This is a genomic window from Paenibacillus campi, assembly GCF_034659835.1.
GTDB classification, from domain to species: domain Bacteria; phylum Bacillota; class Bacilli; order Paenibacillales; family Paenibacillaceae; genus Saccharibacillus; species Saccharibacillus campi.
This window is the reverse complement of the sequence record NZ_JAXSQZ010000002.1, coordinates 1-115,343: the sequence shown is the minus strand read 5'-3', so window position 1 is coordinate 115,343 and position 115,343 is coordinate 1. Positions and strand designations below refer to the sequence as shown.

The 115,343-nt window shown below is 47.2% G+C and carries 85 protein-coding genes, 9 tRNA genes, 1 CRISPR repeat array and 2 riboswitches; of the genes, 16 read left to right on the top strand and 78 right to left on the bottom strand.

Annotation, left to right across the window (positions count from 1 at the left end; all coding sequences use genetic code 11):
- Positions 1-108: 108 nt before the first annotated feature.
- The 5 genes from gntK to map form a co-directional block, all read right to left on the bottom strand.
- On the bottom strand, positions 109-1,689 hold the full coding sequence (gene gntK / locus U1I11_RS05860) for a gluconokinase (protein WP_322904659.1): 1,581 nt from the start codon (positions 1,687-1,689) through the stop codon (positions 109-111).
- Between the two features lie 42 nt (positions 1,690-1,731).
- Entirely contained in the window at positions 1,732-3,105 is a 1,374-nt protein-coding gene (locus U1I11_RS05855) for a GntT/GntP/DsdX family permease (RefSeq protein WP_322904658.1), read from the bottom strand.
- A gap of 573 nt (positions 3,106-3,678) precedes the next feature.
- A complete protein-coding gene (locus U1I11_RS05850; protein WP_322904657.1) occupies positions 3,679-4,647 on the bottom strand; it encodes a Ppx/GppA phosphatase family protein in 969 nt (322 codons plus the stop codon).
- Between the two features lie 237 nt (positions 4,648-4,884).
- Positions 4,885-7,779: a type I pullulanase gene (gene pulA, locus U1I11_RS05845; protein ID WP_322904656.1), complete on the bottom strand. Its 2,895-nt coding sequence runs from the start codon at positions 7,777-7,779 to the stop codon at positions 4,885-4,887.
- 515 nt (positions 7,780-8,294) lie between these two features.
- Positions 8,295-9,041: a type I methionyl aminopeptidase gene (gene map, locus U1I11_RS05840; RefSeq protein ID WP_322904655.1), complete on the bottom strand. Its 747-nt coding sequence runs from the start codon at positions 9,039-9,041 to the stop codon at positions 8,295-8,297.
- A 475-nt stretch (positions 9,042-9,516) separates the two neighbouring features.
- On the opposite strand from map, the gene U1I11_RS05835 reads away from it, so the two are divergent.
- On the top strand, positions 9,517-9,687 hold the full coding sequence (locus U1I11_RS05835; protein ID WP_322904654.1) for a hypothetical protein: 171 nt from the start codon (positions 9,517-9,519) through the stop codon (positions 9,685-9,687).
- Between the two features lie 460 nt (positions 9,688-10,147).
- Here U1I11_RS05835 and U1I11_RS05830 read toward each other — a convergent pair whose 3' ends face one another.
- The 4 genes from U1I11_RS05830 to gcvH all read right to left on the bottom strand — a co-directional run bounded on the left by U1I11_RS05830 (position 10,148) and on the right by gcvH (position 13,605).
- On the bottom strand, positions 10,148-10,660 hold the full coding sequence (locus U1I11_RS05830) for a GNAT family N-acetyltransferase (protein WP_322904652.1): 513 nt from the start codon (positions 10,658-10,660) through the stop codon (positions 10,148-10,150).
- Positions 10,661-10,766: 106 nt separating this feature from the next.
- A complete protein-coding gene (locus U1I11_RS05825) occupies positions 10,767-11,306 on the bottom strand; it encodes a DUF2569 family protein (RefSeq protein WP_322904651.1) in 540 nt (179 codons plus the stop codon).
- Between the two features lie 267 nt (positions 11,307-11,573).
- Positions 11,574-12,437, bottom strand: coding sequence for an SDR family oxidoreductase (locus tag U1I11_RS05820; protein WP_322905731.1), 864 nt, complete (start codon positions 12,435-12,437; stop codon positions 11,574-11,576).
- Positions 12,438-13,212: 775 nt separating this feature from the next.
- On the bottom strand, positions 13,213-13,605 hold the full coding sequence (gcvH, locus tag U1I11_RS05815) for a glycine cleavage system protein GcvH (protein WP_322904649.1): 393 nt from the start codon (positions 13,603-13,605) through the stop codon (positions 13,213-13,215).
- A 210-nt stretch (positions 13,606-13,815) separates the two neighbouring features.
- Positions 13,816-13,912, top strand: a riboswitch (glycine riboswitch).
- Between the two features lie 407 nt (positions 13,913-14,319).
- Here gcvH and gcvT point away from each other — a divergent pair.
- The 4 genes from gcvT to U1I11_RS05795 all read left to right on the top strand — a co-directional run bounded on the left by gcvT (position 14,320) and on the right by U1I11_RS05795 (position 19,734).
- Positions 14,320-15,435 carry a glycine cleavage system aminomethyltransferase GcvT gene (gcvT, locus tag U1I11_RS05810; RefSeq protein ID WP_322904648.1) on the top strand — a complete coding sequence of 372 codons (1,116 nt, stop codon included), beginning with the start codon at positions 14,320-14,322 and terminating at the stop codon, positions 15,433-15,435.
- A gap of 138 nt (positions 15,436-15,573) precedes the next feature.
- Complete coding sequence (gene gcvPA / locus U1I11_RS05805; RefSeq protein WP_322904647.1) at positions 15,574-16,929, top strand: aminomethyl-transferring glycine dehydrogenase subunit GcvPA; 1,356 nt, start codon at positions 15,574-15,576, stop codon at positions 16,927-16,929.
- Between the two features lie 65 nt (positions 16,930-16,994).
- A complete protein-coding gene (gene gcvPB / locus U1I11_RS05800; protein ID WP_322905730.1) occupies positions 16,995-18,452 on the top strand; it encodes an aminomethyl-transferring glycine dehydrogenase subunit GcvPB in 1,458 nt (485 codons plus the stop codon).
- Between the two features lie 265 nt (positions 18,453-18,717).
- The gene (locus tag U1I11_RS05795; protein ID WP_322904645.1) at positions 18,718-19,734 is read left to right on the top strand and encodes a type II toxin-antitoxin system PemK/MazF family toxin; all 1,017 of its coding nucleotides are present in this window, start codon (positions 18,718-18,720) and stop codon (positions 19,732-19,734) included.
- 457 nt (positions 19,735-20,191) lie between these two features.
- Here U1I11_RS05795 and ptsP read toward each other — a convergent pair whose 3' ends face one another.
- The 10 genes from ptsP to U1I11_RS05745 all read right to left on the bottom strand — a co-directional run bounded on the left by ptsP (position 20,192) and on the right by U1I11_RS05745 (position 35,064).
- The gene (gene ptsP, locus U1I11_RS05790) at positions 20,192-21,904 is read right to left on the bottom strand and encodes a phosphoenolpyruvate--protein phosphotransferase (protein ID WP_322904643.1); all 1,713 of its coding nucleotides are present in this window, start codon (positions 21,902-21,904) and stop codon (positions 20,192-20,194) included.
- Positions 21,897-22,172 (bottom strand): HPr family phosphocarrier protein, encoded by a 276-nt coding sequence (locus U1I11_RS05785; protein WP_322904641.1) that lies wholly within the window; start codon positions 22,170-22,172, stop codon positions 21,897-21,899. The genes ptsP and U1I11_RS05785 overlap by 8 nt, the downstream gene beginning before the upstream one ends.
- A gap of 420 nt (positions 22,173-22,592) precedes the next feature.
- Positions 22,593-24,647, bottom strand: coding sequence for a glucose-specific PTS transporter subunit IIBC (ptsG, locus tag U1I11_RS05780; RefSeq protein ID WP_322905729.1), 2,055 nt, complete (start codon positions 24,645-24,647; stop codon positions 22,593-22,595).
- Between the two features lie 297 nt (positions 24,648-24,944).
- Positions 24,945-25,787: a glucose PTS transporter transcription antiterminator GlcT gene (gene glcT, locus U1I11_RS05775; protein ID WP_322904639.1), complete on the bottom strand. Its 843-nt coding sequence runs from the start codon at positions 25,785-25,787 to the stop codon at positions 24,945-24,947.
- A 483-nt stretch (positions 25,788-26,270) separates the two neighbouring features.
- Entirely contained in the window at positions 26,271-27,920 is a 1,650-nt protein-coding gene (locus U1I11_RS05770) for a flotillin family protein (protein WP_322904638.1), read from the bottom strand.
- A gap of 580 nt (positions 27,921-28,500) precedes the next feature.
- Positions 28,501-29,052 (bottom strand): NfeD family membrane protein, encoded by a 552-nt coding sequence (locus U1I11_RS05765; protein WP_322904637.1) that lies wholly within the window; start codon positions 29,050-29,052, stop codon positions 28,501-28,503.
- 460 nt (positions 29,053-29,512) lie between these two features.
- Positions 29,513-30,679 (bottom strand): iron-containing alcohol dehydrogenase, encoded by a 1,167-nt coding sequence (locus U1I11_RS05760; protein WP_322904635.1) that lies wholly within the window; start codon positions 30,677-30,679, stop codon positions 29,513-29,515.
- A 451-nt stretch (positions 30,680-31,130) separates the two neighbouring features.
- A complete protein-coding gene (locus U1I11_RS05755; protein ID WP_322904634.1) occupies positions 31,131-32,735 on the bottom strand; it encodes a UDP-glucose--hexose-1-phosphate uridylyltransferase in 1,605 nt (534 codons plus the stop codon).
- Complete coding sequence (galE, locus tag U1I11_RS05750) at positions 32,728-33,720, bottom strand: UDP-glucose 4-epimerase GalE (protein WP_322904633.1); 993 nt, start codon at positions 33,718-33,720, stop codon at positions 32,728-32,730. The genes U1I11_RS05755 and galE overlap by 8 nt, the downstream gene beginning before the upstream one ends.
- 153 nt (positions 33,721-33,873) lie before the next feature.
- Entirely contained in the window at positions 33,874-35,064 is a 1,191-nt protein-coding gene (locus U1I11_RS05745; protein WP_322904632.1) for a galactokinase, read from the bottom strand.
- A 252-nt stretch (positions 35,065-35,316) separates the two neighbouring features.
- Here U1I11_RS05745 and U1I11_RS05740 point away from each other — a divergent pair, with 252 nt between their 5' ends.
- Entirely contained in the window at positions 35,317-36,180 is an 864-nt protein-coding gene (locus U1I11_RS05740; protein ID WP_322904631.1) for an AraC family transcriptional regulator, read from the top strand.
- A gap of 102 nt (positions 36,181-36,282) precedes the next feature.
- On the opposite strand, the gene U1I11_RS05735 is transcribed toward U1I11_RS05740, so the two are convergent.
- The 6 genes from U1I11_RS05735 to U1I11_RS05710 all read right to left on the bottom strand — a co-directional run bounded on the left by U1I11_RS05735 (position 36,283) and on the right by U1I11_RS05710 (position 42,837).
- The gene (locus U1I11_RS05735) at positions 36,283-37,347 is read right to left on the bottom strand and encodes an ankyrin repeat domain-containing protein (RefSeq protein ID WP_322904629.1); all 1,065 of its coding nucleotides are present in this window, start codon (positions 37,345-37,347) and stop codon (positions 36,283-36,285) included.
- Positions 37,348-37,658: 311 nt separating this feature from the next.
- Positions 37,659-38,669 (bottom strand): L-glyceraldehyde 3-phosphate reductase, encoded by a 1,011-nt coding sequence (gene mgrA / locus U1I11_RS05730; RefSeq protein ID WP_322904628.1) that lies wholly within the window; start codon positions 38,667-38,669, stop codon positions 37,659-37,661.
- A 160-nt stretch (positions 38,670-38,829) separates the two neighbouring features.
- Positions 38,830-39,573, bottom strand: a complete 744-nt coding sequence (locus U1I11_RS05725) for an NAD-dependent protein deacylase (protein ID WP_322905728.1) — start codon at positions 39,571-39,573, stop codon at positions 38,830-38,832.
- Between the two features lie 302 nt (positions 39,574-39,875).
- The gene (locus U1I11_RS05720; RefSeq protein ID WP_322904627.1) at positions 39,876-40,694 is read right to left on the bottom strand and encodes an alpha/beta fold hydrolase; all 819 of its coding nucleotides are present in this window, start codon (positions 40,692-40,694) and stop codon (positions 39,876-39,878) included.
- 433 nt (positions 40,695-41,127) lie between these two features.
- A complete protein-coding gene (locus U1I11_RS05715; RefSeq protein WP_322904625.1) occupies positions 41,128-41,793 on the bottom strand; it encodes a bifunctional 2-keto-4-hydroxyglutarate aldolase/2-keto-3-deoxy-6-phosphogluconate aldolase in 666 nt (221 codons plus the stop codon).
- An 81-nt stretch (positions 41,794-41,874) separates the two neighbouring features.
- Positions 41,875-42,837, bottom strand: coding sequence for a sugar kinase (locus tag U1I11_RS05710; RefSeq protein WP_322904623.1), 963 nt, complete (start codon positions 42,835-42,837; stop codon positions 41,875-41,877).
- Between the two features lie 529 nt (positions 42,838-43,366).
- Between U1I11_RS05710 and U1I11_RS05705 the strand changes: the two genes are divergently transcribed.
- Both U1I11_RS05705 and ilvD read left to right on the top strand, forming a co-directional pair.
- Positions 43,367-43,615 carry a general stress protein gene (locus U1I11_RS05705; RefSeq protein WP_322904621.1) on the top strand — a complete coding sequence of 83 codons (249 nt, stop codon included), beginning with the start codon at positions 43,367-43,369 and terminating at the stop codon, positions 43,613-43,615.
- 378 nt (positions 43,616-43,993) lie between these two features.
- A complete protein-coding gene (ilvD, locus tag U1I11_RS05700) occupies positions 43,994-45,667 on the top strand; it encodes a dihydroxy-acid dehydratase (RefSeq protein ID WP_322905727.1) in 1,674 nt (557 codons plus the stop codon).
- 232 nt (positions 45,668-45,899) lie between these two features.
- Here the strand turns inward: ilvD and U1I11_RS05695 are convergent, their stop codons facing one another.
- On the bottom strand, positions 45,900-47,378 hold the full coding sequence (locus U1I11_RS05695) for a polysaccharide deacetylase family protein (protein ID WP_322904619.1): 1,479 nt from the start codon (positions 47,376-47,378) through the stop codon (positions 45,900-45,902).
- A gap of 250 nt (positions 47,379-47,628) precedes the next feature.
- On the opposite strand from U1I11_RS05695, the gene U1I11_RS05690 reads away from it, so the two are divergent.
- Positions 47,629-48,768 carry an AI-2E family transporter gene (locus tag U1I11_RS05690; RefSeq protein ID WP_322904618.1) on the top strand — a complete coding sequence of 380 codons (1,140 nt, stop codon included), beginning with the start codon at positions 47,629-47,631 and terminating at the stop codon, positions 48,766-48,768.
- Between the two features lie 538 nt (positions 48,769-49,306).
- Here the strand turns inward: U1I11_RS05690 and U1I11_RS05685 are convergent.
- From U1I11_RS05685 to cymR, 13 genes are all read right to left on the bottom strand, one after another.
- On the bottom strand, positions 49,307-51,832 hold the full coding sequence (locus tag U1I11_RS05685; RefSeq protein ID WP_322904617.1) for a methyl-accepting chemotaxis protein: 2,526 nt from the start codon (positions 51,830-51,832) through the stop codon (positions 49,307-49,309).
- A gap of 489 nt (positions 51,833-52,321) precedes the next feature.
- Positions 52,322-53,683: a peptidase U32 family protein gene (locus U1I11_RS05680; protein WP_322904616.1), complete on the bottom strand. Its 1,362-nt coding sequence runs from the start codon at positions 53,681-53,683 to the stop codon at positions 52,322-52,324.
- A gap of 59 nt (positions 53,684-53,742) precedes the next feature.
- Positions 53,743-54,672 (bottom strand): peptidase U32 family protein, encoded by a 930-nt coding sequence (locus tag U1I11_RS05675; RefSeq protein WP_322904614.1) that lies wholly within the window; start codon positions 54,670-54,672, stop codon positions 53,743-53,745.
- A 75-nt stretch (positions 54,673-54,747) separates the two neighbouring features.
- Complete coding sequence (gene mltG, locus U1I11_RS05670) at positions 54,748-55,914, bottom strand: endolytic transglycosylase MltG (protein WP_322904612.1); 1,167 nt, start codon at positions 55,912-55,914, stop codon at positions 54,748-54,750.
- 102 nt (positions 55,915-56,016) lie between these two features.
- Positions 56,017-56,325, bottom strand: coding sequence for a DUF1292 domain-containing protein (locus tag U1I11_RS05665; protein WP_322904610.1), 309 nt, complete (start codon positions 56,323-56,325; stop codon positions 56,017-56,019).
- Positions 56,326-56,329: 4 nt separating this feature from the next.
- On the bottom strand, positions 56,330-56,626 hold the full coding sequence (locus U1I11_RS05660) for a DUF1292 domain-containing protein (protein ID WP_322904608.1): 297 nt from the start codon (positions 56,624-56,626) through the stop codon (positions 56,330-56,332).
- Between the two features lie 11 nt (positions 56,627-56,637).
- Complete coding sequence (ruvX, locus tag U1I11_RS05655; RefSeq protein WP_322904606.1) at positions 56,638-57,051, bottom strand: Holliday junction resolvase RuvX; 414 nt, start codon at positions 57,049-57,051, stop codon at positions 56,638-56,640.
- Positions 57,052-57,069: 18 nt separating this feature from the next.
- Positions 57,070-57,330 (bottom strand): IreB family regulatory phosphoprotein, encoded by a 261-nt coding sequence (locus U1I11_RS05650; protein ID WP_322904604.1) that lies wholly within the window; start codon positions 57,328-57,330, stop codon positions 57,070-57,072.
- A 278-nt stretch (positions 57,331-57,608) separates the two neighbouring features.
- Entirely contained in the window at positions 57,609-60,236 is a 2,628-nt protein-coding gene (gene alaS, locus U1I11_RS05645; RefSeq protein ID WP_322904603.1) for an alanine--tRNA ligase, read from the bottom strand.
- An 864-nt stretch (positions 60,237-61,100) separates the two neighbouring features.
- Positions 61,101-61,304, bottom strand: a complete 204-nt coding sequence (locus tag U1I11_RS05640; RefSeq protein ID WP_188776135.1) for a hypothetical protein — start codon at positions 61,302-61,304, stop codon at positions 61,101-61,103.
- Positions 61,305-61,476: 172 nt separating this feature from the next.
- On the bottom strand, positions 61,477-61,983 hold the full coding sequence (locus U1I11_RS05635; RefSeq protein ID WP_322905726.1) for a PRC-barrel domain-containing protein: 507 nt from the start codon (positions 61,981-61,983) through the stop codon (positions 61,477-61,479).
- A 121-nt stretch (positions 61,984-62,104) separates the two neighbouring features.
- On the bottom strand, positions 62,105-63,250 hold the full coding sequence (locus U1I11_RS05630) for a cysteine desulfurase family protein (RefSeq protein ID WP_322904601.1): 1,146 nt from the start codon (positions 63,248-63,250) through the stop codon (positions 62,105-62,107).
- 350 nt (positions 63,251-63,600) lie between these two features.
- On the bottom strand, positions 63,601-64,020 hold the full coding sequence (cymR, locus tag U1I11_RS05625; protein ID WP_322904599.1) for a cysteine metabolism transcriptional regulator CymR: 420 nt from the start codon (positions 64,018-64,020) through the stop codon (positions 63,601-63,603).
- Positions 64,021-64,383: 363 nt separating this feature from the next.
- Between cymR and mnmA the strand changes: the two genes are divergently transcribed.
- Together mnmA and U1I11_RS05615 are read left to right on the top strand one after the other, a co-directional pair.
- Positions 64,384-65,508: a tRNA 2-thiouridine(34) synthase MnmA gene (gene mnmA / locus U1I11_RS05620; RefSeq protein WP_322904597.1), complete on the top strand. Its 1,125-nt coding sequence runs from the start codon at positions 64,384-64,386 to the stop codon at positions 65,506-65,508.
- Positions 65,509-65,720: 212 nt separating this feature from the next.
- Positions 65,721-66,704, top strand: coding sequence for a LacI family DNA-binding transcriptional regulator (locus U1I11_RS05615; RefSeq protein WP_322904595.1), 984 nt, complete (start codon positions 65,721-65,723; stop codon positions 66,702-66,704).
- Between the two features lie 194 nt (positions 66,705-66,898).
- Here U1I11_RS05615 and U1I11_RS05610 read toward each other — a convergent pair whose 3' ends face one another.
- Entirely contained in the window at positions 66,899-67,108 is a 210-nt protein-coding gene (locus tag U1I11_RS05610) for a hypothetical protein (protein WP_322904593.1), read from the bottom strand.
- Positions 67,109-67,213: 105 nt separating this feature from the next.
- On the opposite strand from U1I11_RS05610, the gene U1I11_RS05605 reads away from it, so the two are divergent.
- On the top strand, positions 67,214-68,458 hold the full coding sequence (locus U1I11_RS05605) for an MFS transporter (RefSeq protein WP_322904591.1): 1,245 nt from the start codon (positions 67,214-67,216) through the stop codon (positions 68,456-68,458).
- Positions 68,459-68,795: 337 nt separating this feature from the next.
- Positions 68,796-70,286 (top strand): glycoside hydrolase family 32 protein, encoded by a 1,491-nt coding sequence (locus tag U1I11_RS05600; RefSeq protein WP_416235597.1) that lies wholly within the window; start codon positions 68,796-68,798, stop codon positions 70,284-70,286.
- Between the two features lie 415 nt (positions 70,287-70,701).
- Here U1I11_RS05600 and crcB (U1I11_RS05595) read toward each other — a convergent pair whose 3' ends face one another.
- Positions 70,702-71,076: a fluoride efflux transporter CrcB gene (gene crcB / locus U1I11_RS05595; RefSeq protein ID WP_322904589.1), complete on the bottom strand. Its 375-nt coding sequence runs from the start codon at positions 71,074-71,076 to the stop codon at positions 70,702-70,704.
- The gene (gene crcB / locus U1I11_RS05590) at positions 71,066-71,461 is read right to left on the bottom strand and encodes a fluoride efflux transporter CrcB (protein ID WP_322904586.1); all 396 of its coding nucleotides are present in this window, start codon (positions 71,459-71,461) and stop codon (positions 71,066-71,068) included. The genes crcB (U1I11_RS05595) and crcB (U1I11_RS05590) overlap by 11 nt, the downstream gene beginning before the upstream one ends.
- A 215-nt stretch (positions 71,462-71,676) precedes the next feature.
- A riboswitch (Fluoride riboswitch) is annotated at positions 71,677-71,739 on the bottom strand.
- 315 nt (positions 71,740-72,054) lie between these two features.
- Here crcB (U1I11_RS05590) and U1I11_RS05585 point away from each other — a divergent pair.
- A complete protein-coding gene (locus U1I11_RS05585; protein WP_322904584.1) occupies positions 72,055-73,002 on the top strand; it encodes an ATP-binding protein in 948 nt (315 codons plus the stop codon).
- A gap of 59 nt (positions 73,003-73,061) precedes the next feature.
- Positions 73,062-73,973, top strand: a complete 912-nt coding sequence (locus tag U1I11_RS05580) for a tetratricopeptide repeat protein (protein WP_322904582.1) — start codon at positions 73,062-73,064, stop codon at positions 73,971-73,973.
- A 123-nt stretch (positions 73,974-74,096) separates the two neighbouring features.
- Here U1I11_RS05580 and U1I11_RS05575 read toward each other — a convergent pair whose 3' ends face one another.
- The 10 genes from U1I11_RS05575 to U1I11_RS05530 form a co-directional block, all read right to left on the bottom strand.
- Positions 74,097-75,422, bottom strand: coding sequence for a replication-associated recombination protein A (locus U1I11_RS05575; protein ID WP_322904580.1), 1,326 nt, complete (start codon positions 75,420-75,422; stop codon positions 74,097-74,099).
- A gap of 416 nt (positions 75,423-75,838) precedes the next feature.
- The gene (locus U1I11_RS05570) at positions 75,839-78,001 is read right to left on the bottom strand and encodes a HelD family protein (protein ID WP_322904579.1); all 2,163 of its coding nucleotides are present in this window, start codon (positions 77,999-78,001) and stop codon (positions 75,839-75,841) included.
- 402 nt (positions 78,002-78,403) lie between these two features.
- The gene (locus U1I11_RS05565) at positions 78,404-79,006 is read right to left on the bottom strand and encodes a hypothetical protein (RefSeq protein WP_322904578.1); all 603 of its coding nucleotides are present in this window, start codon (positions 79,004-79,006) and stop codon (positions 78,404-78,406) included.
- Positions 79,007-79,243: 237 nt separating this feature from the next.
- Entirely contained in the window at positions 79,244-79,999 is a 756-nt protein-coding gene (locus U1I11_RS05560) for a tRNA threonylcarbamoyladenosine dehydratase (protein WP_322904577.1), read from the bottom strand.
- A gap of 369 nt (positions 80,000-80,368) precedes the next feature.
- Entirely contained in the window at positions 80,369-82,150 is a 1,782-nt protein-coding gene (gene aspS, locus U1I11_RS05555) for an aspartate--tRNA ligase (RefSeq protein ID WP_322904575.1), read from the bottom strand.
- 91 nt (positions 82,151-82,241) lie between these two features.
- A complete protein-coding gene (hisS, locus tag U1I11_RS05550; protein WP_322904573.1) occupies positions 82,242-83,486 on the bottom strand; it encodes a histidine--tRNA ligase in 1,245 nt (414 codons plus the stop codon).
- A 1,739-nt stretch (positions 83,487-85,225) separates the two neighbouring features.
- The gene (locus tag U1I11_RS05545; protein WP_322904572.1) at positions 85,226-85,732 is read right to left on the bottom strand and encodes a hypothetical protein; all 507 of its coding nucleotides are present in this window, start codon (positions 85,730-85,732) and stop codon (positions 85,226-85,228) included.
- A 77-nt stretch (positions 85,733-85,809) separates the two neighbouring features.
- Positions 85,810-86,316, bottom strand: coding sequence for a type 1 glutamine amidotransferase domain-containing protein (locus tag U1I11_RS05540; protein ID WP_322904571.1), 507 nt, complete (start codon positions 86,314-86,316; stop codon positions 85,810-85,812).
- Between the two features lie 636 nt (positions 86,317-86,952).
- A CRISPR array of direct repeats spans positions 86,953-87,657; the repeat unit is 32 nt; unit sequence CTTTCAATCCACACTCTCGCACGGAGAGTGAC.
- Between the two features lie 1,550 nt (positions 87,658-89,207).
- Positions 89,208-89,675: a D-aminoacyl-tRNA deacylase gene (gene dtd, locus U1I11_RS05535; protein WP_322904570.1), complete on the bottom strand. Its 468-nt coding sequence runs from the start codon at positions 89,673-89,675 to the stop codon at positions 89,208-89,210.
- An 838-nt stretch (positions 89,676-90,513) separates the two neighbouring features.
- A complete protein-coding gene (locus tag U1I11_RS05530; protein ID WP_322904569.1) occupies positions 90,514-92,694 on the bottom strand; it encodes a RelA/SpoT family protein in 2,181 nt (726 codons plus the stop codon).
- 356 nt (positions 92,695-93,050) lie between these two features.
- On the opposite strand from U1I11_RS05530, the gene uraA reads away from it, so the two are divergent.
- Positions 93,051-94,367 (top strand): uracil permease, encoded by a 1,317-nt coding sequence (uraA, locus tag U1I11_RS05525; RefSeq protein WP_322904568.1) that lies wholly within the window; start codon positions 93,051-93,053, stop codon positions 94,365-94,367.
- 311 nt (positions 94,368-94,678) lie between these two features.
- Here the strand turns inward: uraA and U1I11_RS05520 are convergent, their stop codons facing one another.
- The 26 genes from U1I11_RS05520 to U1I11_RS05395 form a co-directional block, all read right to left on the bottom strand.
- Positions 94,679-95,884, bottom strand: a complete 1,206-nt coding sequence (locus tag U1I11_RS05520; RefSeq protein ID WP_322904567.1) for a cation:proton antiporter — start codon at positions 95,882-95,884, stop codon at positions 94,679-94,681.
- Positions 95,884-96,381: a cation:proton antiporter regulatory subunit gene (locus U1I11_RS05515; protein ID WP_322904565.1), complete on the bottom strand. Its 498-nt coding sequence runs from the start codon at positions 96,379-96,381 to the stop codon at positions 95,884-95,886. The genes U1I11_RS05520 and U1I11_RS05515 overlap by 1 nt, the downstream gene beginning before the upstream one ends.
- Before the next feature lie 295 nt (positions 96,382-96,676).
- The gene (locus U1I11_RS05510) at positions 96,677-97,195 is read right to left on the bottom strand and encodes an adenine phosphoribosyltransferase (RefSeq protein ID WP_322904564.1); all 519 of its coding nucleotides are present in this window, start codon (positions 97,193-97,195) and stop codon (positions 96,677-96,679) included.
- 26 nt (positions 97,196-97,221) lie between these two features.
- Positions 97,222-99,630: a single-stranded-DNA-specific exonuclease RecJ gene (recJ, locus tag U1I11_RS05505; protein ID WP_322904563.1), complete on the bottom strand. Its 2,409-nt coding sequence runs from the start codon at positions 99,628-99,630 to the stop codon at positions 97,222-97,224.
- Between the two features lie 12 nt (positions 99,631-99,642).
- Positions 99,643-100,620, bottom strand: coding sequence for a cation diffusion facilitator family transporter (locus U1I11_RS05500; RefSeq protein WP_322904562.1), 978 nt, complete (start codon positions 100,618-100,620; stop codon positions 99,643-99,645).
- 72 nt (positions 100,621-100,692) lie between these two features.
- Positions 100,693-101,604, bottom strand: a complete 912-nt coding sequence (gene secF, locus U1I11_RS05495; protein ID WP_322904560.1) for a protein translocase subunit SecF — start codon at positions 101,602-101,604, stop codon at positions 100,693-100,695.
- Complete coding sequence (gene secD / locus U1I11_RS05490; protein ID WP_322904559.1) at positions 101,594-103,084, bottom strand: protein translocase subunit SecD; 1,491 nt, start codon at positions 103,082-103,084, stop codon at positions 101,594-101,596. Before secD ends, secF begins: the two co-directional genes overlap by 11 nt.
- A 66-nt stretch (positions 103,085-103,150) precedes the next feature.
- Entirely contained in the window at positions 103,151-103,297 is a 147-nt protein-coding gene (locus tag U1I11_RS05485) for a hypothetical protein (protein ID WP_322904558.1), read from the bottom strand.
- A 23-nt stretch (positions 103,298-103,320) separates the two neighbouring features.
- A complete protein-coding gene (locus tag U1I11_RS05480; protein ID WP_322904557.1) occupies positions 103,321-103,572 on the bottom strand; it encodes a post-transcriptional regulator in 252 nt (83 codons plus the stop codon).
- Positions 103,573-103,737: 165 nt separating this feature from the next.
- The gene (locus U1I11_RS05475) at positions 103,738-105,105 is read right to left on the bottom strand and encodes an ArsB/NhaD family transporter (RefSeq protein ID WP_322904555.1); all 1,368 of its coding nucleotides are present in this window, start codon (positions 105,103-105,105) and stop codon (positions 103,738-103,740) included.
- A gap of 136 nt (positions 105,106-105,241) precedes the next feature.
- Entirely contained in the window at positions 105,242-105,565 is a 324-nt protein-coding gene (yajC, locus tag U1I11_RS05470) for a preprotein translocase subunit YajC (protein ID WP_322904553.1), read from the bottom strand.
- Between the two features lie 94 nt (positions 105,566-105,659).
- The gene (gene tgt, locus U1I11_RS05465) at positions 105,660-106,799 is read right to left on the bottom strand and encodes a tRNA guanosine(34) transglycosylase Tgt (protein WP_322904551.1); all 1,140 of its coding nucleotides are present in this window, start codon (positions 106,797-106,799) and stop codon (positions 105,660-105,662) included.
- A 180-nt stretch (positions 106,800-106,979) separates the two neighbouring features.
- The gene (gene queA / locus U1I11_RS05460; RefSeq protein ID WP_322904549.1) at positions 106,980-108,008 is read right to left on the bottom strand and encodes a tRNA preQ1(34) S-adenosylmethionine ribosyltransferase-isomerase QueA; all 1,029 of its coding nucleotides are present in this window, start codon (positions 108,006-108,008) and stop codon (positions 106,980-106,982) included.
- 6 nt (positions 108,009-108,014) lie between these two features.
- Positions 108,015-110,084, bottom strand: a complete 2,070-nt coding sequence (locus U1I11_RS05455; protein WP_322904548.1) for a SpoIID/LytB domain-containing protein — start codon at positions 110,082-110,084, stop codon at positions 108,015-108,017.
- Positions 110,085-111,442: 1,358 nt separating this feature from the next.
- Positions 111,443-112,459, bottom strand: coding sequence for a Holliday junction branch migration DNA helicase RuvB (gene ruvB, locus U1I11_RS05450; protein ID WP_322904547.1), 1,017 nt, complete (start codon positions 112,457-112,459; stop codon positions 111,443-111,445).
- A 475-nt stretch (positions 112,460-112,934) separates the two neighbouring features.
- Complete coding sequence (gene ruvA / locus U1I11_RS05445; protein WP_322904545.1) at positions 112,935-113,552, bottom strand: Holliday junction branch migration protein RuvA; 618 nt, start codon at positions 113,550-113,552, stop codon at positions 112,935-112,937.
- Entirely contained in the window at positions 113,549-114,052 is a 504-nt protein-coding gene (gene ruvC, locus U1I11_RS05440) for a crossover junction endodeoxyribonuclease RuvC (protein WP_322905724.1), read from the bottom strand. Before ruvC ends, ruvA begins: the two co-directional genes overlap by 4 nt.
- Before the next feature lie 351 nt (positions 114,053-114,403).
- Positions 114,404-114,477, bottom strand: a tRNA-Pro gene (locus U1I11_RS05435).
- Between the two features lie 7 nt (positions 114,478-114,484).
- Positions 114,485-114,564: transfer RNA gene (locus U1I11_RS05430), tRNA-Leu, on the bottom strand.
- 23 nt (positions 114,565-114,587) lie between these two features.
- Positions 114,588-114,664, bottom strand: a tRNA-Arg gene (locus tag U1I11_RS05425).
- Positions 114,665-114,667: 3 nt separating this feature from the next.
- Positions 114,668-114,742: transfer RNA gene (locus tag U1I11_RS05420), tRNA-Gly, on the bottom strand.
- Positions 114,743-114,796: 54 nt separating this feature from the next.
- Positions 114,797-114,872, bottom strand: a tRNA-Asp gene (locus U1I11_RS05415).
- Positions 114,873-114,879: 7 nt separating this feature from the next.
- Positions 114,880-114,953: transfer RNA gene (locus U1I11_RS05410), tRNA-Met, on the bottom strand.
- Positions 114,954-114,972: 19 nt separating this feature from the next.
- Positions 114,973-115,048, bottom strand: a tRNA-Val gene (locus tag U1I11_RS05405).
- Between the two features lie 5 nt (positions 115,049-115,053).
- Positions 115,054-115,125: transfer RNA gene (locus tag U1I11_RS05400), tRNA-Glu, on the bottom strand.
- 91 nt (positions 115,126-115,216) lie between these two features.
- Positions 115,217-115,308 (bottom strand) — tRNA-Ser (locus U1I11_RS05395).
- Positions 115,309-115,343: the final 35 nt, after the last annotated feature.

Sequence of the window (115,343 nt, the reverse complement as noted above, 5' to 3'; positions counted from 1 at the left end):
TCGCCTAACAGAAGTCTAATCCACTTTAAAACATTAAAATTTGGACAATATAATGATGTGCCCCTAAACAGCACAACAAGCTAAGTGGAGTAGCATGAACGAACTGATTTACAGATCGCTATGCTCCTCCTCACGCGCTGTGCGCTGCTCTAGCATCCGTTGCTGGAATTCGCTAATATCCTCATAATCTTCGGCAAATTTACGCGAAATACGAATATAGATCGGCAGCAGCTCACGGTAGATTGAAGCGTGCTCAGCATACGGACGATGTTCATAGGTCGTGCCGATCATACCGGATACCGCATCAAGCGATTGAATACGTCCGGTCGCATACAGACCGAGCACTGCGGCACCAAGACAGGAGCTTTCGATACTTTCCGGTACAATGACCGGCTGATCGAAAATATCCGCCATCATTTGCCGCCACAGCTCGGAACGAGCAAAACCGCCAGTAGCATGAATTTTGGTCGGTACACCGATCTGTTCTTCAATCGCCAGCATCACGGTATACAGATTGAACAGTACGCCTTCCAGTGCGGCGCGAATCATATGCTCTTTTTTATGATGCAAAGCTAATCCGAAAAAGGAGCCCCGTGCATCCGGATTCCAAAGCGGTGCACGCTCACCGGACAAATACGGATGGAACAGCAAACCGTCTGCGCCCGGATCAACCTTTTCGGCAATACGCGTTAACACTTCGTAGGCGCTCAAGCCCAGCCGTTTCGCCGTCTCCACTTCAGAAGCTGCAAATTCATCGCGAATCCAGCGGAAAATAATGCCACCATTGTTCACCGGCCCGCCGATTACCCAGCGATCCTCTGTCAGCGCATAACAGAAAAAGCGTCCTTTCGGATCGGTGACCGGCTTATCGGTTACGGTGCGGATTGCACCGCTCGTACCGATCGTAACTGCGACTACACCCGGATCGATCGCGCCTACGCCCAAATTGGACAGCACACCATCACTTGCGCCAAGTACAAATGGAACCGATGTCGATAACCCCATCTCTGACGCATACGTTCCGTGCAATCCATTCATCACCTGTGTCGTTGGCACAAGCTTGGACAGATGATCACGTGTAATGCCAGCCGTTTCCAATGCACCTTGATCCCAATCTAGCTCCTGCAAATTCATCAATCCGGTTGCCGATGCCATCGAATGATCAGCAACATATTCACCGAACAGCTTCAAAAATACATATTCCTTAATCGAAATGTATTTGTGCGCTGCTTTGGCGATATCTTGCTTTTCCGCCGTAATCCACATCATTTTGGTGAGCGGTGACATCGGGTGAATCGGCGTACCGGTACGCATGTACAACTCCTGACCTTTGCCGCTTTCTTTGAGTTTGCGCCAGTAAGCAGCACTGCGATTGTCCGCCCATGTAATCGCTGCGGTCAGCGGCTTGCCCTCTTTATCGACGACTAACATACTGTGCATTGCTGAGCTAAATGATACAAACAAAATATCGTCCGAATGGCATTCACTTTTGTCCATTACTTGACGTACCGAATTGATTACCGCTCGGAACAATTGCTCTGGGTCCTGCTCAGCTACAGACGGCACAGGCGTATGCAGCGGATACTCCACATTGCCCTGGGCGACAATTTTGCCGCTTTCTTCAAATAAAACCGCCTTTGTGCTCGTTGTGCCAATATCGACACCGATCATATACTTTCCGTTGCTCATCCTAAGCTCCCGCCTCTCGTCTACTGTTCATCGTACTCCTATTCATACAATACTATTTAAAAGCAAAATTAACACAAATGCCACCAGCGACAAAATCGTCTCCATCGCTGTCCATGATTTGAGCGTTTGCGGTACCGACATATTAAAAAATTCTTTGACCATCCAAAAGCCCGCATCATTCACATGGGACAAAATAAGCGAACCCGCACCGGTCGCGAGCACGACCAGCTCCACATTCGCCCCCGGCGTCAGCGCCAGCACAGGCGCCACGATGCCAGCCGCCGTCGTCATCGCGACCGTTGCCGAGCCGGTGGCAACACGAATAAGTGCAGCAACGAGAAATGCAAATACAATCACATTCACATGTGCAGATGTAGCCACATGGGCAATCGCTTCCCCGACACCGCTATCGATCAATACTTGCTTAAACGCACCGCCACCACCAATAATCAAAATAATCGATGCGGTCGGTGCCAAACATTCGCTGGCAAACTTGGAAATTTGCTCTTTGGTAAAGCCTTGCGCAAAACCGAGCGAGAAAAAGGCAAATACGGTCGCGATAAACATCGCCACCACTTCATTACCGATAAAACGGAAAAAAACCGCCATCCCGCTCGTGCTATCCGGCGCTACAATTTCGGTAATCGAGCCGGTCAGCATCAAAATAACCGGCATCAAAATCGTCAGCAATGTCAAACCAAAGCTCGGCAACGAACGGCCTAACTGATCTTGACGATTGGATGCAAACTGCTCGGACAGACCGGCTGGTGGCTGTACGACAATCCGGTTGCCAATATATGTACCAAACAGTGGCCCAGCAATGATCGCAGTCGGAATCCCAACGATTAACGCATACATAATCGTCGTCCCGATATTCGCCTGAAACGCATTAATCGCAATCATCGGTGCCGGATGCGGTGGCAACAACCCGTGTACGGTCGACAAACCTGCCAACATCGGTATGCCAACTTTAAGCAGCGAAATATTCGTTTTGCGAATGACCGTAAACAAAATCGGAATGAGCAAAATGATGCCCACCTCAAAAAAGACCGGCATACCGACGATTAAGCCAACGACAAGCATCGCCCACGGCACTCTTTTCTCGCCAAACCGATCGATCAATGTCGTCGCAATCTGCTCCGCTCCACCGGACTCCGCCATCATTTTACCGAGCATCGTACCGAGTCCGATTACGATCGCAATCGAACCGAGCGTTCCGCCCAGACCGCTTTGTACCGAATTCACCACATCCAGCGGCTTCATACCGATCACTAGCCCGAGAAACAGCGATGCCAGCAGCAGTACGACAAACGGATTCCATTTATACCGCGCAATCATTACAATTAAGATCGCAATCGCCACCAGCGCCCAGACGAGCAGTGTCCACTCATGGCTTAGTCCAAATATAGAATACATACAACAGTGTCCTCCTGTTCCGATTAGATTCATTAGACATAATAGTCTATACTACAGCGCCATATTCGGCTACTTGACGAACTACCATGTCATTAAAGGCATATCTGCCTTATTACCCGTATCCATTTACCGTTTAAACGACTTGTCAGCAGAAGATTGATGGTCACCCATAAGGTAGCGTTTGCAAATGCTGGCAGGTTGATCAGCTTAAATATGCGGTCTGATCACTCTAGCATACGAATATATCTCTGAATCACACCATGAACTGGTTCAAACTATTCAACATTAAACCCCACATTTAGCGCGGTCATCCTACTGGTAGCTTGTCTCAAATACATTTACGGTTTGTCGATCTAACTATTGCTTGATGATGAATAGGTTAAGGTACGTTCAAACACAATTTCCATTTGAGACAGTCTACTAGCGTATAATTAGAATGTTCAAACTGGATAAGCTAAGCCTATACTGTCACGTTACAGCTATCGCGCTCATTTGCGAGCAAATAAAAAAGCCCCGTAAAGTTCTAAACGAACTTTACGAAGCTTATGCCACCGTAACGTGCTGATCACTTGCTCAGCGCCCATTCACCGGGCGTTTATCCGGCTGTACATTCATGCTCATCATATGATGAGCAAGTCCATCGCTCAATCCACGCCAGCTTGCGAGCAGCAGCGAACAATCCATATGATCAAATACAGTGCGCAAAATCATCGTACCTGCCACGATAATATCCGCCCGATCGGCAGCCAGCTCAAATTGGTCGATCCGTTCTTCGACGCTCAAGCTTGCCAGTGCGTCAGCATAAAAACGAATCGTGTCCGGTTCGATCTCATACGGATCACCGGCAGGCTTAAGCTGATGACGACGCTCACGCTCCATTCGTGCCAATGCACGAATGCCACCTCCCAGACCGATTAACGGCAACCCTTTATGCTCACCGATCCATGCATATTGTTCCAACATCCCAAGCAGCTTACGTTCAAGCTGCTGACATGCCGACTCTGACCAACGTTCACGACCGCCATTTTGTATCGTCATATTGACTGCGCCGCACGGTAATGATGTGCTGTGCAGCAATTGTTCACCTTTAAAATAAGAAATTTCCGTACTGCCGCCGCCGATATCTACAATAAAACCTTCCTGCACATGCGCAGGCATCGAGCGTGTTACGCCGAGAAAGCCATAATACGCTTCTTGCTCACCGGACAAAATTTGCACGTTAATGCCGGTTTCCCTGCTCCATGTCGCGGTAATGTACTCCGTATTCGGAGACTGACGCACAGCCGCTGTCGCCACAGCGCGGATTTGCTCTGTCCGGTTAGCTGCGCAAATGCTTTTGAACTTTTGCAAAATCGGGATTACGGTCTGTATATCCTGTTCGCTCATATTGCCTTGCTCGTCTCGCGTCACACCGAGGCGCACCGTTTCTTTTGCTTTGTGCACCATACGACATGTTCGATCACTGCCTGCCTCATAAATAATAAGCCGAATCGAATTTGAGCCGATATCAATGACTCCAAGCCGGTTACGATGATCGCTCATTGTACCCTCGCCATGAACGCATCCTTTGATTCCAACATCGCCATTAACGAGTTCCTCCTTCATCAAATCATATTCCGGTGAAGCCAAACGCTAATTTGTTTATGATTTTATCAGGAACACGCCACGATTTCCACCGTGAATACATTTTTCACAATCTTTTATGGAAATAGTTGGAGAACATCGTGTAAGATAGCCACCTCTTACTCCGTTTTGATGCCAAAAACCGGCTGAGTTCCCTCAGCCGGTCGGTTCGATATCAATATCGGGATCGCCGCTTTTGATTAGTACTTTCATCGAATCTTGCTTCGTATCGACGAAAATGTAACGGTCGGTGTCGATATCTTTCGCTTGCCAATCTTTAAGCCGAATAATAAAACCGATATTCGTCTCATCCGGCGCGATATGAATACGGGCAATTGCACGCCCATTTTCGATACGATCAAAATCAACTTGGCGGTGACCGAGCACTGAACCCCATACCCATAAATTCCAGCCGCGATAGTCCTGATTCGGACGCTCGTATTCAACTTCGATGCTGCGTGGCACATAAGGCATCACTTCGATAAACCATTGTGCGGTCGCTTTGCCGCAAGTGACCGTAATTTTGCTTTTGCCTGGATGAATGCCACGCACGACACCGTCGCGATTCACACGCACCACACTTTTGTCACTTGATGACCAGATCAGCTTCGGACGTGCGATCGGACGACCATATTGATCGATCACATCCGCGTTCAGCTTGATTCGTTTGCCTGCATAAACTTGGTGCTCCCCTTGCAAATTGACCATATGCGGCACTAATGTTTCCACATGCAGCAGCAGACAGCTTTCCACATTGCCGCATGAGACGCAGATCGTACTGTTACCTTCGCCAACCGCTGTAATACGTCCATCGGCGCGAACTTGAATCGCCTGCTCATTGGACGATTGGAAACGAACACGCTCTGACGTATACACACGTCCACGTTGATCGCGTGGGATAACGCGCAAATGCAGCTTTTCACCCGGTTCCACAATGCTTGGTGTGTAATCCCATTCCAGACTTGCCGGCACCGGTTTATATTGATCTTCTTCGTCAAACAATACCATCAGCGATAGCGGCGCCACTTTTACTTTGCCGCCAAGCACAGACGCGAGCGGCTTTGTGCCCGCTGTGCGTTCATTGACGACCATTTGCCACTGGCGGCTAGATTGTGGCAATGTTACCGTTTGCTCCGTTGTTGCCGCATTGTAAATGACGATAATATGGCGCCATTTATCGCCATTCGCATATTCGCCAAGCTGGAATGCGACGACCTGATGGTCGCTGCGCAGCATTTTGAGCTGTTGCTCTACATCTTTGCGCTCACTCATACGGAACGCAGGATGCGCCAGCCGCAGATGAATTAAACCGCTATAATAGTCAAACACTTCCCGAAAACGCTGCTTGTTAATCCAGCGGATCATATTGATTTCGTCCGGGCTACGATAGCTGTTATGATCGCCCATTTTGCTGCGCAGCAGCTCATCTCCGGCATGGATAAACGGAATGCCTTGACTTGTGAGCACGATGCCATTGGACAAGATCGAGCGACGTACCCATTCATGCTCCATCAGCTTGTTCGATTGAATCGTACCGTACGGATCAGCTTTTGCTATCGCCGCTTCCAGATCACCGCCGCCAACTAGCTTGCCGTTATCCATATGCAGAAACGATAATTGCTGCTCCGCTCCGTTAATACGGACGATTTTATCCCATAAATTCAAGTTATCATGTGCGGTCACATAATTGACGCTTTCGGTCGGGCGATCGGCAAAATCGCCAATCGAGCCATAAATGCCTTTAACTAGCTCGCCTTCTTTTCCATATTCACCGGTGGCAAAACCTTTTGTATTATCGTCACTGCCGCCTTTGACCGCACTGCGGAAATTATCGTTAAATACGGCAAACCCTTTGCCGCGCTGTGAACCTTTTAATGTTTGCTGCGGCAATGGCGACCAACCGCCTGTCCACGGCTCGCCATAGATTAGAATGTACGGATCAACTTCACGGCGCAGCTCCTGTGTTAACTGCGTGATCGTTTCGGTATCAATCAGACCCATCAGGTCAAACCGGAAGCCATCCAGATGATACTCGGTTGCCCAGTAACGTAAAGAATCTTTAATGTATTTGCGTACCATCGGACGCTCGGTCGCAACTTCATTGCCTACACCGGAGCCGTTGGTCAATTGTCCACGCTCATCGGTACGGTAAAAATAACCCGGAATGAGCCGATCAAACGGCCCGTCTTCTACCGAATACGTATGATTGTATACGACGTCCATCACAACGCGCATCCCATCGCCGTGGAGCGCTTGCACAAGTTTTTTTAGCTCGCGAATACGGGAAGTTGGATCGGTCGGATCGGTCGCATAAGAACCTTCGGGCACATTATAATGCTGTGGATCGTATCCCCAGTTGTACTTGGGCTGTTGGCTATCCGGATCATCCACTTTTAATTCATTGACCGTCTGAAAGTCAGCGATCGGCAGCAAATGCACATGCGTTACGCCAAGCTCGCGCAAATGATCGATGCCGATGCTGTTGCCGTACTCATCTTTTAACCCGGTTTCGGTAAAAGCAAGAAACTTACCTTTGTGCTGAATATCCGTATTAGGATCGATCGAGAAGTCCCGTATATGCAGTTCATAAATGATCGCATCGGTCAAACTCGACATCGGCGGACGAATATCATTTTCCCAGCCTTGCGGGTCGGTTGTACGCAGATCAACGATCGCTGTGCGCTGTCCGTTCGCAGATACCGCATTCGCATACGGATCGACCGCATATTCTACACTGCCGTCTTTAAACTCGGCACGGTACATATAATATTTGCCTGCCAGATCGCCTTCTTGACGTACCTGCCATACGCCGCCTTCCTCCGCATACATTGGGATCGCTTGTCCATCCGTATGATCGAGCACACGCCCAGCTTTATTGTACGTACCAGGATGGTCATACAGCATCAGATCGACATGCACCGCATCCGGTGTCCACAGTTTGAATATACTATGCTGACGGGTATACTGTACGCCAAGATCATCTATATCGTAAAAATAATCAGTTGCCACATCGAAGTTTCGCGTCAGGGCATGATTCATTTTATCCAACATTTTTTTCACCACCATTTTAGCTTAGGCAATCGGTACGCTGCTTGTGCGCGTGCGCAACAGCGCTCTGACATCGCCTTGCGATTTAACTCATTATAGGTCGCCATGATCGTCATCGTTTTGCTATATAGTTTACCAGTACTTGTGTGTAATTTCATGTGTTATACAAAAATTATCGGATATTTTGTCGAAATTTTGTAGGTTTTGTAATATATTTTTGTGTATATTTACGTAAAATTTGGAAATGAACGCAACGAATCGCTAAGCAATCGCTTGAGACTGTGAATGATACAATATCGAATATGTTGATCATGATGTATTCACTATCACCTCAAAATGCTGTATTTAAACAGCTTTGTATGTACTTCTATTATCGGTTTAAATCGCTTTTTCATAAAACATAAATATAGCGCAACCCCCTTCAAAAACCGAAAAATATGTATGTAAAATCCGCGTTTAAATGGACAAAAACAGCCGACTAATAAACGGGTCGGCTGCTCTTGGTGTGTATGGATATATTAGTGTGCGGTTAAAATAAGCGGACCATCGGCGGTGATGGCAATCGTATGTTCATACTGTGCAGATAGCTTACCATCTCCGGTGCGTGCCGTCCAGCCATCTTCATCGATCGTCATTCGGTATGTTCCTTCGTTGATCATCGGCTCGATCGTAAACACCATACCTTCCTTCAGACGTTGCCCTTTGCCAGGCTGACCGATATGGGCAAAACTTGGTTGTTCATGCAAATCGCGTCCGATGCCATGACCGAGCAAATCGCGCACGACACTATAGCCGTGAGCTTCCGCATGTTGCTGAATGACCGAAGTCACATCGCCCAGCCGATTACCGACTACTGCTTGCTCAATGCCTTTATACAAACATTCATAGGTGATACGCATTAACTGTTCCGCCGCTGCCGACACTTGACCGACAGCATAACACCAGGCGGAATCGCCTAGCCAACCGCCGTATTCAGCTACAATATCGATCTTTAACACATCGCCTGCCTGCAGCGGCTCATAACTCGGAAAGCCGTGCGCAATCACATCATTGACCGAAGCGCAAGTTTCATATTTAAAGCCGTTGTACCCATTCGTAAATTGCTTGCCGCCTAGACGTGTAATATGCTTTTTGACAAATTCATTAATTTCCATCGTGGTGATGCCCGGAGCGATCATTGTTGCCAGATGACGATGACAATCCGCCACAATCTGGCTCGCTGTCTTCATCTGTTCAATCTCTGCGGGTGTCTTCAAAATAATCATCGCTCATAACTTCCTTTCCGTACTAGCCACTAACCGATCATAACTAACGTCTTATAGCGCTGTTGGCATTAGCGCCAAAGCGACTAACGGCTACTCTACATCGTTCTATTATACTAACGCCTGTCCTGCATTTCAGCAACCTTTTCCGTGTTTGCAGGCTCCAAACAGAGTGTGTAATGACAGATGTTTTTACGCAGCAAAAGACTACACTTTTCCGTGTTGACAAGCTCTAAACACGCGGGCAATAAAAACGGTTTTTGCACAGCAAAAGACCCTACTTCTCCGTGTTGACAAGCTCCAAACATGGAGCAATAAAAAAGGCTTTTGCACAGCAAAAGACCCTACCTTTTACACGGTTTATCCGAATTTGAAACGAATTGCTATCTGACCTCGTATATTGATAAAATGACATAACTGGCGGATGACGTATCGTCGTAAAGCGATCGATCAATCGAATGCAAGGAGACGATGAGCAATGAAAAAAACAGTACTGCACATTAGCAAATGGCTTGTATTTACCCCGTTGATTTTGCTGGCAGGCTGCTTGCAGCTTGAAGATTTGGTGCTGTTGTTTAAAGATATGCGCGCTAATCGCCAGCATGAAGGGGACGAGCTGCTGGCGCGGATTGAAAGGATTCGGAACTAATACTACACTTTATCATTTAACAAACTATACTTACACATCTAACAGATTAAATAGTATGACGCGATGATCATTGTCCGATCGTTGATCCGCCAGCCAGTCATAGCCAAAAACCTGTCCTCACCGCTCCCATTGCCCATCATACGGGCTTTAGATGCGTAAAAGAACAGGTTTTTGGCATTGTGTATAAAAAGGTTCAAACTAGCATTTAGGCACTTCAACACAGTTTGTTTTCACAAAACAGCGCTATCGATAACTATCCTAATCGTTTTAAACGCGACCCTTTTGACCGCTAACATAATAATGATGACGGTTGGAAGACATTGTGTACGACTTTGACCAGCTTGAACGTAATGTGTAGTCGATTCCGTCTTATGCAAATAGACTTATCTCACAAACTAAACTTCGCTGTATTGTATGACATGAAACTTCATTTTTAGCGCGGTCAAAATACTCGCTTGGTCTATTCACCAATCCGTTTGCCCAAAATCGCCAGATGGCGCTCGACGCCATCCAGCACGGCAACACGCGGCAAATGCCCCCATTGTTCAAAACCGAACTTACTCAGCAATGTACGGCTAGGATCATTATGTGCAAATACGAAGCCGAGCAATGTATGAATATGGAGTGCCGGTGCCTGCTCAATCGCATAACTTACCAGCTTGCTGCCGATGCCTTTGCCTTGGAAATCAGGATGTACATATACGCTTAGCTCGACTGTGCCGTTATATGCCGGACGACCGTAAAATGTTTGTAAGCTTGCCCAGCCAGCAATCCGCTCCTCTTGCCATAATACCCATAACGGGCGGCGTGCAGGATCATGCTCATCAAACCAAACCTGGCGGCTTTCGACCGTTACTGGCTCCGTATCCGCAGTCGCAAGTCTGCCTGGGATGGAGGAATTGTAAATGCTAACAATTTCGTCTAAATCTTGCTGACGAGCGATTTGAATTTCATCATTTTGCGTTTTATGCATATTGTTTGCCTCCACTACGTCGTTACATTTTCTATTTATTGTAATGGGTAAGCTGCTAACCGTCTATGCTCTTTCGGTACTTGTCCATAATAGGCAAGCCTATCGCTTAGCGAACGAATGTATTTTTGATCCGTACCGAGCGCGAAAAATATAAATTCCACAGCAGCGTCAATATTGCCGAAATGATCATGCCGGACACCATCGCAGACGTTGGCGGTACGACAAAAAAGGAGATGACCGTAAACGCCAAATTGATCAGCAAATACATTCTTGCCATACGTGGAAACGAACGCTTACGTGTGTACAGCAGTACAAGCAAGATGACCAGCAATACAATCTGTACAACTGCCACGATCATCTCATAGACGGACAGCGCGCGCAGACTGCCGTTGTATAACGCCAGCACTTTATCGATCTCCCCGCTAAGTTCCGGCGGGAAAATATTCGGATTAGCAACCAGAAACATCATAAATATGTAGGTTGGAATCGCAATCAATGCGATCAGCAAGCTCCAGTACATATACACCTGAAATACGATCAGCCAGCCTCCAAGTCCAACGAGCGGTGGACGACCTTGTGGAGGTTGTGGTGGACCAAATGGTGGCTGTCCCTGTCCATTCGGATTTGGCGGATAATTATTGTTCATTGTTGTTTCCGTTCCTTTCTGTTTCTAAATCGGTTGACGATCAATGGGCAACCGTTTAAGGAAAGCAGTCTATTTTTGCTTTCCTCGCGCTTATGAACTACAGCATAAACACGGTCTTCCCAACGATGAAAACGATCGATGCGACGCCGTATGCCTGTAGTTGCCCGCTTTCTCCAGTCTATCACAGCCATTGCCAGAATCCTATTTCAATCATGCAAAAGCTGTCGTTTACCGCCGTCATTATCGCTGCTGCTTGCTTCAACGCCTTTATACATGAAGCGATGATTCGATCCCCGTCTGCTGCTCGCTCCATTCCCACAAGCGCAGCGCTTCTTCACGATTTAGCGCACGTGACTGTACAGCATGCACTTTTTTACGATAATAATACTGCCCGGACTGCCCTTCAACCGCTGGATCGGTAGCGAGAAATACCGCCGTTTCTGCACCTTGCTCAGGCGTCTGGAAAAAAGGCGTATGCGCCAGCGCAGCCAGCAATCGTTTGCCAAAGCCGGTATCGCGATCGACACCGATGCTCGTGGCGACCGCGCCCGGATGTAAACAGTTAGCAGTCACATTGGAACCTTGCAGTTGCTCCGCCAAAATTTGATTAAAATACAAATTCGCCAGCTTGGACTGAGCATACGCCTTGATGACCGTATAACCGTGATGCAAATGCGGATCATCCCAGTGAATTTTGCCGATCTTATACGCTCCGGAGCTAACCGTCACAATCCGCCCGGACGGTGATTGCCGCACCGCATCAAGCAGCAGACGGGTCAACAAAAAGTGCCCCAAATGATTAACACCGAGCGACATCTCAAAACCGTCCTGCGTTTGTTTACGTTTTAAATTGACGACACCCGCATTATTTAGCAACACATCCAACCGATCATATTGCGCGTAAAATCGCTCTGCAAAACGACGAATATGGCTCAGTGAACCGAGATCACATTGCATTAGCGTCAGCCGATCCGACCCGCTTTGCTCACGCGCCTGTTGTAATGCCTGTTGTCCACGCTCCTCATTGCGGCATGCCATAATGACTTCATGCCCTTGCTTAGCGAGCGCAATGCTGGAAGCGAGTCCCATGCCTGAATTGGCACCTGTAATTAATATGCGTTTGTTGTTCATCATATAGCTCCTCTCGTGATGAGTAGATCAGAATGCGTCGATATAGCTAGGACAGCTAGGACGAGTAGATCGTATAAATCGCTTTATAAAATCACAGCGAACTTTCTGGTACTTGGATCATGTTAAATTTTAATTTTGGTTATGCAATCATATGGCTATATTTCGAAACTCAAAGCGGATGCTTCCCTACAACTTTATTAGAACTATAAACGCATACTACCGGATTAACGCACGAATAGCTTTATCATCGATAAGGAAACAGCAATACCGTACTAGGGCGTGTCTTCAAACTACTTTACAGATCGTTCGATACGGGTAATTTGCGTCAGACTGCGCTGTACAGGGTCTTATTTCCGACCTTTACGAACAATAAAATGATACGTAGCATCGTTTGAAGACACCGCCTAGTATGTATTTGTATCATACCTACGCGCCGAAGCCTATGTTATACTGGAACTAGAAGTTCGTATTGCAAATGGCGTTACTGCTTGCATAACATGTTACCGTTATCGGTCGTTGTTTAGTACAGTCAAATTTATAAAAGACGTATGGCAATCGTATCAAACATAACGCTCCATCGTTGTTCGTTTATCAATCGCCTATCCACATACAAATACCCGCACGCAAGCGCGTCCGGGTATCTGAAAGCAAAAGTTTCACATTACGTTTTTAAGTATTTTATGACAATTAACGAATACCCTTTTTACTGTGTTCAAATCGATGTGTCCAGTTCGGAGCGATGATTGCAGTTCGATCGATCGTTGAGGCGCACAACTTAATCCTGTGCATGCTCCGCATATGCCGCTGCATCCAGCAGTCCGGACAGCGCTGCGTCCAGATCACCATCTACTTTCAGTTCGATCATCCAGCCGCGTCCGTAAGGATCGGAGTTGACCAATTCCGGCTCGGTTTCGAGATCAGGATTCAGTTTGCTGACTGTTCCGGCTACCGGGCAAAACAGATCGGATACCGTTTTGACCGATTCAATCGTACCTACCACTTCATTCTCGCCTACTGTCCGTCCATCTTCAGGCAGCTCCACAAATACGATATCCCCCAGTTGATGCTGGGCAAAGTCAGTAATGCCGATCCGTATCGTATCGTCACCAATACGCTCCACCCACTCATGTTCTGTACTGTACAGCAATTGATCCTTAATCTCGCTCATCGTTTATGCTCCTCCGATTCTTGTCATGTTGGTGTCTTAATGCCACACCTGTCATGTTGGTGTCCTAATGCCACAAGAGTATAGTAAGCGAGTTTGCGCTGTCAAGAGGCTTGACATCGTTTACTCAATCAAGTATTAATATAATAAACATACATTTTTAAGCTTTACTAGTTTGAATGTTCGGAAATACATAACATCATATGGAAGCGGATGAACGTACAGGGAGAGACTGACCACTCGATGGCAGCGCCGAAGGAGTAAGCCGGGAACGGTGAATCTCTCAGGCAAAAGGGACCTGTACCGGACGCGGCTCTGGAGAGCATCCGGCGTATGGCAACACACGTTGCGGATCACCAAAGGGGAAACTTGCTTAGAACTGTCGAACGATTGTAGTCGACTACATCAGCCCTGTACAACAGGTAGCAAGGTAACTCTCAGGTATCAAGGACAGGGAGACAAAGAAATTGGCGGGTCATCTACCCGTTTGTTTCTCTGTCTCCCTGTTTTTTTGTGTGCTTTACTTGTGTGCTATAACGGCAACAGGGGAGCTAAACGCGCTACAACCGATACATCAAGACAGTCAATTGCATATACAACAGCCATGCAGATCAGAGATCGCTTTACCGGTTCATAGCTGTATGCTTCAACTTATAAACGAAGCATACAATGCGGTTTTAATGTTTTCTCTATACTATGACTTTGAGGTGAGCCTAAATGACAACCGAGCTGAAAAGAACACCGTTATACCCGCTCTACGCTAAGACAGGTAATCCGCGCTGTATCGATTTTGGCGGCTGGGAGCTGCCGGTACAGTTTTACGGCATCCAAAAAGAACATGAAGCTGTACGCGAACGCGCCGGCTTGTTCGATGTGTCCCATATGGGCGAAGTGATGTTTAGCGGCGCTGGCACTGAAGCCTTTCTGCAACAGATGCTGACTAACGATGTCACCCGCCTGCAAGACGGACAGGCACAGTACACATTGATGTGTTATCCGACCGGCGGTGTGGTCGATGATCTGCTTGTATACCGGATTCATGAGCATCAGTATATGCTCGTGCTAAATGCGTCCAATATCGATAAAGATATCGACTGGCTCCAACAGCATTTGCCGAGCGATGTGCAGTTGCATAATATTTCGGAACAAACCGCATTAATCGCGCTGCAAGGTCCACTCGCTGTCACGATTATGACTAAGGCAGCCGGAATTGAAACATTGTCTGCGCTGGCAAGCTTTACATTTGTGACGGATATCGAGCTGTTTGGTGCTAAAGTGATTATTTCGCGTACCGGTTATACCGGTGAAGACGGTTTTGAAATCTACTGTCCGGCAGCTCAAGCTGGTGACATTTGGAGCGGTTTATTGGCGGCAGGTGAAGCGGACGGTTTGCTCGCTTGCGGGTTAGGCGCTCGTGATACGTTGCGCTTTGAAGCGAAGTTGCCACTGTACGGTCAGGAGCTGTCGGCGGATATTACACCGTTGGAAGCGGGGCTGGGCTTTTTCGTCAAACTGGATAAAGGTGACTTTATCGGACGCGACGTGCTCGCTGAACAGAAACAAAATGGCGTACCACGCAAGCTGGTCGGAATTGAGCTGCTCGATCGCGGCATTCCGCGCTCTCACTATCCAGTTTACCGCGACGGACGGCAAATCGGTGAAGTAACAACCGGTACACAGTCACCTACGCTAAAACGCAATCTCGGATTGGCATTAATCGAAGCGAGCAGCGCTGAACTCGGCACACCATTGGAAGTGGAAATTCGCGGCAAGCAGTTAAAAGCTGAAGTGGTCAAAGCTCCATTTTACAAACGTCAACCGGTCAAATCATAAAGCTTTTCCGCTTATTTGATCGCTTATGATCTATTCGTTGATCTGTGGTGGAATGGTTCTAGTATGAGTAGACACGTATAGATGTGAACGATTCGATTCATTATATTCCGGCGTTTAATGCCGAAAGGAGCATCATGTATGAAATCCCATCGCTATATTCCGATGACCGCGCAAAATGAAGCCGATATGTTGGCTGTGATCGGCGCATCTTCTGTCGAGGAACTGTTCAAAGATATTCCCGCCTCCGTCCGTTATGAAGGTACATTGCCGATGTCCGGCATGCTGGATGAATATGCACTAACACGCCATCTGTCCACACTTGCTGGACGCAATGCCGATACCGATCGCTATACAAGTTTTCTCGGTGCAGGCATTTACGATCATCATGTGCCTTCCGTTATCAATCATGTCATCTCCCGCTCCGAATTTTATACCGCTTATACACCGTATCAACCGGAAATTAGCCAAGGTGAACTGCAAGCGATTTTTGAATTCCAATCGTACATTTGTGAGCTGACCGGTATGGCGGTTGCCAATGCAAGTATGTACGACGGTGCAACCGCACTGGCGGAAGCCGCTTCGCTCGCTGCCGCCGCTACCCGCCGCAGCAAAATCGTCGCCTTCTCCACCATTCACCCGGAATCCCGTGCGGTTGTACAAAGCTATGCGCGCGGTCTGAATTTGGAAGTCGTTGAAGTTGCCTATGGGGACGGTATAACCGATATTAGCGCCCTTGCCGACGTGCTCGATCACGATACAGCGGCAGTGCTCGTACAGTCTCCAAACTTCTTTGGCGGTATAGAAGGCATTCGCGCCGCTGCCGAGCTTGCTCACCAGCATGGCGCATTGCTCGTCGTCAGTACGAATCCGATCTCGCTCGGTCTGCTGGAAGCGCCTGGCAAGCTTGGTGCCGATATCGTTGTCGGTGATGCACAACCGCTCGGCATTTCGATGTCGCTCGGCGGGCCAACATGCGGGTTTTTCGCCGTATCACAAGCGCAAATGCGCCGGATGCCTGGTCGAATCGTCGGTCAGACAACCGATCGTAATGGCAAACGCGGCTTTGTACTCACATTGCAAACACGCGAACAACATATTCGGCGCGATAAAGCGACGTCCAACATTTGCTCTAACCAGGCGCTGCTCGCGCTATGTGCTTCTGTATATTTGTCTGTAATGGGCAAACAAGGCATGGTCGACGTTGCCGGCTTGAATGTGCAAAAAGCGCATTATGCTGCGCAAACACTTGCAGCGGTAACAGGCTGCACGCTCGCATTTGCTGCACCATTTTTCAATGAATTTGTCATTCGGTTGCCGGAAGGCACTGCTGCCGCTACGATCAACAGTAAGCTGCTAGCAAAAGGCATCATCGGCGGTTATGATCTCGGTCTGTCGTATCCGGAATTGTCCGGTCATCTGTTGTTCGCCGTCACCGAAAAACGCACCAAAACCGAAATCGATCAACTGGCAATCGAACTGGAGGCATCGCTATGACAAACGAAACATTAACCGCAAGCGAATCGCAAGCTGTCGATACAAATTTTGCCCAACAAGCCGTGATTGCAAAAGAAAAAGCATTGATCTTTGAATTAAGCCAACCTGGACGGATCGGCTATTCCTTACCGGAATGTGATGTGCCGGCGCTGGAACTGAGCAGCCTTATTCCAGAGCATATGCTGCGCAGCGAAGCCGCTGCTCTGCCGGAAGTGTATGAAGTCGATGTGATCCGCCATTATACCGAACTGTCCCGCCTGAACTTTGGCGTAGATAATGGCTTTTATCCGCTCGGCTCATGTACGATGAAATACAATCCAAAGGTCAACGAAGACGTAGCACGCTACGCCGGATTTGCCAAAATTCACCCGTATCAGCCGGAGCAAAGCATTCAAGGCGCATTGGAACTGCTGCATACGCTGCAAAACGATCTTGCTGTATTGACTGGCATGGATGCCGTCACATTACAACCAGCCGCTGGTGCACATGGCGAATGGACTGGACTGATGATGATTCGCGCCTATCATGAAAAACGCGGCGAACATCGCACCAAAGTTATCGTACCGGATTCCTCGCATGGCACGAACCCAGCGAGCGCAACCGTAGCCGGGTTCCAAACGGTTACGATTCCATCGAATGAGCGCGGTCTGGTTGATCTGGACGCATTGCGCGCTGCTGTCGGCTCCGACACCGCCGCACTGATGCTGACCAACCCGAACACACTCGGTTTGTTTGAAGAACAAATTAGCGAAATCGCTCAAGTTGTACATGAAGCAGGCGGTTTGCTGTATTATGATGGTGCGAATTCCAATGCGATCATGGGCATCGCACGCCCTGGCGATATGGGCTTTGATGTCGTGCACTTGAATTTGCATAAAACGATGAGTACCCCACACGGTGGCGGTGGCCCTGGTGCCGGCCCGGTTGGCGTCAAAAGCAAATTGCTGCCATTCCTGCCAGAGCCAATCGTAGAAAAACAACCAGACGGCACGTACACACTGCACTCCGGTTCCCCGGATTCGATCGGTCGCGTGAAAGCATACTATGGTAACTTCGGCATTCTCGTGCGTGCGTATACCTACATCCGTAGCTATGGTCCAGAAGGTCTGCGCCGCGTATCCGAATGTGCAGTACTGAACGCCAACTATATGATGCACCGGCTAAAAGATCACTATGTGATGCCATACGACAATGTATGCAAACACGAATTTGTTATGTCCGGCAAAGGCTTAAAACAATACGGCGTACGCACACTAGACGTCGCCAAACGATTGCTCGATTTCGGTTACCACCCACCAACCGTCTATTTCCCGCTGAATGTGGAAGAATGCATTATGATCGAGCCAACCGAAACCGAGAGCAAAGAAACACTCGACGGCTTTATCGATACGATGATTCAGATCGCCAATGAAGCGAAAGAAAATCCAGAGCTGGTGCTGAATGCGCCGTACACGACATATGTTAGCCGTCTGGATGAAGCGACCGCTGCGCGGAAGCCGGTGTTGAATTGCGCTTGTAGTTGAGTGATTTAGTTTTAATGCTATTAATTATGAAATAGACGATTAAGATATAATAATTTCAAAATAAAAAGAATTTACAAGCAGGATAATGCGTCTCATACCGAGATACATTATCCTATTTTTCAAACTCATTGATAAACTCTATAATCTAATACAACTAAATAGGTTTAAATTATTAACTGTATGTCTTTAATTGTATAATTTTGAAACTTCATTTCTAAAATATATGATAAAATTAGCTATCATTTTAAAGAAAGAAGGTACATAATTGACTGATCAAACGCTTGAATCGCTGAGTATATTAATAAGCAATCTAGCAATCAAAACACCTGCTGAGCAAAAACATTTGTTGGAACTTTTTAATCACTTCATACATGACAATAAAGCCAAACAAATCGCTTCACAAATTATGAATATAAAAGGAGACACATTTTTCCTTCCACACACTCGTGAAAATAAACTTTCCAGAATAGACAGATTTGTTAAATCCGCTTCTAGAAACACTCAAAAAAATAAAGACGGCTCCCTTTTTCCAACAACTCGACCATTTAGCATTATATGTGTAAATTTTGCTGGCATTGGATCTGAGCATGATGAATACCACTATGCTATTGTGTGGACAGAGCAAAGAAGCAGAGACAATATTACAGTGATTCCAACTACTAGTTTTAAAGCAGATCGAACACTTGAAACTGAAGGAAGTTTTAATATTGGCAAAGTTGCTTTTCTTCAGGATGAGACCGTCGTATTATTAGAGCAATTAACAACTATTAGTCGCAAACGGATACAAAAAATTAAACACCTAAATCCTCTTACCAATAATCTGGAAATTGTAACTCTTTCTAAAACCCAACAAGAACGTATTAAAGATGGTTTCCGAATCATAGGATTAAAAGAAAAAAGCTTATATAAAGAATTCATTGAAAAAAGCTTCCAAGATACTCTGCCCGTATTTTCAAATCACAGTCTGCAATACACTCATTTGAATCGACCTATAAAAGTAATTAAGAATACAAAAGAAACTTTAAGTTATTCTCTTTATGAAAGTGAAGAAGTTTTTACAATGAATCGAAAACCTTACATCCTATCTAAAAGTTTAACAAGAAGTATACTATTAGAAAAATGGAAAAAAGCAGTAGCCAAGAAAAACGAAAAAACAAATCATATTATTGCAACACGAAAGCAAGCCCAAGAAAATGCTTATCAAGAAATTCAAAATGCTATAAAGTTGTATACTGACCAAATTGAAAAATCGAACTCATCTAATCAAGAAAATCAACCTTGACAAAAAGCATTCATAAAGTTAAAATGGAAATGTAATAAAACTCTGCCCCATGGTGGGCCTTTTGAAACACACAGATTATGCCCCATGGTGGGCCCAAAAACCCTCTACATTTATGTAGAGGGTTTTTTATTTTAAATATATCCACATTATATGTTCATATACATGAAATTTAACACTATATTTTAATTAATAAAAAGAATAATAAACGTAAAAAAAGCTGATCTCCCGACTCATTCGGGAAATCAGCTTAATGGGATTGTTGGAAAACGGTTCAATCGAGCGAGTATACCTTGAAAATACCAACTGGCAGGCAACGCTATTGCTTAGGCTGTAATAACCGCAATTACGCGATGATTACGAATCAAGTGAGCAAACTAATAGGCTGTCTCAAGCTCTTATTGATGAAGATTTCAGTAGACAATCAAAGTTGAAATTTAACTTGGTCTGTATACCAACCTTACACCTGAATGCTATTTACCAGTTCAACGACTTCTTCCGCTGTTTGCATATCGAGTGCTTTGGCAGCAAGCTCTTGCATATCAGCTTTGGACAGCTTAGCGATCTGGCTACGTGCAGGCAAGATGGAGCTTGCGCTCATGCTAAACTCGTCAAGTCCGAGACCGAGCAGCAGTGGAATTGCAGTTGCATCCCCTGCCATTTCGCCACACATACCAGCCCATTTGCCTTCTTTGTGTGCTGCATCGATAACCATTTTAACGAGACGCAAAATGGATGGATTGTATGGTTGATACAGGTACGATACACGCTCGTTCATACGGTCAGCTGCCATTGTGTACTGAATCAGATCGTTTGTACCGATACTGAAAAAGTCCACTTCTTTGGCAAACTGGTCAGCAAGGACAGCTGTAGAAGGAATTTCAACCATAATACCGAGTTGAATGTTGTCGGATACGGCAACACCTTCGGCTACTAGCTTGTCTTTCTCCTCCAGTAGCACCGCTTTCGCTTGACGGAATTCGCCCAGTGTCGCGATCATTGGGAACATCACACGCAGTTCACCGAATACGCTTGCTCTCAGCAGCGCACGCAGTTGAGTGCGGAAAATGTCCTGACGATCCAGACAGAGACGAATCGCACGGAAACCGAGGAACGGATTCATTTCTTTTGGCAAAACGAGATAAGGCAGTTCTTTGTCGCCACCGATATCGAGTGTACGCACAACGACCGGCTTGCCTTCCATACGTTCCAGTACGGTTTTGTACGCGTTGAATTGCACATCTTCGGAAGGCAATTCGTCACGACCCATGTACAGGAACTCGGTGCGGTACAAACCTACCGCTTCGCCACCGTTGTCGATGACGCCAGCAACATCGTTTGGCGTGCCGATGTTGGCTGCCAGCTCCACGTGTACGCCATCTTTGGACACCGTTGCTTCATCGCGCAGTTTGCGCCATTCTGCCACTTGAGCCTCGTATGCTTCACGTTTTGCACGATAATCCGCCAATGTACAATCGTCCGGGTTCACGATCACATTACCTTCAAGACCGTCAACGATAACGACATCACCGTTTTGTACAACTTCCATCACGTCCTTCGTACCGACAACTGCCGGGATTTCCAGCGAGCGTGCCATAATAGCGGAGTGGGAAGTACGGCCGCCGATGTTGGTCGTGAAGCCTTTTACATAATTACGATCCAGTTGTGCCGTATCGGAAGGAGTCAAGTCTTCAGCGATGATGACTACTTCTTCACGAATTTCTGCAGGGCTTTGGAAATTTACGCCCATCAGGTGGTTGATAACGCGTTTGGTTACATCACGCATATCAGCCGCACGTTCTTGCAGATAAGCACTTTTCATATTTTCAAACATCGCCACAAATTGCGAAGCGACTTCATTGAGTGCATATTCAGCATTGACCATTTCGCTAGCGATCTTGTCTTTAACCGGATCGATCAGCTCAGGGTCGCTCAGGATCAGCAGGTGAGATTGGAAAATCTCAGCCTTCTTTTCTCCCATTTCTTGCAGCGTACGTTCTTTGATCACCTCAAGCTCGCCTTTGGACGTTTCCAAAGCGGCTTGCAGTTTAGCCAATTCTGCATCTACGTCACTGATAGAGCGTTTGCTGATTTCGTATTCAGGATGCTCCAGACGGAATGCTTTGGCAATGGCGATGCCCGAAGACGCCGCGATTCCCAAAATATTAGCCATTGATTTCGCCTAGCCCTTCTTTCACCATTACGTCTGTCAAAGCTTGCAGCGCCGCTGCTTCTTCGCCACCAGTCGTGGACAGAACGATAATGTCACCTTGCTCCAGACCGAGGGACAGAACACCCAGGATCGATTTCAGTGTTACTTTTTTGCCTTTTGCTTCAGCAAAAGATTCAGTGGAAGCAAATTTGTTAGCAGCAGTTACGAGAGCTGTTGCCGGGCGTGCGTGGATACCATCTTCATCAACGATTTTGAATGTTTTTTGCATTATAGAGTCACTCGCTTTCTTGTAATTTGGGGTTTTGTAAGATAGATGTAAATCATCAAGCCATCCACTCCATTGTACAGCATAATAACGCCAGATGCACCTGCTGTCAGAAAAAAAATCGACTTTTTTCAGCAATAGCCAACATTTTACGGTAATTTTAGGCAAATTCATGAACTAAGCAAAAAATTGCTTTTATTCACGGTAAAATGCTTTCATTCCATAATGATAGCAAACTATAGACGAACCTTTGCAGGTCGCCTATAGTTTGCGGGAATTGCCTTACACCAGCCATGCTGGTCGGCGGGCTACAACGATGTCGTTATGCATTTGTAAAATGAGATCGATCGCTTTGTTGTCCACCATCGTGAAACGGTGTCAGGCTCTATTGCCTGATTCGATGCCGATCATTACTTAAGATTGTTACTTGATGGAGATAATATCCCCTTCTCCACCTTTAATCGTGCCGGATTTTTTCAGCGTTACCGCTGCGCCTTCCGGCAAGTTGGAGAAGATCACCGGTGTGATGATCGATGGAGCATTTGCTTTTACATATTCCAGGTCTACTTCAAGGATCGGTTGCCCAGCCATAACCGCGTCGCCTTCGGCAACGAGTACGTTAAAGCCCTGTCCTTTCAGTTTAACAGTATTCACGCCAACGTGGACGAGAATTTCTTTGCCCGCTTCCGACATAATGCCGATCGCGTGCTTGCTCGGGAATACGTTGAACACTTTACCATTTACCGGAGAAGCGATCGTACCGTTCGATGGCAAGATTGCAAAGCCGTCACCTGTCATCTTTTGCGAAAATACAGGGTCTGGTACTTCCGAAATGTTCAGCAGCTCGCCATCCGCCGGCGCTACGATCGTTTCTTCGGTCATTACATTGACCTGTTCCTCGGCAGTCGCTTTCACAGGTTCATTATCTACGCTCGGAGGTGTCGGTCTTGGTGTGCGTCCAGCAATGATGTCCTGCATTTGCGATTTGATCGTATCGGAACGCGTTCCGAAGATCGCCTGGATATTATTACCCACTTCCAGCACGCCGGACGCGCCGAGTGCTTTCAATTGTGCTTTGTCTACTTCTTTTGGTTCTTTAACTTGAATGCGCAGACGTGTAATACAAGCGTCCAAGCTGGAAATGTTTTGCTGACCGCCAAATGCGTCCAAAATTTTACCAGGCAATTCATCTTGTGAAGCAGAGCCGCTACTTCCTTGCGTATCGTTAGCGGTTACGTCTTCACGACCTGGTGTTTTCAAATTGAATTTCCGAATCGCGAACCGGAAACCGAAGTAGTAAATAACAGCCAGAATCAGACCGACGATAATGACGTCCCACCACGGGGTACGGTTCGGAATGACGCCGAACAGAATAAAGTCGATCAGACCGCCGGAAAAGGTCATCCCGATTTTGACGCCCAAAATTTGCATCGTCATAAATGACAGACCTGCGAAGATCGCGTGAATTCCGAACAGCACTGGAGCTACGAACAGGAATGAGAATTCCAGCGGTTCGGTAATACCGGTCAAGAACGAAGTCAATGCCGCAGAAGCCATAATACCGGCGACATACTTTTTGTTTTCCGATCTGGATTCATGATAGATCGCCAGTGCCGCAGCAGGCAGACCGAACATCATGAACGGGAATTTACCAGTCATAAATGTACCGGCTGTAAATGGCACGCCATCACGAAGTTGCGCCATAAAGATGTTTTGGTCACCACGTACGAGTTGTCCTGCTTTGTTCACATACTCACCGAATTCAAACCAGAATGGCGAGTAGAAAATATGATGCAGACCGAACGGAATGAGCGAGCGCTCAATTACACCGAAAATAAAGGCGGACAATGTTGGGTTCGCATCCACCATATTGTGCGAAACGGTATTCAGGAAACTTTGAATTGGAGGCCATACAACGATCATGACCAGACCGAGTATGAGCGAGCCAACAGCCGTCATAATCGGTACAAAACGTTTACCGGCAAAGAAGCCGAGATATGAAGGCAGTTCGATTTTGAAAAACCGTTTGTACATCGATGCTGCCAAAATACCGACGATAATACCACCAAATACGCCGGTTTGCAGTGTCGGAATACCGAGTACGGAAGCAACGGAGAAATCTTGTTTGCCGACCATATCGGCAGTTACGCCCATTGCGGTACCCATCGTTACGTTCATAATCAAGTAACCGATAATCGCTGCCAGACCGGCAACGCCTTCCCCACCAGCAAGTCCGACGGCAACCCCGACGGCAAACAGTAAGGACAGGTTACTAAATACGATTTGTCCGGAGTTCATCATGACCTGTGCGGTAATTTGAATCCAGTGTGCGTTCAATGCAGGTATATACTGCAAAAAGTCCGGGTTAACGAGCATATTACCAATACCGAGCAGCAAACCTGCTGCAGGTAGAATCGCTACCGGCAACATCAGTGCTCTACCGACTTTTTGCAAAACGCCAAACAGACGTTTAAACAATACAGCCACTTCCCCTCTTGATGATAAAATAGTGTATGTGATGTTCAACAACATAAATAATGGAAGACACGCAAAAAAGACATGAGCAAACAATATATCCATAAAAGTCAAACTGGGTATCAAGAATCAGGATAGACCTGTCCCTGCTTATGCAGTATTGCTTTTCAGATATTTGTAAACTCATGCCTGATCGAATCAGTAACACGTTATATCCGTTATTCATTTGTTGATTACGTTCTGAATTATACCACTGACATTTTCAACCTGCAAGCCTTTTCATTCAAAAATTCAAAAAAACTATTCGTTTTTTTGCACAAACCGTTGCAGATGCATCGTCAAATAACTAACTTCTGCTGCATACACAGGACGACGTAGCCGTTGCTCCATCATTTTGGTCAATTTCCAGGCGAGCGAATACACTTCCGGATATTCAGATTTAAGCATTTCTTCCAGCCGATGCGTTGCCGCTACCTTTTCCCCACGTCGAATACGTTCGATCGCAAACCGCAGATGGGTGAGTAAACGGGAATAATCGAGACTATCGCCAGCAATTTTTAAATCAAGCGCATCTTCAACTACTTTGATCATATCGGCAATTAATTGGGAATGCGATTTGATCTCGGTAATATGCTGATCGGTCAGCGCACTATAAATATGCAGCGCGACAAATCCGATTTCATCTTCTTCCAAACTGATGCCTAGCCGTTTGTTAATGATGTCTAGCGCATGCTCTGCCAGTCTGTATTCGGCAGGATACATTTCGCGTGTCTCGTACAGAAATGGATTTTGCACGGTCATGCCCTGCTCGGCGCGTTTAATCGCAAATGCAATGTGATCGGTTAGCGCAATATGAATATGCTCGTTCAGCGGCGTTTTGCTTTCCTGATTAATATAATGAATGATCTCGTTGATCACTTCGATGATTCGTTCGTCAATCTGCATCGCAAGCTGCTTATACTGCTCTTGCTCCTGCTGATTGGTCAAAATAAACATCTTCTCGACGACATCCAGCGGAATTCGATCGCTCGTCTTGCGGTTAAAACCGATTCCTTTGCCGATCACCACGACTTCTTCATACTGGGGATGATCTGCAATAATTACGTTATTGTTCAGCACTTTAGCTACCTGTAGGCTGCTCACAGTTGCACCCCTTTTACTATCGCCTTATCCCGAATAAGTTACCAAAAATTCACTGCTACGTCAATATAAAACGCCCGGTAGTGCGGCAGCGCAAAGAGGCGGTAAAGCCTTTTTGATCGTGGCTTTACCGCTGTGGAAACAGAAGTGCGAAACATGAAACGTATCATTTGTATGCTGGCTCTGCTAGCTGATTATGAGTAGGAGTTCATTGAAGACAGAAAAAATCATCTTTATTGTCTTGTTTATAGTCTATTAGGTACACAAATAGGCAATCCATTAATCGTTTCTGGTTGTGTACTATACACTGGAAGCTTAACGCGCAGTTCGACAGCATGAAGCTTACGTGCATAGTGGATTATAGATCATACGATCTACTTTGTAACACCGATGACGCTGGCAAGTACGTATGGATAGAACATGATTTAGTAACTCGTCCGATTTTCGATTCCAAGCTCACATGGAAAGGTACGTATGAATGGAACATTATTTAGTGTCCACCATATTTATCGTAGTCGGTGCATCCAGCGGCTGATCGTCCATTCGCTGCGGCTCGGTTGGCAATGTGACATCGACCGGCTCAACAGTCAACATATCTAGCAATTCGGTGCGTGTCGTAGAAGCTGTCGTTTTCATGCCGCTCGTGTGACCCGCAGCAGCTGTGTCTGTAGCGGCAGCTTGACCGGTAAAATTTTTGATCATCGACTCCAAATCAAGACCGGAGACGCTTTTCAGCATATCAGGTGCAGTTGCCATCAATTCGGTCACATAGCTGCTCACACGTGCTGCACCGCCGCTGTCACCTTTGCCGGTATCAACGACGGTCAGCTTATCGATACTGCTGAGCGGGCTGGCGATTTTGCCGGCAAGCTCTGGCAGCATATTCGCCACAATGTCGAGGATCGCTGCCTGACCGTAGTTTTCGAATGCTTCTGCCAGCTTTTGTTTTGCTTCCGCTTCGGCAAGACCGCGCAGACGGATCACATCGGCTGCGGCTGTACCTTGTGCACGCTCTACTTCAGCGACCGCCAGACCGGCAAGACGCTGCTGTTCGGCAGACGCTTTCGCTTCGGTTTCGATCGAATATTGGCGTGCTTCCGCTTCGCGCATTTTACGTGCTTTGTCCGCTTCGGCAGCTTGTTCAACCGCAAAGCGGTCGGCTTCGGCTTTCTTTTTCACCTGTGCATCGTATTGTTTCTCACTGACCGTAATTTCGCGTTCTTTGAGATCGATCTCGCGCTCTTTGCGGACGAGTTCAATTTTCATCTGTTCTTCCATCATAATCTGCTTTGCTTTAGCTTCCTGAATATGGTAGGCTTGATCGGCTTCGGCGCGGGCGGTATCTTGATCTTTTTTGAAGGCAGCGATTTTCAGTTCTTTTTCCTTCTCGGCTTCAGCGATATTCGTATCGCGCAGCAGCTCTGCCTTCTGCCCTTCTTGCTCTGCCTGTGCTTTTTGAATACGGGAATCACGTACTGCTTCAGCTTCAGCAATTTCGGCATCGCGTTTGACCATCGCAATCCGCGGTTTACCGAGCGCTTCCAAATAACCATGTTTGTCGCGCACATCTTTGATCGTAAACGAGACGATTTGCAGCCCCATCTTTTTCAGATCGCGAGCGGCTACGCTTTGTACTTCTTGGGCAAAACGATCACGGTTACGGTACACTTCCTCCACCGTCATCGAGCCCATAATCGAGCGCAGATGCCCTTCCAACACTTCCTGTGCTTCGCTTTGCAGCGCCTGGATCGGCTTGCCCATAAACTGCTCTGCCGCTGTTGCTACATCTTCGACCGAGCTGCCGATTTTAATAATCGCTACTCCGTCCGCCATGACCGGCACCCCTTGCTCGGTATACACTTCCGGTGTGGTCACATCAAGCTTATGTGACAGCAAGGATAGAAACTCCGCCTTTTGAAAGATCGGCCAAATAAAAGCACCACCGCCGCGGACGATTTTGATTTTACGTCCAGAGCCATCATCGGAAATGTTTTTGCTGCCGAGAAATGAACCGGTGACGACCATCGCTTCATCGGTACTTACCGTTTTGTAACGCGCCCAAAACGTAATCCCAAGCATAACGAGCACAACAATTACAACTACCGCCACGATTACAGCTTCATTTATAAATGTCATCGCATTCTCCCCTTTTCGCTCATTTGAGTTCGACTTGCTAGCAGCTTGACCAGCTTAGATTCAATGTCTGATTGACTACATCTTATGCAAAACACATTGGGATTGTAGCAGGAGAATATCAATACTATGCACGATCAAACTGCTTATTTAACGCGGTCAATGTACTAAAACGTATACGCAAAATTAGCGTGTTGGAGCAGCCGTAACTGCGGTTCACAATGTACGAGTTTGCCTATACGCCCTAATGAAATATCGCCATTCTGCCTACTTATTAGTTGGGACAAGGACAAACAGAAATGATGAACGGCTATGTATATACTTATTTACAACACGGTCAAAGCCGTTCCGGTTCAGCGAAAAGCTACGATATAGTTTGAAGCCTGCTGTGGGCAACTGGTGGCAAAGTAGCCTGCACCTGATGGAAAAGCTACGATCTAGCCGAAGCCTAAGCTTAGCCGCTAGCGCAGTATCGATTCCAGTCTGTATAGACGCGGATGAAAAGCTATTATGGTCTAGTGTCTGCGCTTCCATCTGTGCTTTAATTTAAGCTTTCGCCTGTTCCTATCGGCATCGCTTTTGTTTATTGATGTAGCGATGATGACGATGACAACGCTGGCTTAGGCTCAAATTCCGCCACCGCCAGTATGCCGTCTTGCTCCTCGATAATGACGACGCGTACGCCAGCCGCGATCAGCGAGCGATCAAAGCTGGAAGCGATATGCACGACATTGCCGCCTGACAGACGAACCATCACTTCGCCGTAGCCAATCTCCGGCACCGGGATCGTAATTTCACCGATTTTGCCAACTAGCTCACGGATTGAATAGCCTGTCGATACTTCACTATGCTCCATTGGCTTAATATAAGCGAAAAAGACGAGCACAGCGCCGAGTATACCTGCTGCCAGCGAAAATACGAGCACAATCGCTGTAGATAGTGTCGTATATTTGTCCAAAATAATACCTGCCCCGCCAAATACCGTCACTGTACCAGCCAACACGATCGGCTTAACAAAATCAACACCTGGCAACTCTAAACCGCCTAACATATCTCCCAGCCAGTCACCAAATACAAGACTGAACAACGCATAAACCGCTCCGATCAGGAGACACGCCCAATATAGCGTTTCCATAACGGTGTAACTCCTTTCTGTTTATTGCTGTGATCATGCAACGATACGATGCAACCAATACTGCCACTTAATAGATTGCATAATAAGCAGAAAATGGCGATATATCTATAATTACGTATACAAACGATATTGGTTTCATATTTATATAAATTTATCCAATTTTATATGAAAGAAGGATAAATATTGTAATGAGCAGATTACACTCGATCCATCCCAAAAAAGCGATCTGCCACTTACATGAAGTAAGAGCAGACCGCTTTTATTTTAAAATTAGACTGATCGCTAGTCCAACAACGATGTCCACCCGATATAAACTGAACAGGCTTGGAGCACGGTAGCATTGTCAGATTATGTGATCCTGCTAATTATACCTTTACACAGTATAACAGTAGCTATCCATGACTACAGTAATCATACTCTATTATAGGTTCATACCGATGTTGACACTCATCCTCTGTCATTACAGCGACATACGGTAAATTTCGCGCACATCATCCGCTTTCAGCTTGGCGAAATTGCCGAAGGATGGACCGAATTTAAGTGTTTTTTCGACCATGACGTCGATTTGGCTATCGTCGATATCGTAGTCTGCCAGACGGCTAGGTGCGCCGATCGATTTCCAGAAATCGCGCAATGCTTGGATACCTTCTGCACCGACTTGCTCATCGGATTTGCCTGCCGGATCAACATGGAATACGTTTACCGCCAGCTTGGCAAAACGTGCCGGATTCACTTTCAGGTTGTACTGCATCCAGTTTGGGAACAGGATAGCCAGACCACCACCGTGTGGAATATCATACACAGCTGATACGGCATGCTCGATATTATGTGTCGCCCAGTCGCCGGTTACGCCCATACTCAGTACGCCATTCAGCGCCATCGTGCCGGAATACATAATCGTGGAACGCAGCTCGAAGTTTTCCAGATCATTCATTAGCCCTGGCGCCGCTTCGATTACGGCGCGCAGTACCGATTCACAGGAGCCGTCTTGCACCGGTGTGTTTTCTTCCGGGTGGAAGTACGTTTCCAGTACGTGCGACATCATATCTACGATTCCGTATACAGTTTGGTCTTTGGGCAGAGAATAGGTGAACTCAGGGTCCAAAATAGAAAACGCTGGGAACGAGTAGGCGCTACCCCAGCCTAATTTTTCCTGTGTATCCATATTCGTAATGACCGAACCGGAGTTCATTTCGGAGCCGGTCGCCGCCATCGTCAGCACGACGCCGAGTGGCAATGCGTCAGTCGCAGCCGCTTTACGCTCGATGATCTCCCATACGTCTCCATCATATTTGGCACCGACGATGATCGCTTTGGCGCAGTCGATTACACTACCGCCGCCAACCGCAAGCACCAGGTCGATGTTGTTTGTTTTGCACAGCTCTACCCCTTTGTGTACCGTCGTCAGACGCGGGTTAGGTTCCACACCTGCCAGCTCGGTTACATGGGCACCAGCTTCATTTAGTTGGGCAATGACTTGATCGTACAGACCGGAACGTTGGATGCTGCCGCCGCCGTAGACGAGCAGTACATTTTTGCCGTATTTTGAAACTTCACGTGGTAATGTTTCCAGTTGGCCTTTACCAAAAATCAGGCGAGTTGGATTATAAAATTCAAAAGATTTCATCTTGAAAAAAGCCTCCTTCGCAGAGCGATAAGTTAGTTACTGTTTCTTAGCCCTTTACAATTATATACTGTAAACGGTCAAAATCAAAATGTGGATATAACTTTATCTAAAGTTACAAGCTGATCCCGATTCTGGTATATTTGATGCCTACAAATTACATGTGCCCATTTTTACCTATACGTAATGTGGCACAACAATTGGTCATTCATTATACGCAATATACAGTACGCAAAATTTGCATAATACTACCCATCCTATACTTTCCCAAAAAATTTCAAACAATTATATTTTAATAAACTTATCTATTCATTTTAAATCAATTCCGTTTCACTTCCATATTCGTTTTGATCTCAGCCAGCACAAAAAGTCACGCTGCGGCTATGTTGGGATCGCAGCATGACTTTTGTGTTATTGGTGTTATTGTTCATTACGCAATAGGATACTCAATCGTTCATTTCAACCGATAGCCAGCACTTTCAATAAACCGCTGGAAGCCAGCGCGACCTGCTTCATCTTTTTTGTAAACGCCAGCATGTTCCAAAATTTCGGCAAATTTGCTGCCGACTTGATCTTGAATGATCGCTATCGCTGCATCCTGCTCCAGCTCGGTGCCGTACTGCGTGACTAACTGTTCTGCCCATTCCAGATGATGAATCAGCTTATGATCCGCCACCGTGCGCAGTTCATCCAGCAATACGGTATTGCCTGCTAGAATGGACGCGATTTGATCCAGTTCATCTTTTAAACGCCCCGGCAAAATCGCCAGCCCCATCACTTCGATCAGCCCGATATTTTCACGTTTAATATGGTGCATTTCGCGATGCGGATGGAAAATACCGTCCGGATGCTGCTCGTTCGTACGATTGTTGCGCAGCACCAAGTCCATCTCGTATTGCTCACCACGGCGACGAACGATTGGAGTGACCGTATTGTGGCGTACCGGATTGCCGTCTGCATCCAGTGTGGAAGCGACAATATCCACTTCGGTATCGCTGTACACTTTCCATGCTTCATACATATCGTTAGCCGTTTCCAGCAGCAATGTATCGTTGGCAGCACGCAAACGAATGACAGACATCGGCCAATTGACAAGCTCCAGTGTAATGTCTTCATGCTGTTGATGACGATACGTCTGTTCAACCGCAGCGTTTTCGATCGGGAAGGTATGACGACCACCCTGGAAATGATCATGGGTCAAAATCGAGCCACCGACGATCGGCAGATCGGCATTAGAGCCGAGAAAATAATGCGGAAATTCACCGACAAAATCGAGCAAACGACGGAATGTATGCTTCGTAAGCTGCATTGGCACATGATCATGATGGAATACGATACAATGCTCGTTGTAATACACATAAGGCGAATATTGTAGAAACCATGCTTCACCGCTCAACATAAGCGGAATGACGCGCAAGTTTTGACGTGCTGGATGGTTAATTCGTCCGGCGTAACCGACATTTTCGCGGCATAACAAGCATTTTGGATACGATGGCGGTGGCAGCAGTTTCGCTTGGGCGATTTCAGCTGACGTTTTCTCCGGCTTGGACAAATTGATCGTCATTTCCAGTTCGCCATAGTCGCTTGGCTGTTTCCAATATACATTTTTGGCTACCCGATCCATACGGATGTAGTTGGAATGGATCGATAGCTGGTAAAACTGATCCGTTGCCGATTCGATCCCTTCACGATCGAGCGTATCAAAGAAATCGGCGGTCACTTCGGATGGACGCGCCATTAACAGCCCCATAATTTCCGCATCCAGCAAATCGCGGTACGTATCGGTATTTTCCGGCAACATGCCGATACTGTACGCATAATCAATGATACTATCGATCATCGGCTGTGGTGAAGCGGCAGGCTCGCCTTGATCAACACTTGCCAGCAGTGGCACATTAGCATCGTATGGCTCATCAAAACGGAATTTACTAAGCAGCAGATTGCGACCATAATCCAGATCGGCAACTTTAAGCAATTGTTTGTCAAACGCGAATTTGACCAGTTCATCGATAGCCAGCAATGCCGCGCTTTGTTCGGTCGTACGCGTCGGATTATTCATGGCTGTCATATCCTTGCGGTTTCGATTCATGCCATTGCCAGGCGCTGGCGATAATATTTTCCAAACTGTCATGTTGTGGCGTCCAGCCGAGCACGGAGCGCGCTTTGGCGGAAGACGCTACAAGTACAGCCGGGTCACCGCTACGGCGCGGCTCGATCACGGCTGGAATATCGCGGCCGGTTACTTTTTTCGCGGTTTCGATCACTTGTTTGACAGAGAAGCCTTGACCGTTACCGAGGTTAAAGGCACTGCTTGCGCCGCCATCAGCAAGATACTCTACCGCTTTCAGATGGGCATCCGCCAAATCACTTACATGGATATAGTCACGCACACAGGTGCCGTCCTCTGTCGGATAATCGTCACCGAACACGGAGATGTGTGGGCGCTGTCCGAGCGCGGTTTGCAGCACGAGTGGCACCAGATGCGACTCCGGACGATGATCTTCACCAATTTTGCCGCTAGCATGTGCACCTGCTGCATTAAAATAACGTAGGGCGACATAGCGAATACCGTGTGCTTTATCAAACCAGGACATCATGCGTTCCATCACCAGCTTTGTTTCACCGTAGACGTTCGCTGGCTCGGTGCGATCTGTTTCTTCGATCGGCACTTTGTCCGGCTCGCCGTATGTTGCCGCCGTGGAGGAAAATACGATATTGTTCACGCCTGCTTTGTTCATTTCTTCAAGCAGACACATCGCTCCGTAGACGTTGTTGTCGTAGTATTTGGCAGGGTTTTGCATACTTTCGCCTACGAGTGAGCTAGCGGCGAAGTGAATGACAGCTGTAATGTTATTTTCCGCAAAAATACGTGCTAACAACGCTTTATCACGCAGATCGCCTTCGTAAAAATTGCCGCCTAGCACCGCTGCACGATGTCCTGTTAGCAAATTATCGATCACGACTACATCTTCGCCGCGCTCCAGCAGTTCTGCCACCGTATGTGATCCGATATAGCCTGCTCCACCTGTTACCAAAATAGCCATTGTTATTTCCTCCTGCTCCATTATGATGTGTACGATGACATGTATTGCCCGCTAAGCTTCGGTTTATGTCTGTCTCTATAGAGCATACCGTATGACCGGCATACTTGTAATCCGTTCCGTTCTCTCCTTGCATCCGTTACTGTGGATGCGCTCCTATATGTGTACGTTTTGCGATGATTGCCATTCCGTCACGCCATCGCCAGCCGAGCAGACATAAAAGTCTGCCTTCAAGCCGGTGCGTGCTTCATAGGCAGCTCCCACTTCCGTCAGGAACGTCCCCACCGCGTCTTCGTGTACGAGCGATACGGTGCAGCCACCAAAACCTGCGCCGGTCATACGCGAGCCGATCGTACCGGAAATACGGCGCGCTTCTTCAACCATCACATCCAGCTCCGTACAACTCACTTCGTACAGATCGCGTAGCGATTCGTGCGAATCGTTCATTAGTTGACCGAAACGCAGCAGATCATCGTCTTGCAAAGCCTGTGTAGATAACAGCACACGTGCATTTTCCTCAATGACATGTCGGGCGCGCTCACGTACGACACGATCTGTAATTTGCTCTTGCAGCAGCTTAAATTGCTCCGGCGTTAGCTGTGCCAAATAATTCAGATTGTCCACATATGGCTGCAAAGCGGTCACTGCAGCTTCACACTGGGAACGACGTTCATTGTACTTGGAATCGACCAAGCCGCGACGTTTGTTTGTATTGCCGATCACGATCCGATACTGCCCGGTGCGAAAAGGCACATGTTTATATGTGAGCGTATCACACATCAGCAAAATCGCATGATCTTTCAGTCCATTGGCAACGGCAAATTGATCCATAATGCCGCAGTTGACACCGACAAATTCGTTTTCCGCCTGCTGGGCAAGTACAGCAATCCCAACAGTATCAATGTGACCTTGCTCCATACTGAGCACCGCATAACCGGTCACGACTTCGATCGAAGCGGAAGACGAAAGTCCAGAGCCATTCGGGATATTACCGAAGAACAGTAGATCGTAGCCGCTCGTAAGCTGTGTTCCTGTTTGCTTGAGTACCGTCATAACACCAAGTGGATAATCCATCCATTTGCCTGTACGTTCATTGCCGATGGAATCTACGCTAAACTGTCCTTCCAGCTCCGGAAAATTAACCGAAGCGAGTCGAATCCATCCGTCCGTATTGGCGCGAATAGCAAGCGCTGTTCCGAATTCCAATGCAGCTGGCAGCACATAGCCGCCATTGTAATCGATATGTTCGCCAATTAGATTGACGCGACCAGGGGCATGAAAGACACGAATGTCGCCGCCTGCACCGTATTTATTTATAAATGCCTGTTTCATCTGTTGCTGATCCATGAGTCAATTCCACCTTATTCATCCATATTCATCGGTTATGTCCGTCATTCATCTTGCTTCGTTCTGATAGTAGTATAGCCTGAAAACGTTAATTTGCGTAATGAACAGATGTGCTGTTTATATGGATAAATGTGACTTCGGAATTGTATAATGATATCAACTTAGTATGACGAGCCGATGAACATTCGAATGAATTACAGCCAAGACCATCCCAACTTTATTCACTCTCACCTATAAAGGAGGCAGTTTGCGATGCAACATAAATTTTATCAGGTCGCACCGAATCCGGTTTTTCATGCTTCCGGTTCACTGTATGTGTTATTCACCGGAGAAAGTCAGACGGCTCCGGCTCATCGACTTGGGCCGAAAATTTATGATTATTATTTGTACCATTATGTAGCAGAGGGGCGTGGTCAGTTTATTACCGAAGATCGTACATATAAGCTCAGCAGCGGCGATTCCTTTCTCATTCATCCAGGACAACTCGTTAGCTATGTATCGGATCAGCAACAGCCGTGGCATTATCATTGGGTCGCTTTTGCTGGTGAACAGGCAGATGAGCTAGTGCAACAGGCAGGTTTTCGTGCAGACGCTTCTGTGGCGCGACGTAGCCAGCAACTGGGTTCAAGCGAGATTGGCACTTATTTGGGCGCGATGCTACAAGCTTTTTATACGCAAAAAGACAGTTCCGATCTGGCAGCACTCGGCTATCTGCACCTTATTATGGCAGCGGCAAGTGAGCAATTAACTCAGCAAGCGGCGCTACCAGGCGCGGAATCGGTAACACGCCGGACGGTCAAACAGATGATCCACTATATGTCCAGCCAATATGCGCATCCCGTCTCAATTGAACATATGTGCAGCAGCATCGGTTATAACCGTGCGTATATGTCGCGCATTTTCAAAAAAGAAACCGGGATGACACCGGTCACCTATTTGCTTAAGCTGCGTATCGATAAAGCGCGCCAGCTACTGCGCGAACGCCCGGAGTTGTCCACCCAGCAAATTGCCGCTTCAGTCGGATTAACAGATGCACTGTATTTTTCCAAACAATTCCGCCGCTTTTATGGCGTATCGCCTAGTCAGTATCGCATTTCGATTCAGCCGCCGGGTTAAAGGTGAGCGGATTTTTATTATCCGAGGTTAGCTACAGTTCAGCACCGGTGCGAATCAATATCGTACAAATCAATATCGGTTGAAAAATATCCACTCGACCGTTCACCATACTTGCTCCAATGCTACCAGTGGATTGGCGATAAAGTCGTTCCAACTGGCAAGTGAATGGTACTCTTGATGCTCCACATCGTAAGCGCCGATTCGGCGTGAAGCTGGATGCCAGACGATATATAAATCTCCATATGGATCGACTTGAGCAGACAGCCGTAATAACCGAGTACGTCCTATCTTCATCTCGATCGTATCGATGAGCTTAAAAAATTCGATCCTGCCAACATGATACGCATGCTCCGATGACATCACTACAAGCGGCTCATCACCGCTAAGCGCTTCGATCAGCGCCGCTGGCAGCTTATAATTTCGCAAAGCATGCAGTTTGTTGCTCAAATCATGAAATTCCGGTGGCTCCAAACTTTGAATATAGGCTGCCAACTCTGCATTTTTTCGGGTAAGTGCAATCGTATACGCTCGTTCACCATCGGTTTCGCCAATCGTCACATCTGCACCATGCTCAATCAAATAACGGGCAATCTTATCATGTCCATATCTTACCGCTACGGTGAGTGGAGTCGATCGATGAGGAAAAACTTGATTAGGCTCGTTATAATTAATATTTACACCTTGCTCCAGCAAATACTCGATCATTTTGAGATCATAATCCATGACTGCTGTTCGTAGTACCGCTCCCGCATGCTCACAAATATCAAATCCCAGCTCATGGATAAGCGGAATATGCTGTTTTTTGCCATAGTAAGCCCTATCGTACACATTCGAATTCAAGTGATTTCGTAGTTCCATCTTTGCGCCTGCCGCATATAGCCTACGTATATCTTGCTCACTCGCATACTCTACCGCAGTCAACATAGAAGGATGTTGGCGATCGTTAAGCTCTGCCCCCTGCTCTAACAATGCTTCCACCATACCGCTCTGACACATGATCAAAGCAAGCTCCAACGGTGTTAACCCGATACGTTCAAACGGTCGATTCACATCGGTATGCTCACCTGCTGCCCAAGCATCGCGCAACTGTTGCAGCTGTCCCTCATAGATTAACATAGCCAATTCAGGCAGTTGCTTGTATTTGCCTATACCTTTGATGTTATACATTCTGTTTGCCTCCTTCATATGCTGCTGCAGTTCCTGTTTCTATTGTCCTTGTTTGCACTAAAAAATACAATCTATAACAAAATAGCCCTATCCGAAAGGCACCTCAGCAGGCGCATAACAGATCGGGCTATACAGTTCAGTTGCAATATAGACACGAACACGGTTTTCACAACAAAGCGAATGATTGCTCTTGATCTCACTTAAGACAGGTATATTCCCATTCTGACCTCTTAGTAAACAAGCTTAATATCATCCTACATTGCGCTACTAGCGCAACATCCCCAACTGCAACAATTCACACCTGCTTCACCTTATTCCGAATGCTCAGCAGCAGCTTTCAAAATCGTTTCAATCCGCTGCAATTCTTCAGCGGAAAATTCCAAGTTGTCCAGTGCAGCGATATTTTCCTCAATTTGCGATACGCGGCTGGCACCGATCAGCGCGGAGGTGACTTTTCCGTTACGCAGCACCCATGCCAGCGCCATTTGTGCCAAACTTTGACCACGCGCGGCAGCGACTTGATTGAGTGCGCGCACTTTACGTACCGTTTCCGGTGTAATCTGGTCTTTGCCGAGGAATACCGAGGAACTTGCCGCACGTGAATCTTCCGGCACGCCATTCAAATATTTGCTCGTCAGCACACCTTGTTCCAACGGGCAAAAAGCGATGCTGCCTGCGCCGATCGTCTCCAGCTCATCTTGCAAACCGTTTTCGATCCAGCGATCCAGCATCGAATAACGTGGCTGGTGAATCGTGAGCGGTGTACCTAGCTCGTTTAAAATGCGTGCCGCTTCGCGTGTTTGCTCGGCAGAATAGCTGGAAATGCCTACATACAGCGCTTTACCAGAGCGTACGATATGATCCAGCGCCAACATCGTTTCTTCAAGTGGCGTATCCGGGTCAAACCGATGCGAATAGAAAATATCAACATAGTCCAGTCCCATCCGTTTCAAGCTTTGATCCAGACTGGAGACGAGATACTTACGGGAACCCCATTCTCCGTACGGGCCTGGCCACATATAATAACCGGCTTTGGTCGAAATGACCATCTCATCTCGATAAGGAGCAAAGTCTTGACGCAACACTTGACCGAATGTTTCCTCCGCCGAGCCTGGTGGCGGCCCGTAATTGTTCGCCAGATCAAAATGGGTAATGCCTAGATCAAAAGCGCGTGTTAGCATCGCGCGCGAATTTTCCAGCGTATGTACACCGCCAAAATTATGCCACAGACCGAGTGAAATCGCCGGCAACTTTAATCCTGAACGTCCGGTACGGTTATATTTCATATTGTCATAACGTTGTTCTGAAGCTACATAGACCACAATCATCCCAACCTTTCCGGTAAATAAAATCGCTATCTATATCCCCACAAATCATAACGGAAGCGTTATCATTATGCAAATAAATTTGCTCGCTTAGCGTATGACAATTGTTTTCGTTATCGACTTGCTCGCTCTGGTACCGTGCTGACGCATCGTTTACTTATTGAGACTGACGTTGCTGGCGAATCTGCTCCATCACTTGTCCCATCGGTTCGGTGATAATGAGATCAGCATGGCGATCATGTGCGGTTGCCGAGGCATTCATCAGTACCGTATAATTTCCTCGGAAATATTGAATAAAACTTGCCGCCGGATAGACGGTCAGTGATGTACCACCAATAATGAGCAAATCGGCGGAGCTAAGCGCTGCCACTGTATTGCCGATCACTTCCGCATCAAGCGACTCGCCATATAGCACTACATCCGGGCGAATGATGCCACCATCATGCGGACAGCGCGGAATGCCTGCCTGAGCAAGCACATCGTCCAACGAATAACGGCGCCCACAATCAATACAATAATTGCGATGCACCGAGCCGTGCAGTTCCAGCACATAACGGCTGCCTGCTTTTTGATGTAATCCGTCGATATTTTGTGTAATGATCGCACTTAGCTTCCCTTCTTGCTCCAGTTCGGCAAGCAGCTTATGCACCGGATTAGGCTGTGCATTAGGATATAGCAATCGGGTACGATAAAATTCATAAAACAGCTCTGGTTCATGCTCAAAAAAACGATGACTGAGCATTTCTTCCGGCGTATAACCACGCTGCCCACTTTCACTATACAATCCTTGTGCCGAACGAAAATCAGGAATGCCGCTCTCGGTCGATGTACCTGCTCCACCAAAAAATACAATCCGCTGCGATTGCTGTATCCATTGTGCCAATTGTTCGGTTTTGTTCATCATATAGCCCCCTGTTCGTTAATTATGTGTAAGCCTTATATTGTATACCCTACATGCATATCGATATGTTTATCGCTTATGATTCATACTTGCTGAGCTTATGTTTTATATTACCCTTTGTACGAGCAAAAAGCAGCGTTTCAGCTGTACCTGTACTAGTACAAAACGCTGCTTCAAGCTCGCTTATGTGTGCGCACACCGCTACGATGATCGATCGCTGTTAACTTATCGGTGTTTATTATGTTTGACACTATACCCGATAGAGCGCTGCCTAACAGTACAGGCAGTATGATGATGCGTAGTTAATTGGACTTGAATGCTGTTGCGGGAATATCTTTCATCCAGCTTACGAGTGCATTAACCGTCTGACTGCGCTGCTCCTGCTCGGTAATCTGTGCAGGCTTATCGCCCTTTTGCTGTCCATAACTGCCGAACTGGGCATGATCGCCGCCTTTGATGCTGTAATAGACCGTAGTCGCCGGCAGCAACGTACGGGCGGCTTCATATTTGTCGCGCTGCAACACACCGTCATTGGAGGCGGTAATCGACAGTACCGATAGCCCACTATTGCCCAAATCCGCGTCAGAATCCGGGTAAGAAGCGAGGAAAAATACACCAGCGATGCGATCTTTATGATCTGCCGCATAACGTGCAGCAAATACGCCACCAAGCGAATGACCACCGATCACAAACTTTTGCTCTGGATGACTATCCAATACAGCTTGCGCCGCATCTGGCTTGAAAAAAGCGAAATTAAGCGGCATTTTCATAATGTATACCGGATGCCCCGCTTTAGCGAGATCATTAGCGAGCAGGCTGTACGCTTCTGGTTTCACGCGCGCTCCTTGGTATAAGATCACACCGACTTTGGACGTTTTGGCAGGTGTAAACGCGATCCATTGGTCCGTATTTTGTACGGTTATACCTTGCTCTGGCGTCGTTATCGCCTGTTCTGCCTGCGCTGTCGGGCCATATGGCGTCAGCACATACCATGCTGCTGCTCCGGCAGCAATAACTAGTACAATCAGCACAACTAGCAATATTTTGCCGATGGTACGCGCGCGACTTTTGCGCCTTGTACCTCCGTAGCTGCCAAAACTACTCGTTTTACGTCTAAACATCGTATTCTCCCTCCATAAGCAATTAGGCGCTCCACTGTAGCCATACGACTCACATTTTGCCCGATTTAAACCTAGCTAGCCCTATTCATAATCCAAGCTAACTAAGGCACCAAGCATAGTGCCTAACGCTTCCTTTTGTTACTGTATCCATATGCCGCAGCGTCTGTCTCATGAACGGAGCAGCAGAGATACGAAATGGATGCAAAGCAGCCTGTCTCCCTCGCAGGACAACAGGCCGCTCGTATGTCTAGTATACCATTTCCAATATGTCAGAAGAAACTTTGTCCATTTTATCGGCAATCACAATCGCTTTATCACAAATTACTCTCGTTTTGCATACGTGTGCAAAACGGCATATCACGATCGCTGTATCGGTCATGTTGCTGCATGTTATCGCTTTTATATAGATTTAGCGTTATGGGGAGATGCGGCTTCAGCTCTGCTTCGCTTCATGATATGCCTTCATATACTGCTCTGACTTTTGACGCACCAGACTTAAATCGCCTGTTTTGATCGCATCGGTCGTCAGATCAGAGCCGATTCCGACAGCGACGGCACCGCCTTTGATCCATTCGCCCAAATTGTCCAGCGACACGCCGCCAGTTGGCATAAAATTCGCTTGTGGCATCGGGCCTTTCAGCGTTTTAATAATCGATGGCTGATACAGATTGCCTGGGAACAGCTTTACGATATCAACGCCAAGTTCAAGCGCATGCTGTACACCTTCCAGCGTCGTCACACCCGGCAATACAGGTACACGATACAAATTACAAATTTTTACCGTTTCTGGATTGAGCGATGGACTGACGACAAATTCGGCTCCAGCCATCATCGCTGCACGCGCTGTTTGCGGCTCCAGCACCGTACCGGCACCAATAATCGCAAAATTGTCGGATTTGTCCGATTTCCAGCTATACATACGGCTTAATTTTTCGATCGCATGCAGTACACCAGGCACCGTTAACGTCACTTCGATCACTTTAATGCCCCCAGCAATCGCTTGTTCCGCCATCGCAAACACTTGATCCGCCGATTCACCACGCAATACGGCAACGACACCATAGTCCATCATTTTTTGCAAAATTTGCAGTTTTTTCATATTAATTCTCCTTGGGATTGGGAACGAATTGTATTATGTTCATATCAATACGTTAATTGAGGGATGCTGTCCGATTACATCTTAGCGTTTGACGTGTACTTTGTTGCTCAAACGTGCTTCCACCTGGGCATGGGTTGGTAACGCTTCCCAATCTCCCAGCGCCTGAATGACTAACGAGCCGTTCAAATTGCCAAGCCGTACCGCTTCTTCATTGGAATAACCACGCAGCAAACCAGCCAGAAAGCCCGCACAAAATGCATCGCCAGCCCCAACTTCATCGACCATATGCTCCGCCTTGAAATAAGGTACCTCGATCGTACGATCCTTTTCCACCACATAGTTCAGATCAGGCCCGCCTTTGACGATACTGGTCGCCTTTAACTGGCGCAAACGCGCGAAAATGTCCGCTTCATCCGATGTATCATATATCAATTGCAGTTCATCCAATCCAGGCAGAAAATAATCACATTGCTCCGCCAGCTCCAACAATACTGGACGCGCTTCTTCAATCGTCCACAGTTTTAGCCGTATATTCGGATCAAACGATACTTTCACGCCTGCTGCTTTGGCAATCTGCACCGCTCGCTTTACGGTCGCCAGCCCGGATGGACTGATCGCCGCAGTAATGCCAGTCACATGCAAAATGCGTGCACCAGCGATGTAATCGGCGTCCAGATCATCCGGTTGCATCTGGCTTGCTGCCGTATTGCGGCGATAATAGTGTACCGCCAATTTGCCAAATACGGTTTCACGCACCATAATTCCGGTCGATTGCCCGTCTACCAACATCGAGCGTGACACATCTACGCCTTCGCCACGGAACGCTTTTTGAATCATATTACCAAGTGAATCATTACCAAGTCTGCCGCACCATCCAACCGAATGACCGAGCCGTGCTATACCGATCGCCAAATTGCCCTCTGCACCACCAAACGACTTGCGCAGCTGTGCAGTATACTCCAGACCACGGGAGTCTTCCGCCGTCAACAGTCCCATCGATTCACCAAAGGTAACGACTTCCGGAGAACCTGTCCGATTGTTCATGTTCTTTCCCCCTGATTCAAGTGATTTGTTATGCATCGTCATTCAACGTCACATACTATTCATTTTCGCAACCGCTTTCGTGCTTGTCAATGAGACAACTTTATGAATATGCGTGCATTTTATTCACTACGATTTTACTTGCAGCGATCCGCTTTCGTTCCGTGCTCACTAGCGCAACGGTCAGCAGCACTTTTTTACTAGCACCTATACGCAAACATGGCATGTTAGAATAGCCACCACTGCGGTACGGATTGGTGTACAAGCCTGAGATTGGCGATTTGGATAGCGCTAGCGTCCCCCAATCGGTCGTAAGCAAAGTGAACGATAACATCGATCAAAGCGAGCTTATTACGTCTTCTATCCACGGCATATCGACATAACATACCTTATCGTTTTATACAAACATAAATGCCAGGTGGATAAATTAGGGAATTTTCGTTTCATGCTATATAGACCGGGTAATTAAAGAGCAACTACTTGTATCACATAAATAAGTCTTTACCCTTACCCTGACAGGAGTGATATGGTTATGGCAAACACCAAGAGCAATGGCAAAATGACCCGCCAAGAAGCCGGTCGCATGGGCGGTCAGGCTACTTCCCGTAAACATAGCAAAGAATTTTATCAACAAATAGGCAAAAAGGGCGGACAGGCGACCTCGCGCAATCATGATAAAGAATTTTACCAAGAGATCGGCCGCAAAGGTGGCGAAGCCACTTCCGAAACGCATGATCGCGACTTTTACAAGGAAATTGGTCGCAAGGGCGGCAGTCGCTAACGATCGTTCGTCGATTGCATGCGTATTAAATGCCGCACTACTATAATCGAAAGTAGACTCTTTTAATGATGCACAAAAAGAGTCTGCTTTTTTGTTGTCTTTTTCTCGGTCAATTACATAATATAAGCTGGCAAAAAGCTAACACATATGATAGACTCTATTAAAAACTTTTGTGTAATACTAGCCTTTAAGCCTATGTTGACACGTATTGATCCGTATGCCAAAACGCGATTTGCCGTATGTTCATTTGCTCTTTTGCTGTATTATGCAAGCCTTTTCCAGCTTTTTACTTTGCTATTCAACCGCGCTAAAGTCAAAAAGCTACTATTATATATTTGGGGGGAAACCGACACCATGGCAGCCAACACAAAAAACAAAATGCGTTCGGACATGATCAAAAAAGGTTTCGATCGTGCGCCGCACCGCAGTCTGCTGCGCGCAGCCGGCGTTAAGGAAGAAGATTTCGACAAACCGTTTATCGCTGTATGTAACTCCTACATCGATATCGTGCCAGGGCATGTGCATTTGCAAGAGTTCGGCAAAATCGTCAAAGAAGCGATTCGCGAAGCGGGCGGCGTACCGTTCGAGTTTAATACAATCGGTGTCGATGACGGGATTGCAATGGGTCATATCGGTATGCGCTATTCTTTGCCAAGCCGTGAGATTATCGCAGATTCACTAGAAACAGTCGTATCGGCACACTGGTTTGACGGTATGGTTTGTATCCCGAACTGTGACAAAATCACACCGGGTATGTTGATGGGCGCACTGCGTGTGAACATTCCGACATTGTTTGTTAGCGGTGGTCCGATGAAAGCCGGTAAAGACAGCACCGGACGTTCGATCTCGCTGACTTCGGTATTTGAAGGTGTCGGTGCATTCCAAGCTGGCAAAATCGATGACAAAACATTGCTGGAACTGGAACAATTCGGTTGTCCAACCTGTGGTTCATGTTCCGGTATGTTCACAGCGAACTCTATGAACTGTCTGGCAGAAGCGCTCGGTCTAGCTTTGCCAGGTAACGGAACGATTTTGGCAGTAGCGCCGGAACGCCGTGATTTTGTTAGAAAATCGGCTACACAATTGATGGAACTGATCAAACTTGATCTGAAACCACGCGATATCGTAACCGAAAAAGCGATTGATAACGCATTTGCACTCGATATGGCGATGGGCGGTTCCACCAACACAGTATTGCACACATTAGCATTGGCACATGAAGCAGGATTTGAATATCCGATCGAACGCATCAATGAAGTGGCAAACCGTGTTCCTCATTTGGCGAAACTCGCTCCGGCATCAGACTGGCATATCGAAGATGTGCATCTGGCTGGTGGCGTAAGCGCCGTACTGAACGAACTGCTGAAAAAACCGGGCGCTCTGCATGAAGATTGCATCACCGTTACAGGCAAAACGATTCGCGAAAATGTCGAAGGTCAGGAAATTCAAAATCATGAAGTCATTCATGCGATTGATAACCCACACTCCGAACGCGGCGGTCTAGCTGTGCTGTTCGGTAATCTGGCACCTGAAGGTTCGATCATTAAAGTCGGTGCGGTTGATCCGTCGGTTGGTGGCTACCATAAAGGCCCGGCGATCTGTTTTGATTCTCAAGATGATGCGCTGTACGGCATCGCCAACGGTCATGTTAAAGAAGGACATGTCGTTGTTATCCGTTATGAAGGTCCAAAAGGCGGCCCAGGAATGCCGGAAATGCTCGCACCAACGTCTCAAATCGTCGGTATGGGTCTCGGGGCGAAAGTCGGTCTGATCACAGACGGACGTTTCTCCGGTGCATCGCGCGGTATTAGTATCGGTCATATTTCACCAGAAGCGGCAGAAGGCGGCCCGATCGCATTCGTGCATGATGGCGATATTATCGAGCTGGATTTGAACGAGCGTCATATCACGCTCCACGTTAGCGACGAAGAACTGGCAGAACGCCGTAAAAATGAATGGAAAGAATTCGAGCCAAAAGTAAAAACTGGATATTTGGCACGTTATTCCAAACTCGTTACGAATGCAAGTATGGGCGGCATTATGAAAATCTAATCCGTCTCCACATCAAAGGCGTCCTATTATCGCAGCTTGCGATTGGGACGCCTTTTTCGTATGATTGCTTTTAGCTTATTTCATAGAATATATAGATACATACATAAAAGGGATCATTCACCTTTATTTTTATTGTCGTTTCTAGATACAATCCGCTATACGCAAAAGGCAAAGGAGTAAACGGCTGCATATCGTTTCCCCCTTTGCCTTCTGTTTACTTATGTTTATGCGCTTATGAAGGCTGTGTCTGCACATCCGTGCTTACCAGCGTATCCTGAGCAACAGCGGCATTGTCAGGCTGTAACGTCGTTGTGGAGCGCGTAACATGCGTCTGTGCTGCGCTTGCCACATCTGCCATATGATCGCTATAGCGCTGGATAAAGCCAGCCGTAGACACGACCATCGCACGCGGAATGAGATGATCTGATTGCTCCTTCAAACGCATACTACCTGCCGGGTGAATAATCGTCAACAGCATTTTTAAATACCAGCGTGTTAAGATGGCGAATACGCCTTGTGGCAGCTCGCGTACGGCAAACCCGAACTTCTGCGGGCCACGATTAATCATACTTACACCATATAGCGCACGCGCTTGCATTAGCTCTGGCTGCTGCTGCATCTGTATAGCCAGCTTCGGAAAATCTTCCCGTGCAGCTTGAATGAACAAAATAGCAAGCTGCATCATAGAACGTGAACCGGATGTCAGCTCGAACAGTTGCTTATTGTCAAAATGCAGCTCGATGATCGGATCGCCACGTTCCAACCACTCTCCTGACTCCAGCTCTAACGGTCTGCCGTGATAAGCGCGCAGCCTGTAATGGAACAGACCGCCTGGCCCTGTTTTTTGCAAATGAAACATGCGATGAAATAGCTTTTCCCAGCCTAGCCATAAACCGATAAGCACTTTTTTGAACGGTGACAAGAGCGAACCTAGCGGTGCACGACGCACATTGGTGCCATCCTCTCCCTCACGGGCAGAGCGATCTTTTCTCTGTCTGGACATATAGTCGCTTCCTTCCATTAGCGTGCCGATTGTAACCGCCTCTAAACCGCGTTGCTGCGCTGCTTGTAACACAATTTCCAGCGCCGCCAACATTTCGGCAGGAGCATCGCGGTCGGCTCCCCAAGTGTTGCCACAATCATGCAGCAGCATAATTTCACCGCCGCTAAGCTTGTGCAGCATACGAGCAGCGAGTTTCTCCCTACCTACCCGTTTCCGCCAATCGCCAAACAAACAAGACCAGAGCACGATATCATAATGACTGTGGCGCGACAAATCGGATTGGTTGACGATGCCCCACGGTGGACGATAATATATCGGACGTTTGCCGGTCAATTGATAAATAATTTGCTGGGTCAGATAAATTTGACGACGTACGGCTGTCGGTGACATCAGCCAGTTGGCACGATGGATATAATTATGGATACCGATCTGGTGCCCTTCCTGATGAATCCGGCGCACAATGTCAGGATACAATTCCGCATGACGCCCAACGACAAAAAAGGTCGCCTTTGCATTGTAACGCTTCAACAGATCAAGCAATAGCGGTGTGTAAATCGGATCAGGCCCATCGTCAAAAGTTAATGCGAACGCCGTCTCACTATTGCCACGCCGAAATACCCGATAACCAAACAGACGACTGATCAAACCCGGGATAAACGCATAAAATGAACATATGTACAGCAACCATAAAAATAGATGTCCCATCATTGCTTCTCTCAGCTCCCTATCCAGCGATACATAGTATGATATGTTTATTCTTTTATACGATCAGACGTGGAGCAAGCAACATGCGCTGCTTGTAATGTAGTCGTAAAAGAGCATGTATTATCGTTATCTCGATCTTACACGCCGATATTGGCTTTTAACAGGATTCGATCTATACTATTTTATCATAACCTCCTGTTACTTAAATAAAAGGGAATGTGATCGATTTGACAAAAAAGGGGTTTTACGTTCCATGTTGCCATTGTATAAAAAGTATTGGCGAACCGCATTCGATATCGGAATCGTCGTACTGACGGTTTATCTCGTCTTGCTGTTGTCTAGCTGGTTGTACCGCATTGCCGCACCTGTGTTTCTTTCCCTGCTTATCTTTGCTATGATTGAGCCGTTTGCGATGTTTTTAAAACGGCGTGGCTTGCCCAAAATGGCATGTTCAGCTATTGCGGTACTTGTATTCGTACTGATCATTTTAGGAGCACTGTTTGGAGCAGGTTTGGTATTTGTCGCCCAGATTAGCCAGGTCACCGATGCGTTGCCAGGCTATGCGGCGATCGTGCAGCACCATTTTGCACAATTTACTACCTTTTTGCAAAATCAGCTACAAGCGTTGCCTGATGGTGTAGCCGAGCAAATTAATGAATATTTTGCGACCTTTACCGCCGGTTTGGCAGTGTGGGGCAAAACATTGTTTAATGCTGCGCTTGGCTGGCTTGGCACATTTTCATCATTTATCGGCAGCTTTGCGGTCGGCATCGTACTCGCCTTTTTTCTAAGTGCCGAGATTGATCTGTGGCGCCGTATTGCAGCAGAGAAAACGCCGAATACGATCAAACAAGCATCATCGTTTTTAAAGAAGCATGTGTTGTTTGCGATCGGTGCTTATATTAAGGCACAAATGATGATGGTCTCGCTCACCTTTGTATTGGTGTACATCGGCTTGCTCATTTTACAGGTCGATCATGCATTTTCGCTGGCGATTCTTAGCGCCGTGTTCGATATTTTGCCACTGCTCGGTATACCGGTTATTTTCATTCCGTGGATCGTATATTTGTTTATTGTCGGACAGACCGGGCTGGCGATTGGACTGACAATCGTATTGGTCGTCGTTATGCTAACTCGCCAACTGCTTGAACCGAAAATTACCGGTAATTCAATCGGCATCACCTCTGCTTATTTGATGCTGTCTGCGATGATTATCTCGCTATCGATTTTTGGTGTCGCCGGGTTAGTGTTGTCACCGATTTTGATCATTTTGCTCAAAGAGCTGTTTGTACAGGGCTATTTACAGCGCTGGATTCGTTTGCCCAAAGAAGAATTTGAGCCGATGCATCCTCCTGTCGATCATATGAGTACGGCTGACACAGAGACACATTAAACATCGGACACGCTGTAAACGTATCTCGCACTTGTATGGACAGGTAAATAGATCGTCGTGCATAGCTGCGCTTATGAAACGATCGGCTTCCATCCGGTATATACAATATAGCAACGTATGAAAAGCAACCGTTCCATCCTACCAATTACGATACGCTACCTTTACTAAGCTTACGAACAGCCTGTATACAGCTGTATCGCGCGTACTCACGATTTGCCGCCTATTCGACAACTGCTACTTTATATCCATGCTAATATGCCTATATTATTTATAAACGAATTTCACCCTTTCGATTCAAATTATGTGCAAATTATGCATGTCGTAGCTTATGATACCGTCTGAATGTAAAGACTGTGTATGTTACTGTCTTCATTAGGACATTACAATGACGCATAAATTACCAAACACGATAAAAAGCTGCACCTTCCTATATTGGAAGATGCAGCTTTTTAGATTGGAATCGAGCACGAGAGCGAGCTTTATACCGTTATATCGACCGTGCTTTCCCCGATATTGTCGATCATACTATCCTTCTCTATTATGCTTCTTTATCGAAATGGGAAATAGTATTGGTATCAGAACCTTTTGCACGCATGTCATACACATCGTTGACATGATTCGGCTGTAAAGACATCCCATCGGCTGTGTTAGAGCGAGCGCCTGCTTCACCTTCGATTGCTGTCACCAGTTCTGCTGCTTCGACCTCATCAAGCGTGAACTTTGAAATAGTTTCTTTTAAGCCAACCGATACGTTTTCCAATTGACTGGACAGCGTGACAAGCTGTGTACTTACATTTTGCTGCTCACTGCTAAGGGAAGCGACTTCCTGTGAAGTGGCAGACGATTGCTCAGCAACCGCACTTACATTGCTCATCGCCTCGCTCATCGAATGTTGTACACGATTAAGCTCGTTGATCGACTGCGTAGCTGAGCCAAGTTTGTGGACGAACTCGGTCATCTGCTGCTGTACGGTTTCAAAAATGCCTGTCGTTGCCTGCACCGCTTCGGTCTGGTCACGGAACAACGGGAACGCTTCGTTAAGCACGCGTACCGTCTCATCCATTTCCTTCTGAATATTGGCTGTAATCTGACCAACCATCAAAATCGATTGACGCGATTGCTCTGCCAAATTACGCACTTCATCTGCCACAACCATAAAGCCTTTACCTGCTGCGCCTGCACGAGCCGCCTCAATCGTAGCATTCAGTGACAAAATATTCGTCTGCTTCGTAATGTTTTGCATCGCATCCAGCACCTGTTGTACAGACGATGTACTTTCTTTAAGCGAGTCGATCCGCATGCTGAGCGAGCGAATCATATCTTCGGTCACCTTCGTTTTGCCAAGCAGCTCATCCATATGATGAACCCCTGTTTTGCCGGCTTCTTCTACTTTGCCAGCCGAAATTTCCATCTGTTTATTCGCGTCCACGACTCGGTTCATACGATCATTCATCGTCTCGGTCAGCTCTGTGCCACGCTCAGCTTCAAGTGCCAGACTGCCTGCACCGTTAGCGATTTCTTCCGTCGCTGTCGCAATTTCACGCGCGGATGTCGCTGTCTGACGCGAAGCGCCACTAAGCGTTGTCGCGGTATCAAACACATGCTGAGCCGATTGGTTCGTCTGTTTGACCAAATTCGTAATATTTTCCATCATCGTATTAAAAGCGTCGCCCAATTGTCCAATTTCATCGGCTGACTTATGATTTGTACGTACGCTCAAAATGCCTTGTGAACCAAGATTCATTAGCTGTTGCAACTTACGCAGCGGTGTGCCGATCATACGAATGATGACCAAACCGATCAAAACGGCTACAATCGCGCACACGATCGCCATAATCCAAGTCAGTGTCAAAATCGGGCTAGCACTGGATACAAGCACTTTAACTGGCACAGTTCCAATCAGTTTCCAATCGACCGTATTCAGTACCGAATACGCAACGAGAATCGGCTGTGTGCCCGTATCGTCTTGAAAACGACCGCTACCACCTTTAATCTGATCAAGGAAATTGAATGAAGAAGGATGGGATACCGTATCCGACAACGTCGAAGCGACAATCGTATTGTTAGGACCACCTATCAAATTCACATTACCGCCTTCGCCTAAATCCAAATTATCAATCTGATCATTCAGCCACTTGCTGCTAATATTCATCACAAACACAAACGATTCAGGGCTACCTGACAAACGCATTGCGCGCGCATAAGTGAAAATTTTGCCCGTACCTGCTGTTGATTCGGACGGAATCCATTGCATCACACCTTTTTCGGTCGTCAGCGTTTTGTACCATGACTGCTTACGTGCATCTTCGGCATTCGGAATACCTGTACCCGAACCGATAACATTCATCTTCGTATCCTCTGGAATCAAATAAATCGCTTCAATAGAATCGGTGGAGTTCATCTGGTTTTGCAAATTTTGGGTGATTGAATTAATCGTCTGATATTTATCGTATTCTGACAGATTGTAGCTTAACAGCTTGCTCAAATCCGTCTGCATCGTCGGATCAAAAAACACTTGAATCGAAGAATTAACAATTTGGTTCAGCATCACGTCCAGCTTTTCCCCTGTCTGGATGATCGTCTGCTCATTGCTAATTGACGCATTTTCCTTAATTACACTTTTGGCACGTAAGTAGGAAAATGAACCGAGCAATACAACACAGAGCATAATAGCAATAAAAAACATTAAAAACAATTTCATCCCAACCGATTTGGTCGGATTGAAATCACGCCAATTTTTAACGGCAGACAGAGAGACACGTCCAGCATGTTGCAGCTGCTCTCGCGAAATTCGTAATGTGCTCAACTTGAACGTATTGTTCAATTTGCCTGTTGATGCTGCAACACCGGCATCTCGAACCGGCACTTGTTTCTTCCCTTTGCCGCGCTGCTTAAACCACTTATGTAGCGCCTGTTGTACTGGTTGTTGCTTTTCCCCTTTTTGTTGCGTCAGCTTTGGAGTAGCATTCTTAAGTTGCTTCGTTTCGGCTGGTTGTTTAAGTAACTTTTTGGATAATTTAGCCGGCTTGCCTTCCGACTTCCCCGATTTTCGCCATAAAGCCATAACGTTCACCTACCATCTTAAAATTCAGGACCTGCAATACACTTTCTCTCCAGGTTTACATTTACAGCCTGTTAATCTCTATCTCTCTATTTATCATTCAGAGCCCCTTCTGGAGTCCTAGAGCTATAGTTCTGCTTTCATTATCGTTGATTGACCAATAAAAATGAACCCTTTTTTTCAAAAAGTAAGGTCTTTTATACTATAATTCATAAAAAACTTAACATCACTCTTTAAATTATACCATAATATGTAAAATAATATGAATTGTAAGCGATATCATTTTCAGAAAAAATATAAATATATCATTATATGTAATGAAAACGACAAAAAAAGACAGGATTCTCTGTTTTGCTGTCAGGTTGAATACATGTTCAACTTACCGCAAACACAGTTTCCTGTCGTTTAAATAGCAATCCTAGCCAACATTCACATGGATCGTTAGCGTCGTTTAGATGATAGGTTTACACCTGTTCACTATATAATAATGGCTTAAACTGCCGCTACCGTTTTGGCAGCTACCTTCACATTCTTTTTGCGCATCATATCAAAATAACGTACTGGCTGGTCAACATGCAATCGAATCTTTTGCAGCGGATGACGGGCAGCATCCAGTTCATTGCCTTCCTCATCCCAGATCGTACCGACCTGTTGCTTAAAGAACGTACCATTCGGACCGAAAAATTCAATTTCCTGACCCGGCTTGAAATGGTTGCGCTGCTGGATCGTTGCAATTCCGGTCGCTTCATCATAATCGAGCACCAGTCCGGCAAAATCATAAGGTACTGCCTTGTCTTCCGGTTCATAAATATGATCTTCCTGATCTGGTGTATCGTAGAAGAAACCTGTATTAAGCGGACGATTCGCCGCTTTATTCAGTTCTTCCAACCATTCCGGTTTCAGCTCATAGTTGTCGGGATCAGCCATGTAGGAGTCAATCGCCTGCCGATATGCATTTACAACCGTCGCTACATAGTGGATCGATTTCATCCGTCCTTCAATTTTAAAACTGTCGATACCGACTTCGATTAAATCGGGAATCGCCTCCAGCATGCATAAATCTTTGGAGCCCATCGAAAAGGGCTGGTCGCCTTCTTCATACAGCGGAAGCTGATTCACACCGAGTCGAAATTGTTCCAATACGCGATGTTCTGACGCTTCTTCTTCTGAAATCCATTCTGCCTGTGGACGTGAATCTTCAAATAGATCGTATTTCCAGCGGCAAGACTGACAGCAACCACCACGGTTGGAATCACGGTCGGTAAAATGGTTAGACAGCACGCAGCGTCCAGAAAAAGACGAGCACATCGCGCCATGAATAAACGCTTCGATCTCCACATCGACATGCTTTTTAATCTCGGCAATTTCCTCCAGGCTCGTCTCACGTCCTAGTACGACACGTGGCAAACCTTCTTCTTTCCAGAACTTCACCGCTTGCCAGTTAAGTGTCGATTGCTGTGTACTTAAGTGTACTTCCAGCTTAGGTGCACAACGCAAGGCGATGTCCACAATCGTCGGGTCTGCCGCAATAATCGCGGAAATACCAACATCTTCCAAATTGCGCAAATATTGCTCGATGCCATCCACATCTTCATCATGCGCATAAATATTAGTCGCTACAAACACTTTTGCCCCGTATCGGTTAGCAAACTCTACGCCTTCCCGCATCTCCTCAAAGGTGAAGTTATCCGCGTTGGACCGAAGACCGTATTTTTGCCCGCCAATATAAACGGCGTCAGCACCGTAATGAATAGCAAATTTCAGCTTTTCCAAATTCCCTGCCGGTGCAAGCAGTTCCGGCTTGTCCAGCCGATATCGTTTGCCAAAATGAATTGGTTTAGACTTTGTACTCATGGAGACCTCCCCCTCGATCTTGTTGCCTCTGTTCGTCATCGTTTACCGCCGACAAACCGTTAATACACCTGTTCTTTATAAAAGAAACCAAATGACAGCTCGCGCTCCGGGTCTTGCCGTTCACGCACTTCTTCCAGCCATGATTCATCGAATTCATAAGCGTCTGCATCTGCTGCATACGCATCGATGGCAGCGCGATAAGCGCGCACGACCGCTACATTATAAGCGACCGATTTTAGTATGCCTTCGATTTTAAAGCTATGCACGCCTGCTTCCATTAACAGATGCAAATCTTCCAAAATGCAAATGTCTTCCGAGCTCATAATATGTGTACCATTGCTATCTTCGTAAATAGGAAACTTCTCGTCACGACGCTCCGCTTCGATCAAAAACAGACCGCGTGCCAGCCCTAGATCACCGTCCACCTGACGTCCTTGATGTGCCATATAACTTTGGACGAGTTGGCGTTTGGAATGATAAATATTCGTCATCCCGTGCACCTGTACTTGTGCTTCCACATCCAGTTTGTCGATCATACCGGTAATCTCGTCCATATTTAGCTCACGTGCCAACACGACGCGTGTCGCCCCTTTACGTCCCCAATAGTTCGCGGTAGACGAGTTGGTCGAAGTCATCTCTGCATTCCAGTGTAAACGCATATCGGGTGCCAGTTCGCGCGCTGTCGTTAGCACCGCTGGATCGCCAAATTCAATACCGTCTACACCTGCATCACGTAAGCCTGCAATATAAGCTGGCAGTTCTGCCAACGCATCATTCGTCATCAGATTGTTCACTGCCACATACACTTGTTTGCCATGCTGATGGCTGTACAGAACCGCTGCAGCGATTTCGGTTAGTGTAAACTGTCCTGGCAACCGCATTCCAAAGCGCTCCTCACCGATCAGAAACGCATCGGCTCCCGCTTCAGCAAGCAGACGCAATTCCGCTAGCGAGGATGCTGTAATTAGCAGCTCAGGTTTGTTACTCATCTCAAGCACCTCCCAGCCTTACGGCTGTCATTTCATCATCATTGCTATTGCTATCCATCACATTAAGGCAGCGAATTACTCGCTGCCTGTAGATGTCGATTCAGTTGTAACATCGGACGTTTCACCAGTAGCTTCGCCTGAAACTTCACTAGTAGCTTCACCTGAAGCTTTATTGTCCTGTCCTTGTTCGTCTGCTGTGCTCGTCTGCTTGCTCAGCGCAATATTGTGCTGATGCTCTGCATACGTTTTGGCAAACAGATGTCCGCCAGAGCCATCCTTTTTCGTTACATAATACAAATAATCGGATGTTTTAGGCTCCAATGCTGCTTTGATCGCTTCGATGCCTGGATTGGCAATCGGGCCTGGTGGCAATCCATTGTGCAAATACGTATTGTAAGGACTATCGATTTTTAGATCGGAATAAAGCAGGCGCTGCTTTTGCTTACCGAGCGCATACTGTACAGTTGCATCGATTTGCAGACGCATTCCCTGCTTGATGCGATTGTCGATCACGCCTGCTACTTCGGCACGCTCAGCTGGTACAACTACTTCGCGTTCAATTAGCGATGCTTCGGTCAATAACTGATGCAATGTCATATTGCGCGCTTTCAGCTTCTGATCAAAATTGTTAATCGTCGCCAAATTGGCACGTGTGCCTGCCAGCATATTCGCAATGATGTCTGCTGGTGTACTATCGAGCGGCAGATCGTATGTCGCCGGGAACAGATAACCTTCTAGCGGATGCAAAATGCCGTTACCTGTTGGCACATTCCATTCACGCGCCTGCTTGAACTGGGATGGGTCATCCACAAGCTTCATAAATTCATCGCGATTCACATAGCCTAGACTGCTTAGCTTGTCGGCAATCTGGGTTACCGTATAACCTTCCGGAATCGTAAATTTCATCGTTTTCGGTACAACGACGTCGGCGTTGTTCAGCTTCGTTATAATCTGCTCATACGTCATGCCTGGCGTAAATTCGTAATCGCCCGCCTTAAACGCTTTGCCTTCATCGTTCCAGCGCAAATACATACGAAATGCCAAATCATTGCGAATAATTCCTTTGCCCTCTAAATCGCTGGCAAGCTTAGCCGTTGACGTACCTTCGGACAGAGTATAGGCAACCGGCTCAGATGAAGCCGCAGTAGGTTGCATCGCATTCCACCCGTAAATGACGAGCCCTGCTATCACAACGATAACAATAAGTATAATCCCTAAAGGGACGCTAACTTTTTTGCGCAATGAGCATAACAACTCCTTTGACAGTCAAAAAGAGCGGAATAGGCTCCGCTCTTCTCAAGACATAACTGCAGCAGCATCGAACTGCCGTATACAAATCCGTGATTAATCTTCAAACGGTAAGGTCAGCTCGTCGTACAATTCCGCTACGTCTTCCCATTCATCGTCATCATCAATCGTAATCAGCTCCGGATGACCATCGGTACCGTCCACGACTTTCAAAATTTCGACTTCGGTATCCGGTAACGCCGTATCCTTTTGCAACACAGCGTATGCTCCGGTTTCGGTCTCAAACTCACTGATCAGACGATAAACGACATTGTCGCCGCTCTCATCGGTTAACTCGATCAGTACACCGTAAGCTTCAAGCAATTTGGACGATAATTTGACATTACTCGCAGAAAGATCACTCATCGGTTTATTCACCATCCAATTCAGCCACTAATGTATTAAAGGTCTCCTCAACAATCTGCCACTCTTGTTCATCTTCGATGATGTAGAGCTTCAGATCATCACCATCTTCTTCGTACCGGAACGCATAGACTTCATCGGTATCGTCCTCTGTGGCTTCCATAGGCACGACCATCATATATTTGGCGTCCGAACCATCGACTTCGAATTTCATGATGACTTCAAATTCTTCTTCATTACCATCATCATCTGGAATGTAAATAATTTCTGGTTCGTCCTCAAGCAAATTTTGATCCTTCGCCATATTAACCACCCTCACCCTTTACTTTTAGAATCCAAGTAATTTTGCAAAATCAAGCTTGCGGCCATTTTATCAACGACCTGCTTGCGTTTCTTGCGGCTTACATCAGCCTCAATTAATGTGCGCTCGGCTGACATCGTTGTAAGCCTTTCATCCCATAGGTGAACAGGCAGATGCACAGATTCCCGAAGATGTTCTGCAAATTCGATACATATTTGACCACGGGGACCGATACTTCCATTCATGTTTTTAGGAAGTCCCACCACAATCTCGCTAATCTCGTATTCCTTGATGAGTTCAGCAATCCGTTCGGCTACCTCCGTGCGCTGGCGGTCAATGACCTCAACGCCCTGAGCAGTCCAGCCAAACGCATCACTGACAGCGACACCGATCCGGCGATCTCCGTAATCCAGACCTAGTATTTTCATGATGTGTACGCTCCGTCTCTACCGATGACTGGCCAGGTAGGAACGGACCAGTTCTTCAATTAATTCGTCCCGCTCTTTTTTGCCGATCAGACTGCGCGCATTGTTATGCCGGGGAATGTAAGCGGGGTCCCCGGAAATGAGGTAACCTACAATCTGATTGATCGGATTGTACTCTTTCTCCACCAGTGCATCATACACGGTGAGCAGTATTTCCTGTGACGAGCTTTCATGCTCCTCACCTTTGACATTAAACTTGACCGTTTTGTCCATGGAGTCCACTCGCTGACACCTCGCTTTTTCGGAATCGTGTATGAACACACACTTCCTCAAAATGGAATCCCCTGATGTTCATGTTGATTCTTGTTCATCATAACACATGAAGGGATGTACAAGGAATATTTACGTTCAAACTAATCGAAAAGTTACAAAATTTTAAAGTATTATCACATAAATACCAAATAGCAGACTGCGATTGCAGCGATATCGTGTTTGCCGCTGCGATCGCTATCTCGCCTGTTTAACTATTATATGTGCGCAGACAGGCTACCTTCAATAGCTCAAACGGAAGCGATATGCTTCTTCGCGGCTTCCAGTGCTTCGCCCAGCTTGGAAGCATCTTTACCACCAGCTTGCGCCATATCCGGACGTCCGCCGCCACCGCCGCCGCAAATCGCAGCGACTTCTTTGACAAGCTTGCCGGCATGCAGTCCGCGTTCGATACCGGACTTAGGTACGACGACGACAAAGTTCACTTTATCTTCAATCGCTGCGCCGAGTACGAGTACCGCTTCCGGCAGTTTCATTTTCAGCTCATCGGCAAGACCACGCAGTGCATCCATACTAGGTGCCTGCACTTCTGTTGCCAGCAATTGTGTGCTGCCTGCTGTCTCGACTTGATCGGTCAATTGACCGGCTTCGATCAGACTCAGCTTACTTTGCAGCGATTCATTTTCACGACTGAGATCACGTACTTGCTGGTTTAACGCTTCGATGCGTTTCGGCACGTCGTGTACGTTCGATTTCAGTTGGCTTGCTGCCTGTTTAAGAATATCCAGCTGGCTGTCGAGGAACATATATGCCAGACGACCCGTTACCGCTTCGATGCGGCGTACACCAGAGCCGATGCCACTCTCGGAAACGATTTTGAACAGACCGATACGGGAAGTGTTATCCACATGACAACCGCCGCACAGCTCGATGCTGTAATCGCCGATTTTGACGACGCGTACAATATCACCGTATTTCTCGCCAAACAGTGCCATTGCCCCCATTGCTTTAGCTTCATCGATCGCTGCGTAGTTAATTTCCACATCTAAGCCTTTCCAGATTTCCTGGTTAACACGACGTTCGATGTCTGCCAGTTCTTCCGGCGTTACACTGCTAAAGTGAGAGAAATCAAAGCGCAAACGTTCTGCCTCAACGAGTGAACCGGCTTGATTCGCATGATTGCCGAGCACTTCTTTGAGCGCTTTGTGCATCAGGTGAGTTGCAGTGTGGTTTTTAATAATATCGTTACGGTTTGGCGCATCGACCTGTGCGGTAACGGTATCGCCCACATGCAGCTCGCCCGAACGGATCGTTACGATATGCACGGATTGTCCGCGCGGCGCTTTGAACAATGTTTCTACCGAAGCTTCCACTTTGTCGCTAATCAGCAGACCGAGGTCGCTCACCTGACCGCCGCTCTCCGCGTAAAATGGCGTAACGTCCAAAATGACCTGTACCGTCTGCCCTTCACTAGCGCTTTGTGTAAACGCTTCGTCCGCAATAAGCGCTGCTACAGTCGATTGTACGGTCAATTGCTCATAACCGATAAATTCGCTTTTCGCTTCCAGTTCGGACAATACGCCGCCTTGTACTTTCATACTGCCGCTGTCTTGACGTGCAGCACGCGCACGTTCACGCTGCTCTTGCATCGAAGCATCAAAGCCCTCACGATCTACCGTCAGACCGTTTTCGAGCGCATAATCTTCAGTCAGGTCAAACGGGAACCCGTACGTATCATACAGCTTGAACGCATCTGCGCCGCTAATTGCCGTTTGTCCTTGCGCCTTCGCCTGCTCGCTCAGTTCCGCCAAAATGTTCAGACCGTCGGACAGTGTTTCATGGAAACGTTCTTCCTCGGTACGAATAATCTTTTCAATATATTCACGCTGCTCCACTACAGTCGGATAGTACATGCCCATCACATCGCCAACCGTTTTGACGAGGCTAAACAGGAATGGCTTATCCAGACCGATTACTTTACCATAACGAACCGCACGGCGCAGCAAACGACGGATAACATAACCGCGTCCTTCATTGGAAGGCAATACACCGTCACCTACTGCAAACGTAACGGTACGAATATGGTCAGCGATCACTTTAAGCGCTACATCGGTATCGTTGTTTTGCTTGTACGTTACACCAGCGATCTGTGCTGTTTCCTGAATCATCGGCTGGAACAGGTCGGTGTCAAAGTTGGAATCGACATCTTGCAAAATGGATGTAAACCGCTCCAAACCTGCACCTGTATCGATATTTTTGTTCGGTAGCGGCGTGTAGCTGCCGTCTTTGTTATGGTTAAATTGGGAGAAAACAAGATTCCATACTTCCAGAAAACGCTCATTTTCGCCGCCTGGGTACATTTCTGGATCATTTGGATCAAGCGTACCGTACGCATCGCCACGATCATAGAAAATTTCGGTACATGGACCACATGGGCCTTCACCGATATCCCAGAAGTTGTCTTCTAGCTTAATAATACGTTCTGCTGGCAGACCGATTTTCTCGTTCCATAGTTTGAATGCTTCTTCATCTTCCGGGTATACCGTTACCGACAGACGTTCAGGATCGAAGCCGATCCATTCTTTGCCAGTCAGGAATTCCCATGCCCAGGTGATCGCTTCTTCTTTAAAATAATCGCCGATGGAAAAGTTGCCCAGCATTTCGAAAAACGTATGGTGGCGGCGCGTTTTGCCGACATTTTCGATATCATTGGTACGAATACATTTTTGCGAGTTCGTAATCCGCGGATTATCCGGCTGAATACGACCGTCAAAATAAGCTTTCAGCGGCGCCATACCGGCATTAATCCACAGCAAAGACGGATCGTTAATCGGTACGAGCGGGGCGCTCGGTTCCACTTTATGTCCTTTGCTTTCAAAAAAAGCGAGCCATTTGGAACGAATTTCACTTGCTTTCATAACTAGCGAGCCTCCTCAAGTATGGCGTTTGTGCAGTCAAACGCGATTGTTCGGTGTATCAACAGATTCTCGCGGCGGCAACAGACAATAAGTCTGTACCGACCACAGGCTACGGAAAACGTACAAGGCCCGGAATCTAAAAAAACGCCCCTGTCGATAGATCAGGGACGGTATTCTCGTATTTCTGACGCGGCTTCTCCCTGCACCCTTTTTTGTTATAATCGCTGTGCTGCATCGTCTATTTCAACGAACGCACAATGACCATTGGTGATGCTGCTCCGTCTGCATTCAAAGTGATGATGCCTGCCTACAACTCCATATAGCAGGAAGCTGGCGCCTGGTAGCGGACGGTGCAAAAAAGGTATGCCTGGATACCCGATTCCGCCGGAATGACTAGCTTCTATGCGGAAGTTCACGATTTTTCAATAACCTCTATCAGTATATCCAGCGTATCCGGCTCTGTCAATCGCAGCCAGCACAGACGAACGCTTGGGAAAAGCGCTTTCGCTCGGCGTTGTAGTTGCGACTACAGGCTTCAATTTGGGCTTGTCCAGCGGTCTCGTTTACAGGTCAACATCTATGCCAGCGATTAACAAACGATTAGATCGCCTTCATCGATGCATTATCGATTAGCGATTGAACGGCTGGCTAGTCATCTGTCTCAAGTAAAATTTCGCTTGCTAATCTTCGTACCGCCAACACGCCAAAAAACCTTGAACGATCGATGCGCATCCGAAATGCGCGCCGATCGTCAAGGCGTAAACCGGGTCAATAGCCCGCTGTTATCGTGGTATGTATAAAGCGATGATTATACAGCCGTATTCCCCGATCATGCTGAATGCCAACATTCCTGCTCCTAACGGTTCAGGAGGATAACGGAAGCTGAGCAGCTACTGCCGGATGCTCGACAAACAGATCGTCCAGCGAGCTAAGTGTACCGTCTTCTTCCACTTGGTACACTGACATTTTGCCGTTATTTACGGTCAATTCAATAAAACAGCCCCAGCAATAAAATTGATGCGAGCCGATCTTTCCAATATCTTTGGAACTACAGTTTGGACATTTCATTCCGCACTCACCCTATCCGTCTACAAGTTTGGGCAGCTAGCCTTGCGGCGCAGCGCCTCATTCCCGGCGCTTTCTCCAGCTGCAACATCCATTGCTCCCGCCGCTACTTTGCTGTTAGGCAATGAAGGCAAGATGGATATGCAGCGGTTTTCCCGCTATGCCAGCTACAAGTTTACAGGCATTCCTTCAATCGTTGATCGCTCGCTACCGGCGTCATAATGGCGCTTTCACCAAAGGCGATCTGGTCGCTGATCGGAAGCCATTTTCTGCCGCCAATCAGATCGGAAATAAAACCGTCACTGATTTCGATCCCGGTAATGCTTTTACCCAGTTCAGGATTAAAGTAAACATCGGTCACATATCCGAGCATCGCTCCATCACTGGTGAGAACCGGCAACTCCTTAAGCTTGCGGTTCCCGATAAGGAATGTATGCTTAATATCGTCAGCCGCCGTTTGGCGCACTGCCTGTTGATTACGAATCATAATGGCATCATTGCCAAAGCTGACCACGTCTTCCCATTTTACCGTGCGAACTTGCAGTGAGAACAGCCCTTTGCCTTCCAGCTCTAAGCCATACACCGACCAGTCCTCATGGACGATAAAATCGTGGATTTTACCTAGTTGCTTGCCATCTTCGACATCAAATACAGCAAGCCCAATCATGCTCTGAATCTTCAACATCCGCAGGACCTCCTCGGCGCACAAATTGCGCGGGGTAAGGTTCATATGCCTTACACCCGGCCGGTGGTATTAGCCGACATCTATCCTCCCTTATTCACCAGACAGGGGAGCCCTTTCCTCATTTACGCAGCCGTTTTAAAATGGTTGCAATTATTTGCGCAGTTTTTTCCATTTCCTGTGTAGTATTACCCAGCCCAAAGCTAAAACGAATCGCGGATTGTTGTACATTTTGCGGCAAATTCATCGCTTTCAATACATGCGACAATTCCAGCGACCCGGATGTGCACGCCGATCCGCTCGCCGCAGCGATCCGCTCCATATCCAGATTCATCAGCATCGTCTCACTCGTAATGCCTGGAAAACTAATATTCAAAATATGCGGCAACGATATGTCAAGCGGCGTATTAATTACAAAAGCGTCACTGCCAACGTGTTCTGTCAACGCGGCGATCCATGTCGTACGCAGGTGCTGCAAATGTGCTGTACGCTGCTCCAATTGCTCGGTAGCAAGCTCCACCGCCTTGCCAAAACCGGCGATGCCCGCCAAATTTTCCGTACCGGCACGGCGTTTGCGTTCCTGCAATCCACCATGCAGCAGTGGCTGTAAACGTGTGCCTTGACGAACATACAGCGCGCCGATTCCTTGTGGCCCGTTAATTTTATGAGCGGAAAAGCTGACCAGATCGACCGGTAGCTCATGACAGTTAATCGCCACACCGCCAAGCGCTTGCACCGCATCTGTATGAAAGACGATCCCATGCTGCTGCGCCAGCTTGCCGATCTCGTCGATCGGCTGCAATGTACCGACTTCATTGTTGCCAAACATGATGCTAATTACAATCGTATCGGGACGGATCGCAGCACGCAGCGCATCGATACTTACCTGTCCATCCGTATCAACCGGCAAATAGGTCACTTCATAACCGCGCTTTTCCAGTTCTGCACAGGCATGCAATACCGCATGATGTTCAATGCTGGACGTAATGATATGACGTCCCTTATCGTTCATCGCTGCGGCTGCGCCAAACAATGCCATATTATCGCTCTCCGTTCCACCTGCTGTGAACACAAGCTCATTCGGATGACAGCCAAGCCGCGCTGCCATGCTATCGCGTGCTTCGCTAACGATCCGCTTTGCTGCACGACCAAATCCGTGCACACTGGAAGCATTGCCATATGTGCCGGTCATAATATGAAGCATAGCCTCTGCCACTTGCGGATGTACCGGTGTAGAAGCAGCATGGTCAAGATAAATTGAATTCATTACAGTTCACCCTGTCTTTCATCAAAATTAATTTCGTGTGACATCGATATTCATCTCATAGCGATTCGCTGTTCGTCTCATTATAGTTTGTCTCATTATGATTATTAAAAGTGTATGCACGATAAAAATTACCGCTCATGTTACATTACTGTTGATGTTACGTTGTATTTCTATTATCCCGAATGGGCGCTCGATGCCGAGCGGCGAGCGGGGTTGACGTTGTACTTCTGTCATACAATACGACAAATCATCATCTGCTGCACGGTTCAAATACAACAAAAAACGGAAGGCTTCCGCGCCTCAGCTACGGTCCTTCCGTTACATACGACTCGGAATATAACATTCCTTAATTAAATGTAGAACATATAATTGTCTTCCGCACCTTCATCCTGATAGCTGATCAAGTCTTTGAGTGTAGTCGAATCGATCACACTAGCGATCGCGTCACGAATTTGCAGCCATAGATGACGTTTGGCAGCTACATCCTCGTCTGTAAAATCAACGACCGAAATGGGGCCTTCCAACACACGAATAATCTCGCCAGCGGTAACCGTCTCTGGCTCACGCGACAAAATATATCCACCATACGCACCACGAATACTTTTCACCAACCCGGCATTACGCAGCGGAGCGATCAATTGCTCCAAATAATGCTCGGATAATTGATTTTTCTCGGCAATACTTTTCAGTGAGGTCGGCCCTTCACCAAAACGGGATGCCAGTTCCATCATAATCGTCAGACCGTAACGTCCTTTAGTTGAAATTTTCATTATCACACCTCGTCTCATTTGACCAAAATCATGAACGATTGTTGCCTTATTGCTGTTGCTTTATTTCATTATTACAGTTATAATTAGCAGTTGCACATAGGGTATGCATTTTCATCAATTCAGTGTATTCCGATCATTTTTCTATTCTATCGTAACATAAACGGATAGCGTTTGGGAAATGGAATTGCTCACTCGGTGCAAATTAACGATGATCTATGGTGCATGGCAGCCAACCACCGCACCGCCGGCACTTCAATCCGGTTCAATTCTAGTGTTAGCGATCTTCTAACACGAGTTGAAATGAAAAAAGGATGTTTGCGAAGCAAAATATCCATACTGATTAAACGAGGATGTGATATGCAAATGGCAAAAGAAATCTCCGAAACCCGTGTCGTAGTCGGTATGTCCGGCGGCGTGGATTCTTCGGTCACCGCGCTCTTGCTCAAACAGCAAGGCTATGATGTAATCGGTATTTTTATGAAAAACTGGGATGACACCGATGAGTTCGGCAACTGTACCGCAGAGGACGATGCCGAAGATGTGCGCCGTGTGTGCGAACAGATCGGCATCCCTTATTATACGGTCAATTTTGAAAAGGAATATTATGACAAAGTATTCGCCTATTTCCTGGACGAATACAAACGTGGACGTACACCAAACCCGGATGTAATGTGTAACCGTGAGATCAAATTCGGTGAGTTCCTGAACAAAGCGATCGATCTGGGCGCAGATTATGTTGCTACAGGGCACTATGCGCGTGTTGTAGAACAAGATGGTCGCTTGACGTTGCTACGCGGCATCGATAACAACAAAGATCAGACATATTTCCTGAATGCGCTAAATCAACAACAGCTTGCACGTGCGATGTTCCCGATCGGGCATCTGCCGAAGCCGGAAGTACGCCGCATCGCTGCCGAAGCGAATTTGTACACTGCCAAGAAAAAAGACAGCACTGGCGTTTGTTTTATCGGTGAGCGCAATTTCCGCGAATTTCTAAGCAATTATTTGCCAGCACGTTCCGGTGATATGGTTGATATCGCCACTGGCGAAGTGAAAGGCAAACATGATGGTTTGATGTATTATACACTCGGTCAGCGTCAAGGGCTTGGCATCGGCGGCTCCGGTAACGGACAACCGTGGTTTGTGGCAGACAAAGACTTGGAACGTAATATGTTGTACGTCGTACAAGGTGATGCTCATCCAAGCATGTATTCGACTGGCTTGATCGCATCCGGTGTAAACTGGATCGATGGGAATATCCCTGCACCAGGCACAACGCTGCCATGTACCGCTAAATTCCGCTATCGTCAGCCGGATCAAGGCGTTACGTTGACATGGCAAGCGGATGGCAATGTGCATGTACAGTTTAACGTCCAGCAAAAGGCGATTACGCCAGGGCAAGCGGTTGTATTTTACGATGGAGATGTATGTCTTGGCGGTGGGACGATTGAAGTTGCCGAGAAAGTTCCTTATGAGGCGCTTGTGTAAGATCGTTTGATGTTAGCAAAAGCTCGCTTTTGCGTTTGTCCTAGGGGCAGGCGCGAAAGTGGGCTTTTTGTTTTTTTGTCGTAACTTGCGTATACGTCCTAGTAATCATTGCTTATCCAGTTGCCTGCTCCTTATTGCTGTCCACATATGTAGCTGTCCTTTTGTTGCCTATAGGCAAATGGTATAATGAGAGAAAAAAAGGAGACTGCCGCATGAAAGCCAAACTCGAAGATGTTGCCCGACTCGCCGGTGTGTCGCCAACTACGGTATCACGTACGATGAACAATCGGGGTTATGTTAGTGAAGCAACCAAACTGAAAGTGCAGCGTGCAATGGAGGAATTGAATTATTTTCCTAACGATTTGGCGCGTTCGCTGTTTAGCAAGCGTACAAATCTGATCGGGTTGATTTTGCCAACGACAGCCAATCCATTTTTCGCGGAGCTTACCTTTCATATTGAAAATTTATGTGCTGCACAAGGTCTTAAAGTGCTGCTGTGCAATAGTCTCAACCAGATCGACAAAGAAGAACAATACGCTGAAATGCTCATTCGCAATCAGGTGGACGGCATTATTGTTGGCACGCATAATCGCAGCATTTCCAATTATAAAAGAGCAAATCTGGCGGTCGTGGCGATTGATCGCTATTTATCGGGTACGATTCCGGTCGTTAGCTCCGACAATTATGAGGGCGGCAAGCTTGCTACACAGCGGCTAATCGATCGTGGCTGTCAGCATATTTTGCATTTTAACGGCCCTGCCGAATTGGAAACTCCGGCACAATTACGCCGCAAAGCATTTGAAGACTTAATGCAAGCGCATCGATTGCCCCATCATACATATGAGCTGCAATTGCCGCTTGATCGTGATGATCAGTTGGCGGTCATTCGGCGTGCATTTGATGAACATCCTGAAGTTGATGGCGTATTTGCGAGTAATGATATGATTGCCGCTGCGGTCATTTATGAGGCAGGCATTCGTAATAGGTCGATTCCGGATGATTTAAAAGTGATCGGCTATGACGGCACGACGATCGTTTCCTCTCTTATGCCAGGGTTAACTACAATCTGTCAGCCGATTGAAGACATTGCGCGTACGGCTATTGAGGTGTTGCTACGGGAAATCGAAGGCGAATTTGATGAGATTGCCTATCAGACGATATTGCCGGTACAGCTACGTGATGGTTCGACGGCTTGAGTTGTTAAAATGACTGGATCGATGGGGTTGCCTGTCTGTACGTTTCTGTACAGGTAGACATATTAATTTATCATTGTGCGAGCTAAAATACGACTGTATAAATAACTTAAAAAAGATCGACTTGCAGCATTATGAATATCCAATTATACACATGAACGCCTTCAGCTATAGAAGGCGTTTTTTGACGTGCATCGTTATAAAATTTGTTGGGTGTTGGGTGTTGGGTGTTGGGTGTTGGGTGTTGGGTGTTGGGTGTCTGCTGTCTGCTGTCTGCTGTCTGCTGTCTGCTGTCTGCTGTCTGCTGTCTGCTGTCTGCTGTCTGCTGTCTGCTGTCTGCTGTCTGCTGTCTGCTGTCTGCTGTCTGCTGTCTGCTGTCTGCTCAAGTATACTTTGAATTTTTCCACTGTTAAATTTACTGCTTGTCTCTATATGCAAGCGGTTGACATATGAAAGCGGTTGACATATAATTCGTCCAAGAAAGCACTTACATGAATGAGGGAGCGAATTATATGTCCGTATCCAAAAGTTTGTACTGGAAGCTCAGCCTTTACTTTTTCTTCTTTTTCGTCTGTTGGTCGTCCAGCTATTCACTGTTTTCGATCTGGCTTGGACAGGAGATGAAACTGACGGGCACACAAACCGGGCTTATCTTTTCTGTAAACGCTATATTCGCATTATGTGCGCAACCGCTCTATGGCTATATTTCTGATAAAATCGGGCTAAAGCGCAATATTTTGCTGTTTATTAGTGTATTGCTTGTATTTACAGGGCCGTTTTTTGTGTTTGTATATGCTCCATTGTTACAGACTAATGTATGGCTGGGAGCAATTGTAGGCGGATTGTTTTTGAGCGTCGGTTTTCTTGCCGGAATCGGTGCGATTGAAACATACGTGGAAAAAGTAAGCCGTAAGTACGGATTTGAATACGGACGTTCGCGAATGTGGGGTTCGCTTGGCTGGGCAGCCGCTACGTTTTTTGCCGGGCAATTGTTTAACCTGAATCCGAATATTAATTTCTGGATTTCATCGTTGTCTGCGGTTGTGCTGGTCGGCATTATTTTATCGATTCGCATTCAAGTTACAGACAATGAGCTGGAAAAAGCCGCTTCGGTCAAAATTAAAGATATCGGTAATTTGTTCACATTGCGTCCGTTCTGGTATTTCATTTTGTATGTAGTCGGTGTTGCATGCGTGTATGGAGTGTATGATCAGCAATTTCCGCTCTATTACTCGTCATTGTTCCCGTCGCATGCGCTTGGCAATCAGGTGTATGGTTATTTGAACTCCTTTCAAGTGTTTTTGGAAGCTGGCATGATGTTTATGGCTCCATTTATCGTTAATAAACTCGGTGCCAAAAAGTCGCTCATTCTCGCTGGGCTACTAATGGCGCTGCGCATTATCGGGTCTGGCATTGCCTTTGAGCCGATCGGCATTTCCGCTGTCAAGCTGATCCATGCGTTAGAACTGCCGATTATGCTGATTGCTATTTTCAAATATTTGGCGGCGCATTTTGATACACGTCTGTCATCGATTTTGTATCTGGTCGGCTTTCAATTCGCTTCCCAAGTCGGACAGGCGGTACTGTCACCGATTGCCGGATCATTGTACGATGATATGGGTTTCCGTCATACGTATCTGATGATGGGCGCATTAGTGCTGCTGTTTACGGTTATCTCCATTTTCACCTTGTTTAATGACAAACAAAAAACAGCCAAATTAAATCAGCCTCTCGAAACGACACAGCCCGTCACATAAAGGAAAACAGCTTTAACGATTGCTGCTTTTGGATGCTAGGGCGTGTACGCAAACATGGTGTGTTGGGGTAGCCACCACTGCGGTACGGTATAAAGGGACAGACTCCCGTCTCGCATCGGAATCTACGGATGAGGAGCAAAATGTACATTCCCGCAGTGAAGTGCAGCTCGCATGCTACGAGTTTGCGTACACGCTCTAGCGTACTTGTATGTTGATTATGATTAGAGCATGCAGCCATACTGTAAGATCGTAGTTTGATTCAAAGTATGAGCTCGTCTGATCATGAACTGATTCTGCTTATGAACCGATAACGAATTATTTTGAAGGAGGAATTTCGATGTCCACTTTACATTCTATACACCATGCCACTGAGGCACTTCGGCATGCCGGAGAGAATATGAACCCGCAGTATCGCCCTGGTTATCATATTGCCGCTCCTGCCAACTGGATTAATGATCCGAATGGGATGGTGCAGTTTAACGGGGAATATCATGTATTTTATCAGCATCATCCTTATGACGAGCATTGGGGTCCGATGCACTGGGGACATGTGAAAAGTACTGATCTGGTACACTGGCAACATTGTCCGATCGCGCTTGCACCAGGCGATGAATGCGACCGGGATGGCTGCTTTTCCGGCAGTGCGGTTGACGATGATGGAGTGTTGACACTCGTTTATACCGGTCATCATTATACCGATCGCGAACAAGACCTGTTCACACAAAATCAAAATATTGCGTTTAGTCGCGATGGCATTCATTTTCATAAATACGAAGCCAATCCGGTCATCGCACAGCCGCCAACGGATAGCGCGCATCATTTCCGCGATCCTAAAGTATGGAAACATGGCGACACCTGGTATATGGTGCTCGGCAATGCGACACAAGATGGTCATGGACGTGTCATTCGCTACCATTCTGCTGATCTGCGCCAATGGACGTATGACGGCATACTCGCTCAAAGCGATGGTACGCTCGGCTTTATGTGGGAATGCCCGGACTTTTTCGAGCTGGATGGTCGGCATGTGCTGCTCATCTCACCACAAGGGATCGAGCGTACACATGATCGTTATTGCAATCTGTTTCAGACCGGTTATTTGATCGGTGATTATGATTATGATACGAATGATTTTGAGCATGGTGAGTTTCAAGAACTGGATCATGGTCATGATTTTTATGCGGTGCAAACATTGCTAGATGATAAAGGGCGTCGCATTGCGATCGGCTGGATGGATATGTGGGAAGCAAATATGCCGACCAAAGCACATGGTTGGGCAGGTGCATTAACATTGCCACGCATGCTAAATGTAGATCATCGCGGGCAATTGCTGATGAATCCGGTGGAGGAACTGAAGCTGTTGCGCCGGGATGAGTTTGCGCTCGGCAAAGCGTTTACGGTGACCGGGCAGCATCGTGTGCACAATAGCGAATCGTTGCTGGAAATCGATATTGTGTTTGACCTGAACAACAGCAACGCGGACAAAGTTGGTCTGACGCTACATAGCGATGCCAACGATAAAACGATAATCGTTTACGATATAATGAACGAAAAGTTGATGCTGGATGCTTCGCAATCTGGCAAACCGCAAGATGGCATCAGAACAGTACCGCTAGAGCGGGCTGCTTTGTTAACATTACGCATTTTCGTCGATCGTTCTTCCATCGAAGTGTTTGCCAATGATGGGCTGGCAACGTTGACAAGTCGTATCTATCCACAGGGTAATGCTGCTGACATAGAATTAAACGCTAGCGGTGGTGACGCGCTCATTCAGGAATGGACATGCTGGTCACTGCAAGACATTTGGCATGGCGTTAATAACGATCAATAACCGTCCGTCCATCACGATAGCGATCTTACTGCAAAATAACCGCTATGATGCTAAACGCCGTTTTATGCATTTTAATCCGTACCTGTTTTAAAACAACACGATAGCAGATCATCGAACGGTCAATATTATCTTCGGCAAATCGATATTAAAAAGTCTATTCAAGCTGTGGTCATCCTGGTATTATCCCCTCAAGGTAGACAGTGAAAAAAGACCGCATCGTACAATGAGATCAATAGTCTTAGCCCCATCCAGTAGATACTACAAAATACCGTTTTTCAAACGACCATCTTTCCCCAAAAGAGCTTCAAGGAAAGGTGGTTTCGTTTGCTTTGAACATGTTGTTCTAAATAATAGTTCCCATATTGCACGATCCATGATCCACTTCACCGCCTGCAAATATGGGACTGCCTTTCCCCTATAATCCTAAATAAAGCTGATGTCCCAACCACAGCCCTGCACCTGCAAGCGCAATCCCGCCGATATAAGAAAAACACAAATAACTAATCAATAGCGTATGCTGCTGCTTTACGTACAGTTCCATATTTTCCAGCTTAAACGTGGAAAAGGTCGTATAACTACCCATAAAGCCTGTCCCGATCAATAATTGCCAATGGCTGCTTGCGCCTGAACCGACCAGCACACCAAGCAGCAATGAACCGCTCCAATTAATAAGCAGCGTTGCGAGCGGAAATGGCATCGGCCACCGCTTTTTCATCCAGCGAGATAGCAAAAACCGCGCCAGTACGCCAAAAATCGCGCCCAGCGCCACCAGCGCTATATTAATAAGCATCCTGATCCGCTCCTTTCCGCGCCAATAAACGTGCACTGCATACGAAGCCAAACCATGTAAACAGCAGCCCCCCTACAAAACTTGCCACAATATACAGCAGTGCCGTCATATACATTTGCCGTTCGATCAGCTCGATACTTTCCAGACTGAATGTGGAAAATGTCGTATACGAACCGACAAAACCGGTCCCGATCACTGTCACCAGATTGGACGATACACGCGGTAAACGCGCAATATAACGCATGACGAGCGCGAGCAAAAAACACCCGGTCAGATTAATGATCAATGTTGCTATCGGAAAACCGTGACTCGGAATAAGCATTCCAATAACATAGCGGCTAACCGCACCGAAAATGCCCGCTATCGCTATCCATACGTACAGCATGACTCCACTTCCTTTTCTGTTTACTTTTTTTACTTTTTAAAATCATCTTAGAGCGTGTGTGCATACTCATTTGCCGATTGGAGTATAAGCATAGTGGAGTTCAATACGATACTAAAGTAGAGCGTATGCCTACCCTTAATCATTGATCCACACCGCTCTCCCTACCGCCAACACACAAAAAACTCCTACCTGAACAAAACATGGAGCATCCATGCTTACAGGTAGGAGTCATTAGCTACAGTGAGCGGTTGATGGCGAACTCCATCGCCGATTAAGTTAGTTTTATCATACTGTATTGCACAACATGTGTAAATATGTGTAGTGCTCTAGTGTTTGTGAATTTCAAACACGGGGTGCAATCAAAAAAGGTTTTTTGCATAGCAAAAAATCATACTATTCTAGTGTTTGCGAATTTCAAACACGAGGTACAATCCAAAAACCATACTATTCTAGGGCGTGCGCTTTCTCCCACTCTCCACTACAAGCCCATCCGTCCATATAAAAAAGGAAAATCCACAGTGGTGAACGCAGCTGGGAATCGGTTATGATGATACTACATTAGCACAGCCAATCTACATATGGAGTGATATGCGATGAGCGACGAGCATGAGCAACGCCGTAAAAATTTAAAAGTCATTCAATTTGACAAAGACGCCGGCGATCTAGTTGAACTGGAAAAGCCGATCATTACGTTTGACGATGTAGGTGGTATGGAAGATATCAAAAAGAAAATTCGCATGAACTTTATTTTGCCGCTGCAACAGCCAGAGCTGTTTGCGGCTTATGGTAAACAGGCAGGCGGTTCCATTTTATTATATGGCCCACCAGGTTGTGGTAAAACATTTCTGGCGCGGGCAGTAGCGGGTGAGATTAACGCCAGCTTTTTGCATTTGGAATTGCAGGCGATTTTGTCGATGTATGTTGGCGGCAGTGAGCACAATTTGCATGATGTGTTTGAAAAGGCGCGGGCGGAATCGCCATGTGTGTTATTTATCGACGAGCTGGATGCGCTTGGCGGCAGTCGGCACAATATGCGTCAGCATCATGATCGGATGCTCGTAAACCAACTGCTGCTGGAATTGGATGGATTGTCCAGTTTTAATGAGCATGTATTTATTATCGGGGCGACCAATACGCCGTGGTATTTGGATTCGGCGTTGCGCCGTCCAGGGCGATTTAACAATTTACTGTTTGTATCGCCGCCGGAAGAAACGGAGCGGAGCACGATTTTGGAGTTAAAGCTGCGTGATAAGCCTGCCGATGCGATTAATTTGAAAAAATTAGCTGCTGGCACCGCACTCTTTTCCGGTGCCGATCTCGATCAACTCGTCCGCGATACGATAGAGATTGCGCTCGAACGTGCGATGGAAACTGGCGAAATTCAACCGATGACCGATCTCGATTTCAATCGTGCGCTCAAAACACGGCAGCCGTCTACAACAGAATGGTTTGCTACAGCGCGTAATTATGCCACATTTAGCGATACGAATGGCGAATATACCGCCGTACTCGATTATATTAAAAAGCACAAAATCCGTTAATTGTCGCCGCTGAATCGACAGCCACTGATTCGGCATGATGAGCAGCAAAGGAGCCGTCTATGAGCGATTATACGAATGAGACTAATCGATCCGCAATTCGGTCAGAACGAATTGAGCGCCTGCTCGAATGGGAGCGGTATGAGGAAGCTTTGCGCGAAACCGGGGAATGGCTACGCGAAGCACCGGAAACGCCAGCACCGTACAATGCGCTTGCAACTATTTATATGAATATGGAAAAGTATGAGCAGGCGCTCGACAGTACCGCACAGGCGCTGCGTATCGAACCGGATAATGAAGATGCATGGGTGCTGCGTGCGTTCGTTTATTATGATCAGCGCAATTGGACGTTGATGCAGCAAGCGGTGGAAGAAGGGTTGCGCATCAATCCGTATCGCGCCCATCTGTATTATTTGCTTAGCAATATGTACAATATGCAAGGCAAATTCCAACAGGCGCAAGAACAGATTAAGGAAGCGTTACGTTTCGTGCCGCGTAGCGGAGTATATTTGGCGCTATACAGTTATGTACTCGCCAATCTTGGCAACAAACAAGCGTCACAGGACGTCGCGCTAGAGGCGCTGCAAGCTGATCTGGAACATGCGCAAACGTTTATGTATCTCGGCTGGGCAGCACAGCAGCGCGGCGATGCTAAAACTGCCAAACAGATGATGGAGCAAGCGATCCGCTTAGAGCCGAACAATGAGCAAATTCGCACTGAATATATGGAGGCACTGCAAAAAGGCTACTGGTTTTATCGCATTTTTACGCTACCGCTGTTTTTGCGCAAGCTCAAAGGCTGGCAACTGCTGCTCATCTGGATGGGCGCATGGATATTGTTCCGTCCGTTGCTAATCGTACTGATTGTGCTGTACATTATCAGTCATTTGCTGAGCAAAATATTTGTTCATTTGCAAGTGTACGGATGGCATCGTGCACCAAAAAACAGGAAAAAGAAAGTGAAAAAGGGTTAATTATACGATCATCGGCATAACATTAAATTTAAACGGGATAGCGGTCAAGGCACTACTAGCCAAACCGCTATCCCGTTTAATGATGCTTCAAGTTCTGATCGATGGCAATGCCATTACACCATTTTACAAACTAGCATTCCCGCGTCGCCGCTCCTGATTGAGCTTGATCTTCGACTCATTGCCCTGTTCAGTCGCTTTGTAAAATACACGTCCTGACAGATTGCGTGGCAAATATTCCTGTTGTACATAATGGTTCGGAAAATTGTGCGGATATTGGTAACCTTCATGTCCAAGCTGAGCGGAGCCTTTGTAATGCGTATCGCGCAGATGAAGCGGCACCTCGGCAGATTTAACCTCATCCATCGCTGACATAGCGCGCGAGATCGCCGTATAGACAGCATTCGATTTGGGACTTTCGACCGCAAACAAAATCGCCTGGGCAATATTCAGCTTAGCTTCAGGCCAACCATTAGTTCGGTACGCATCCAGCGCACCAAGCGCCTGCACCATCGCCTGCGGATTTGCCAGCCCGATATCTTCGCTACTAGCAGCAATCAAACGGCGAATAAACGTCATCGGGTCCATACCGAGCTTTTCTACCGCATACAGAAACCAGAACAACGCCGCATCACTGGAACCACGAATACTTTTGTGAAACGCGGACAGCACATCGTACTGTGTCGATTCATCCGCCCTGACGATTGGACGACGAATCGATTCCTCCGCCACGTCCAGCGTAATCTGAATCGTGCCATCCGCTTGCGGCGGCGTGGTGAGGGCGGCAAGTTCGAGCGCATTGAGCGCACGTCGAATATCCCCGTTTGCCATCGAGGCGATATGTTCCAAGGCGGCATCATCGGTCTGAAGCTGCATAAAACCAAGCCCACGCTCGCTATCAGCAAGCGCACGGCGCATCGCCATTAACGAATGCTCACGCCCGAGCGAATGAAGCTGAAACAGCGTCGAACGGCTCATTAATGCACCATTCACATAATGAAACGGATTTTCGGTCGTGGCGCCGATAAATATAATCGTGCCTTTCTCGACCGCTGGCAACAACGCATCCTGCCTGGAACTGTTAAACCGATGCACTTCATCCAAAAACAAAATCGTTTTCGTACCATACAGCGATTTGTTTGTGCCTGCCCGTTCGATCACCTCCCGCACTTCTTTGACGGTTGCATCGACCGCATTCAAACGTACAAATTCGCCTTCGGTATGTTTGGAAATAATATGTGCCAGCGTCGTTTTGCCACAGCCTGGCGGCCCGTACAAAATAATCGATGACACTTGATCCGCCTCAATCGCCCGGCGCAACAGTTTGCCCGGCCCGACGATATCTTCCTGTCCAATATATTCATCCAGCGACTGCGGACGCATCCGATCGGCAAGCACGCCCATACTGCCGTCAGCAGCATTATTTTGTTCGTTAAAAGAGAACAAATCCATAGGATCACATCCTTCTATAATGTCCAGCAATGATCTTGCACGGTTTATGTTTTTATTGAAATAAAGCGATGCTGAAATAGCTCTGCTTGATGATCACCTTTACTATTTTACCACTCCCCATCCAGATTGAAAAAAAAGAAGCCTTTCGGCTCCGCAGTTTGATCGACACGTATCCGTTTCATACACACTATCCAAAATAGGAATACGAAAAGCAACGAATGCGCTCGCTCAAAAGAGGGGCAAAAAGGCTTCTTTGTAGCGATAGGGATGTAGTTCGATGGAACTTATCGTAGTCTCTTGACTGCTTTCCATATTAGCCTCGAATCCACTGCATAACCTTAGTTATCGCGATAATCTGTACCATTTTAAACGATACGTTGAAAGCGGTCGAAGTAGTTACGCTATATTTTCAACCGTTACGCTTGCACCAACGTAAGCTCCGGCTGTGGCTCGCGCACATAATCCGGCAACGTCTCCCCACAGAGCAACCACAACTCATGCAGCGCACGCGTGCAGCCTACATACAACAGCCGCGCATCCCACGGATCATTAAGATAATGCGCCGCATCCACATCGGTCAGCAGTACCGCATCAAACTCCAACCCTTTCGACAAATAGACTGGCAAAATGGAATGCCCGCCCTGGTAAGTCGCTTTGCCGCCATCGATCAGATGCAGTTCCAAACCGGCTGCGGTTAGCTGCTCATGCAGCGCTTGTGCTTCATGGAGCGTACGTGTCAAAATCGCACTTGTGCGGAACCGTTTCGCTTGTAGCTCCTGCCAACGTTCCATAATTACGTCCACACGCTGCTCGCTCGGACATGCCAGCAAGCGTACCGGATCACCGCTGCGAAATACCGGCACCGCTGTAATACCGTTGCGCACACCATGCTCCAAAATAATATTGGCAAACTCAATAATTTCCATCGTTGAGCGATAACTGCGAGTCAGCGGGAAATAATCGGTCTGTTCCGGCTTGAACAAACTGCTCATCTCCTGCCAATTATGCACACCACGGTAGGCGTGAATGCCTTGCGACAAATCGCCCAAAATTGTAAATGAACCGCCGCGTACGTACTGATTGAGCAAAGCGACATGAAATGGCGAAAAGTCCTGCGCCTCATCGATGACTACATGGTCAAACCGCTGCTTGCTGTCCATTTCATGCAATAACGTATGGACATAGACTAGTGCAGGCAAATCTTCCTCACGGATGCGATCCTGTTTCAGCTCGGCAGCGACAGCTTTTAGCATACCCGGCGGCAATTGCGACCAGATTGCCTCCAACTGCTCCGCTGACACCGCACTTTTGCCTGCTTTGAACAATTGCTTGTAGAGCGCGATCGGTTCATAGCGCGGCCATTTGGCGGCATACGATTTCTCACGCTGGGCTGCCTTTTTGCGGCGCTCTTTACGAATCGCTTCGGACGGGGCTGTTTTCAGCTCCATTTCAATCCAGCGATGCAGTCGCGCCAGCACTCTTTCCTTGCGGCGAGCAAGCGGATACGGGCGATACTCCACATTGTACCATTCGAAAATTTGCGCCCTCGTCAATGTTTTGCCATCCCACGGGCTAAAGTCCTGTTCAGGTACGGCATGCTGCTCTAACAAACCGACATACTGCTCTAACAACTGCATAAACGCAAGCGATCCTTTGTAGCGAGAAGGCGTTGCCTCGCTCACTTCTGGACGCTGCGTCGTCTCAAACCATTCCGCATACGTTTCCGTCGCCGGTACGAGCCGAATATCGCTTTCCAGCAAACGCTGTGCCCAGTCGGCAAATGTGCTTTGCTGAATATCGCCGACACCAAGCTCTGGCAACACTTCGGAAATATAATCGAGAAACATATGGTTGGGCGCAAAAATAATCATTCGTTCCGCCGACACTTGCTCCTGATACTGATACAGCAGGAAGGCGAGTCGGTGTAGCGCAACCGTCGTTTTGCCACTGCCGGCAACGCCTTGAATGATTAGCGCTGTATTTTTCACTGCGCGGATAATGCGATCTTGCTCTGCCTGAATCGTAGATACGATATCCCGCAGTTTGTTATCTTTATTTTCGCCCAGTCGATAGACGAGAAATTCATCGGTCACGACCGGTTCTGTACTGTCACGATCGTACGTATCGGCAAGCCGTTCCAGCAGACGCTGCCGGATCACCAGATTGCGTTTCAAAAACACAAGCCCTTGCACTAATCCTTCCGGCGCTTCATACTCCGCCAGTTCTTCACCACCGGTAAACGAGTAAAATAAGCTCGCTACCGGCGCACGCCAATCGACGACAAGCGGTTGTTCATCAATCTCACTTTTGCCAACCCCTACTTTGCCGATATAAAGTGGACGACGTTCGCCCTGCTCTCCTTCCGCAAAGTCGAGTCGACCAAAATACGGCTCGCGCGCACTTTTTGCCAGTGTCTGCCGCTGCTGCTCGCGCCCCGCTTCCAGCACCTGCTCGGTAAAATCATGTCCGGTATATACCGGAATGTCCGTCAGCCGCTTCAACTGCGCGTCTACCTCCTCCAGCGTGAGCAGCAGCTTGCTGTGCTCCTCTTGATAGGCACTTTGAAAATCTTTGTCCATTTCAGTTACCTCCTAAGAACATCATTATGTGTCCCCTGTCCCGCCAACAACAAGCAAAAAGCACACTCGATCCCTTCCACCACCAGATTAGGTGTGGAAAGGTTGAATGTACTTTTCATATGTTTGCGCTTTGTTTATAGTGTGAGCCATAATCATATCCGTGTATATCCATTGGATGGATACCGGAACAAAGGATTTTTAGTGTAGCATAGTTTGGGGTGGAGCGCTAGGGGGAATATGCATCATATCCATTGATTGCTGTAAACGATTAAGCAAACGTATAGCTGTACCAATCTAGGCGGTATCCTCAAACTGCCAAACTCGTTATTTTATCGTTCGAAAGGGATACATTTCAAATGAAATGAGCGATCTGTAGTCTGTACAACAATTTGAAAACGTACACTAATCCGCTCCAAAAACCAGAGTCCGTCTGACCGGATTTGGATCGTGCAACCTTTCATATTCCAAACCGTCACCAAACAAAATATATGTTTCATCCAATCCATTGTACACGGAAAAATCGCCTTTATCGGTTGCAATATATACTCCATTTAACAACCATGCAAAATGCATCGTGCCATTTTCCTCCGGAAATTCCTTATTGTCGATCACTACTGTTTTAAATCCATATTCTTCAATCCAAAGTGAAGTCATCTTTGCACCTTTAAATTGCTCTGTAAAAGAAGCGTAGTTTCTCCACTCATATGTAAATGTGCCAAGCTCCTCCAAATCCAATATTTCTAATGGTAGCGTGCGATCAATCCGATCTAGTGTAATTGCCATATGTTCCATTTTATAACAATAAATTTCCAATTGATGATCCGTAAGTTGTAACAGAAACGGTGCCCCTGTACGATGTTCATCATAATATATATCCCACATTACGATTCCTTCACTAATAATCTGATGCTGTAGAGATTGTAATTGCTGAATAAGCTGAGCATCTTGCCATACTTCTACTGTAGTTGTATACCAATTTGGTCGATAGTTCGGAATGTTGAACATTGCTCGTCTCCCCTTTTGACGACAAAATAAAACTGACTTAGTGCGTGATTACGACTACAATAACACACCAAGCCAGCTTATGCGGGGAATCCAATCTATCTTTTCAGCAGTAGCTTTATTTCATTTCGTGTTTGATCAGCTTTGTGCTGCATTTTGGCTTCGTATCCGTTCAGTTCAATCTCTATGCTGCAACATATTAGCTGTAAACAAACTATGCAAATTCTCAGCGCTGTTCCCTCAAACCTCAATCCCCTGCTTCTCCAACAACTCCCGCACTACAACACTTACCATAATCAACCCCGCCACTGGCGGCACAAACGCATTACTAGCTGGTGGCTGTTTCGCTTTGCGGATTTCCGGCGCATTGTCCGGTACGATCTTTTGCGTCACATCCTGGCGTGGTTTCATCGGTTCCTCGGTCGAAAATACGACTTTAACGCCTTTACGAATCCCTTCCTTACGCAGTCGGGTACGTACGACACGAGCGATCGGGTCCATATGGGTTTTGGAAATGTCAGCGACTTGGAAGCGGGTCGGGTCCATTTTGTTCGCTGCGCCCATACTGGAAATGATCGGGATGCCGCGTTCCAGACATTGTTTGATCAGATGGATTTTGTAAATGATCGTATCGGACGCATCGACTACATAATCGAGTTCGTATTGGAACAGTTGCTCATACGTCTCCTCGGTATAAAACATATTGAGTGCAATCGCCTCACACTCCGGGTTAATCAGCTTTACGCGCTCCACCATCAGCTCCGCCTTTTTCTGACCGACCGTAGTCGTTAAAGCGTGAATTTGGCGATTCACATTCGTAATATCGACCACATCTTTATCGATCAAAATAATACGACCGACACCGGTACGCGCCAATGCTTCAACAGCGATGCCACCGACACCGCCGATGCCGAGCACAGCAACCGTACTATTTTTCATCACTTCCATGCCTTCCGGACCAAACGCCAGCTCGGTGCGGGAAAATTGATTTAGCATTTCCGTTCAGCTCCTTTCAGTTTACGTGTATGACTTTTGCCAACACTTATGTGCAAATTGCGCATGAGTACAGCGCGTACACTAAGGCATTCATCCATGTAAAATAATTGCGCATCGTAACGATAAGCTACACATTTAACATTGTACGACATCCTATATATTGCATGATAAAGGTTCCCCGATACAAGTATACAAGCGCTACATTTTGCAAGCGGCAATACGATATCGTTCACTTCTATAGCATACGGTTTGCAATACATTACTTTTATACACAATCATCCATGATACACCATACCCACAAAACAACTGCTGCAATCGTCTAATAATCGATTGCAGCAGTATAGGCTACTACCATTTATCCGTTCAAAATTAGTTTTTGTCGACTACGAGTTTTTTCGGGGCGAGGCGAATATGCAAGTCTTCGAGCTGGGACGCTTCAACCGGAGCTGGAGCATCCATTAGCAGATCGGTAGCATTCGCTGTTTTTGGGAATGCAATCGTTTCACGCAAGTTCGTGCGACCTGTCAGCAACATCACCAGACGATCCAGACCGAAGGCGATCCCGCCATGTGGAGGCGTACCGTATTCAAACGCATCCATCAGGAAGCCAAATTGTTCACGCGCCGCTTCTGGTGTGAAACCGAGCATTTCGAACATTTTCTCTTGCAGCTCACGTTTGTAAATACGCTGGGAACCGCCGCCTACTTCATAACCGTTCAGTACGATATCGTACGCTTGCGCACGAATTTTGCCTGGATCGGTGTCAAACAGTTCCAAATCTTCTTCATATGGACGTGTGAACGGATGGTGCTCGGCAACATAACGTTTGGAGTTCTCGTCATAACCGAGCAGTGGGAAATCGACGACCCATGCGAATTTGTACACATTATCATCGATCAGACCGAGATCACGTCCGATTTTTAGACGCAGTGCGCCAAGTACGTCCGCCACCACTTGCTTCGTGTCCGCGGAGAACAGCAGCAAATCGCCTTCTTCCGCGCCTGTCGTTTCACGCAGTTGCTGAGTTTCTTCTTCACCGAGAAATTTGACGATCGGACCGCGGAATTCGCCTTCTTTCACTTGAATCCATGCCAGACCTTTGGCGCCATAACGTTTGGCATAAGGCTCCAAACTATCGATCTCTTTACGTGTCCATGTACCGCAGCCTTTGGCGTTCAGCACTTTCACTTCGCCGCCTTTTTCGATCACAGACGCAAATACTTTCGCACCGCTGTTGGCTACGATATGGCTGACGTTAACAAGTTCCAGACCGAAGCGCAGGTCAGGCTTGTCAGAACCGTATTTGTCCATCGCTTCCGCATGCGTAATCCGTTGGAACGGAGTCGGGATATCGACGTTGATCGTTTCTTTGAACAGACGTACCATCAACTGTTCCATCATACCGAGCAGCTCATCGCGATCGATAAACGAAGTCTCGATGTCGACCTGGGTAAACTCTGGCTGACGGTCTGCACGCAAGTCTTCGTCACGGAAACAGCGTGCGATTTGGTAATAACGCTCCAATCCGCTCACCATCAGCAACTGTTTGTAAATTTGCGGCGATTGTGGCAGTGCAAAAAATTCGCCTTCATGCACACGGCTCGGTACGAGATAATCGCGCGCGCCTTCCGGTGTACTTTTGGTCAAAATCGGCGTTTCCACATCGATAAAACCTTGCTCATCGAGGAAGTCGCGGAAAATCTTCGTTGCTTTGGAACGCAGCATTAACGTTTTTTGCATTTCCGGACGACGCAAATCGAGATAACGATATTTCATACGCAGCGATTCGTCCACTTCAATACCATCTTCGATAAAAAATGGCGGTGTTTTGGCAGCATTAATTACTTCGATTTCGCTAATGCGAACTTCGATATCGCCGGTTGGCAAGTTCGGGTTAATCGTTTCTTCGTCACGACGCACGACTTCGCCTTTTACGGACAGCACATATTCGCTGCGCACACGATCGGCAATTTGCAGCGCATCGCCGGAAAATGCCGGGTTAAATACGATTTGCACAATACCTGTACGGTCGCGCAAATCGATAAACAGTACGCCTCCAAGGTCACGGCGTGTTTGCACCCAGCCGTTTAATGTTACCGTTTCGCCAATGCTGGCAGCGGTCAATTGTCCGCAGTTGTGAGTCCTTAACATGTTATAGTCTCCTTTTTTGTCCAAGCGTAATGAAATTGGATTACACCATAATGATGGTCAAACGTTTATCGCCAAACCTACCGTCCAGCGTTTATTGCAAATGGTCAGCAAGCTGAGCCAGTTTTACATTTTTCTGCTCACCGGTATCCATCGCTTTGAGCGAAATTTCGCCGCGTGACAATTCGTCATCACCGAGGATCGCGGTATAACGTGCCTGGAAGCGGTCAGCCGATTTCATCTGTGCTTTGATTTTGCGTCCGAGATAGTCGCGTTCCGCGGAAAAACCGAGTGTGCGTAGTTTGAACAGTTGTTTGACCGTCTCCTGCTCCGCCGCTTCACCAATTGCGACCAAATACACATCGAGCGGCTTCACAGCCGGCACCTGTACACCTTGACTTTCCAAAATCAACTGCAAACGCTCCATGCCGATCCCAAAGCCGATCCCCGGCTGATCCGGCCCGCCCACTTCAGCGACAAGCTTATTGTATCGTCCGCCACCGCCGATCGTATCGATCGCACCGATGCCTTGTGCTTTGTATTCAAAAGCGGTATGCGTGTAATAGTCAAGACCACGTACGAGACGCTCGTTCACACGATATGGGATGCCCATCGCATTCAAATAATCTTGCACACGCTGGAAGTACGCACGACTGTCATCATCCAAACTATCCAAAATGGACGGCGCACCGACAAATTTATCCTGATCGACTTTACAATCGAGCACACGCATCGGATTGCGCTCCATCCGATGTTGACAATCTTTGCAAAGCGTATCTTTCAACGGACGCAAGAAACCGAGCAATGCTTCATTGTAAGCGGCACGCGTCTCGGACGTACCGACCGAGTTAATTTCAACCGATACATCGTTCAGACCGAGCTCTTTGAAAAATTGCAAGCCAAGCGCGATCACTTCCACATCGATCGCTGGATCAACCGAACCAAACGCCTCTACGCCAAACTGGTGAAATTGACGATACCGTCCTGCCTGTGGACGCTCATAACGGAACATCGGCCCGATATAATACAGCTTGCTCACATCCGGCTCGCCATACAGCTTGTTTTCCGCATAAGCGCGCACAACACCCGCTGTACCTTCCGGACGCAATGTCATACTGCGTCCACCTTTATCATCAAACGTGTACATTTCCTTTTGCACCACATCGGTCGTTTCGCCTACACCGCGCTGGAACAACTGGGTTTGCTCAAACATCGGTGTCCGAATTTCACGATAGTTAAACCGTCTGCACAAATCGCGTGCTTTTTCTTCAACATACTGCCATTTCTCCACAGTGCCTGGCAGGAAATCCTGCGTGCCTGTTGGCTTTTGAAAACCCATAAATTGCTCCTCCTTCTTAACTGAAAACCAGTGACCGGTTCAAATTCATGTATTTACAAAACACAAAAAAGCCCCCCATCACTGTTCGTTCATACAAACAGGGACGAGGGACTGGATTATACCATTCACCCGTGGTGCCACCCACATTCCGAATGCTGCCGCTCGTGCGGCGCTTGCCTGCTGGTCGATTTGTTGTATTCGCTGCCCTAAAGTACAGCAACATATCGGCACAGACTGCCGGATTCATCTGTAAATGATCCGGATTCATTCGCTTCATTAAGCGGTTAACGCCCGCTGACTACGCATGAAGTTACTTGGATTCCAAAAGCAGCCCATGACTAAGCATCAAGCTTATCCATTTCGCAAATGCAGCAAATGCATGCGAACTAACAGCTACTTTTCCATCTTTCACATCATGTTCTCGGGGAGGTCTTTTCGCACCGTCGTTCAGGGATTCCTTGCAGCCTAGGGGAATGCCTCTCTTTTCCAAAATGGAACCGTTCGATCTCGGTGGTACTTTTCCCGTCTCTGAATCATTCATATCATTGCCTAAATTATAGTATACTCGCTCACCATTGTTCAAGCACTACTTTCTGAACGAATGGTTGCTTTGTGCCTAGATGATGCTCCATCACTATATAGTAGTGCATTAGCCAGCTTAGCCAAACCGGAGACAGCTTCGTGTTATATTTACCGATTGTAATGAACTGCCGCACTAAAGTCAATGCTTCATACACAAAAAAATACCTGCGGCAACGGGCCGCAGGTCAACAAGTATGTTAAAAGGGGGTCATGTGTTCATTATAGGCGGTCATTGTTAAGGGAACATGTTTCCTATATTACAGTTTCGTTACAATAGGTATAACATCTACGATTAGTGTAGTGAAATGTGGTAGGATTTGCGCTTTTTCGGTAGGAGTGGGGACTGTGCAATATGGTGTGATAATGCGTTGATCGTTTGGATTAATTATTAATTATATAGTACTTTGTCTCGATCAAAAAGAAAGTTTGGACTTCTCTACAATCATTCCTGTATGAAGCGATAAAGGGATATCTATACTTACAATTTGATTAAGGCAGCCTACTAGCACTTTGACCGCTTTTAATATTTGCTTTGAATCCACTTTATGTCCTTATTTGTAGCAGTAATCTACTCTGTTTTAAATGTTAATTTTGATTGTTTGCTGAAATCCTGATTAATAAGACCTTGAAACAGATTCAACACTCAAATTAATCTCGGTCAATGTACTAGTAGTCTGTCTCAAATATAAATTGTGTTTAAACGTACGTTAACCTATTCATCATCAAGCAATGGTTAGATCGACAAACCGTAAATGTATTTGAGACAATCTACTAGTGACTTGTCTCAGGAAGATGTAAGGTTGCGTCCATCTGAACCCTGCTTGAACCGTGCAGCATTCAGACGAACACAATCCCTGGATAAATTTGAGACAAGCTACTAGTATGAATCATTTGCTGCCATACAGCTTTAGCTTGGCATCTGTTCAAAACATCGATAAAAAATAGCCCCTCTCTGACGATCGATTCAGAAAAAGGCTATTTTGGATCGATGAATCTCATTTAAGCGAAAATATCTAAGCAAACGAATGAGTCATCCCTAGCCATGCAACACATCAGTTTAACTGCTGGCTAAATGTACGGAAATGCTTAAATGTATTAGTATGATTCACTATCGGCTGATTGCACAGTTAGCATATCAACCGCTCCTACAGCGCTATTTAATCCAATACTTCCACAAATGCATCATTGGTGCGCAACTTTTGTACAACGCTTTCTACATCCGCTTCCATCACGGTAGCTGATAGTACATATTTCAGATCGTCATAATCTTGATCAGTTGCGTTTTTGGCACTCCATGCATCGTGATCATGATGGTGACCATGATGATGGTGGTCATGGTGGTGATGATCTTGCTCATTAGCGTCGCGCTCGCGATCTGAATCGTTATCACGCACTTCATCACGATTGCCTTCACTGTCGATAATCGCTGTTGGTGGGATAATCGTTCCTGGTCCTGTGCCGCCAGCGACTCCGCTTGTATTGCCGCCTACAACGCCACCACCGGCATTTACAGGCATCAACGGAACAAGTACGCGTCCGCCCTGATTAATTTGACGATCGAGACGTCCGACCTCCAAATTTTTTACATTTAATGTGTGTAACGAAATGCGAGCGCTTTCTGCTTGATCCTCAGTCCGAAAATAAGCTTGAATATGTTGTGTCATCGTCATGACCTCCTCGCTATTGATCAGGCTGCACCGATGTCATCGATACAGCCTGTCTCTTTTATTCGTTATATGCGTTACAGCACATTGAGCAACTCACGCACAAACGCTGGCTCATCATCCGGTGTGCGCGATGTGATCAGATTGCCGTCCACAATCGCTTCACCGTCTTTGAAATTAGCGCCTGCATTGATCATATCCACTTTTAGCGGTGGATACGATGTGATCGTGCGTCCTTTCAGCAGATCAGCACTTGCCAAAATTTGTGGACCGTGACAGATCGCGCCGATCGTTTTGTTGGCATTATCGATCTCCGTCACAAAGTTCAGCACATCCGGGTTCAGACGCAGATTTTCCGGCGATGAACCGCCTGGAATAACGAGTGCATCGTAATCGGATGCTTGTACTTCGCTGATTGCTTTTTCGATTGTATATTCAGCTTTGCCGTTTTTGCCGGTTACTTTTTGTCCTTTTTCTAATCCGATAATATGAGCTTCATGACCCGCTTTAGTCAGCTCGTCATAAGGCACCTGCATTTCGGAATCCTCAAATTCATTTGCCAGTAGAAACGCTATTTTACTCATGATGTAATCCCCTCTCCTGGATGATGAAATGTAGTTTACCGTGTTGCCCGATGCTTGCAAGGTGGCGGATGTGGTGCTTTATGATGCTTGGGACATCTTTAAACACGCATATCATGCGCTGCCGGTTGCAAGTGGAAATGTGGGCTTCGGTTTCGTTAATGTTATTACCCTGTTGTTGGGGGGATATAACATGCTTGGGCGGGAGAAGGTAAGTTTGTTGCTGGGAAGGGTGGCTGATACTCATATATGTAGATGGCTGCTCTTTGAAATTGGTCTTTGCGTTTGTTTGTTTTTGTGGTGGGGGTTTTGGGAGGTGTACGCAAACTTGGCATATTGGAAGCATCCACCACTGCGGTACGGAATAAGGGGACGGACTCCCGTCTCGCACGGGAATCTATGGATGAGGAGAAAATTGTAGATTCCCGTGCTCAAAGTAGTAGGGTATTTTGCTGCGCAAAAACCTTTTTTCATTGCACACCGTGTTTGAAAACCGCAAACACTGAAGTCGTCCTTTCCCCTTATTTCCTTCCCGCAGTGAAGTGCGACTCGCAGCATGCGAGTTTGCGTACATGTCATAGATGGCTCTCGCACGGAGAGTGACACGCATCAACAACGAAATCGTCGCGCTCGAGGAACCTTTCAATCCACACTCTCGCACGGAGAGTGACTTATGACCATAAGTGGCACGCTGAGTTTTACGATGCTTTCAATCCACACTCTCGCACGGAGAGTGACGATGGTTCGTATCGCTGTTCGTAGGCGATTTTCGCTTTCAATTCACACTCTCGCACGGAGAGTGACCTACTGCATACTCGATCATGCTTATGATCGGGTTGAACTTTCAATCCACACTCTCGCACGGAGAGTGACATATGCCGGAAATACTGGCGTAACCGCCGTATATCTTTCAATCCACACTCTCGCACGGAGAGTGACCATTTGCAATGCAAATGCAAGCAGATGCACAGCAAATCCTTTCAATCCACACTCTCGCACGGAGAGTGACTAGTACTTGGTATGATTTAGCATAAAATTTATAACTTTCAATCCACACTCTCGCACGGAGAGTAACTTAAAGATAGCTGATATTTCAAAAGCTTACTGTCAACTTTCAATCCACACTCTCGCACGGAGAGTGACGGCATATGCTGCCACTGGTGGAAAGATCACCAAGCACTTTCAATCCACACTCTCGCACGGAGAGTGACGATTCATGCCCAGATACTCGCGCAAAGCTGTTAGGCTTTCAATCCACACTCTCGCACGGAGAGTGACAATTGGTATGGAGTCGTGATTTCACCCATCATAACTTTCAATCCACACTCTCGCACGGAGAGTGACTGTATACCTTTTCAGTCCTTATGTACCAAGGGAAAAATAGCAAAAAAACGCGAACCTCATTTTTAGCCTACGTGAAAACGGGCAAAAAAACAATAAAAATCCCCGCAGCCCTTACGTAGCACGGAGCGCGAACCTCCCAGGGATTTTATGTGAGCTTGGGGTTCGCGCTTTTAATTTTTTATAAGTCGCCCATTTCGATAAACACTTTTATAAATATTAGTGCACAGCTTTCTACTTTTGATATTTACTGCTGTACAAGAAGTAAAGTTACCCCCTTATCACGTACAACGCGGCTTCGGAATTTCAATCTATACTCCTGCACGAGGAGCGACTGGGGCAGCAAAGCTTTCTGCCGGATATTGACCATTTCAATCCACGCTCCTGCACGAGGAGCGACAACAACCTCCAGTACTACTTGCCGTATTGGTCGATTTCAATCCACGCTCCTGCACGAGGAGCGACCTCGTTTCGATTTTCCAGCATGGCAGATCAAACAATTTCAATCCACGCTCCTGCACGAGGAGCGACCCAAGTGTGGACATGTTAATATTAGTAGTCAGGTTATTTCAATCCACGCTCCTGCACGAGGAGCGACGTTGGTAGGTGTGTATTTTACATCTGGCTATGACGTTATTTCAATCCACGCTCCTGCACGAGGAGCGACTTTATTAAAGTGATTGACAAAAATGAACGGTTTGTTATATTTCAATCCACGCTCCTGCACGAGGAGCGACCCGCCGCCCGTTAATGCTATAGGTACATCTAGTATATTTCAATCCACGCTCCTGCACGAGGAGCGACGCTGAATTTGTCCGTACATCCGATTGACTTTGGATATTTCAATCCACGCTCCTGCACGAGGAGCGACGTATCACTGCCTGTTTCAGCCAACATCCGGCAGGAATTTCAATCCACGCTCCTGCACGAGGAGCGACTAATTCATCTTTGAGTGTAATCATTGGTATGATCATTTCAATCCACGCTCCTGCACGAGGAGCGACTGCTGCATAGCGACTCTTTGAATCATCCTAATGGAATTTCAATCCACGCTCCTGCACGAGGAGCGACAGTATCGGCTCCTGTACCAAGCAAAGGGCGCATGTATTTCAATCCACGCTCCTGCACGAGGAGCGACAATATATTATTTGCATACATACATTATGAATATGGGATATTTCAATCCACGCTCCTGCACGAGGAGCGACGGTGCAGAGACGCTTGGTTCATCTGGCACAATGTTATTTCAATCCACGCTCCTGCACGAGGAGCGACTCAAACGTTCCACATGATATTTATGTGCGCGATATATTTCAATCCACGCTCCTGCACGAGGAGCGACGATTGAACGAGGCTTAACGTTCAACACTACTGATATTTCAATCCACGCTCCTGCACGAGGAGCGACCGCGCACCCTTCCACCCCTTATCCCACAAGAGAAAAACAGGCGATTTCCGCGAACCTCCCTTTTAGACTACTTGAAAACTGCCCAAAAAACAACAAAAACGCCGAAATCCCTTGCCCAGCAAGGAGCGCGAACCTCCCAGGGATTTTATGTGAGCTTAGGGTTCGCGCTTTTCACAGGGCTATCGATAATTAACGTCACTGGGCCCCAGTTCGTCAACGAAACGTCCATATCGGCACCAAACACACCGGTGGCAACTGTTAATCCGTGCTGTTCCAACGCATGATTAAACGCTTCATACACCGGCACCGCCTCATCCGGACGAGCGGCTTCGATAAAGCTTGGGCGTTTGCCTTTGCGTGTATCGCCATACAGTGTAAATTGGGAGACAGACAGCACTTCACCGCCGATATCGCTAATACCGAGATTCATTTTACCTGCATCGTCTTCAAAAATGCGGATACCCGCGACTTTACCGGCGAGATACTGAGCATCTTCGACCGTATCGCCATGTGTTACGCCGACGAGTACCATTAAACCTTTGCCAATTTGTCCGACGATATCGCCGTTTACGCGCACTGCTGCCTGTTTGCAGCGTTGGATTACTATTCTCATACAAACATTTCCTTTCGCTAGAGGGATAAATCGATCATCAACAGACAAGTCATTCTTTTACATGATGCCATAATCGATAACATACAGGCAAACGATTTAGAAAAAACGGCTCCATCCACTTATTTGCGGATTGTATATTGGTAGGCTGTATAAAATAGCGGAAATTGAATTCGATTGAAGAACTAACTGGATCACTGTTAAAGTACTCGTTACTATGTGTATGCAGCTACATAGGATGCAAGCCGAGCAACACTTCACTGTGGGAAGGAATAAGGACGACTTTAGTATTTGCGGGTTACAAACACGAGGTACCATAAAGAGATGTTTTTGCGCAGCAAAATACCATACTACTTCAGTATTTACGACATTCAAACACGAGGTGCCATAAAGAGAGGTTTTTGCGTAGCCAAATACCATACCACTGTGAACACGGTAACCCATCTTCTCTCCTATTCCATAAATTCCTGTACTAGACGCGAGTTCGTCCCTTGTTCTGTACCACAGTGGCGGCTGCACTATCACTTAAGTGTGCATATAACACTAAATCGTATATTAAAGTTGCTACACTCATCATTTCGTAGTTCAAAATGATCACGTTTCAAGGGAATGAAGCTGCCTATACAGCATAGCCTAATCAAAACCAACCGCAGCGGGCAATGTGTAAAACAGTTTAAAGACAAGTTTTATCGTATCACGATCTCACAACACGAAAAGAAGCCACTCCCCGCTACTAATAGCGAGATTGGCTTCTTTTCTTAAACATCCAACATCATTTTATCACATATTACAGTTCAATCCAGCCTACAATCCAACCTGTCATCAAACCAAATCGCCACGCTTACTGCATAATCCGATGTACAGTATACACATCTTGCACGCGTTTGATTTTATCGACGACCGATTGCAGATGGTCGGTATTGCGGATCATGATCGTCATATGGATCATTGCCATTTTGTTTTTGTCGGAGCGGCCGGAGACGGCGGAGATGTTCGTTTTGCTCTCGGCAACAGTTTGCAGCACTTCGTTTAGCAAACCACGGCGATCGTGACCAGTAATCTCGATGTCGACGTTATAGTTTGCCTCGACTGCTTCTTCCCAATCGACTTCAATAATACGTGCCGATTCGTTCGGATCGTCTACATTTGGTACGTTCGTACAGTCGCTGCGGTGAATCGACACACCGCGTCCGCGTGTCACATAACCGACGATATCATCACCTGGCACCGGGTTACAGCAGCGAGCAAAGCGAACGAGCAAGTTGTCGACGCCGCGGATGCTCACACCGTGGGTTGGACGGCGTTTTTGCTCGGGTGCAGCGGTTTTGACTTCTTTGACCTGGTTCGTCAGTTGAAGCAGATTTGATTCTTCCTGCTCACGACGCAGCTTTTCGGTCAGGCGCGTGCAAATTTGTGCAGCGGTAATGCCGCCAAAGCCGATAGCGGCAAGCATATCCTCGACATCGTGGAACGCAAACTTTTTGCCCACTTCCATCAGTTTATCGTCGCTTAGCCATGCGGATGGCTCCAAGTTCAAGCGCTTGATCTCACGTTCCAGCGCTTCCCGCCCTTTTTGCACATTTTCTTCGCGTTTTTCTTTTTTGTACCATTGCTTGATTTTGCTGCGTGCATGGGACGATTGTGCGATTTTGAGCCAGTCTTGGCTTGGGCCGTATGAATGTTTGGACGTTAGAATTTCCACGATATCGCCTGTTTTGAGACGATGATCGAGCGGGACGATGCGTCCATTTACTTTGGCACCGATAGTACGGTTACCGACCTCGGTATGAATGCGATACGCAAAGTCGAGCGGCACCGAGCCGTTTGGCAGCTCGATCACCTCACCTTTTGGCGTAAATACAAACACGAGATCAGAGAAAAAGTCCATTTTTAACGATTCCACAAATTCAGATGCATCTTGTGCTTCATGTTGAAGCTCCAAAATTTCTTTGAAAAACGGCACTTTATTTTCCATACTACCGCCGGTCGATCCGCCTTCTTTGTACGCCCAGTGTGCGGCGATACCAAACTCGGCGGTGCGGTGCATATCCCATGTACGAATTTGCACTTCGGTCGGTTCGCCGTTTGGACCAACAACAGTCGTATGCAGCGACTGGTACATATTCGGCTTCGGCATAGCGATATAATCTTTGAATCGTCCTGGCATCGGCTTCCAAAGTGTATGGATAATGCCGAGTGTAGCATAACAGTCCTTGATGTTATCGACAATGATGCGGATCGCCAGCAGATCGTAAATTTCGTTAAATTGCTTGTTTTTGTTCGTCATTTTCTGATAGACGCTGTAAATATGTTTAGGGCGACCTGACAGATCGGCGTCGATGCCCATTTCTTGCAATTTCTCGCGAATACGAACGATGACATTGTCGATGTATTGCTCGCGTTCGGCGCGTTTTTTGTGCATGAGATTGGCGATCCGATAATATTGCTGTGGGTTGAGATAGCGGAGTGCGATATCTTCCATCTCCCACTTGATCGCGGAAATACCGAGACGATGCGCAACCGGACAGAAAATTTCCAGCGTCTCATACGCGATGCGGCGCTGGCTTTCTTCGGATTGGTATTTTAATGTGCGCATATTGTGCAGACGGTCAGCCAGCTTAATGACGATGACACGAATGTCCTGCGCCATTGCGATAAACATTTTACGATAGTTTTCGTTTTGCTGCTCCTCTTTGGAGCGGAATTTGATTCGTTCCAGCTTGGTCAATCCATCGACCAGCATAGCACAGGTTTCACCAAACCGGCTGCGAATCTCGTCAAGGGATACGGTTGTGTCTTCAACAACATCGTGCAGCAGTGCGGCGATGATCGAGATGGTGTCCATCTCCATGCCGACCACGATATCTGCAACTGCTAGCGGATGCAAAATATAAGGTTCTCCCGACTTGCGCACTTGACCGTGATGAGCCTGATCAGCAAACTCATACGCCTCACGGATGCGTTCGAGGTCCTTTGGTTTTATATAGGCGGACGCCTTTTCAAGTAATCGCTCTATGCCCATAGAATCGTTGTCGTATCCTTTCTATTCATAAATAACGGTTTGCAAACCGGCGAATATATACTTTCATTTCATAAAACGCGAAAATAAACTCAAAACGGAACCTGGCAAGCAAACGTGCAGCAACAGGTTCCAAAAAGCGGTTTCCTCTAATTATGCCTCTTGCACATAGCCGCGTCAACCGTTATACATGAAGGGTTTGTAAAGATTGTCGAAAGTCGCCAGGCAATAATTTTACAAGATTCACGCGAAAAACGTTATTGAAAAAAGCGATCAAAGTCATTACTCTAGTAAAGATGTAAATTTACGGGTATACCCGTGGACGGACAACACTAAATGATGATCAAGGAGTGAATGTATTGCAGCGTGAAATTCAGGTAAACGAAAAACTGCCATTTGGCGCCGGACTGCTGCTCAGTCTGCAGCATCTGTTCGCCATGTTTGGCAGTACGGTGCTCGTTCCGAATTTGTTCAAAGTCGATCCAGGGATGATTTTGCTAATGAACGGAATCGGCACATTGATCTACATTTGGATTTGTCGCGGCAAAATCCCCGCCTATCTCGGCTCCAGCTTTGCTTTTATCGCGCCGGTTACGCTCGTGCTGACGAAGTACGGCTACGGTGACAGCGGCTATTCGCTCGCATTGGGCGCTTTTATTGTGACAGGTGTTATTTTCCTGCTCGTTGCCTTGCTCGTTAAATATGCAGGCACCGGCTGGATCGACATCGTATTCCCACCCGCAGCGATGGGCGCAATCGTCGCGCTGATCGGATTAGAGCTAATTCCGGTTGCGGCACAGATGGCTGGTTTTATCGCTCCAGCTGGTGCAGACGCCACATGGACGCCTGATGGACGTGTGATCGCCTTATCGTTAATCACGCTTGGTGTGACATTGATCGGTGCTGTTACGTTTCGTGGATTCCCAAAAATCATTCACATTTTGATCGGCATTGTAGTCGGTTATGCGCTCGCCTTCCCGCTCGGTCTTGCCAATACCGCTCCAATTACGAATGCAAGCTTTTTCCAATTACCGCATATGACGACACCTGTATTCAATCTGTCCGTTATTTTGACGATTATTCCGGTATCGCTCGTCGTCATCGTTGAGCATGTCGGTCATCTGCTCGTGACTAGCAATATTGTCGGCAGAAACTTGTCCAAAGACCCAGGCTTGCACCGCTCGCTGATGGGCAATGGTGTGTCCACGATTTTGTCCGGCTTTGTTGGCTCGACACCGAATACAACGTATGGCGAAAATATCGGCGTCATGGCGCTCACGCGCGTGTATTCGATCTACGTCATCGGCGGAGCGGCAATGATCGCGATCATTCTCTCTTTTTCCGGCACGTTTACCGGCGCGGTCGCAGCGATTCCGACACCGGTTATGGGCGGTGTCTCACTGCTGCTGTTCGGCGTTATCGCCGCTTCCGGTCTACGCATTTTGGTGGAGCAAAAAGTCGATTACTCCAAAGCGCAAAATATGCTGCTCACGACCGTCGTGCTCATTACCGGGCTAAGCGGTGCGACCGTTTCATTTGGTACGGTACAGTTAAAAGGGATGGCATTAGCAACGATCGTTGGCGTGTTGCTCAGCCTGTTGTTCCGCATTTTACAAGTGACCGGGCTGTCTAATGATCGCAACGACGAAGCGCCACCTGCCAAAATTCCGGATTAATCACATCAAAACGTATGGAAGCCGATACTATCCTCAATACGCAGTAACCTGTGTAAACAAACAACAACATCTGCAAAACACACCAAAAAGAGCGTTGACCATCATGCGAATGATCAACGCTCTTTTTTGCATCTACTCGTCAGGATATAGCGGTCATACGAACCATCCTCAGCAAGTCATTTTCTTATAATACGATCTTGCATGCTTGTATCGTCATTATGATGCGCCGCCGCACCCGATCAATCCGGGACGGTCAGACGTGTTATAGGAAAATAATTCGCTGTGCGCACGATGCAATCTAGGTTGCCTCCTCATTTGTTAACCGGTTTGTTTAGCCGGAATACACGAGCGACCCCTTTGTAAATCAACTTCGATTCCTTCGTTAACAACGGGCCGAGTATCGCCAAAATCAATACATAAATCGCCGCAAATGGCTGTAAAATGCCAGATAATGCCCCGGCAGCACCGAGATTTGCTACAATAATCGAAAATTCACCACGCGACATAATCGTCAAACCGACATTCGAAGACGCTTGTGGGGACAAATTCGCCGTTTTGCCTGCTAGCATGCCTGCCGTATAGTTACCGATCATCGTAACGATAACCGCACCGATCGCCAGCCATACCGCATTACCACCTAATGACAACGGATCGATCGTCAGACCAAAACTGAAAAAGAACAATGCGCCAAAAAAATCGCGGAACGGTAAAATGATCTTTTCAATCCGATGCATATGTGACGTTTCCGCCAGCACTAATCCGACCAGCAATGCGCCAATCGCTTCAGCGACATGAATCGTTTCGGAAAAGCCTGCAATCAGGAACAATGCCGCAAAGATCACACACATAAACAGTTCATTTGACTGTATGTTCAGCACCCGATTAAGCAGCGGCACCGCTTTACGTCCAACGATCAAAATGAGCAACATATAACCGAGCGCAATTGCCGCCGATAACAAAATACCACCTACCGATGTGGCACCACTTAACAATAAGCCGGACAATACGGACAAATACACCGCCAGAAATACATCCTCAAACATAATAATGCCCAAAATCATCTCGGTTTCCGGATTGGCTGTACGCTTTAAATCTACTAGCACTTTCGCCACAATCGCACTGGACGAAATCGTCGTAATGCCTGCGATGACGAGAATTTCTTTTAGATCAAAACCGGTCAGCACGCCGTACAGCAAACCAAGCGTAAAGTTAATCGCAATATAGATCGTACCACCGAGTGCAATCGAGCGTCCCGCTTTAACGAGCCTGCCGACCGAAAATTCCAACCCGAGATAAAACAGCAGGAAAATAACGCCGATCTTGCCCATAAATTCAATCAGCTCAGCACTTTGAATAAAACGAAGATCGACAATGCCAAACACCGGTGCATGCGGTCCAACCGCCATACCTGCCAAAATGTAAAAGGGAACGACCGAAAAACGCAGCTTCGTAGCTAGCAAACCTGCCAGCGCTACGAGCAATACCGCGATACCGATCTCAAATACGATGTAATCCATCAGCCGCTCCCCCTTTCGAGCAGCTCTTTCAGCAATTGAATGCCGCTGCGCTCACCGGCAATGACGAGTGTTGCTTCATTTTGCAATACATAGTCTGGGCCTGGAATGATCTGTTGCTCGTTGGCTGCACTAATACCGGCGATAATGACCGTGCCCGTCTGTTCGCGAATTGACAGCTCTCCGATCGTTTTGCCGACACAGCCCATACCGGGCTTCAGCTTATGCCACTCAATCGATAATCTGGCAATGGACAGCTCTGCTTTTTCCAGCGCGCTCGGCTGGTAGCTCATACCACCGATAATGCTGGCAAGCTGCCGTGCTTCATGATCATGAAGCGACATCACTAGTTCGTGATCGTCCGGGCTGTCGGATGGTTGATGATACAGCTCACGTTTACCATCCTCATGCACGATGATCGCCACATGATCCTGTTCCTCTGTTTCCACTACAAATTTCCTTCCAATACCGGGCAAGTCCGTCTCACGAATGATCGCCATACTTCCCCCTCCTTTTTGTCTAAAATTGGCTGCACTTATAAATAACGATCCATTCATAAGCAGCACGCCTCTTTACATCATACGTATTACCCGGAATGAGGTTTCAACAAAAAGGCGATTTTAGGTCAATTTGGTGCAAAAAACGCCAAAAAACCCGATTTTCATCATTATGTGCATGAAGATCGAGCTTATTTATAAGTATAGTTCCGCTGTAATTACCGTCCTAAGACGCGCAATCGTTGATAGCACAAGCCCTGCTTTATTTTGATAAAGCAGGGCTTGATTATGGTAAATATTAGAAAGGATACTGTGTAAGTGTGAATACCTCGATATCCGGCAGTTTTTCGCGTCCGTTCAAGTCTTGTAGTTCAATCATAAACGCTGCACCTACGACATTGCCGCCCACTTGACGGATCAAGTCCACACAGGTGGCAATCGTGCCGCCAGTGGCAAGCAGGTCATCGGCAATCAGTACATTTTGACCCGGCTCAATCGCATCGACGTGCATGGCAAGTATATCTTTACCGTATTCGAGTGCATATTCTGCTTGGATCGTTTTGTATGGCAGTTTGCCTGTTTTGCGGATCGGCACAAAGCCTACGCCTAGTGCATAAGCAAGCGGTGCACCTACCACAAAACCGCGCGCTTCTGGCCCTGCGATCACGTCGACCTTCAAGTCTTTGAGCAGTTTTCTCAGCTCATCGATCGACTGCTTGTACGCCTCACCATTTTGCAGTAAAGTTGTAATATCTTTAAAGCTGATTCCCTCCTGCGGAAAATCTGGAATCACACGAATATGCTCTTTAAAATCCAAAAAAATCTCCTCCTAAAAGTTAGCGTTTATGATACGCCTTGCATACGGGCAATCATCCATGAAGTCAATTGTGGCAGATCACTTTCACATAACATATATTCCATTTCAGCCAGTTCGCCAAGCTCCCGGTACAGGCGCGAGCTGTCGAGCGGACGTTTGTCGGGTGTGTTGTTCATCTGAATGCGTCCATTGTGACGCACGATGAAGCCTAGCTCCTCGAATACGTCCAGCATCATTTGCACCATGCGTACCGAGCTGGATGTTTTTTGACTCAAATACGGGATTAGCTTCTGTTCCTCAGCGATCTCAGCACTGCTTTTGGCGAGCCAGCCGTAGATGAGCTTAAAACGTTCCCGATCGGGAATTTGCAAACGCTCCTGACGGTTTGGCAGGTCATGCAGCAGCACGATATTTTCCAGCGCTGTAAAGCGTGCAAAAATACCGTTCAATTGTTCGATATGTGCTGGTAATGATAACAGACATAATGTGCGTATGGCTTCTGCCCCATACTGTATGGAGACATGATTGCAAGCCGCAATATCAACTTGTCTATCATAACCCCAAAGGGATACATCCGACAATTGGCTTTTTAAAGTTTCGATCCGTTTTGCGTCGCCCAACACACCGATTTGTCCGATTGCAGTCGCCATATAACGTGACCATTTCGTCTGAATCGTCGTCAGATCATGCGTCCAGTCAGCAGCACCACGGCGATCCCACACTTGCAAGCCGGGCACGGCGATATCCTGCACCATCAATTGTGGCTTGCGCACACCGCGCCATTCGTTGATGCTCGTCTCCGCCAGTATATCGATACGATCGCCTGGGCTGAGCAGCGCAGCCAGCTCGCCTTTGCCAAAAGCAACGCCTTCAAGCACGGTGCCATCCTGCTCGACGACTAGCCGAAGATGATCCGAGCTTTTGCCGATCGTACGCGCTTCGGTCAGTGTGGCACCGCGCAGCACGATCTTGGGCAGCGGATTGTTCATCCCAAATGGAGCGAGCCGTTCCAGCTCCTCCACCGCCTCCAACGTAAGCTGATCGAGCGTACATTCACAATCGGCTTCCGTCTGTGGTACAAGCTCGGCTGCGGTCAATAACTGTGCCGCACGCTCGTTCAATCGGCTGCGGAATGCTTCCAGTTGATCTCGATGCAAACTCATTCCGGCTGCAGACGGATGACCACCAAAATGATCTAGCACATCCGCACAATCGACCAATGCCCGGTAAATGTCATAACCCGGAATCGAGCGCGCCGATCCTTTGCCCATGCCGGTAGCGGGATCGATGCCGAGCACGATCGTTGGGCGGTAATAGCGATCTAACAACTTAGACGCCACAATACCGACCACGCCCGGATTCCAGCCTTCGCCAGCGATCACAATCACATCCGGCACACCACGTTGATGCTGATCACGCTCTGCTTCCAGTAGCGCTACCGCTTCCTGTACCATCCGGTTAACTAGCTCTTGACGCTGCTTGTTCAGTTGATCAAGCTCAAAGGCAATCCGGTCAGCTAATCCCATATCGGTCGTCGTTAACAATTCTACCGCTCGACGGGCATGTTCCATCCGTCCGCTCGCATTGATGCGCGGTGCCATCGCAAATGCAATATGCGTCGCCGTCACCTGCGCCGGATCAATCGCAGCGATATTCAGCAGTGCATGTACACCGGGAAATGCGCTTTGTTTCATTTGCTCTACGCCGATGCTGACCATACGCCGATTTTCATCTTGCAGCGGCATCAGATCGGCAACGGTGCCAATCGCTACAATTTCAAGCCACGCATCCGGCACATTATCAAGCAGCGCCTGTGCCAACTTGTAGGCGACACCTACACCAGCCAGCCCTTTAAACGGATACGGACAGTATGGCAGCTTCGGATTGACGAGCGCTATCGCCTGTGGCAGCTCGTCAGGCGGTTCATGATGATCGGTTACGACAACATCGATCCCTAGCTCTGTTGCGTAGGCGATCTGTTCTACTGCGCTAATGCCCGTATCCACCGTTACGATCAGCGTTACGCCCTGCTGCTGAGCAAGATCAAGCGCATGATTGTGCAACCCGTAGCCTTCTTTGGCACGATGTGGAATGTAAATGTCAAAATCAGCCTTTAGCACACGCAGCAATTGAATCATAAGCGATGTGCTGGATACACCGTCGGCATCATAATCGCCATACACCCATATTTTCTCGCTCCGTTCCAGTGCCAGCCGAATCCGATCCACCGCTGCCTGCATCCCTGCCAACAAAAACGGATCATAGCTTATACCGGAACTGCCCTGCAAAAAAGTACCCGCTGCTGTAGAGGTTGTATATCCGCGTCCACTTAGCAGCGCTGCCGTCAACGGCGCGATGTCCAGTTCGCGGCTAAGCTGTTGTGCAGCGACGGTATCCGGCTGTTTAATATTCCAGTGATATTGTGAATGAATCATCGTGTTCCTCCTTCAGTGAAGCATGCCATCGCCAGACGAACGATCCGAAGGCGATGTCCAGTCATCATTCGATTTGTACGGGTAACCGCCTGTATAAGGGACCGTATGTACATGCACACGGCTTACATGGGCAAAGCGGTGCAATAGCAAATTACGCGCATACTCGGCAATCTCCGCCGCCGCTAGCACTGTAATATGCGGATTTACCGCCAGCACTAGCTCGATTTGCACGCCTTGCTCATGCTCTTGCGCCTGCAACTGCTCTACCGCAATTACACCACGCACCCGCTGCACGGTGTCCATATAATCGCTCGCATCTTGCTGCTCCATCGTCCGTACGAGCCGTCCGTAAATGGACTGCCGTGCCAACCGATAGCCTTGACGCCACAAAATCGCCGCTACGATCAAAGCGGAGATCGGTTGTACATAATAGAGCCGATCTTGATTCAGCTCCAATGCGGCAATCGTGCCAAGCATGCCTGCCAATACGACAATCGACGAGTAGAGCGAATAACGATGCGTATCGATAATATCATCCAGTTTGCTGCTTTTCCGCTTCGATAGATAACGATATCGGTAACGAAATACCGCTTCATTGACCGCCATCGCCAAAAAGACGAGCACAATCGCAAACGGCTTCGGGTCGGGCTGGGCATCTGCCATCAGATCACGCACAGCGGCAATCGCGATTTCCAGCCCACCTAACAGCAGCAAGACCGTAATAATCATCTGCGCAAATGACGAACCTACACCTGTTGTGATACGCGGCTCGGACAGCAGCCTATTACCACCGTCAGCAATACGATTGCGTCGCAGCAGCCTGTCAGCGAGTACGCTCGCCGCTGCCGAAGCGGTATACAGCGCATCGCCAATCAGCGCTTTGTTCATCGCGATATAACCAGCAATGCCTTTTACAATTGCCAAAACGAAACCTGTCAGCACCGATGTCCATAATCCATGCTCCTGTTGCCGGATCGGCTTATTTTCCATTGCTTTCCTCCTAACACAAACGGAAGCCGCGTCAATAACAGGACGCGGCTTCACAGTTGACAACTTGCAAGATTATGCCGTCGTCTTCGACGGTGTTTTTGCTTTTGGCTTTTGTTTGTTTTTCAGTACGAGCCAGAGCGGACTTGCGATAAAGATCGAAGAATAAGCTCCGAACGCCAGACCGATCATCATCGCCAGTGAGAACATCCGAATCGACTCACTGCCCAGAATGAACAGGAACAGACACGCGATAAAAACGGTCAATACTGTATTCAAGGAACGGGTCATCGTCTGAGAAATACTTTTGTTTACGATCGTAGCCATATCGGCACCTTTTTTCTGTTTGGCAAAACGCAGATTTTCACGAATACGGTCAAAGATAACGATCGTATCGTTCAAAGAATAACCGATAATGGTCAATACCGCCGTAATAAAGGTCAAGTCCACTTCCAAACGGAAAATGGAGAAGACCGAGATGACGAGAAACGCATCGTGCAGCAACGCCACAACCGAAGCGACCGCAAACCGCCATTCAAAGCGAATCGTCACATAAATGATAATCCCGATGCTGGCGAGCAGCACCGCATAGATCGCATTGCGTTCCAGCTCTTTGGCAATCGTCGGGTCAACCGTATCCACCTGGAACGAAGCGCCACTATCCAAATCTTTGGTGAATGCCTGTTTGAGCGCAGCCTCCTGCGTATCAGTCAATACATTTTCAAACCGAATCGACATACGATCCGCACTACCTGTACTAATATCCGCTTTATCGCCAAAATCGAGCTTGTTTAGAACTGGCGTTACTTGCTGCTCCGTCACTGGTTTAGTCAATGTAATATCCACATTGGAACCAGACCGAAAATCAACGCCATAATTCAAACCAAACACAGCAAGCGAAATAATACCAGCAATCGTCACCACAATGGAGAATGTATAGAAATACTTGCTTAATTTGACGAAATCATAGTCCCACTTAAAGCGCACTGCGTTCACTCTCCTTTACACCGAAATACTCCGGTTTGTCGACCAGTTTCCCTTGAATGAGCAGGGACAACAGATAGCGGGAGAAGAACACGTTACTTGCGATACTAACGAGAATGTTAAAAATCAGTACCAAAGCAAAACCGCGTACTGCACCTGTACCGAGACCAAACATAACCGCTGCCGCAATGATCGTCGTCAAGTTGGCATCCATAACCGTACCGAACGAGCTACGGCTACCCGCTTTAAACGCGGACGACATACTTTTACCGTTGCGAATCTCATCTTTGATCCGTTCAAAGGTAATAATATTCGCATCGACCGCCATCCCGACCCCGAGTATAAAGGCGGCAATGCCCGGCAATGTTAGCGTAAAGCTACCTGCGATAAAGATCATTAGTGTAAGCCAAATGTACACGATGATCGAAAAAGCAGAGATCAAACCAGGTACACGATAAACAAATACCATAAACAGCAAAATTACGATCGATGCAATAATACCGGCACGCAGTGTATCATGCAATGATTGCTGTCCTAGTGATGCGCCAACACTCTGCGAATAAATTTCAGTCAGCTTCAGCGGTAATGCGCCGAGATTGATCTGATCTTTAAGCTGTTGTGCTTCCTGTGGGGTATAGTTACCTCTGATTGTAGCTGTTCCATCTGTAATTTCATCATCTACTCTTGGTGCAGACAGCAGTTTGTCATTCAAAAAGATAGCCAGTGGCTGTCTGATCAGACGTTTTGTAATCTCTGCGAACTTTTTGGCATCTTTCACTTGAATGACGATTTCAGGCTGGTTCAATTGGTTATATTGAACCGAGGCACCATTTTCCTTGAAATCATTACCCGTCAATTCCACTTTACAGTATACTTTGAGCGGGTCTTCATTGGCAGCGGCATTCGGAGTAGAAGGAACGGATTGCTCCCCTGTCGATGGCGTTACCTGGATTTCTTCTGGAGAGCCTGCCGTTTGTGCAGACACGGCATTTTCATCGGAACCGGATTTGCTTTCAGTCGTTCCGTTAGATTTGCTAGTTGCATCCGTGCTTTTTGCCCCACTTTTGTCGGTACTTTTTTCCGTGGACGTTTGTTTGTCGTTGGAGCTAGTGCCGGAAGAATCGACAGGACATCCCGACATACTGCGGAATGTAAGTTCAGCCGGTTCTTTCATCGTTTTACGAACGGTAGCTTCATCCGTTACGCCAGCGATCCGAAGGCGAATCCGGTCACTTCCTTCTGTAGTGATTTCGGGCTCACTTGTACCCAGTGCGTTTGCACGCTGTTCCAAACTTTGCGCAGTCTGAATCAGGGATTCCCTGGTGACTGCTTCCCCCTGCGTCATTGGCGTAGCCTGATACAAAATTTCAAAACCGCCCTTAAGGTCCAAGCCTAAACGGATGTCCTTAAACAGCGGTGTCGTTGCGCCGATCACACCGGCCACGACGAGTATTACGACTACGAAGCTGATGAGTCTTTTCATCCCGTGTGTGGTTCCCCTTTCATTCTCAATATTCCTATTATAGCGATGCGACAAATGACAGTCAATTTACCGGTGGTCGGCAAAACAAACAAGCTGATACCAGTAAAACACCGGCACCAGCTTTTCATTGGTCCAATGAAGACGATCGTTTTGCAAATGGTATGTGGAAATTTCGGGCAGGCTGTACATCGATTGCTGCATGTGGGCATCCATATTTCGTTCCCCCGGCAATCCAATTACCGCATGTCTGCTTCTTTGTACGAAGACATCGTTAGGTAGTGCATTAACTGATTCGGTTTCATCGACAAAATATCATTTACCAGCTCATACAATCGGGGCATTCCTTGTTTTGCATATTTGCTGTTCAGGCAATCCCATAATTCTTCCGAGGTCATCTGCTCATATCCGAGCATTTTAAACTCTTCGATTTTGCTCTGGCATAACGATTCGATTAGCTCGGTCAGTTCTGCGTTGTTCAGTTCATCCATGTCTACCAGCTACCTTCCTTTTAACTTCATAGCCTGCCCTGCTCACATAACCGCCGCCGGATGATCTGTCCAGCACATAATACGCTTTATACATTTCGGCAGCGCAGGCGTTCATTCCTGCTTTTTACATAAACTTTACATATAAAAATGCAGAATCGGGCGCACTTACGGCATCAGCACATACAACACATACAATGACGATAACAACAGCGACAATAAAGTAAGCGGCAAAGTAATACGCAAAAACTCCACATACCGCAGCTTCTCTCCTGATCGCTCCGCCATCGACGCCGCAATTAAGCCTGCTGCCGAGCCAAGCAATGTGCCGCTGCTGCCAATGCCTGCCCCAAGCGCCAACGACCACCATAACGGATTCAGCAATGCAGGCGAACTTGCCTCCATCTGTTGCCCGGTTTCTTGCAACAGTGGAATCATCGTTGCCACGAGTGGCATATGCTCCATCGCAGCCGATAATAAACCTGTTACCCATAATACGATCATAGCAACCAACTGTATATTGCCATCGGTTAGCTCGATCAAATAGGTCGCTCCAGCAGCAATCCAACCTGTATGTGCCAGCCCACCGACTATAATGAATAACCCTACAAAAAACAGCAATGTATCCCATTCCAGTTGCTTCAGTACAGCCAGCGGACGAATGCCACCGCTAAACTTGCCGGCAAGCAGCAACAACACCGCTCCACCTGCCGCAACCGTACCAGGCGTCCATCCTAGATGTGGAGCGAGCGCCAGCGCAACAATGATGAGCACGAACAGCACCGGCACGACAGCTCGCAGGGCAAGCGAGCGTTTCGTTCCTACCTTATCCGACTTTAACATCGCTAGTGCATCCGGCTGTAATACGGATGGCTGAAAGCGCAATGTTTTACAATAACATAACCAGACGAGTCCGATATTGAGCACAAACAGCACGAGCACGAGCGGACCGAGCGCTGTAATAAAGGCGGTAAAATCAAGCTGACGATTCGCCGTTCCAAGCCACATATTGACCGGTTGTCCGATCAATGTTGCTGTACCGCCGATATTCGTCGCCAGTACCGCACCGATTAATAACGGTATGGCAGACAGTCGAAACGCGCCAGCAACCGCAAGGATAATAGGCACAAGCAACAACATCATCGTTACCGGATCAAGCAGTGCCGCTCCAACACCAGCAACTAGCATCAAATACAAATACACCAATGCCGGACGTCTGCCGCTATGCCGGATGAACAGCACCGCTATATGCTCAATCCAGCCGGTGCGTCCTAGCACCGCCGCCATTACCATCAATCCCGCCCATAACAGCAATGTGTCCCAGTTGATATCGATTCGAATCGCCCCGCTCCACTGCACGATGCCAAGCAGCAAAAATAGCATTGCTGCGACAAGCGCCACCAGCGCTCGATTCCACTGCTCCGTCATCCAAATCGCATACGCAATTAGAAAAATCAAGAGCGCAATCGTCGGCTGCCAGCTCATCATATCCGCTGTCATTTGCATCCATTCCCCTTTCACATGCCCTTCAGCCATTCCTATGTAACTACATTGTATCATCGATAAAGGGCACAAAAGCAAACGGACTGCGCCAGCAGCGCAGTCCGTTCATCATCCTACATCTTCAAAGCTGTACCGCTTTGCTTCCACTCGGCAAAAGCCGCTGTGGGGATTAGGCTTTGCTCACGCTCGCCTGCGCGCTTTCTTTTGCCGATGCATGGCTAATTGCCGAACGGTCAAAAGTCAGCTTAGTCACATCATTTACACGCAGCACGACGATATCATCCGTCATTTCGACGATTGTACCGTGCAGACCGCCAATCGTTACGACTTTATCGCCTTTGCCCAGCGCATTAAGCATCTGGTTACGCTGCTTTTGTTTCTTTTGCTGCGGACGAATCAGCAGAAAATAAAATACAACAAACATCAGTACAAATGGCAAAATCGTCATTAACATATTACCGGAACCGCCTGCAGCACTCGCTACATTAAACATGGTGTTTCCCCCTTATCAAAATATAAACCGGAAGCCGGTCACCCGGACTCCGTTGTGTTTCTGTCATGGATACCGCTTCAAAAACAAGCAGCAATCAAAAACCTTTGTCATTGCCATGCAATCCATACTGCGTGAAAAACTCATCACGGAAATCAAGCAGACGGTCTTCCATAATCGCCTGACGCACACCACGCATCAGATGCAGCAGGAAATGCAGGTTGTGGTACGTCGTCAAACGCAGACCGAATGTTTCATCCGCTTTGATCAAATGACGCAAATACGCACGCGAGTAATTACGGCATGTGTAACAATCACAATTCGGATCAAGCGGGCCAAAATCACGCGCATACTGTGCATTACGCACGACTACACGTCCTTGACTCGTCATCGTTGTACCGTTACGCGCAATACGTGTTGGCAATACACAATCGAACATATCGACACCACGAATCGCCCCTTCAATCAGCGCATCCGGTGAGCCAACACCCATTAAATAACGCGGCTTGTTTGTCGGCAAATACGGCAGCGTATACTCGAGCGCTTGATACATCAAATGCTTCGGCTCGCCAACGCTCAGTCCACCAATAGCATACCCCGGGAAATCCATTGAAGTCAAATCAAGTGCACTCTGTTTACGCAAATCTTCATGCATCCCACCTTGCACAATCGCAAACAAACCTTGATCATGTGAGCGAGCATGACTTTCGAGGCAACGCTCTGCCCAGCGCGTCGTACGTTCCAGCGATTTTTTGACATATTCGTATTCCGCCGGATAAGGAGGGCACTCGTCAAACGCCATCATAATATCGGAACCGAGCGCATTTTGAATTTCCATTGCTACTTCTGGTGACAAAAACAGCTTATCACCATTTAAATGGGAACGAAAATGTACGCCTTCCTCACTAATTTTACGCATTTCGCTCAAGCTAAATACCTGAAATCCGCCACTGTCCGTCAAAATCGGGCGATCCCAGTTCATAAATTTGTGCAGCCCACCCGCTTCTTTGATCAAATCATGACCAGGGCGCAAAAACAGATGATACGTATTGCTCAAAATAATATGCGCATCCATCTCTTTTAATTCTTCAGGGCTCATCGTTTTTACCGTTGCCTGTGTACCGACAGGCATAAAAGCAGGCGTTTCAATCACACCGTGCGGCGTATGCACACGGCCCAGTCTCGCCCCGGACTGCTTACACGTTTTAATATGTTCGTATCGAATAGGTCCAGACATCACATGTATTCTCTTCTTTCTGCATTAAAATATTCGTTCACGTCCACCCGGACGCTGTTCACTGGAGTACCGTTACATCACAATAGCTCATTTTGCACAGGCAGCCAAAAAAGGGCAGCCCCGACATTTTATTATACCGGAGCTACCCTGCCTAGCACAATATATGTTTATATGAATATATCAATAAATAAACATCGCATCGCCAAAACTAAAAAAGCGGTATTGCTCACGAATCGCTTCCTCATACGCAGCCATAATATGATCGCGTCCAGCCAGCGCACTCACTAGCATAACAAGCGTCGATTTGGGCAAATGGAAATTCGTAATCATCGCATCTACCAGACCAAACGTATGCCCTGGATAAATGAAAATTTGTGTCCAACCGCTTGCCGCTTGCAGCGGTTGCCCGGCAAAATCACGTGCTACCGTCTCCAATGTGCGCGCCGATGTCGTACCGACAGCGATAATCCGCCCGCCACACGCCTTCGTTGTATTGATCAATTCAGCGGTTGCTTGTGGTAATGAATAATACTCCTGGTGCATCACATGATCTTCAACCGTATCGACACTCATCGGACGGAATGTGCCAAGCCCAACATGCAGCGTGACGAATCCGATCGACACACCTTTGGCACGAATCGCCTCCAACAGCTCGGTCGTAAAATGTAGCCCTGCCGTTGGCGCGGCTGCCGAGCCTTCATGCTTCGCGTATACCGTCTGGTACCGCTCGCGATCATCCAGCGTTTCTTTAATGTAAGGCGGCAATGGCATCTCACCAAGCCGATCCAAAATCTCCTGAAAAATGCCTTCATAACGGAAAGTGAGCACCCTCATGCCCATATCGCCTTCTTCTTCAATGACCGCTTCCAGCTCATCGCCAAACTGAATCACCGCGCCGGTTTTAATCTTTTTGCCGGGCTTCACAAGCGCTTCCCAGCGATCGCCTTCCAATTGCGTCAGCAGCAACACTTCCGCTTTGGCACCGGTATCCTTTTTCGTTCCAAACAGGCGTGCCGGAATGACCCGTGTATCGTTCAGAATGAGCGTATCGCCTTCATTCACATCTTGCAAAATGTCACCAAAATGCTGGTGACGCACTTCGCCGGTTTGCTTGTTTAACGTTAGCAAACGGGAAGCCGTTCGATCTTTAAGCGGCACCTGTGCAATCAGATGCTCGGGTAATTCAAAATCATACAAATCCACTTTCATGTTCATTTATCCCTTCACAATATCGACATTATGGTAATAATGTTCCAAAATTTGCTTGTAATCGGCACCTTGATCCGCCATCCCTTTGGCACCCCATTGCGACATGCCAAGTCCGTGACCATTACCGCGCCCGGTAAACAGGAAGCCACCTGGCTCTGTCACACGCGCATTGCCGTCCCCGTTCATAATGACGGTGCTCGAACTGCCCACACCGCTACCGGAAGCACCGAGCAATGTCGTGCCACCTGCCGTCAATTCATCCTGTGCATTACTCGCCCCGATCACCGTATATTTATCCGTACTGACCACATCAAATAGCGTACTCGGCAAGCCATTTAATGCGGAACGGAACATATCTGGATATTTTACCTTGACGACGCTGCCGTTGACTTTGATCTCGGTCACACGACCGGAAGGCCCGCGCTGACTCACCTGAATCGACGTAATCGTCGCCGGCAATGGAGACGTCGTTTTCCCTTTTAATGCCGCCAGCAGTTCATCGGATTTGAACGGCCCACGCATCCATTGATAACTGTTCGATTCCGGTACCACTTCCAGTACGACCGCTTCATCGCCCGGATTAAGCTGACCTACCGGTTGTATGCTGTTTTGCACGACCGGCAGTTTGCGTACATTCGTATTTTTGCTAGTGACCGTCAGTTTGTCCAGCCCGGCGGCTGTTTTGTCTCCGGTCAGCTTTACATTATCTTCACGCACATAACCGGAGCTGCCGTTGTCGAGCAGTACATGATACCACTTTTTCAGCGAAGCCTGCGCCGCTTCATCCGTTTTGGAATCGACCGTCACAAACACATCACTGCCACCGCTGTTCCATACTTCGGATGTGTCAGCACTCGTCCCGCCTGCATTGGAGGAAAAGATCGATTCGACTACTTTACCGTTTTTCATAATGACTTCGCCTGCTGTAGCATCAACCGCCGCCGTAATGCGCTTATCTTCGGCACCTACGCCATTATAGGCTTGGCTGAGCGTCGTATCAACTACATCGGCAATTTTAAATTTGGAACCTTGCTCTTGAAAACGAGCATAACTGCGCGCTGCTACCGCCTGCGCCTTTAGCGATTCAGCTGGCCATGAAGCTGACACTTCACCACCAACGACCGAGTACAAATATTCCTCCATCGGCAGCACATTAATCCATGCTAATTGTCCGTTATAATTGCTTAGCTCAAAATCGCCGCGATACGTTCGCGCAGAGCGTTCAGTCACCTGCGTACCGGATGCATTGCCTTTTACAGTCAACGTCGCATTGTTGCCGCTCAATATATAATGATCGACCGGAGACGGGCTAGTCACACTAGACGTCACATTTTGCCGCATAATAAGCGCGGGTGTGGAACTCGTAACCGTCGTCAGCGTCGCTGTCGGTAACGCTGCCGCCGCTGCTGTTTTCACGGCTGCCAGTGCATCACTATTCGCTTCTTCACCGATCCACACCTGATATGCACTATTACCAGTTAGCACGACATATGCGTCCAGCCCAGCCGCCTGCGCTGTAGTTAGCATCGCTTGCGCTTGTGCCAAATTGACAAAACTGCCTGCCGACAGATGCATACCACCCTTCACCGTTGGCGTTTGCCCAACCAACAGTGAACGTGCGGTCGAGCCAACACGCGTTGCCGCCGCTTGGGCAGTAGCTTCCGATGGGTACATGCCTGTGTACAATTGATACACCGTCTGTCCAGCTTTGGAAGTGGCAAATACAATCGGCTTGTCACTCGTCGGCTGAAGCAGTTTAATGCCCGCTGCTGCCGTATCAAAGCTCGGCGTTTCCAACACTTTTACCCGGTAACCGTCAATACCAAAACTCGCCTGACTGCCGATATCCATCCACTCATCAAAAGTACCGCCCTGCGTAACCCCCACCTGCAAATCGCCAGCCGATTTCACATTCACCACCGGCACGATGGACGTATATGTACTGCCGCCATTAAAAAACAGACCGACCCGCACGTCGCCTTCAACCGAGCCATCGCTAGCATGAGACACCGAACAATAACCGAAAAAGCTACAGCTCATCACAACCGCCAAAATAAAGCTACTTGTTTTACGCATACACACCTCAGAATATTTATAATAGATTGAACAAGCAAAAGATAGACTCACAACATCACAACATCACAACATCACAACATCACAACATCACAACATCACAACATCACAACATCACAACATCACAACATCACAACATCACAACATCACAACATCACAACATCACAACATCACAACATACCCAATTATACTCCATCTTCACACTCGTCGACATTTTCGTCAGACCGATGCTATATAAATATAACATTTTTTCAGAAACTGTGCTGACTGTGCTGATAGTGTGACTATGCCATACTAAGCTGCTACTAACAATCAACAAGTTGCTACCTGCCGAAGCGGAATAACGTTCAGAATATTAGGCTGCCCGCTTTAAATCTATAATTTGCCGTTGTACAGGCTTCTGCTATGAATAAGGAGAGCCCTCGGATATAAAGGCAATATTGAAAGCAGTTAAGATACTATTACTTTGACTGCTTTCAATGTTCGATTTAAATCCGCTGCATATACTTTGATAGCGTGAATCTATGCAACAGCAAACTATATATCGAAAGCAGTCAGAGTACTATTAGGTTGTCTTAAGTACATTTACAGTTTATCGATCTAACTATCGCTTGATGAACAGATTAAGATGCGTTTAAACACGATTTTCACTTAAAACAGCCTACTAGTACCTTGACCAAATTAAATGTTAATTTTGATTGTGTACTGAAATCCTAATCGATACGATCTTAAAACAGATTCAGCACTCCAATTAATCTCGGTCAAGTTTCAATTAAAAATCAGGTTCGCACCTACCTAAACGTGTTCATTGTCAAGTAATTATGAACTAGGCATACCGTGAATTTATCTGCGACAAGCTACTACTATGCTACATCAATAGCTTTTTAGACTGACGCTTTTGATACAGCATATATTATGTCATTCTACTGCAACAATCGATTCCGAAACCTAACACCTAGCCAACAAAAAAAGCTATAGATGTACGTCCATACATCCATAGCTTCTACATTCTAACCTAGTAGCTTGTCTTCAGTGAATTTACAGTTTGTCTATCTAATCATCGCTTGGTGATGATTAGGTTAAGGTACGTTTAAACACAATTTTTATTTGAGACATCTTACTAGTAGGCTGACCAGCTTAAATTCAGTATCTCATTCACTCTATCTTATGAAAATACACTGGAATTGTAGCAGGACAACATCGCTGCTCTGCACGAGCAAACTACTTATTTAACGCGGTCAGCCTACTAGTAGCTTGTCTCAAATACATTGACGGTTTGTCCATCTAACCATTGCTTGATGATGAATCGGTTAAGGTACGTTCAAACACAATTTCCATTTGAGACAGCCTACTAGTGTCATCTATTTCCCCTTCAAATCCTCCGGCATCGGAATACCTAAATGACTATACGCCTTCGGTGTCACTACACGCCCGCGCGGTGTACGTTGCAAAAAGCCGAGTTGCAGCAAATAAGGTTCATACACATCTTCGATCGTCTGTCCTTCTTCACCGATGGTGGCGGCAATCGTATCCAAACCGACCGGGCCTCCGCGAAAGCTGTGAATCATCGCTTCCAGCATTTTATGATCGATCTGATCCAGACCGCACGGATCAACTTGCAACATATCAAGCGATTCCTGCGCAATTTCAGGCGTAATAATGCCATCGCCGCGCACCTGCGCATAATCGCGTACACGTTTAAGCAAACGGTTGGCAATACGCGGTGTGCCGCGCCCACGCAAAGCGATCTCCTCTGCGGCATCGCCCAAAATCTCAATACCGAGAATGTCCGCGCCACGACTGACGATAAATGTAAGTTCATCCACCGTATAAAACTCCAGCCGACTTACAACACCAAAACGGTCGCGCAACGGTGCCGACAACAGCCCCGCTCTCGTCGTTGCCCCAATCAGTGTAAATGGAGGCAAATCCAAACGCACCGAACGCGCACTTGGCCCTTTACCGATCATAATATCGAGCGCCGAATCCTCCATCGCAGGATACAACACTTCTTCCACCGAGCGGTTCAAACGGTGAATTTCATCGATAAACAATACATCTCCGTCCTGCAAATTGGTCAACAGTGCAGCCAGATCACCCGGACGCTCAATCGCCGGGCCGGATGTCGTACGTAAATTCACGCCAAGCTCGTTGGCAATAATGTTCGCAAGTGTCGTTTTACCGAGTCCTGGTGGCCCGTACAGCAGCACATGATCCAGTGCTTCACCACGCATTTTGGCAGCCTCGATATAGATTTTCAAATTTTCTTTTACACGGCTCTGTCCGATATATTCCGCAAGGTAACGGGGACGCAGACTGAGTTCCACCGCTTGGTCTTCCATCATTAAATTAGCCGATATAATGCGGTCATCCGTCATCTTAATCGCTCCCCTCTGCTTGCCTGCGGCAAGTTTATTTCCTAATTTAACACAGTCATTTTTTTATATAGTAAGCTGTAACTCTGTTATACTTGCCGATCATCCCTATAAAATCCAATCCGCATACCTATAATGAGATTAAGACAAGCCATTACAAACACAATAGAGCGCCTTCCAGACACAGTCCAGTTCGATGTGCGCATAACTACCTATTTTAAAAATTGTAGCATTTGTGAAAATTTAATAGTAGTCTGTCTCAAGTACATTTACAGTTTATCAATCCAACAATCGCTTGGTGCTGAATCGATTTAGGGACGTTTAAACACAATTTTCATTTGAGACATCCTACTAGTACCTTGACCAAGTTAAATGTTAATTTGGATTGTGTACTGAAATGCTGATCCATGCGACCTTAAAACAGATTCAATACTCAAATCAATCTCGGTCAAGGTACTAAGGGCGTGTACGCTTCTGCTTAACCAGTATACAGCATCTTCAAAGCTCGCTTCATCACCGCATCCACCGTATCCTCGGGGAATACTTCATGTTTGAGCGTTTGCCAGACACGATCTAGTTCGGTATCTGTATAACCAAGTACTTTTAGACCTTCACGCACTTCTGACCATACATCCCCGCCTGATACAGCCGGTGCAGTCGCAGACGCAAACAATCCTGTCGTCATCAGCGAGTCACCAATACCATCTAATTTATCCTTTAGATCGAGAATCATACGTTGTGCCGTCTTTTTGCCAATGCCTGGCAGCTTCGTCAAAAACGTAATATTTTCCTGATAAATCGCTGCAATTACACCTTCTGGACTACCACCGCTCAAAATACCGAGCGCAACACGCGGCCCAATACCAGACACTTCGATCAACTTACGAAACAGCTTCTGCTCATCACGGGACGGAAAGCCAAACAACTGAATCGCATCTTCACGCACATAATGATGGATATAAACGATCGTATCCCCTTCCGCTTTAGCAATCGCAAACGGATTTGGACAAAATACACGATACCCTACTCCATGCACATCCATAACGACATATTCATTTTCCAAATGAACTACAGGTCCACGCAAAAAATCGATCATTTTTTTAATACCTCATTTAACTTGGAATTCAACACATAGGAATGAGCATGACAGACAGCAACAGCAAGCGCATCAGCAACATCATCCGGCTTCGGTATTTTTTGCAAATTAAGAAACATACGTACCATCTCCTGCACTTGCCGCTTCTCTGCTTTTCCGTAACCAACAATTGCCTGCTTGACTTGCATTGGCGTATATTCAGCGACTGGCAACCCTTTTTGCGCTGCTGCCAAAATAGCGACACCTCGCGCCTGACTAACCGACATCGCCGTCGTCACGTTACGATTAAAAAACAACTTTTCAAACGCAATCATCTGCGGCTCATATTTCTCGATCAGCTGCATCATAGCTTCGTAAACATGTAATAAACGTTCTTCCTCCGGTGTATGCGCTTCGGTTTGAATGCAACCATACTGCACCGGCGTTAGCTTACTGCCATTTTTATCAATAAATCCGAAACCGACAATCGCAATTCCGGGGTCAATGCCCATAATACGCAATCCCATCTCTCCCTCACATAACCCACCTAATGTCGATCATCGCTCGTATCGTTGCTAATTGTGATCACTTTACCACAACTATCACACCGTTCAGACCATTTTCCCATCATTTATGGCAAAATGGCTTCCTCTCTATAATAAGCGAAATAGGCGAACATATGTATCATTTTTTTATTATATCAGAAAATCGTCTTCTCTACCTGGCCAACAAATGAGTGAAGGTCGATAAAAAGGTTCAGACCAACTAATCCTTATTTTAGATAGCACACTTTTAATTACATTCTAATCTGTTAATTGCATGTTAATAAATCAAAAAAGCCATCATTCATGAAGAATGATGGCTTTTACATATCGGGATGACACGATTTGAACATGCGACCCCCTGGTCCCAAACCAGGTGCTCTACCAAGCTGAGCTACATCCCGATATAAGTGCCGGTGAAGGGACTCGAACCCCCACGGTTTCCCTCACGATTTTGAGTCGCGCGCGTCTGCCAATTCCGCCACACCGGCAAGTGTGAAAAACTTAAATTAAATGGCGCGCCCTAAGAGATTCGAACTCCTGACCTTTTGATTCGTAGTCAAACGCTCTATCCAGCTGAGCTAAGGGCGCATATGGAGCGGACGACGGGAATCGAACCCGCGACCCTCGCCTTGGCAAGGCGATGCTCTACCGCTGAGCCACGTCCGCATATTGCATGTAAAACGGTAATTCATTAATATAACTAAACGTTCTAGTTATAAATGGCGGAACCGACGGGATTTGAACCCGCGATCTCCTGCGTGACAGGCAGGCATGTTAACCCCTACACCACGGTTCCACTTTAATTGCGGGGACAGGATTTGAACCTGTGACCTTCGGGTTATGAGCCCGACGAGCTACCGGACTGCTCCACCCCGCGTCGTCAAAAGAAATTCTTATGGTGGAGACTGAGGGGATCGAACCCCCGACCCTCTGCTTGTAAGGCAGATGCTCTCCCAGCTGAGCTAAGTCTCCATATATGACCCGTAGGGGATTCGAACCCCTGTTACCTCCGTGAAAGGGAGGTGTCTTAACCCCTTGACCAACGGGCCTCATTCAAAACATCCTTTAACATCTTAACACAGTCCTTACATAATTGCAAGTCATTTTTACAATTTTATTGATTAAGCATTAACCGGCTTCTGGCGGAGAGAGAGGGATTCGAACCCTCGAGACGCTTGTGACGCCTACACGATTTCCAATCGTGCTCCTTCGGCCAACTCGGACACCTCTCCATATGGCTCCCCGAACAGGACTCGAACCTGTGACA

What these genes read in the sequence shown, in the direction of transcription:
- U1I11_RS05515 (WP_322904565.1), bottom strand. Translation starts at nt 96,381, where the DNA reads ATGGCGATCATTCGTGAGACGGACTTGCCCGGTATTGGAAGGAAATTT.
- U1I11_RS05825 (WP_322904651.1), bottom strand. Translation starts at nt 11,306, where the DNA reads ATGAACAATAATTATCCGCCAAATCCGAATGGACAGGGACAGCCACCA.
- gcvH (WP_322904649.1), bottom strand. Translation starts at nt 13,605, where the DNA reads ATGAGCGAGATTAAGGATCAATTGCTGTACAGTACAGAACATGAGTGG.
- U1I11_RS05665 (WP_322904610.1), bottom strand. Translation starts at nt 56,325, where the DNA reads ATGAGTGATCTTTCTGCGAGTAATGTCAAATTATCGTCCAAATTGCTT.
- U1I11_RS05745 (WP_322904632.1), bottom strand. Translation starts at nt 35,064, where the DNA reads ATGGATCAGCAACAGATGAAACAGGCATTTATAAATAAATACGGTGCA.
- U1I11_RS05540 (WP_322904571.1), bottom strand. Translation starts at nt 86,316, where the DNA reads ATGAGTAAAATAGCGTTTCTACTGGCAAATGAATTTGAGGATTCCGAA.
- U1I11_RS05740 (WP_322904631.1), top strand. Translation starts at nt 35,317, where the DNA reads ATGCAACATAAATTTTATCAGGTCGCACCGAATCCGGTTTTTCATGCT.
- U1I11_RS05715 (WP_322904625.1), bottom strand. Translation starts at nt 41,793, where the DNA reads ATGAAAAAACTGCAAATTTTGCAAAAAATGATGGACTATGGTGTCGTT.
- mnmA (WP_322904597.1), top strand. Translation starts at nt 64,384, where the DNA reads ATGGCAAAAGAAATCTCCGAAACCCGTGTCGTAGTCGGTATGTCCGGC.
- U1I11_RS05640 (WP_188776135.1), bottom strand. Translation starts at nt 61,304, where the DNA reads ATGAAATGTCCAAACTGTAGTTCCAAAGATATTGGAAAGATCGGCTCG.
- aspS (WP_322904575.1), bottom strand. Translation starts at nt 82,150, where the DNA reads ATGTTAAGGACTCACAACTGCGGACAATTGACCGCTGCCAGCATTGGC.
- U1I11_RS05560 (WP_322904577.1), bottom strand. Translation starts at nt 79,999, where the DNA reads ATGCTAAATCAATTTTCCCGCACCGAGCTGGCGTTTGGTCCGGAAGGC.
- gcvT (WP_322904648.1), top strand. Translation starts at nt 14,320, where the DNA reads ATGACAACCGAGCTGAAAAGAACACCGTTATACCCGCTCTACGCTAAG.
- U1I11_RS05600 (WP_416235597.1), top strand. Translation starts at nt 68,796, where the DNA reads ATGTCCACTTTACATTCTATACACCATGCCACTGAGGCACTTCGGCAT.
- crcB (WP_322904586.1), bottom strand. Translation starts at nt 71,461, where the DNA reads ATGCTGTACGTATGGATAGCGATAGCGGGCATTTTCGGTGCGGTTAGC.
- U1I11_RS05545 (WP_322904572.1), bottom strand. Translation starts at nt 85,732, where the DNA reads ATGACACAACATATTCAAGCTTATTTTCGGACTGAGGATCAAGCAGAA.
- ilvD (WP_322905727.1), top strand. Translation starts at nt 43,994, where the DNA reads ATGCGTTCGGACATGATCAAAAAAGGTTTCGATCGTGCGCCGCACCGC.
- secD (WP_322904559.1), bottom strand. Translation starts at nt 103,084, where the DNA reads ATGAAAAGACTCATCAGCTTCGTAGTCGTAATACTCGTCGTGGCCGGT.
- U1I11_RS05855 (WP_322904658.1), bottom strand. Translation starts at nt 3,105, where the DNA reads ATGTATTCTATATTTGGACTAAGCCATGAGTGGACACTGCTCGTCTGG.
- U1I11_RS05575 (WP_322904580.1), bottom strand. Translation starts at nt 75,422, where the DNA reads ATGGATTTGTTCTCTTTTAACGAACAAAATAATGCTGCTGACGGCAGT.
- U1I11_RS05480 (WP_322904557.1), bottom strand. Translation starts at nt 103,572, where the DNA reads ATGGATGAACTGAACAACGCAGAACTGACCGAGCTAATCGAATCGTTA.
- U1I11_RS05500 (WP_322904562.1), bottom strand. Translation starts at nt 100,620, where the DNA reads ATGGAAAATAAGCCGATCCGGCAACAGGAGCATGGATTATGGACATCG.
- gcvPA (WP_322904647.1), top strand. Translation starts at nt 15,574, where the DNA reads ATGAAATCCCATCGCTATATTCCGATGACCGCGCAAAATGAAGCCGAT.
- U1I11_RS05850 (WP_322904657.1), bottom strand. Translation starts at nt 4,647, where the DNA reads ATGAGCGATCATCGTAACCGGCTTGGAGTCATTGATATCGGCTCAAAT.
- U1I11_RS05830 (WP_322904652.1), bottom strand. Translation starts at nt 10,660, where the DNA reads ATGCATAAAACGCAAAATGATGAAATTCAAATCGCTCGTCAGCAAGAT.
- U1I11_RS05520 (WP_322904567.1), bottom strand. Translation starts at nt 95,884, where the DNA reads ATGGATTACATCGTATTTGAGATCGGTATCGCGGTATTGCTCGTAGCG.
- U1I11_RS05530 (WP_322904569.1), bottom strand. Translation starts at nt 92,694, where the DNA reads ATGGGCATAGAGCGATTACTTGAAAAGGCGTCCGCCTATATAAAACCA.
- galE (WP_322904633.1), bottom strand. Translation starts at nt 33,720, where the DNA reads ATGGCTATTTTGGTAACAGGTGGAGCAGGCTATATCGGATCACATACG.
- U1I11_RS05570 (WP_322904579.1), bottom strand. Translation starts at nt 78,001, where the DNA reads ATGGACAAAGATTTTCAAAGTGCCTATCAAGAGGAGCACAGCAAGCTG.
- U1I11_RS05630 (WP_322904601.1), bottom strand. Translation starts at nt 63,250, where the DNA reads ATGAATTCAATTTATCTTGACCATGCTGCTTCTACACCGGTACATCCG.
- U1I11_RS05785 (WP_322904641.1), bottom strand. Translation starts at nt 22,172, where the DNA reads ATGCAAAAAACATTCAAAATCGTTGATGAAGATGGTATCCACGCACGC.
- U1I11_RS05695 (WP_322904619.1), bottom strand. Translation starts at nt 47,378, where the DNA reads ATGATGGGACATCTATTTTTATGGTTGCTGTACATATGTTCATTTTAT.
- map (WP_322904655.1), bottom strand. Translation starts at nt 9,041, where the DNA reads ATGATTATTTTGAAGACACCCGCAGAGATTGAACAGATGAAGACAGCG.
- ruvB (WP_322904547.1), bottom strand. Translation starts at nt 112,459, where the DNA reads ATGACGGATGACCGCATTATATCGGCTAATTTAATGATGGAAGACCAA.
- U1I11_RS05820 (WP_322905731.1), bottom strand. Translation starts at nt 12,437, where the DNA reads ATGAACAACAAACGCATATTAATTACAGGTGCCAATTCAGGCATGGGA.
- U1I11_RS05755 (WP_322904634.1), bottom strand. Translation starts at nt 32,735, where the DNA reads ATGAATAATCCGACGCGTACGACCGAACAAAGCGCGGCATTGCTGGCT.
- U1I11_RS05680 (WP_322904616.1), bottom strand. Translation starts at nt 53,683, where the DNA reads ATGAGTACAAAGTCTAAACCAATTCATTTTGGCAAACGATATCGGCTG.
- recJ (WP_322904563.1), bottom strand. Translation starts at nt 99,630, where the DNA reads ATGATTCATTCACAATATCACTGGAATATTAAACAGCCGGATACCGTC.
- U1I11_RS05455 (WP_322904548.1), bottom strand. Translation starts at nt 110,084, where the DNA reads ATGCGTAAAACAAGTAGCTTTATTTTGGCGGTTGTGATGAGCTGTAGC.
- U1I11_RS05475 (WP_322904555.1), bottom strand. Translation starts at nt 105,105, where the DNA reads ATGGCTGAAGGGCATGTGAAAGGGGAATGGATGCAAATGACAGCGGAT.
- U1I11_RS05615 (WP_322904595.1), top strand. Translation starts at nt 65,721, where the DNA reads ATGAAAGCCAAACTCGAAGATGTTGCCCGACTCGCCGGTGTGTCGCCA.
- U1I11_RS05725 (WP_322905728.1), bottom strand. Translation starts at nt 39,573, where the DNA reads ATGAACAAAACCGAACAATTGGCACAATGGATACAGCAATCGCAGCGG.
- U1I11_RS05605 (WP_322904591.1), top strand. Translation starts at nt 67,214, where the DNA reads ATGTCCGTATCCAAAAGTTTGTACTGGAAGCTCAGCCTTTACTTTTTC.
- yajC (WP_322904553.1), bottom strand. Translation starts at nt 105,565, where the DNA reads ATGTTTAATGTAGCGAGTGCTGCAGGCGGTTCCGGTAATATGTTAATG.
- U1I11_RS05485 (WP_322904558.1), bottom strand. Translation starts at nt 103,297, where the DNA reads ATGGATGCCCACATGCAGCAATCGATGTACAGCCTGCCCGAAATTTCC.
- U1I11_RS05710 (WP_322904623.1), bottom strand. Translation starts at nt 42,837, where the DNA reads ATGAACAATCGGACAGGTTCTCCGGAAGTCGTTACCTTTGGTGAATCG.
- U1I11_RS05660 (WP_322904608.1), bottom strand. Translation starts at nt 56,626, where the DNA reads ATGGCGAAGGATCAAAATTTGCTTGAGGACGAACCAGAAATTATTTAC.
- U1I11_RS05835 (WP_322904654.1), top strand. Translation starts at nt 9,517, where the DNA reads ATGAAAAAAACAGTACTGCACATTAGCAAATGGCTTGTATTTACCCCG.
- alaS (WP_322904603.1), bottom strand. Translation starts at nt 60,236, where the DNA reads ATGAAAGCAAGTGAAATTCGTTCCAAATGGCTCGCTTTTTTTGAAAGC.
- cymR (WP_322904599.1), bottom strand. Translation starts at nt 64,020, where the DNA reads ATGAAAATTTCAACTAAAGGACGTTACGGTCTGACGATTATGATGGAA.
- U1I11_RS05565 (WP_322904578.1), bottom strand. Translation starts at nt 79,006, where the DNA reads ATGTTCAACATTCCGAACTATCGACCAAATTGGTATACAACTACAGTA.
- U1I11_RS05705 (WP_322904621.1), top strand. Translation starts at nt 43,367, where the DNA reads ATGGCAAACACCAAGAGCAATGGCAAAATGACCCGCCAAGAAGCCGGT.
- U1I11_RS05720 (WP_322904627.1), bottom strand. Translation starts at nt 40,694, where the DNA reads ATGTTTAGACGTAAAACGAGTAGTTTTGGCAGCTACGGAGGTACAAGG.
- ptsP (WP_322904643.1), bottom strand. Translation starts at nt 21,904, where the DNA reads ATGGCTAATATTTTGGGAATCGCGGCGTCTTCGGGCATCGCCATTGCC.
- queA (WP_322904549.1), bottom strand. Translation starts at nt 108,008, where the DNA reads ATGAAAGTGGATTTGTATGATTTTGAATTACCCGAGCATCTGATTGCA.
- pulA (WP_322904656.1), bottom strand. Translation starts at nt 7,779, where the DNA reads ATGTTGGATAAAATGAATCATGCCCTGACGCGAAACTTCGATGTGGCA.
- tgt (WP_322904551.1), bottom strand. Translation starts at nt 106,799, where the DNA reads ATGTCTGGACCTATTCGATACGAACATATTAAAACGTGTAAGCAGTCC.
- U1I11_RS05760 (WP_322904635.1), bottom strand. Translation starts at nt 30,679, where the DNA reads ATGAAATCTTTTGAATTTTATAATCCAACTCGCCTGATTTTTGGTAAA.
- hisS (WP_322904573.1), bottom strand. Translation starts at nt 83,486, where the DNA reads ATGGGTTTTCAAAAGCCAACAGGCACGCAGGATTTCCTGCCAGGCACT.
- U1I11_RS05765 (WP_322904637.1), bottom strand. Translation starts at nt 29,052, where the DNA reads ATGGAAACGCTATATTGGGCGTGTCTCCTGATCGGAGCGGTTTATGCG.
- ruvA (WP_322904545.1), bottom strand. Translation starts at nt 113,552, where the DNA reads ATGATCGATTTTTTGCGTGGACCTGTAGTTCATTTGGAAAATGAATAT.
- U1I11_RS05770 (WP_322904638.1), bottom strand. Translation starts at nt 27,920, where the DNA reads ATGACATTTATAAATGAAGCTGTAATCGTGGCGGTAGTTGTAATTGTT.
- ruvX (WP_322904606.1), bottom strand. Translation starts at nt 57,051, where the DNA reads ATGAAAATACTAGGTCTGGATTACGGAGATCGCCGGATCGGTGTCGCT.
- gntK (WP_322904659.1), bottom strand. Translation starts at nt 1,689, where the DNA reads ATGAGCAACGGAAAGTATATGATCGGTGTCGATATTGGCACAACGAGC.
- U1I11_RS05685 (WP_322904617.1), bottom strand. Translation starts at nt 51,832, where the DNA reads ATGGCTTTATGGCGAAAATCGGGGAAGTCGGAAGGCAAGCCGGCTAAA.
- U1I11_RS05580 (WP_322904582.1), top strand. Translation starts at nt 73,062, where the DNA reads ATGAGCGATTATACGAATGAGACTAATCGATCCGCAATTCGGTCAGAA.
- U1I11_RS05585 (WP_322904584.1), top strand. Translation starts at nt 72,055, where the DNA reads ATGAGCGACGAGCATGAGCAACGCCGTAAAAATTTAAAAGTCATTCAA.
- U1I11_RS05675 (WP_322904614.1), bottom strand. Translation starts at nt 54,672, where the DNA reads ATGAGTAACAAACCTGAGCTGCTAATTACAGCATCCTCGCTAGCGGAA.
- dtd (WP_322904570.1), bottom strand. Translation starts at nt 89,675, where the DNA reads ATGAGAATAGTAATCCAACGCTGCAAACAGGCAGCAGTGCGCGTAAAC.
- crcB (WP_322904589.1), bottom strand. Translation starts at nt 71,076, where the DNA reads ATGCTTATTAATATAGCGCTGGTGGCGCTGGGCGCGATTTTTGGCGTA.
- U1I11_RS05735 (WP_322904629.1), bottom strand. Translation starts at nt 37,347, where the DNA reads ATGTATAACATCAAAGGTATAGGCAAATACAAGCAACTGCCTGAATTG.
- U1I11_RS05690 (WP_322904618.1), top strand. Translation starts at nt 47,629, where the DNA reads ATGTTGCCATTGTATAAAAAGTATTGGCGAACCGCATTCGATATCGGA.